Consider the following 113,976-nt stretch of genomic DNA (forward strand, 5'->3'; position numbering starts at 1 on the left):
CGGGCTGCTGGTGTCCGAGCAGCGAGTGGTCGACGGACGTATCCGGCGGGTGTACAAGGCGACCGAGGCCGGTAAGAAAGCCCTGGCAGAGGACCGGCAGGCGCTGAGGGAGCTGGCCCGCGAGGTCCTGGGCGACGAAGCCCCGTAGGCCGGCGGGCAGCGGACCGGCGTGGAAGTCTCCCGCCCAGGTCCGCTCGGCTCGGGAACCGCCCCGGTCTACCCGACCGACGCTGCTCACCGTCATCGGCGATGTCGCCCGCCCGGCCTGGCGCGCCCGCGCCGTCGGCCTCCACCGGCTCCAGCGCGACGGCGAATTCGCCGTCGGCGGCCCTCCTCATGGGAGCGCTCGGCGACACCTACGGCCTCACCACCGCCATCTGGACGGTCGCCGCCCTCGCCGCCGGTCCCGGCCCGGTGGTCGCGGTACGGATGTACGAGATCCCCCCACCTGGCAGCGGACGACCCGATGCCACGCGGCCCGGCCAGCGCACAGGAGAACCGTCGTGACCCGCAACCTCCTGATCATCGCCAACGACCCGCCCTACGGAACCGAGCGCTCCTGGAACGCCATCCGCGTTGCCGGCGCCCTCGCCCATCGCCCGGAAGTCGTAGTCCGAACCTTCCTGCTCGGCGACGCCGTCGGCTGCGCGGTACAGGGCCAGAAGGTGCCCGACGGCCACTACCATCTGGACCGGATGATCTCCACCGCCGCCCACCACGGCACCGAGACCGGCTGCTGCGGGACCTGCCTGGACGCTCGTGGTCTCACCGAAGAGCAACTCGTCGAGGGAGCCCACCGCTCCACTCTCGAACAGCTCACGGACTGGACCCTCTGGGCCGACCAAGTCATCACGTTCTGACCGAGTCGGCCAGCGACCCGCGCCGCGCATCTTCGACCAACTATTCACGCCCCGGCACCATGCGGCGCACCCCGTAGGCGGCGGCGCCGAGGGCCAGGACTGCGGCGCCCGAGATCACCGAGGACGCCGGCAGCGCGAAAGCCAGGGCGAGGCAGCCGGCCAGCCCGACGGCCGGGATGATCCGCGCCGGACGGCCCTCGTCCGGTGTGAGGGTCCAGGCGGAGGCGTTGGCGACGGCGTAGTACGCCAGGACGCCGAAGGAGGAGAAGCCGATCGCCCCGCGCACGTCCCCCGTCGCCGCGACCACCGCCACCACGGCACCGACGACGACTTCGGCGCGGTGCGGCACCTTGTACTTCGGGTGGACCGCGGCCAGCGCGTGCGGCAGGTGCCGGTCGCGGGCCATGGCCAGCGTGGTACGGGAGACGCCGAGGATCAGGGCGAGCAGCGAACCCAGCGCGGCCACGGCGGCACCGACGCGCACGACCGGCACGAGCCGGTCGGCGCCCGCCGCCCGTGCCGTGTCCGTCAGCGGCGCTGAGGCTTCCGCCAGCCCTTCCGGGCCGAGGACGCTCAGCACGGAGACGGCGACGACGGCGTAGACGACCAGGGTGATGCCCAGCGCGATCGGGATGGCCCGGGGGATGGTGCGTGCGGGGTCGCGGACCTCCTCGCCCAGGGTCGCGATGCGCGCGTATCCCGCGAAGGCGAAGAACAGCAGGCCCGCCGCCTGGAGCACACCGCCGAAGGCCGCGTCGTCCCCGGCATCGAGCCGTGCCGGGTCCGAGGCGGAGGAGGTGAGCGCGGCGACCACCACGGCGGCCAGGACGGCCAGTACCACGGCTACGACGACCCGGGTCAGCACGGCGGACTTCTGCACGCCGGCGTAGTTCACCGCGGTCAGCGCCACCACCGCCGCGACCGCGACCGCGTGGGCCTGGCCCGGCCACACGTACGAGCCGACTGTGAGCGCCATCGCCGCACAGGAGGCGGTCTTGCCCACCACGAACCCCCAGCCCGCCAGGTAGCCCCAGAAGTCGCCGAGACGTTCACGGCCGTAGACGTACGTGCCGCCCGACGCCGGATAGCGGGCCGCGAGCCGCGCGGAGGAGGTGGCGTTGCAGTAGGCGACCACCGCGGCGAGCGCCAGGCCGGTCAGCAGCCCGGAACCGGCCGACCGTGCGGCGGGGGCGAGCGCGGCGAAGATTCCCGCGCCGATCATCGACCCCAGACCGATCACCACGGCATCGGAGAGCCCGAGCCGACGGTTCAGTTCGTCCGGCATCCCGGCGGCGGTCGATGGCTTGCTCATGGCCCACTCCCTCGGCGGCACGGCCGCAGACGTTACGCACTCCGATATCGGGAGACGATACGTGAGCTCCGGTCCGGCCGCCGACCCGCATCCCAGGCCATGGATGCATGTCGTTGTTCGCAGAAATGCGTAGTTCGAGAGACCGGGGCTCCGCCGAACCGCGTCCGCCTTGTCCCTCGTTCTCGTTCCACCCCCGCGCCGCCCGGCGGTGCCCGTGGGACGGCCCGGGCGGCATCAGGACCGCGTTGGCCACGGGCCGGCGGCCGGCGTCGGAGGGTGCACGCCTTCGTGAGTGAGTCCCGCCCAACAGGTCGTGTGTCACTTCCGGTTGGGGCCTGGAACTGCCGCTGCGCGAGCGGTGGTCCGGAGTCTGCGCGGAACTGATGCTTCGTCATCCTTTCTTGTTTGCCAACTGTCTTGTCGGAAAACAGCACTACAGAAGGGGTTAGATCAGTCAAAACATGAACTAGGACGGACAAGACTCTTGTCTTTCTGTCACGAGCGCCGAATACTCCCTTCGGCGCTTGTCATGGGCACGGAGGCCGCTGGTCCGACGTGCCCTTTGGCTGCGCCTCACGGGTCCGTGCAGCGGACCCCCGATTCCCCTTCCTGGAGGAACAAGTGAGGATCAGGCGCAAGACCCCCACCACGGGCACCCAGAGACGCACCCGGCTGATCGCCCTCGCGTCCGGAATGATCGCCGCGGCAGCGCTGACCACGCCTGCTGTCGCAGCGGACGCCCCCACCTCCCAGTTCAGCGCCTCGCAGCTGTCCGCGGCGAGCGACGCGGTGCTCGACGCCGATGTCGCCGGCACCGCGTGGCACGTGGACAAGAAGAACAACACCCTCGTCGTCACGGCTGACAGCACCGTCTCCCGGGCGGAGATAGCCAAGATCAAGAAGGCGGCGGGTGCCGAGGCCGCAGCCCTGAAGATCGAGCGCACCCCGGGCAAGTTCAGCAAGCTGCTCCAGGGCGGCGACGCCATCTACGCCAGTAGCTGGCGCTGCTCGGCGGGCTTCAACGTCCGCAGCGGCAGCACGTATTACGTCGTCACCGCCGGGCACTGCACCGACGGCGCGGGCACCTGGTACTCCAACTCCGGCCGCACGTCGGTGATCGGCCCGACGGTCGGGTCCAGCTTCCCCGGCAACGACTACGGCCTCATCCGCTACAGCTCCTCCTCCGCCAGCCACCCGGGCACTGCCGGAGGCGCCGACATCACGAGCGCCGCCAACGCCACCGTCGGGATGTCCGTCACCCGGCACGGCAGCACCACAGGTACCCACAGCGGCACCGTCACCGGTTTGAACGCCACCGTGAACTACGGAGGCGGCGACATCGTCTACGGCATGATCCAGACGAACGTGTGCGCGGAGCCCGGCGACAGCGGCGGCTCGCTGCGTTCCGGGAGCAGGGCGATCGGCCTGACCTCGGGCGGCAGCGGAGACTGCACGTGGGGCGGTACGACGTTCTTCCAGCCCGTCGTCGAGGCGCTCAACGCCTACGGCGTCAGCGTCTACTGACGTGAACTGACGGCCTCGTCACCGTCGGCACGAGCCCGGGTCCAGCGTGAGGACCCGGGCTCTGTCGGCTCCACCCGGCGATGGCGGCAGGCCCCCCGCGCCCGGCCCCGGCGTCCACGCGAAGTCGAGGCCGGTGCTTGTCAGTTGTGATGCGTCGTCCTGCGCGCGAGCCGCAATGGCCGAAAGTCCCTCACTGAGTCGGCGACGCGGCCGCACGGCGCCCCCGCGGCGACCTCGCGGGCGTTTCCGTCCGTCGAGGACGGTGCATGATGGTGGCGAAACCTACACCGCTGTAGAAACAACGGGTGATCATGGATCTGTACCGGCACTTATGCAAGCGCACGTGGACGTGCCGCACCGCCGTGCACGTGTGTCCGGATCACCCGTCGCCGGGCGCGACGACGACCCCGGCAGGCTCCGTAGGTGATCCGCAGTCACGCTGAACGAAAATGAAGGAGTGGACGCCACGATGGTGTTCAAGAAGCTGCTCGGGGCGATCGGGGTCGGGGGTCCCTCGGTGGACACGGTCCTCGACGACGGACCGGTTCTTCCCGGCGGCGCACTGGCCGGCCAGGTGCATCTGGAAGGCGGCTCGTCGGACGCGGAGATCGAGCAGATCGTCCTCGAACTCGTCGCCCGCGTCGAAGCCGAGGGCCACGACGGGGAGCACGAGGGTGCGGTCGTCTTCGACCGAGTGACGGTGGGCGGCGGCTTCCGCCTCGCCGAGGGGGAGCGCAGGTCCGTCCCGTTCTCCCTCGTGCTGCCGTGGGAGACGCCGGTGACCGAACTGCACGGCCAGCCCCTCGGGGTCGTGCTGGGCGTTCGGACCGAACTGCACATCGCCGGCGCCCGGGACAAGGGCGACCTGGACCCGCTGCGGGTGGGTCCCCTGCCGGTCCAGGAGGCCGTGCTGGAGGCGCTGGGCCGGCTGGGCTACGGCTTCCGCTCGGCAGATCTGGAGCTCGGCCACATCCACGGAACCGGCCAGCAGCTGCCCTTCTACCAGGAGATCGAACTCACCCCGCCCGACCAGTACGCACATGCCGTCAACGAGGTCGAGCTGACGTTCCTGGCGTCCCCGTCAGGGGTGGAGGTCGTCCTTGAGGCCGACAAGCGCGGTGGTCTCTTCTCCGGCGGTCACGACGTGGTCAACCGGCACCACGTGAGCGAGGCGGACATCGCCGCCACCGACTGGGCCGGCACCGTCGAAGGCTGGGGGCGAGCGCTCATGGAGCGCCACGGCAGCGCTCACGGTGCGTACGTGCACGGGGACCCGCACGGGGACCCGCACCACGCCGGCTTCCACCACGGGGGCGGTCACGGGCACGGCGGTCACCACGGTTCGTCCCGGCCGGGCATGGGAGCCGCGGTCGCCGCCGGGGCGGTGGGAGTGGCCGCAGGCGTGGCCGGCGGACTCGTCGCCGCCGAGGTCGTCGACGAGATCGGCGACGCCTTCGAGGAGGAAGAGGAGAGCGGCGAAGACTGAAAGGCGTCTTCACGGAAGCTGGTAACTTCTACATTGTTGTAGAAATACCCGTCGTGCCCGGGCCGTCGACGCGGCCCGGGCCCACGCTTCATCTGGAGACGTCATGGCCCTGTGGGATCGCATCAAGGAGTCCGCTCAGACGATGCAGGCCCAACTCGAGGCAAAGAAGAACGACTTGAAGAGCGGAGCCTTCCGCGACGCGAGCATGGCCATGTGCGCCCTCGTCGCAGCGGCGGACGGTTCCATCGACCCCGCGGAGCGTCAGCGCGTCGCTCAGCTGATCACCGGCAACGACGTCCTGCAGAACTTCCCGGCCGACGATCTGCGTCAGCGCTTCGACGAGTACCTGGGCAAGCTCACCTCCGACTTCGACTTCGGAAAGGTCACCGTCCTGCAGGAGATCGCGAAGGTGAAGAAGAAGCCCACCGAAGCACGCGCCGTCATCCAGATCGGCATCGTCATCGGAGGCGCCGACGGAGACTTCGACGCCACGGAGCGTGCAGTCGTCCGCGAGGCCTGCTTCTCCCTGGACGTGCCCCCCGCCGAGTTCGATCTCTGACGGCGCCGGCGGTCACGAAGGGGGGACGCAATGTTCGGCATCAGCGAAGTGGCCCTGCTCATCATCGTCGCCGTCGTCATCTTCGGCGCCAGGAAACTGCCGGAACTGGCCCGTTCCCTGGGCAAGTCCGCGCGCATCCTCAAGAGCGAGGCCAAGGCCTTGAAGGCGGACCGCTCGGCTTCCGGGACGGGCTCGGCCTCGTACGTCGTCCACCCACCCCCTGAGAAGGGAGCGGCGGGGGCGGACGGTCACAAGGGCACACCCGGCCCGAACCAGTCCTGACCGGCAGGCAACCATCGCCGCTCGCCGAGTCGTCCTCGCAGGTGGGGACCCTCGCAATCTCACCAAGGAACGGAAGAACTCATGGGATTCGTCAGCTGGATAATCCTGGGTCTGCTCGCGGGAGCCATAGCCAAGGTGCTCCTCCCCGGCCGGGACCCGGGCGGTTTGATCGTCACCACGCTCATCGGTGTGGCCGGAGCCTTCCTGGGCGGCTGGCTCTCGGCCACCGTCCTCGACCGGCCTGTGGACAAGCAGTTCTTCGACCTTGCCACCTGGGTGGCCGCGATCGCGGGATCACTCGTCCTGCTGATCGGCTATCGCATGATCGCCGGCAACTCCCGGCGATGAGCGCGCCGGTCACCGGGGGCGGAGTCCTCGGCGAACCGGGCGGCCGAGCCCGCGGGCGGACGGTGTCTACACGCCTGTAGATGCCGCGTGTGTCGTGGCCGGTCCGGCGGTGCGCTCGCCGTAGCCTGCGAGCAATCGCATGGAATGCCACTTCGGTGAGTTGCGACGGGTGGGCCTTGTCGCAGGAGCAGCACAGGGCCCGCCTGCCGGTGGAACCGCGAGCCGGACAAAGTCACGGACACAGGCACGAACACGGACGCGGGCGAAGGCACGGACGCGTCCTCGTCGCCGTTCTGCCCGGAAGGCGCACCCCTCATGACCGACCAGTTGCCGGGATTCATGGGCCGGCTCAGGGAGAGACTCCAGCTCGGCCCCTCGGCCGGCCGCCGGCCCGCTGCGGGTCCGGACCGGCCCGGGGTGCCGCGGGGCGGGCCCGTCTTCGTCGCCGACTTCACCTCGACGCGGCAGTGGGAGGCGGGCCGTTCCTGGGCCTATCCCGGCGGCGGCCCCACGAACCCCGGCGACAACAAGCTCGACCACCTGGTGGCCGACCCCTCCTACTCCCGCGGCGGAGCCTTCCGGGCCACTCGCCGCGCCTCGGGCATGTGGAGTGCGGGGCTGCTGACCACCGAAGGCAGCCGGGAGGGCTTCACCCTGCGCACCGGCGACGTCCTCCAGGCACGCGTACGGCTGCCGGAGGAGGTGGGGGCTTGGCCCGCCGTCTGGACGTGGCGGGACGGCGGGAACGAGGTCGACGTCTTCGAGTACCACCCCGACAACCCGGATGTGCTGGAGCTGTCCAACCATGTCCGCGGCAGTGGCCACGACTTCAGGCACCCCGCCGTCCATCCCGGTGCCCGGATCGCTGTGAGTGTCGAGTTCGGGGCGGACTGCGTCACGTGGCACGTCAACGGCTTCCGGGCATTCGCGGACGGCGTCGGCGTGGGCGGCGACTGGTCCGCCTATCTCATCGTGAACATGTCGGTGAGCGCCGGCGAGCACCACCCGCCTCCGCGGCCCACCACTCGGTCGCTGTCCTACGAGGTGAGCGACCTGCGCGTGTACCGGCCCTGAAAACCTGGCCCGGTGCCTCCTTGGTGAGCGAGACGTTGCCGCCCTTGGACAGGGAAACACCCATGATCTCCTCCTGACGTCGATGGACCGGCCGTAAATCTACAACGCTGTAGAAGTCGTGATCGCGGACGGGCCCTTCGCTACGATGACCCCCACTCGGGACGAGGGCGGACGACGGCCGCCGCCCGAGGTCCGTAACCAGTCGACGTGAGGGAGGGGCCTTGGCGAAGCGGAAGAGCGCGCCGACGAGCGGTTCCCCGTCCCCGCGCCGCGGCCAGGGCGAACTGGAAGCCCAGGTCCTCACCGTGCTGCACAGCGCTCCCGGGCCCGTCAGCGCGGCCTGGGTGCAGGAGCGGCTGGACGGCGGCCTCGCCTACACCACCGTCGTGACCATCCTGTCCCGGCTCCTCGCCAAGGGGGCGGTGACCCGTGAGCGGTCGGGTCGCTCCTTCGACTGGCAGCCCGCGGTCGACGCGGCCGGTCTGGCCGCGCTGCGGATGCAGCGGGTCCTCGACAGCGAGGCGGACCGGGAGGCGGTCCTCACCAGTTTCGTGACGGCCCTTCCCCCCGGGGACGAACGGCTGCTCCGCGACCTGCTGGGAGAAGCCGGGGAGGCCGGGGAAGCCGAGAAGGAGGCAGAGGACTAGAGCGATGGGCGTCTTCGTCTTTCTGCCACTCGTCCTGCCTTTGACGGCCTGGCCCATCGCCGGGCTCGCCCAGCGACGTCTCCATCCGCGCACTGCGGCCCGTCTGCTGACCGCGGTCGGCGTCGTTCTCGCCGTTTGCAGCACGCTCTGCCTGGGGCTGATCATGGTGGTCGGCACGGCCCAGCTTCCGGGAAACCCCCTCCCCGACGGCTGGTCCGACCCGGAGGTCCGGGAGGCGGTCCCCTACGACGAGGTGGCCGGCAAGGTGGCCATTCCCGCTCTCGTCGCGGTGGCAGTGGCATGCGCGCGGACGCTGTGGCGTCACTCCCGGCTGCGGTGCCAGGCCGAGCAGGCCCTTCGCGGACTGCCGTCGTCGCAGGTCGCCGTACTGCCCGACGAGACCGCCTACGCCTACGCCCTCCCCGGCCGTGAGCAGGGCCGCATCGTCGTTTCCACGGCGATGCTGGCGTGCCTCGACGCCCAGGAGCGCGAAGCCCTCTTCGCCCATGAACGCACCCACCTGACGGCGCACCACCACCGCTTCCTGCTGGCGGCCCAACTGGCCGCCCGGGCCAACCCGTTCCTGCGTCCGCTCAGGACGGCCATCGCCTTCAGCGCCGAACGCTGGGCCGACGAGGCCGCCGCGCACACGGTCGGAGACCGCCGGCTGATGGCCCGGACCGTCGGAAAGGCCGCACTGGTCTCGCGCCCCGCGCCCACGCAGTCCTTCGCCGGCTTCGCCGCGCCCGGGCCCGTGCCGCGTCGCGTGCAGGCCCTGCTCGACCCCGCGCCCGACGCCCGCAACTGGCCCCCCGCCTGCACCGCGGCGGGCCTGGCCCTGTGGACGGCCGCCGCAGGCACCACCGCGTCCGCCCTCTCCTCGGCCAACGCGACGGTCGCGCTCGTCTCCGTCCTGCACGCCGCGACGCCACTGTGAGCCGTCGGCGAGCGGGCCGCTCGCCGACGAGCGGGCGGGTATTGCCTGAGTACGGGCCGGCTGCGGGCTGGGCACGGCCTGAGCGGGGCCGAGGCGGGTGAGGGCCGCCTCGGCCCGAGCCGTTGCGACCCCAGGGCTCCCGCGATTCTCACCGGGCAACGCGGCACCGCGGGTCCGGGGACGGTCGTGCTGCGGTTGCGCACCCTCGTGGCGAACCACACCGTGGACAGCAGACCGGTTGCCGCGGCTTGCACGGCGAGCAGTTCGCAGCGCCCGGGTGCCCAGTGCACAGCGGGGCAGTGCACGGCGCACGGACTGCTCCGGTCAGCAGCAACGTCGCACGGGCGACGCGAAACCGCCGGTCGCCGGACGCCCAGGACCCGAGAGGAGCCGCGGTGGAACCGAGCAACGCTGTGGTCGTCGGCGTCGACGGCTCCGCCTCGAGTTACTCCGCCGTGGAACAGGCCGCTCGGGAGGCGGCCCTGCACGGGGTCGGTCTGCACATCGTGACCGCCGTGACGATGGTGACTCTCCCGGCCGGCGCGGGCCTCAGAACGTACGAAGCGGTACGTGACGCGATGCACGAAGGGGCGGAGAGGCACCTGGCAGAGGCCGAGTCGCGTGCCCGTGCCGCCGCGCCCGATGTCCGGATCAGCAGCTCCGCTCCGGCCGGGGAAGCAGTTCGCATGCTGGTCGAGCTGTCGCCCTCCGCTTCGATGATCGTCGTCGGGCACAGGGGGCTGGGGGAGTTCACCGGGGTGCTGCTGGGGTCCGTCGCGTCGCACCTCACCGCCCACGCGCACTGCCCGGTCATGGTGCTGCGCGGTACATCGAATCCCTCGGGCCCCGTGGTGGTCGGTGTGGACGGCTCGCCGGCGAACTCTTCGGCGATCGCGTTCGCGTTCACCGAAGCCTCTCTCGCGGGAGCGGACCTCCGCGCCGTACACGTCTGGTCGGAATGGTCCGTGCCGCCTACGCCTCCGCGCGACAAGTCGCCGGCGTACGCGAAGAAGCCGGGCGAGCTGAAGGAAGAGGAGGAGGCGCTGCTGGCCGAAGCGCTGGCCGGGACGGGCGAGAAGTATCCGGACGTGCGGGTGGAGCACCGGACACTGCGCGGCCGCACCCGTCAGGAACTCATGAGCGCCGCCGAGGACGCGCGGCTGCTGGTGGTGGGTGCCCGGGGGAGGGGCGGGTTCGCCGGAATGCTGCTCGGCTCCGTCAGCCAGGCCCTGCTGCGCCACGCGCCGTGCCCTGTCGCGGTCGTGAAGCAGGAGACCCCCCGCCTCTGAGGGGCCCTGGCCCGCCGGTCCCTCGGCCCGTCAATTCCGTCAAGTCCGTCGGTTCCGCCGGTCCCCTCCTGCCGCTCCGGCACCACCGGCTCGCATGGCGAAGCAACGACGTCAGTGCTCTCCTGGAACTGCAAGCTTCCGGTCACGCGCGAGTGGCCGCCGCGGCCCGCAACCACGACCGAGAGGATGAGGACGGGTGGAGCAGCGCGTTGTGGTCGGTGTGGACGGCTCGGACCCGAGTTGGCTCGCCCTGGACCGGGCGGCGGACGAAGCGGTCCGCCACGGCTGTGCACTGCACGTCGTGCACGCCACCCGCTGGGAGCGGTACGAGAACTTCGCCAACATCGGCCTCGACCGCCCCTCTGCCCGCGTCATGGCCGAGAACATCGTCGCCACGGCCGAGCACCGCGCCGCACAGGGCCGGCCGGACCTCAAGGTGACCGGCGAGACACGGCTGATGGACGCGGTCGACGCCCTGGTCGAGGAGGGCCGCTCGGCCTACGCAGTGGTCGTCGGGACCCGCGGGCACGGAGCCCTGACGGGCATCCTCCTCGGTTCCGTGAGCCTCGGCGTCGCCGGTCGGGCAACCTGCCCCACGGTCGTCGTCCGCCCTTCGGAGTCCGGCCTCCCCGAGGAACGGCGGCCGGTGGTGCTGGGTGTGGACCACACGGTCGGTTCCCCGGCGACGGCCTTCGCCTTCAGGGAGGCGGCGGCACGCGGCTGCGACCTCGTGGCCGTTCACGCCTGGCGGCTCCCCAACGACGTGGCACCCGAGAGCCCCAGCGGCGAAGCGATCGCCCGCGAGGCCGACAAACTCGTCCAGGACCTGCTCCATGACGAGATGGCCAAGCATCCGAAGGTGACCGTGCGTCAGGTATCCACCGAGGGGCCCCCTCAGTACGTACTCGTGCGGGAGGCCGCTCAGGCGGGCCTGCTGGTGGTGGGGGCCCGCGGGCGGCATGGAAGGGTCGGCCTCGAACTCGGGCTGACCAGCCATGCTGTGCTGCACAACGCTCCGTGCTCTGTCGCGGTCGTGCCTCACGCCTGACCGCTCTGCGGCTGGTTGTTCTCCGGCTTGTTCTCCGGCTGCTTGTTCTCCGCCGGCTTGTTCTCTGGCTGGTCGCTCTGCGGCTGGTCGCTCTCCGGTTGTCCACCGGCTGGTTGCCCTCCGGGTTCCCTGCCCGGTCCGGCGTTCCGGCGTTCCGGCCTCCGGGCTGTGCCCTGCTGTGCATCGTCGTCGGAGACTCACCCTCGTCGGAGCCGCGCCGCCGGACGCGGAGCCCCGCCGGCGGCGTCGCCGCTCAGCGCAGCCGTCGCGGGTAGGCGTGGGGGCCTGTGCCGCGTCCGGGGCGGGTAGGGAGCGGGTGGGCGAGGCGGATGCGGAAGTCGAGGGCGGTGACACCGTCGGGGCGGGCCACGACCGGATTGAGGTCGGCCTCGGCCAGTTCGGGCAGGTCGTCCGCCATCTTCGACACCCGCAGCAGCAGGTCCTCGAGAGCCGGCAGGTCCACGGGCTCGCCGGGGCCCGGGCCCCGGTCCCGGCCCTGGAGGATCGGGGCGCACAGCGGTGCGGCGACCAGTTCGTGCACGTCCCGGTCGGTGAGCGGCGCCAGACGGGCGGCGTGGTCGGCCAGGACGTCCGTGGCTGTGCCGCCGAGTCCGAAGAGCACCAGCGGCCCGAAGACTTCGTCCTGTACGACGCCAGCGATCAGTTCCACTCCTCGCCCGGCCATGGGCTGGACGATCGCACCGGTCATCCGCTCCCCCAGCCGGTCCCGGAGGTCGCGGAACGCGCCGCTCACGGCGTCGGGGCCTTCGAGGTCGAGGACGACCGCACCGTGAGCGCTTTTGTGCAGCAGGTCGGGTCCGTACGCCTTGAGTGCGAGACGTCCGCCGCCGGGTGCCAGCCGTTCCGCCTCGCGGACGGCTCCGGCCCGGTCGCGGACCACGGACTGCGGAACGCGGGGGATGCCGTAGAGATCGAGCAGGTGCCCGCATTGGTCCGGGTCGAGCCAGGTGCCCTCGGGGTGCTCGGAGAGAGCCGTCCGTACGAACGCGCGAGCCCGGTCGGTGTCCACTCGGCCGCTCAGGTCCGGCACGTGGCCGGGCGGATGCGCCAGCCATCGTGACCTCGCGGCGGCGTGCGCCAGGGCGCGGGCCGCGTCCTGCGGGTCGGCGTAGGCGGGGACCGCGGCGGGTCCGGCGCCTCCGGGCGTCCGCACCAGGCGTACGCGCTCGCTCTGGTCGGGGAGGACCGTCACCAGGGTGCGGGCACCTCCCGGAGCTTCGGACGAGGCCGTCGCCCGCACCAGGTCGTCCCCGCCGGCCGCCGCGGTCGCGGTCGGGACGAGAACGACGAGCACCGCGTCCACAGGAGCCCGGGTGCTCAGCAGTTCCACGCATTCCGCGAGTGCGGCCCGGCCGACGGCGGCGGTCGTGTCGAGCGGGTTGGCCACACGTGCCGCCTCCGGCAGCCGGGTGCGGAGCTCCGTGGCGAGGTCGTCGGGCAGCTCCGGCAGGGTCAGCCCCGCCTCGTCGCAGGCGTCGGCGGCCAGCACGCCCGTGCCACCCGCGTTGGAGACCACGGCGACGGAGGTGCCGGTCGGCAGCGGCTGGCTGTGCATGAGCGCCGCCGTCGCCATCAGGTCCCCCAGCGAGAGGGCCGCGGTCACTCCGGCCTGGTGGAAGAGGGCCTGCCGCGTCATGGTCGGGGTCGCCGCGGCGGCCGTGTGCCCGGCCGCGGCGCGGCGGCCGGCGTCCGAGCGGCCCGCGTCCACGGTGAGTACGGGCATGAGCCGGGTGACGCGCCGGGCCGTACGGGAGAAGGCGCGGGGGTTGCCGAAGGACTCCAGGTGCAGCAGGGCCACTCTCGTGCGTTCGTCGGCTTCCCACCATTGCAGGAGGTCGTTGCCGCTCACGTCGTACTTGTCGCCCAGCGACACGAAGCTGGAGACGCCGATGCCCAGCCGGGCGAGGTCGCTGAGCAGCGCGATGCCGACCCCGCCGGACTGCACGGCCACCCCTGCGGTGCCCGCCTCGGGAAGATCGGCCGCGAAGGTGGCGTCCAGGCGGATGCCGTCCTCGGTGTTGGCGATGCCCAGGCAGTTGGGCCCCACGAGCCGCATGCCGTAGTGGCGGCAGATGTCGAGCAGGGCACCGCCCATCGCCTCGTCCAGCCCGGCCGTCAGTACGGTCAGGGCCCGTACGCCGAAGCGGCCGCACTGGTCCGCCACCTCCGGGACGGCGTTCGCGGGTACGGCGATCACCGCCAGGTCGGGGGGATGGGGCAGCCCCGAGACGGTGGGGCGGCAGGCGAAGCCCTCGATCGAGGCGGCGTGCGGATTGACCCCGTGCACAGCGCCCGTGAAACCGGAGCGGCGCAGGTTCCGGAGCACGGCGCGGCCCACCGACCTCGGGGAGCGGCCCGCCCCGATGACCGCCACGGAGCGGGGCCGAAGCAGCGGGCGCATGCTGGCGACGTCGGCAGTGCTGCCCCGGGCGTCGACGGCGGCCAGGAAGCGCTCGTGCGGCGTCAGGTCGACGCGGCAGCGCACTTCGCCGTTCTCGAAGGTGCGCTCGTAGCGCAGGCCCAGGTTCTCGAAGACGTCCAGGACGGCCCGGTTCTCGGCCAGTGCGTCGGCGGTGAACGTGGTGATGTGCTCGGCGCGCGCGGCGTGCGCCAGGTGCTCCAGCAGCAGGGTGCCGACGCCGCAGTGCTGGAACTCGTCGGCGACGGCGAGGGCGATCTCCGCTGCCGCCGGCTCCTCGAGGAGCTTCTCGTACTCGGCCGTGCCGATGAGCTGCGAACCGTGGAGGGCGAGGAGCACCAGCAGGTCCGAACGGCCCGGGCCGAAGACCCGGTCGATCTCCCGCTCGCGCAGGCCCGCTCCCGCGCCGAAGAACCGCCGTTTCTGGTCCTGCTGCGACATGCCCTCGTACAGCGCCTCGACCTGGCCGCGGTCGGAGGGCCGCGCGGGCCGGATCTGCACGGTTCTGCCGTCGGTCAGCAAGGCGTACGTCTCCGCCATGCGCGGGGCAGCGTAGGTCATCGGCTTCCCCTCTCCCTGCCCGTGTGTGCGACTGGTCCCGTACCAGTACACGGGCGGGTGCGGTGGCGCGCGAGCCGGGAGGGAGGACGTGGGGGGCGAGCGTGGCCGCGGCGCGGCTCATCCGTTCGGCCGAAGGGTGCGGTGGGCGTGGGAGCCGTCCGGGAGCGAGCCCGGAGCCGCCGCTTCCGCACGCCCCGCCCCGGAACCGGAGGCCACGGGTCGCCTGCCCGCGCAGGGAACCCTGTGGCGGGCTCACCGCATGCGGCCGATGGTGGGAGGGAGCGAGCATCGCTCCCGGGCCCGACGCGAGGGAGACGGCTGATGCAGCACCGGACCGTCCACGATCTGATGACCCGCGCGGTGGTGCGCGTTCACCGCGACACCGGGTTCAAGAAGATCGCCGAGATCCTGGCCGAGTACGACATCACGGCGCTTCCCGTGGTCGACGACGACGAACATCCCGTCGGTGTCGTCTCCGAGGCCGACCTGCTGGGGAAGCAGGCGGGGCAGCCCGACCCCTCCGGGCTGATGCCCGCACGCGAGCCCCGGCCCGGCAGCCGCCCTCCCGGCGAGGCCGCCAGAGCTGATGAGCTGATGACGAGTCCTCCCGTGGTCGCCCGTCCCGAGTGGAACGTCGTGGAAGCGGCACGCCTGATGGCGGACCGGCAGGTCAAGAGGCTGCCCGTCGTCAACGAGGCGGACCGTCTCGTCGGAATTCTGAGCCGCTCGGACCTGCTGCGCGTCTTCCTGCGCCGGGACGACGCCATCCGCGAGGAGATCGTGCGCGACGTCCTGGAGCGGACGCTCGGCCTCGCCGCCAGGCAGCTCGCCGTCGAGGTGCAAAACGGCTGCGTGACGCTGAGCGGGGAGGTCGCTCCCGTCCACCTCGTCCCGGTCGTGGAGCGTCTGTGCCAGAGCGTGGACGGCGTGGTCAAGGTACGCAGCCGGCTGACGGGCCGGTCCGAGACGGCGCCCGGTGCGGCGGTGCTGCCGTGAGAGCCGCCGCGAGGGCTGCCGGGAGACGGGTCCCGGCGGCGCGGGAGCACGTCCCGAGTGGACCGGGCGGGACGGGCGGCGCCGCCCCCGGGGCGGCGCCGTGACGACGGCGTCGAGGCCCCGGCTGCTGGACGCGCTCCCCTCCCCGGGCTACGACCGGATGATGGAGCACTTCCGCGAGGTGCACTTTCCCAGGGGCACGCGCATCTTCGAGGAGGGCCACCCCGCGGACCGCTTCTGGATCATCCGCTCCGGCACCGTCCTCCTCGACATGCACGTGCCGGGCCGTCAGGCCGCGACGCTGGAGACGCTGCACTCCGAGGACCTCATCGGGTGGTCGTGGCTGTTCCCGCCGTACACCTGGCACTTGGGGGCGGCAGCCGTCACCGCTGTGGGGGCGCTGGAGTTCGATGCGCGGCCCGTGCGGGAGCTGTGCGACGAGGACCCCGCGTTCGGAAGGGCGCTGAACCACTGCGTCGCCGAGATCATCGGACGCCGCCTCCAGTCGGCCCGCAAGCGGCTCCTGGACCTGTACGGCCCCCAGGGCAGCGGACCGGCTCCGTGACCGGGCAGCCGAGCCGACGGATCACCGGTCCGCCGGCCACCCGCAGCCGTCCGGCGCCGGAGCCCCTGCGGCCGGGCCGCCGTGGCCGGGCAGCTGCCGCCGGATGAGCCGGGCGAGGGTCTCGACCGCCGCCTCGACGCGGGTGGTCAGTCCGGTGCCGAAGCCCGTGTCGGCGGTCTCCACGGCGTAGACGAGCAGGCGCGGCGGCAGACTGCCCAGCGTGCGGGCGAGACGCACCGCTTCCCCCAGGCCCAGCCCGTGCGTTCCGGCTTCCGAGGCGGGCAGCAGCCCGATGTCGGCGGCTTCGAGGCGGTGGACCGTCCCCGGCTGTCCCGGCCGGACGCGGGCGGCGTCGACGACGACGGCGGCTTCGGCGTCCTTCCACAGGGCCACCAGGCGCCCCGGTTCCCCGTCGCTGACGTGGAGTGCGACGCCGGCCGGCACTCCTTGCCCGGCCGCGAGGCGGATGACGACGCGCGGGCCCGCCCCGTCGTCCCGTCGGTGGACGTTGCCGATGCCGATGACGACGGTGCGTGCGGGGGCGCGGAGGGGATTCATCACGGGTTCCTACCGAGCCGCACGCGCCCGGCCGTCCGCTCCCGCGCGAGGCCACCGTACAGAGTGACGGCAGGGACCCGTCTGGCTTCACCCCCGCTGTCGGTACGTCAGGCCGTCGCCCGCACTTCCGATACTTGCCGTCCCGGTTCCGCGAGGGAAGGTGAGCGATGACGGAGGACTCCCGGCAGAGCGCGGTGCTCGACAAGGACGGGATCGACGCGCTCATCGCCCTGCTCGCACAGGACGGACGGACCGTCGTCGGGCCGACCGTGCGCGACCACGCCATCGTCCTGGACGAGATCGGCAGCGGCCGCGAGCTGCCGTACGGATGGGGAGTGGAGCTGGAGGCGGGGCGCTACCGGCTTCGGCCCCGCTCCGACGGGGCCGCCTTCGCGCACAGCGCCGGCCCCCAGTCCTGGAAGACGTACCTGCATCCGCAGCGCGAGCGTCAGTGGACCACCGACCTCACGGACGACGGCGACCTGGTGTTCAACGAGGAGGACAGTGCCGTGCCTTCGTACGCCTTCATCGGCGTACGACCCTGCGACCTGCGGGCGATCGCGATCCAGGACCGGGTGCTCGGCGGCGGTCCGCACACCGACACCCGGTACGCGGCACGCCGCCGGCGGGCGTTCCTCGTCGTGGCGGAGTGCACGGAACCGGGAGCCACCTGCTTCTGCGTGTCCATGGGGTCGGGACCGGCTGCCGGGCCCGGCTACGACCTGGCGCTCACCGAGATCGTCGAGCAGGACAGCCACCGGTTCCTGGTACGGGCGGGCAGCGACGAAGGAGCGACGGTCCTGGCCCGTCTCCCGCGTGCGCCGGCCGACGAACGGACGGCGGAAACGGCCAGGGGACTGGTCGAGGCGGCGGCGGGACGCATGGGACGCAGCATGCCGCCGGTGAACCTGCGGGACCTGATGCGGGACACGTTGCACGCCGAACGCTGGAACGACGTCACCGCACGCTGCCTGACCTGCGGCAACTGCACGATGGCCTGCCCCACCTGCTTCTGCACGAGCGTCGAGGACGTCACGGATCTGACGGGCGCCCACGAGGAGCGCTGGCGGCACTGGGAGTCGTGCTTCGACGTGGAGTTCACGCACCTGACCTCGGGGCCTGTCCGGGCGACGCCGCTCAGCCGGTACCGGCAGTGGCTGACGCACAAGGTCGGCACCTGGCACGACCAGTTCGACAGCACGGGATGCGTGGGCTGCGGCAGGTGCATCGTGTGGTGCCCGACGGGAATCGACATCACGGAAGAAGTGCACGCCCTGCACGCGGAACGCTCGGCGGCTGCGGCGGCCCCGGCGGATCCCACGGCCCCGGCGGAGGGGCCGGCGTGAGCGCTGCCCCGCGCGGTTTCCTCGACACCCTGCCCGGAATCCACCGGGGCTGGCTGCTCGGGTTCGCGCACGAGACCAGCTTCCCCGCCGGGACCAGGATGTTCGACGAGGGAGGCGCCGCGGACCGCTTCTGGCTCCTGCGCAGCGGTCTGGTGGCGCTCGACGTGCACGTCCCCGGCCGCGGCCCCGTCGTCGTCGAGACCGTTGCGGACGGTGAACTGCTCGGCTGGTCATGGCTCTTCGAGCCCTACCGGTGGCACCTGGGAGCCCGCACCCGCACCGAGGTCCACGCGTGGGAGTTCGACGCTGGGCTGGTGCGCGACGCGATGGAGGACTCGCCGGCCGCCGGACTGGCGCTCTTCCGCACCATCGCCGAACAGGTCATCGGCGAGCGCCTGCGCGCCGCCCGCACCCGGCTGATGGACCTGTACGGGAACGGGCCGGAGCAGGCGTCCGCCCCGCGCGGAGCGGCCCGGTGACGGTCCCTCCGCCCGGTGCCGTCGCCGCCCGGCCGCCGTCCCCTTACCGGGTGGTGATGCGCAAGGAGGAGACGGCGGACACGTCGACGATCGTGCTGGACCCGGTGCGCTCGGCGCTTCCGCCGTTCGCTCCCGGCCAGTTCGCCATGGTCCACGGCTTCGGCGTGGGGGACGTCCCGTTGTCCGTCTCCCGCCTCGAAGGGGACCGGCTGTCGCACACCGTCCGCTCAGCCGGCGCCGTCTCCGCCCGCCTGGAGACCCTCTCGACCGGCACCGTGGTCGGCGTGCAAGGCCCTTACGGAGCCGGCTGGGACCTGTCCGCGGCGGCCGGACGGGACCTGCTGATCGTCGCGGGAGGCCTCGGCCTCGCCCCCTTGCGTCCCGTGATCACCTCGGTGCTCGCCGCTCCGGAGGGGTTCGGCAGGGTGAACGTCGTGATCGGGGCGCGCTCCCCCGGCGACCTGTTCTACGGCGGGGAGTTCGAGACGTGGCGCACCGCGGGGGCCACGGTCCTGGTCACGGTGGACCGGCCCGACGAGACCTGGCGCGGCGACGTGGGCGTGGTGACCGGGCTCATCGGCCGGACCGGCTTCGACCCGGGCCGGGCGGCGGCGTTCGTGTGCGGGCCCGAGGTGATGATGCGCGCGACAGCGCGCGATCTGCGGCGGCGCGGGCTGCCGCCGGAGCGGATCCAGCTTTCGCTGGAGCGCACCATGCAGTGCGGCACCGGACACTGCGGCCACTGCCAGCTCGGTCCTCTCCTGCTGTGCCGGGACGGGCCCGTGGTGCCCTGGAACGTCGCCGAACCGCTCCTCGCCGTAAGGGAGTTGTGAGATGAGCACGGATGACGAGAGGAGCGGGCGCCGCCGGCCCCGCCTGGCGGTCTTCAAGTTCGCCTCCTGCGACGGCTGTCAGCTGACGCTGCTCAACTGCGAGGACGAACTGCTCGCGCTGGCCGAGCGCATCGACGTCGCGTACTTCGAGGAGGCGGTCACCGCGCCCGACCACGGCGTGTACGACCTCGCGCTGGTCGACGGCTCCATCACCACGCCCGAGGACGCGCAACGCGTGCGGCACGTACGGGAGGTCTCCCGCCACCTGGTGACCCTGGGGGCGTGCGCGACGGCCGGCGGCATCCAGGCGCTGCGCAACTACGCGGACGTGGCCGAGTTCCGCGCTCTCGTCTACGCCCGCGGCGACTACATCGACTCCCTCGCCACGTCCACCCCCGTCAGCGCCCACGTGCCGGTCGACTTCGAACTGCGGGGCTGCCCCATCGACCGCGGTCAACTCCTCGAAGTCGTCACCGCCTTCCTGGACGGACGCACACCGGACGTGCCGGCTCACAGCGTCTGCTTCGAGTGCAAGCGGCGCGGCACGCCCTGCGTGACGGTCGCCCGCGGCGTCCCCTGCATGGGGCCGGTCACCCACGCCGGGTGCGGTGCCCTGTGCCCCGCCTACGGGAGGGGCTGCTACGGCTGCTTCGGCCCTTCCGATTCGACCAACTTCCCCGCGTTCGTACCGCTGTTGCGCCGCGACGGCATGGACACCCTCGACGTCGTGCGGCTGCTGCGGACCTTCAACACCGCGGCGCCGGAGTTCGACGCCGCCTCCAGGAAGGAGGAACTCGGGTGAGCACGGCAACCACGAGAGAGCTGCGCCTGGGCGGCCTCACCCGGGTCGAGGGTCAGGGCGCGCTGAGGCTGCGGCTGCGCGGCGATCAGGTCGTCGAGAGCCTGCTGGCGATCTACGAACCGCCGCGCTACTTCGAGGCGTTCCTGCGGGGCCGCTCCTTCACCGAACCGCCCGACATCACCTCACGCATCTGCGGGATCTGCCCGGTCGCGTACCAGATGAGCGCCTGCCGGGCCATGGAGGACGCCTGCGGTGCCGTCGTCGGCGGGCAACTGGCGGCCCTTCGCCGGCTCCTGTACTGCGGCGAGTGGATCGAGAGCCAGACCATGCACGTCTACATGCTGCACGCCCCGGACTTCCTGGGCTGTGCGGACGTGATCGGCCTCGCCGGCCTCGCCCGGACGGAAGTCGAGCGCGGCCTGCGCCTGAAGCAGGCCGGCAACGCCGTCGTGGAGCAGCTGGGCGGGCGCTCCATCCACCCGGTCAACGCACGCCTCGGAGGCTTCCACCGGGTGCCGGCACGCACCGAACTGCGGCCCCTGCGGGAGATGCTGGTCCGGGCACGGGACGACGCGGAGGCGACGGTGCGCTGGGTCGCAGGCTTCGACTTCCCCGATGCGGCCGTCGATGCCGACTTCCTCGCCCTCGCGGAACCCGGCACCTACGCGATCGATTCCGGCACCCCGGCCGTGGTGGCCGCCTCCGCAGCTTCGACGTCCGCAGCTTCGACGTCCGCAGCCTCCGACTCGGCGCCGGAACAGGCGTCTTACCGCACGTTCCCGCTCCATTCGTTCAGCGAGCACGTGGTCGAGTACCAGGTGGCCCACTCCACGGCACTGCACTCCCGGCTGGACGGCCGCCGCCATCTGACCGGGTCGCTCGCCCGGTTCGCCGTCAGCGGCCGGTGGCTCCCGCCTGAACTGCGCGGCCTGGCACGGGAGTCGGGGCTCGGCGACCCCGCTGAGGGCGAGGTGTGCGGCAACCCCTTCCGCAGCATCGTCGTACGGGCGATCGAGGTCCTTTACGCGGTGGAGGAGGCGCTGCGCATCATCGACGGCTACGAGCCGCCGCCGTCGCCCCACGTCGACGTCCCCGCCCGTGCCGGCACCGGACACGGAGCGACGGAAGCACCGCGGGGGCTGCTCTACCACCGGTACACGCTGGACGCGGCCGGCTCCGTCACCGACGCCGTGCTGGTGCCGCCGACCGCGCAGAACCAGGGAGCCATCGAAGAGGACGTCCGCCGCGCGCTCCAGGAACGCCTGGGCTCCGGCCCCGCCACCGACGCGGAACTGGCCGCCGTGGGCGAGCGCGCGGTCCGCAACCACGACCCGTGCATCTCGTGTTCCGCGCACTTCCTGCGGCTGCACGTCGAACGCGAGGAGAGCGAGGAGAGCGAGAACAGCGGGGAGCGCGAGGAGAGCGGGGAGCGCGAGGAGAGCGGGGAGCGCGAGGAGAGCGGGGCAGGCGAGGACGGGGCCGGCACGGACCTGTGTGCCGGCACGGACCCGGGCGCCGGCACAGGGTGAACGCGCGGCACCACCGCGCCTCCTGCCGCGAAGGCCGCTCTCACCCCGGCCGGAGTTCCATCCACCGCGCACGGCCGGGCGGAATGGTGTGCATGCGTCCGCCCGCCTCCACACGCAACGGGTCGGCCGCCGAGGCCGGTACCGCCACGTGCAGCCGGTCCTTGCGCACCTTGATCTCGACCCCCCAGTGGCCGAGGCAGTGAACGGTGCAGCTGAACTTCGACAACTGCGGCAGCGGCGCCGGGTCCAGGTGCAGGGCCCCGGCATGCACCCTGAGGCCCGTCAGTCCGCGCTGGACCAGGTCGAGGGTGCCCGCCATGGCGCCCAGGTGGATGCCCTCACCAGTGGTGCCTCCCTGGAGGTCGGCGACATCGGACAGCAGCGCCTCCCGGCAGTGCTGCCAGGCGTCCGCCCGGTGTTCCCGCGCCAGCACCCAGGCGTGGACGAGGCTGCTGAGGGTCGACCCGTGGCTGGTGCGGCGGAGGTAGTAGTCGCAGGTCCGCTCCCAGAGCGCGTCGTCCAGCGGGCAGCCGAGCCGGTCGAACAGGGCCTTGAGTTCGGCCGGCGGGAAGAGGTAGCCGAGCATGAGGACGTCGGCCTGCTTGGAGGCGCGGTAGCGGTTGACGCTGTCGCCCTCGGCCTCCAGCACCCGGTCCAGGCGTCTCATTCCGTTTCCGTAGACGGCCTCGTAGCGCTCCCAGTCGAGTTCGGCGAGGTCCCCGTAGCCGTCGAACTGGCTGATGACACCGGCGTGGTACGGGACCCTCAGCCGGCGCGAGACGTCCTCCCAGCGCTCCAGTTCCTCGGGCGCAAGTCTCAGCTGCTCGACGAGCTCCCCCCGGCGGTGGTCGGGAAGCGTCGAGACCAGTTCCAGGGCGCGCGCCAGGACCCAGGCGGCGCCGACGTTGGTGTAGGCGTTGTCCGCGAGGCCCGGCTCGTCTGCCCCGGGATAGGCGTCGTGGTACTCGTCGGGCCCCACCACGCCCGTGATGCGGTAACGCCCCGCCGCGTCGTCCCACCGGGCCAGGCTGCTCCAGAAGCGGGCGACCAGCAGCAGCATCTCCGCGCCCTTGGTGTAGAGGTATTCGAGGTCGCCGGTGGCCTGCGCGTAGTGCCAGATGTTGTAGGCGACGGCGGAGCCGACGTGACGCTGAAGGTGGGAGCGGTCCGGGAGCCACCTGCCGGAGCGGGGGTTGAGGTGCAGCGTCTGCGTTTCCTCGCGTCCGTCGCTGCCGCTCTGCCACGGGTACATCGCGCCTTCGTACCCCGCGTCGCGAGCGGCGCGGCACGCTTGCGGCAGGCGGCGGTGGCGGTAGTCGAGCAGGGCCCGGCACACGTCCGGAACGTGCAGGGTGGAGTAGGGCAGGATGAACAGCTCGTCCCAGAAGACGTGCCCTCTGTAGGCCTCACCGTGAAGTCCCCGTGCCGGCGCACCCACATCCAGGGAGGCGGTGTGCGGAGAGAGGGTCTGCAACAGGTGGAACTGGTGCAGGCGCAGGATGCGTCCGGCCTCCCCCGCCACCTCCATCCGTGTGTCGGTCCACAATCTGCGCCAGGCCGTGCGGTGCGCCGCGCGCAGGTGCCTGAACACCGGGGCCCTGCGGGCCGCCAGGACCGAGGCGTGCAGCGGGTCGCTGATCGCGTTGTCACGTGAGGTGTGCAGCGCGACGGTCTTCTCGACCGTCACCGGCAAGCTCTCCGCGATCGGCACGCTCCTTCGGTCGGCCGCCCTGCGGGGAGTGAACGAAGGTGCCGCCTGCTCGGGGCCCCCGGCAGGCGCGGCGACGGTGGTGCGTGCGGCGAGGGCGATGTCGATGCCGGAGCTGGTCGTCCGGCAGCGGAGCCAGGTGACCTGCGGCTCCGTGGTCCCGGTGTCCCAGTCGCACAGGTGCCGGTCGGCGAGGTCGCGGTAGCGGGCCACCCCGTCGTTGCGCACGTCGCCGTCGAGGCACGACTCGATGTCGATGGCGCCCGACCAGCCGCGCGCGGTGAAGACGATCCGCAGAGCCGCCAGTTGGGGATCGGCCATGCTCACGATGCGGGTCTCCTCGACTTCCAGCTCGCGCCCGTCGGCATCGCGGTAGGCGGTGTAGCGGGTGAGTTCGCCGTGCCGGATGTCCAGCCGGCGGTGGTGCGCCACCATCTCGGGCGAGCGGGGTGAGAGCCAGTCACCGCGCTCGTCGCCTGCGGGGTGGAGGCGGTAGCGCAGGAGGAGCCAGTTCGGGAGATTGACCATGTCCTCGTTCTCCACCTCGTGCCCGGAGACGTCGGAGACGAGGCGGTTGGAACAGCCGGCCGCGTAGGTGCCCGGGTAGTGCGCGCCGCCGGCCGGCAGCTCGACAGCGGCTCCTCGAGTGGCGAAGCGGCCGTTCCCCAGGGTGCACAGCGCCTCACGCAGCTTTTCCTGGTCCTGCTCGTAGCCCTCATACAGCCACGTCCAGGCGTCCATGGCGATCCTCCGGACGGCAGCCCGGCCCCGACCGGACGGACGGGGCCCATCGGCCGGGTGTCCCGCTGACCGGCCCGTATGTCCCCGGGATGGCCGGCGAGAGCCGCGGCGGCTCCGGCGGAAGCCGCCGCGGCCCGCCGCGGAAGGCCTTGAGCGGGTGGGGAGACCCGGAGGACCGCGGCCCGCAGACGGGCGAAGGCCGGCAACCCGCCAGGAGCAGCGGGCGCGGTCCCCCGGGAGACAGCGGCTCAGCCTTCCGGCAGCGGCTCAGCCCTCAGGCACGACCGCCACGGGACAGGGAGCGTGATGGAGTGCCGCGTAGGTCGCGGGTCCCACGTAGGCGCCGTACGGCTTGTGCCGGGCGGGGCGCCCGAGAACGACCAGCCCCGCCCCTTGAGCGGCCTCCACGATCAGCCGGCCCGGCGGGCCGAGCGAGGTCTCCTCCTTCACCTCGACCTCGGGGAACCTCTCACGCCACGGGGCCAGCCGCTCCGCGAGCAGGCGGGCCGCGTCGGCCTCCAGTGCCTCGGTCTCCCCCAGGGTGAGAGCTTCGGGGCTGTCCGGCGGCACCGGCAGCGGCCGCCAGCCGTGGACGGCGTGCAGCGTGGCGCCGCGGCGGTTGGCCGCGTCGAAGGCGAAGGCCGTCTGGCTGCTGCAGGGCTCGGGGGCCACTCCCAGGACGATCTCCCGGTACGGGGTTGCCGCCGAGGGAAGACCGGAGGAGTCGGGCATGTGCTCCTCCTCCGGCGGGCTGGAGGGGCGCACGAGAACCAGAGGGCACATCGTCCGCGTGACCGTGGCGAGTGACACGGAGCCCAGAAGGAAGCCCACCGCGGTGTGGAGCTTCCGGCAGCCGAGTACCAGGAGCTCGGCGTCCTCCGAGAGATCGGCGAGGGCGGCGGCAGGCTGGCCGGGAGCCTCCTCCAGCACCATCGGCACCTGCGGGTGCCTGGCGCGCAGCTCCTCGAGGGTCCCCGGTGGGATCCCGCCGACGACCCCGCGGTGTTCGTCGTAGTCGGGGGTGTGCTCCTGTACGTGCACCAGGCGCACTTCCGCGCCCCTGCGCTGCGCCTCGCGGGCAGCCCAGTCGGAGGCGGCGACACTTCCGGTTGTCCCGTCCAGGCCTGCGATGACGGTGTCGGCCATGGGTCCTCCTCCCTCGAACGAGCCCTGGGAACGGAACCCTCCTGGTCAGGAACGGGCAGTCCCCTCCTGCCAGTGTCATCGGGGAAGGGGCGGCCCGGGAGAGCCGGAGGGCCCTGTCCGGGGCCGGCCGGGCCCTCCATCGGTCCGGTCCCCGCCGACCGTGCGGATGGGAGGCACGGGCGATGAGGGGACGGACAGCCAGGGGACGGACAGTGAGGGCACCGACGTCGAGCACAGCAGCGAGGGCGCGGAGGCACGTACGCGAGGGCGCGGAGGCGCGGACAGCGAGGGGGCGGAGGCACGTACGCGACGGCGCGGAGCACGGACAGCGAGGGCGGCCGTCCTCGTGGGCCGGAGCCTCCCTGACCGCCTCCGGGCCCAGGGCCCCTCACCGGGTGCGCCGAACCTCGTCGCAGCCGCCCGCACCGGCCCAGCTCTGTGAACGGTTCCAGGCCTGGCCACGGTTCGGCGGGGTACGGCTTCATGGGACGGCGTGTCCCGCCGCAGGCGTGACGGGCCCGATTCCGCCGCGGCAGCATCGCGAGGAGTGATTCGGGGGAGATAGCTGCCCACAGGATGAAAAAGCCGTGCCGATAGGGTGTTCTATACGCGCCCGGGAGCGCGAGGTGAGCCGGGAAGTCTGGTCGGCGACTGGGGACCGTAGTATCCGAACGCCGACGACCTGGAGCTTTCGTGCAGAGCCCTGACCTGAGCCCTGACTCCGTGAAGCAGCGCCGAACATTCCTGGGCCTGCTGTCCTGGCCCGAACGCGCCGCGATCACGCGGGCGCTGCGGACCGAGACGATCGGCGGACTGGTGCTGCTGGCCGCCGCGGTCGCCGCACTGGTGTGGGCGAACTCCCCGTGGAGCGGCGCCTACGAGGCCGCCCGGGAGTTCCACTTCGGCATCCCCGCCCTGGGGCTGGACCTCTCCGTGGGCCACTGGACCGCGGACGGTCTCCTCACCCTCTTCTTCCTGGTCGCCGGCATCGAGCTCAAGCGTGAGCTGGTGGTGGGAGAGCTGCGCAGTCCCGCGGCCGCGGTGCTGCCGGTGGTCGCGGCCGTGAGCGGCATGGTGGTGCCCGCCGGTTTCTACATCGCAACGGCTGTGGCCGGGGGCGGCTCCATCGAGGGGTGGGCGGTGCCGATGGCCACCGACATCGCCTTTGCGCTGGCAGTGCTCGCCGTCCTCAGCACCCATCTGCCCTCCGCCCTGCGCGCCTTCCTCCTCACCCTCGCGGTCGTGGACGACCTCGGCGCGATCCTGGTCATCGCCGTCTTCTTCACCAGCGACCTGAACCCGCCCGCGCTCCTCGGCGCCGGCGCCGGGCTCGTGGTCTTCTACCTGCTGCAGCGCTTCCGTGTCCGCGGCTGGTGGTGGTACGTCCCGCTGGGGATCGCGATCTGGGCGCTGACCTACAACGGCGGCATCCACGCCACGGTCGCCGGTGTGGCGATGGGACTGATCCTTCGCGCCCGGCGCGACAAGGAGACATCAGAGCACAAGGCGGAGCCGTCCTCTCCGGGAGAGCGCACGGAACACCTGCTGCGACCGCTCTCCGCCGGGGTCGCGGTTCCGCTGTTCACCCTGTTCGCCGCCGGGGTCGCGGTCTCGCTGGCCGACGTGGGAGAGGTCTTCACGCGACCCGAACCCCTGGGCGTGGTGCTGGGCCTGGTCGCCGGCAAGACCGTCGGCATCCTCGCCGGCACCTACCTCGCGGCACGCTTCACCCGCGCACGGCTGAACCCCGACCTGACGTGGGCCGACGTCCTCGCACTCGCCATGGTCTCCGGCATCGGCTTCACCGTCTCCCTGCTGATCGGCGAACTGGCCTTCCCCGACCCCGCCCAGGCCCGGTACGTGAAGACCGCGGTCCTGCTCGGTTCGCTGATCGCCGCGGCTCTGGCCGCGGTGCTCCTCAAGCGGCGTGACCGGGTCTACCGCAGGCTGTGGGAGGAGGAGAACGTGGACGAGAACGCCGACGACATCCCCGACATCTACCAGCGCGACACCCACGGGGTCTTCGACCGGCGGGGGCGCGAGGGCTGAGGCAGGCCCCGTGACACGCGGCTTCGCGGCGACGGGACCGTTCGGCGGCGGGCCAAGTGAGGCCGTGGCCGCCGCGGTTACGGATGAGACGTCAACTCGTCATCCCGGCCCCCGCGCGCCGCTGGGGCCGGAGATGTGCCGTTTCACTCTCCAACCCCGAGGGAGTCGCGCGATGAAGCTCATTCTGCGGTCCGGTGCCATGACGGCCGCGGCCGGTGCCGGACTGTTCGCCGCGGTCCTGCCGATCGCACCGGCCAATGCGGCCGGGGGGACCCATGTGCGGTGCAACGACATCGCCGGCCTGGTCGCAGCCATCGACCGGGCCAACACCGACGGCGGCCGCATCACCCTGGCGTCGCACTGCACCTACACCCTGACCGCGCCCGACGACGGGGACGACGGACTGCCGGAGATCACCGGCAACGTGACCGTCTCCGGCAGCGAGACCACCATCCGGCGCTCCCCGGACGCGACGCAGGACTTCCGCATCTTCCACGTGGCGGACGGAGGCAAGCTCACCTTGAAGTCGCTCACGGTCAGCGGCGGCCGTCTCACGAGCGGTCTCGGCGGCGGAATCAGGAACGAGGACGGCGGCACGCTGAACCTGAACCGCGCCGCCGTGAAGAACAACCGCGCCGCATCGGGCGCGGGCATCTACAGCCTCGGTGGACAGATCAACCTCGACCGGAGTGCCGTCGCGCGGAACACCGCATCCGGGTTCGGCGGCGGGATCGTCAACGACGGCAACGGCACGATGACGATGAAGGGCGGGTCCCTGGACGGCAACCGGGCGCTCACGAGCAACGGTGGCGGGCTGGAGAACATCCTTGGCACCGCGTCCTTGGAGTCCGCGTCGGTCAGGGGCAACACGGCTCTCGTGGGGGGCGGCGTCCGCAACACGAACGGCTCCACGCTGCGGCTGAAGTCGACCACGGTCCGGGACAACATCGCCGTCACAGGCGCGGGCATCTCGAACAACGCCAGTACGGCGACACTGGTGCGCAGCCTGGTCACGCACAACACGGCGATCACCTCCGGCGGCGGCATCGCCAACGAAGCAGGCGGGCAGGTCACGCTCACCGTCAGCAAGGTCGTCCGCAACGCCCCGGACAACTGCGCCCCGGAGGGCAGCGTCGCCGGATGCACCAACCCGGCCGCTTCGGTCACCCCGCCGGCCTCGAAACTCCCGCCCGCCGACGACATCAGGCCCGTCAGATGAGCCGGCCGGTCTGACGCGCGGTCACGAACCCCGCGGAGGGCGGGACCCGGCGACCGGGTCCCGCCCTCCGTGTGCCTGCCCGCGCAGGTGAACCGCGGGATCAGGCCGGCGGCAGCGGAGTGCCGCTGCGCAGCGCGTTCACGGCGTCGATCGCGTGGATCGCGTCCATCGCGTTCACGCCGCTCCCGAGCGCCCTCAGTTGTTGCCGGGCTTGACCGTGGCGGGCGCGGAACCGACGGAGTTGCAGCCGGGGACGCTGCCGGGAGGGGCGCAGTTGGTCGGATGGTTCTTGAAGACGCTGCTCTCGATGAGCTTCACCTTGGGCAGGTCCTGTTTGGTGGAGCCGCTCGCCTTGCTCTGCTGACGCTCGGGTTCGCCGGTCGGACGGATGATGACGCCGAAGCCACGCCCGTCGTTGTTGATGCCGCCGCCCTGGGTGGGGCCGCCGTTGGCGGTGTTGCGGGTGACGACGCTCTTGTACAGGGTCGTCGGCTCGTCGGTTCCGACGAAGATGCCGCCGCCGGAGCTCTCGGCGATGTTGCCGTTGATCCGGGTGGAGTTCAGGCGCAGCGGTCCGCTCTGGCTTCCCGTGCCGCCGCTGCTGATGCTCATGGTCATCATGCCGCCCCCGAGGCCGCCCCTGCCCTCACCGACGTTGTTGCCGGCGACGGAGACGTCGTCGAGCTTGGTGTTCCCCGCGTTCGCGAGGCCGCCGCCCCAGGAACCGGCCGTGTTGTCGCGGAGGGAGCCGCCCCGCATCGTCATCGTCCCGCTGGTGGCCACGGCTCCGGCGACGGAGCTGGTGTTGTCGCGGACCGAGGTGTTCCGCAGGGTGAGGGTGCCCACGTTGTTCCAGATCCCCCCGCCGAGGAATTCGGACGTGTTGTTCCTGACGGTCACGTCGTTCAGGGCGAGCTGCCCGCGGTCGTTCAGGAGGCCCCCGCCGGCCTGGCCGAAGCCGGTGCCGGACGCGTCGCCGCCGCGGACGGTGACCGAGTTCAGGGTGAGGCTGCTGTTCGGCGTCACGTGGAAGATGCGGAAGGCTCCGGTGGCGCTGGGGGCGCGCTGGACGATGCTGCCGTTCCCGGTGATGCGCACCTTGCCGGTGATCTCGGGCAGGCCGTCGTCGGTGTTGTCGGCCGCCGTGAGGGAGTAGGTGCAGTTGCGGGCGAGGACGATGCTGCCGCCGCCGGTGTTCGCGTCCCTGATGGCGCTCTTGAGCGCGGCGATGTCGTTGCAGGGGACGCGGGTAGGCGCCTGGGCCTGTGCCTGTCCGGCGGGCAGGAGGGTCAGGCAGAGGCCGAGTCCGGTGGCGGCGGTGACGGTGACGCGTCTGAGCGTGTGAGTCATGCGGCTTCCCTTGGCTGTGGGGACGGACAGGGAGGACGGGTTCTCCTGACGCCCGGTCACCGTGCGGTGCCGGCCCCGGGCGCGACTGATCGACAGTCCGAGATCTATCCGAAGCAGGCAGTCGACGCATGTGCGCCTCGGCTGTCTGGCGTCGTCGGCGCCTCGTCTCCCCGGCGCCTCGTCTCCCGGCGGCCCCGGCGCCTCGTCCCCCGGCGCCGCGTGCCGGCCCTCGGGGCGAGGCGGGTGCGGCACCGGCGTACTGCTCTCCGTCTCCGCCCGCGGCTCCCGCCGCAGGCGTGAAGGTGTGCCGGTCGCGCCGGATTCAGGCCAGGGAGAGGAAGAGCTTCTCGAGTTCCTCCTCGGTCAGCGAGGCCTTCTGGTCGTCCGTTCCGTCCAGGCACTGCCGCATCCCGCTGGCGATGATCTTGAACCCGGCGCGGTCCAGGGCGCGGGAGACGGCCGACAGCTGAGTCACGACGTCCTTGCAGTCGCGTCCGGCCTCGATCATGGCGATGACGCCGGTGAGTTGGCCCTGGGCCCTGCGCAGGCGGTTGAGCACCGCGCCGATCGCTTCCTGGTCCTGGTTCATGTGGGCCCCTCCTTGTCGCGTGCCCCGTGTCGGCAATACCCGTACGGGTACCTGGCCCCCGGGTTCGGCCTCTGCGGCCTGGTTCCGGCTCCTGAAAATACCCCGGGGGGTACGTATGTTACGTTGGCCAAGGATACCCCCCGGGGTAAAAAGCCGAAGGGAGTGCAGACGTGTTCTTCATCGACACCATGGAGCTGGAGGGGCTGGGCAACCGCAGCTACCTCGCCGGCGGGCAGCACACCGCTGTCGCCGTCGACCCGCCACGCGACATCGACCAGGTGATCGCGGCTGCCGCTCGCCGCGGAGTGCGGATCTCTCACGTGGTGGAGACCCATATCCACAACGACTACGTGACCGGCGGGCTGGAGCTGGCCGGGGTGACGGGCGCCCGGTACCTGGTGCCGGCGGGCGCGCGCGTGTCCTTCGAGCGGGTCCCCGTCGCCGACGGAGACACCGCTGTCATCGACGAAGGCCTGACGCTGCGGGCCATCGCAACCCCCGGCCACACCCCGCATCACACCTCGTACGCACTCGAGGAGGACGGCCGCGGGGTGGCGGCTTTCACCGGAGGAGCGCTGCTCATCGGCGGCGTCGGCCGGACCGATCTCGTGGAGCCGCGGCTGACCGAGCAGCTCGCCCGTGACCAGTACGCCTCCGCGCACCGGCTGGTGGGAGAGCTGGACGACGAGGTTCCCGTCCTGCCGACCCACGGGTTCGGCAGCTTCTGCTCCTCCTCCCGGGGAGAGGGCGACACCACCACCATCGGCAAGGAGCGGGCCGGCAACGACGCCCTGGTCAAGGACGTCGACGCCTTCGTGGCCGACATGCTTGCCGGTCTGGACGACGTGCCTGCCTACTACACGCACATGGGTCCGGCCAATGCATCCGGTCCGGCCGCCGTGGACCTGAGGCCGCCCCAGGCTGCCGACGGCCAGGAGATCGCCCGCCGCCTGGCCGCCGGCGAGTGGGTCGTGGACCTGCGCAACCGAGTCGCGTTCGCCCAGGGGCACGTCGCCGGTTCGTTCAACTTCGAGGCCGAGGGCAAGCTCGCCACCTACCTGGCGTGGATGATCCCGTGGGGCAAGCCCGTCACACTGCTCGCCGAGTCGGCCGGCCAAGTTGCCGTGGCCCAGCGGGAACTGGCGCGGGTCGGCATCGACCGCCCGGCAGCCTCCGCGACGGGGGACCCGCAGTCATGGCTCACCGAGGGTGCGGAACTTCGCTCCTTCCCTCGCTCGACGTTCGCCGGCCTGGCGGACACGGACCACGGCGACATCGTGATTCTCGACGTGCGTCGGGACTCGGAGCGTGCGGCGGCCGGCCACATCGAGGGGTCGGTCCACATCCCGATCCACGAATTGCACGACCGGCTCGGCGAGGTTCCGCCCGGCACCGTGTGGGTGCACTGCGCGGGCGGGATGCGGGCGGCGATCGCCGCGTCCCTTCTGGACTCCGCCGACCGCGACGTGGTGGCCGTGGACGACGGGTTCGACGCCGCACGCGACGCCGGACTCTCCCTCACCACCGGCACCTGAGCCACACGCCCCCGCAGCCACGACTGGAGTGACACCGATGTTCTCGATCCGTTCCGGGCCCGGCCGGATCACCGCGGCCGAGGCCCACGAGCGAACGAACACCCGCGACCCGGCCGGCCCGGTCCTGCTCGACGTACGTGAGATGTCCGAGTGGACAGCCGGACACGCGACCGGGGCCGTGCACGCCCCGCTGCCGGAACTGCTCGACGGAGCGCCGCTGCCGACGGCCGCTCAGGGCCGCCCGGTGGTGGCGGTCTGCCGCTCCGGACGACGCTCGCAGAGGGCCGCCGAACTGCTGGCGGAACGCGGGATCGACGCCGTCGACGTCATCGGCGGCATGCAGGCCTGGACGGAGGCCGGCCTGCCGGTGGACGACGGCCGTGGCGGAAGCGGTGCCACAGCGTGACCGCACTTCTCATGGCCCTCGCCGCGGGTGCCGTCGTGGGCCTCGCGCTCGGCGGGCTGGGCGGCGGCGGCAGTGTTCTGGCCGTTCCGGCGCTGATCTACCTGCTGGACTTCAGTCCGGTGGCCGCGACGACCGCGAGTCTGCTGATCGTCACCGCCACCTCGCTCACCGGCCTGCTCACGCACGCCAGGGCGGGGAACGTCCGCTGGAAGTCCGGAGCCGCGTTCGCCGCGGCGGGCCTGATCCCGGCCGCGCTGGCGGGGGCCGCCGCCGCACGGCTGCCGCACAACGTGCTGACCGCGGCGTTCGCCGTGATCGCCGCGATCGCGGCCGCAGGGATGCTCCGCACGAAAGCGTCGACGGAGGCCGGGGAACAGGACACCCCGGCCCGTCCCGTCCGGGCCGTCTCCGCCGGTGCGGGCCTGGGAGGACTGACCGGCCTGCTCGGCGTCGGCGGCGGCTTTCTCGCGGTCCCCGCCCTGGTGGGTGCACTGGGCTTCCGGATGCGCGCCGCGATCGGCACCAGCCTGCTGGTGATCGGGGTCAACTCCCTGGCCGCGTTGAGCACCCGATTCGCGACCGTCGACAGGATCGACTGGTCCGTCGTGGCGCCGTTCACGGGAGCCGCGGTCCTGGGGGCCTGGGACGGGAAGCGGCTGGCGGCACGGCTTTCCGGCGCCGCGTTGCAGCGCAGCTTCGCCGTCGTCCTGCTGGCCGTGGCTGCGTTCATGTTCGCGGACACCCTCATATGAGGCGCCGGTGCGAGCAGGCCGCCGCTCACGCCAGGGAGAGGAACAGCTTCTCCAGCCTGGCCCGCATCTCGTCCCGGTCGGCCACCTGCTCGCTGTCGGCGAGGCAGTGCTGCAGTCCTGTGGCGATGATCGCGAAACCCGCCCGGTCCAGAGCACGGGAAGCCGCCGCGAGCTGGGTCACCACGTCCTCACAGTCCCGTCCCTCCTCGATCATCTTGATGATCCCCGCGATCTGCCCCTGTGCGCGGCGCAGCCGGTTGACCACGGCCTTCAGCTCCGCACCCGCCAGTTCCAACTCCACGTCGAACTCCCGTTTCCTACCCCTCGGGGTAACCCACCGGGGTATGTCCCCGCGACACCAAGGATGACATCTGCCATGACCACTCCCACCAGCCTCGGCGTCGACCAGCTCGGCACCCGGATCCACGACCTGACCGTCATCGACGTCCGCACCCCCGGCGAATACTCCTCGGGGCACCTGCCCTCCGCGCACAACATTCCCCTGGACCAACTGGACCGGGCCCTGCCCGCGCTGACGGAGGCGGCAGGCCGCGGCAGGCTCCTCATCGTCTGCGCCTCCGGGGCCCGTTCCGCCCAGGCGGCCCGGAAACTCTCCGCCCGGGGCATCGACGCCGCCACACTCGACGGCGGCACCAACGCATGGAGCGACCGCGGCCACGATCTGCACCGCCCCGAAGGAGCCCGCACGACCTGGGGCATGGAACGCCAGGTCCGGCTTGCCGCGGGGAGCCTCGTCCTCATCGGCCTGATCGTGGGCCTGGTTCTCCCCTGGGCGCTGCTGCTCTCCGCAGCCGTCGCAGGGGGGCTGGTCTTCTCCGCCGTCACCGACACCTGCGGAATGGCCGCCGTGCTGGCAAAGCTGCCGCACAACCGGCCCCGAGGCGCCGACCTCGACACGACACTCGCCGCTCTGCGCGGCTGAGGCGGTCCGGCCCTGTCCGGCCCTGTGGCCGGGTCGGGCGCACACCGAGGTGACGGAACGTTGTCCGCGGTCCCGACGCAGGGCTGTCGTCCCCCGCCGAGTGGGGTCATTCCCGGCGGGGCTCCGGGGAGTCGAACGACCGGAGCCCGGTACGGGCTATCGCTCGAAGCGGTAGCCCATGCCCGCTTCGGTGATGAAGTGGCGCGGGTGCGCGGGGTCCTGTTCGAGCTTGCGGCGCAGCTGGGCCATGTAGACCCGCAGGTAGTTGGTCTCCGTCTCGTAGTTGGGTCCCCACACGTCCCGCAACAGCTGCCGCTGCGTGACCAGGCGTCCGGAGTTGCGTACGAGGACTTCCAGAACGTGCCACTCGGTCGGGGTGAGCCGGATGTCGCTGCCGTCCCGCCGGACCTTCTTGGCCGCGAGGTCGACGGTCAGGGTCTCGGTCTCGACGACGACGTCCTCATCGTCGGCGGCCGGGGCGGCCCTGCGGACGGCGGCGCGCAGACGGGCGAGGAGTTCGTCCATGCCGAAGGGTTTGGTGACGTAGTCGTCGGCGCCGGCGTCGAGGGCGTCCACCTTCTCGTCCGAGGTGTGGCGAGCGGAGAGCACGATGATCGGCACCCGGGTCCAGCCGCGCAGGCCCTTGATGACGTCGATGCCGTCGATGTCGGGAAGGCCGAGGTCGAGGAGCACCACGTCGGGGGGTGAGGCGGCGGCGAGTTGAAGGGCGGAGGCACCGTCGTGGGCGGATTCCACGCGGTACTTGCGGGCGCGCAGGTTGATCGTGAGAGCCCGTACGAGCTGCGGTTCGTCGTCGACGACGAGGACCCGGGGCATCCTTCCTCCCTCGTGCCGCGGGGCGGTTGCCAGGGTTCGGGTCATGAGACGGCTCCCGCGGGGAGATCGGGCCGGGCAGGGGGCCTGCCGGGAGCGGTTCTCAGAGTGAGAACCATGGTCAGGCCGCCGCTGGGAGTGTCCTCGGCGGTCAGCGAACTGCCCATGGCCTCGGCGAAGCCGCGGGCGACGGCCAGACCGAGGCCGACGCCGTCGCCGCGCGGCACGTCCCCGCGGCGCTGGAACGGCTCGAAGATGCGTTCCTTGTCCGCGTCCGGTACGCCGGGGCCGCGGTCGATGGTGCGCAGCTCGACGGTGTCCCCGAAGGCACTGGCGGACAGCAGTACCGGGTTGTCGCCGGGGCTGTACTTGACGGCGTTCTCCAAGACGTTGGCGACGACGCGTTCCAGCAGCCCCCTGTCGGCGGTGACCATGGGCAGGGTCTCGGGGATGTCCAGCCGCACCGCGGATTCGGGCACGCCCCTGAGCGCGAGCGGAACGACCTCGTCGAGGTCGGTCTCGCGCATGAGCGGGGTGACGGCTCCGGTCTGGAGTCTGCTCATGTCCAGCAGGTTGCCGATGAGGTGGTCGAGCCGGTCGGCGCCCTCCTCGGTGGCGGCGAGCAGTTCGGCCCTGTCGGCCTCCGACCAGGCGACGTCTTCGGAACGCAGCGATGACACCGACGCCTTGACGGCGGCGAGAGGCGTGCGCAGATCGTGCGAGACCGCCGCGAGGAGGGCGGTGCGGATGCGGTCGGTCTCCTCCAGCCGGCGGGCCCGTTCCGCTTCGGCGATCAGCCGCCGACGTTCCAGAACGGCGGTGGCCTGCGCGGCGAACGCACCGAGGACACGCCGGTCCTCAGCCGGCAGCACCCTGCCGCGCAACGCCAGTGCCGTGCTGTTCCCGGCGGGCACGGCCACCTCCGCGTCGTCGGGGTGGTCCGCCGGGCGGGGCCCCGCACTTCCGGCGCGTCTCCAACCGCCTCGCTCGCCGGTGCGCTCCAGCAGGGCGGCGGATTCCATGCCGAAGGTCTCCCGGACGCGCTCCAGCAGGACTGCCAGCTCGGCCCGTTCGGTGGGCTCCGTTCCCTGGGCCGGCTCCGCCCCCTCGGCCGGCATCGCTCCTTCGCCCTGCCCCGGCTCGGAGACGCCCCGCTCACGCGGCCCGGGTTCCGTCGGGTGCGCGGGGGCCGCCCCGAGCAGCACACCGCCCGTGAGGTGACTGAGGATCTCGGCCTCGGAACGCAGCCGGGCCGCCTGGTGGGTGCGGCGGGCCGCAAGATCCACCACGGAGGCCACCGCGACCGCCAACACCACGAAGATCACGATGGCAAGGATGTTGTTGGGGTCGGAGATGGTCCAGGTGTGCACGGGGGCGCTGAAGAAGAAGTTCAGCAGCAGTGATCCGACGACGGCCGAGACGAGAGCGGGCAGCAGCCCGCCCAGCAGCGCCGCTGTCACCGTCAGCGTGAGGAAGAGCAGCATCTCGTTCGCGAGCCCCAGCCCCGGCCCCAGTGCCGTGAGCAGCAGCGTGAGCAGGGCCGGCCCGGCCGTGCCGGTGAGCCACCCGGCGACGAGACGGCTGCGGCCGAGCCGGGCTCCGCGGGCGGCGGGCAGCCCCCGGCCCGTGGCGGCGTGCTCGTGGGTGACGATGTGCACGTCGATGTCGGGGCCGGACTCGCGCGCGACGGTGGCTCCCACCCCGGGGCCGAGCACGTACTGCCAGGACTTCCGCCGGCTGGTGCCGAGCACGATCTGCGTGGCGTTGACGCCGCGGGCGAAGTCGAGCAGCGCGTCGGGAACGTCGTCGCCGACGACGGTGTGGAAGGTGCCGCCGAGATCCTCGACGAGCCTGCGCTGGATGGCGAGTTCTTCCGGTGAGGCCGAAGTCAGTCCGTCGCTGCGGGAGATGTAGACGGCGAGGATCTCACTGCCGGAGCCCTTGGCCGCGATGCGGGTCGCCCGCCGGATGAGGGTCCGGCCCTCGGGGCCGCCGGTGAGGCCGACCAGGATGCGTTCGCGGGCCGGCCAGGGGGAGGAGATGCCCTTCTCGGCGCGGTACTGCTGGAGGTATTCGTCGACTCTGTCCGCGGTCCAGAGCAGGGCGAGTTCACGCAGGGCGGTGAGGTTGCCGGGCCGGAAGTAGTTCGACAGGGTCGCGTCGATCTTGTCGGCCGCGTAGACGTTGCCGTGTGCCAGACGCCGGCGCAGCGCCTGCGGGCTCATGTCCACCAGCTCGATCTGGTCGGCCCGGCGGACGACTCCGTCGGGGACTGTCTCGCGCTGCCGTACGCCGGTGATGGACTCCACGACGTCCGTGAGGGATTCCAGGTGCTGGATGTTGACCGTGGAGATCACGGTGATTCCCGCGTCGAGCAGCTGCTCGATGTCCTGCCAGCGCTTTTCGTTCCTGGTGCCCGGGATGTTGGTGTGGGCCAGCTCGTCGACGAGGGCCACGGCCGGCTCGCGGGCGAGTACCGCGTCCAGGTCCATCTCCGTGAAGTCCGCTCCTCGGTGGGTCACCTCACGGCGCGGGACGACTTCCAGGCCGTGGAGCAGCACCTCGGTGCGTGGGCGGCCGTGGCATTCGACGAAGCCGACCACCACGTCCGTGCCTCTCTCCAGACGCCGGTGGGCCTCGGAGAGCATGTCGTAGGTCTTGCCGACCCCTGGGGCGGCTCCCAGGTAGATGCGCAGTTTGCCGCGGGCCATGGCTCCATTGTCTTCCACGTCGGTGGGGGCCGGCGGCCCGGTCATCGAGAAGCACGGGCTTCGGCCGCCGGTGAGATCAGGGGTTCAGTCGTGCAGTTCGCGCAGGTCGAGGTTCAGTTCGAGGACGTTGACCGTCGGCTCTCCGAGGAGGCCGGCGATGCGGCCCTGGGTGTGCCGCTCGACCAGTGCGCGGACCGCGGCCGGGTCGAGGTGGCGGGCTTCGGCGACCCGGTCGGCCTGGATCCTGGCGTACGCGGGCGAGATGTCCGGGTCGAGGCCCGAGGCGCTCGCCGTCACCGCATCCGCCGGAACGTCCGAGCGCGGGACGTTGTTGAAGTCCGCGATGCGCGTCTTGCGTGCCTCGACCTCCTTCCGCAGTTCCGGACTGGTGGCTGCGAGGTTCGAGGCCCCGGACGCGAGGGCGTCGTAGTCCCCGGCGGAGGGCCGGGGCTGGAACCACTGCGGTGCCGGGTTGCCGCCCTTGCCGTTCCAGGTCTGGCCGATCAGCGAGGACCCGACGTTCTTGCCTCCGCTGCGGACGAGGGAACCGTCGGCCTGGCCGCGGAAGGCGGCCTGCGCGATGCCCGTCACCAGCAGCGGGTACAGCACGCCGGTGACGAGGGTGAGCACGAGCAGTGCTCTCAGCGCGGCCCATGCGAGACGTGAGCCGTTGCGGACGGACGCGTTCATGAGCCGGCCCCCGGGAGGAGTGAGATGAGCAGATCGATGAGCTTGATGCCGATGAAGGGGACGATGAGCCCGCCGACGCCGTATATGCCGAGGTTGCGGCGGAGCATGCCGTCGGCGCTCATCGGCCGGTAGCGCACCCCTCTCAGGGCGAGCGGCACCAGCGCGATGATCACGAGTGCGTTGAAGACGACCGCTGAGAGGATCGCGGACTGGGGGCTGGTCAGGCGCATGACGTTGAGCGCGTCGAGCCCCGGGTAGGCAGCGACGAACATCGCGGGGATGATCGCGAAGTACTTCGCCACGTCGTTGGCGATGGAGAACGTCGTCAGCGCCCCGCGCGTGATCAGCAGTTGCTTGCCGATCTCGACGATCTCGATCAGCTTCGTCGGGTTGGACTCCAGGTCCACCATGTTCCCGGCCTCCTTGGCGGCCGAGGTCCCGGTGTTCATCGCGACGCCCACATCGGCCTGTGCCAGTGCCGGGGCGTCGTTGGTGCCGTCACCCGTCATCGCGACGAGTTTCCCGCTCCCCTGCTCCCGCCTGATCAGGGCCATCTTGTCCTCCGGGGTGGCCTCCGCGAGGAAGTCGTCCACTCCGGCCTCTTCGGCGATGGCCTTCGCGGTGAGCGGGTTGTCACCTGTGATCATCACCGTTCTGATGCCCATGCTGCGCAGTTCGGTGAAGCGTTCGCGCATGCCGTGCTTGACGACGTCCTTCAGGTGGATCACCCCGAGGATCCGGGCGCCGCGGGTGTCCTCCACGGCCACGAGCAGCGGGGTCCCGCCGGAGGTGGAGATGGCCTCCACCTCGTGGCGGGCGTCCTCGGGAACGGTGCCGCCGCGTTCGGTCACCCACGCGGTGACGGCGTCGGTGGCTCCCTTGCGTACGCGGTGGACGCCGCCGCCGTCCGCGACGTCGACGCCGCTCATCCGGGTCTGCGCGGTGAACGGGATGAACTCGGCGTTGCCCAACTCGCCCTCGTCGCGGGCCCGCAGGCCGTGCTTCTCCTTGGCCAGGACGACGATGGAGCGGCCCTCGGGGGTCTCGTCGGCGAGCGAGGAGAGCTGGGCGGCGTCGGCGAGTTCGTCCGCGTCCGCGTTCCCGAGCGGTACGAAGACCGCGGCCTCCCTGTTTCCCAGCGTGATGGTGCCGGTCTTGTCCAGCAGCAGGGTCGTGACGTCGCCTGCGGCCTCCACCGCCCGGCCCGACATCGCCAGGACGTTGCGCTGCACGAGCCGGTCCATGCCGGCGATGCCGATGGCCGAGAGCAGCGCGCCGATCGTCGTCGGGATCAGGCAGACGAGGAGCGCGGTGAGCACGGTCATGGACTGCTCGGCCCCCGCGTACACCGCGAAGGGCTGCAGCGTGACGGTGGCCAGCAGGAAGATGATCGTCAGCGACGCGAGCAGGATGTTCAGCGCGATCTCGTTCGGTGTCTTCTGACGGGCGGCGCCCTCGACGAGACCGATCATCCGGTCGAGGAAGGTCTCACCGGGCTTCGTGGTGATCCTGATCTTGATGCGGTCGGAGAGCACCCTGGTGCCGCCCGTGACGGCCGAGCGGTCGCCGCCGGACTCGCGGATCACCGGTGCGGACTCGCCGGTGATGGCGGATTCGTCGACGCTGGCGACACCCTCGATGACGTCGCCGTCGCCCGGGATGACGTCACCGGCCTCGCAGACCACCACGTCGCCGACGCGCAGCCCGCTGCCGGGGACCCTGCTCTCGGTGGTCCCGCCCGCCTCGTCCTGATCGAGGCGGCGCGCCACGGTGTCGGTCCTGGCGCGGCGCAGGGTGTCGGCCTGCGCCTTGCCGCGTCCCTCGGCGACGGCTTCGGCGAGGTTGGCGAAGACGACGGTCAGCCACAGCCATACCGCGATCGACCAGGCGAACCAGCTCGGGTCGACGATCGCCAGGACCGTGGTCAGCGCCGAGCCGATCTCGACGACGAACATCACGGGCGACTTGATCATCAGCCGCGGGTCCAGTTTCCGGAAGGCTCCGGGCAAGGACGTGAGCAGCTGCCGGGGGTCGAACATGCCGGGCGAGGCGTTCTGGGAGGCCGCCGGGTGTGCGGCGGAGCCGGCCGGTGACATGAGGGTGGTGTCCTTCGCTGGTGGGGTCCCGGGATGTGAGGGTGCGGGGACGCGGCAGGTGCGGTTGCCGGTGCGTATCGTCATGACAGCCCTTCCGCCAGCGGGCCGAGCGCGAGTGCGGGGAAGAAGGTCAGGCCGGCCACGATCAGCACGGCGCCCACCAACAGCCCGGCGAAGAGCGGCTTCTGGGTCTTCAGCGTTCCCGCGCTCGCCGGGACCGGCCGCTGGTCGGCGAGGGACCCGGCCAGGGCGAGTACGAACACCATCGGCAGGAACCGCCCGAGCAGCATCGTCAGTCCGAGAGTGGTGTTGAACCACTGGGTGTCGGCGTTCAGCCCGGCGAAGGCGCTCCCGTTGTTGTTGGCCGCCGACGTGTAGGCGTACAGGACTTCGGAGAAGCCGTGCGGCCCGGAGTTGAGGATCGAGAGCTGCGGCGTCCGAAGCGCCAGGGCGGTGCCGGTGAACGCCAGCACCAGGGCCGGGGTGATCAGGATGTAGCAGGCGGCGAGCTTCATCTCCCTGGGGCGGATCTTCTTGCCCAGATACTCGGGCGTCCGTCCGACCATGAGCCCCGCGATGAAGACGGCGATCACCGCGATGATCAGCATCCCGTACAGGCCCGAACCCACGCCGCCCGGCGCCACCTCGCCGAGCATCATGCCCAGCAGCAGCACCCCGCCGCCGAGCGCCGAGAACGACGACTGGGACGCGTCGACCGCGCCGGTCGACGTCATGGTCGTGGACACCGCGAACAACGAGGACGCGCCGACGCCGAAGCGGGTCTCCTTACCCTCCATCGCGCCGCCCGCCGCCTGTGCCGCGCTGCCGGGATGGGCGGACTCCAGCACGGTCACCGCGATCACGGCGCCGAGCCAGATCACGCCCATCGCGGCGACGATCGCGTACCCCTGCCTGGCGCTGCCGACGAGCCTGCCGAAGGTGCGCGGCAGTGAGAACGGGATGACCAGCAGCAGGAAGATCTCGAAGAGGTTCGTCAGCGCGTCGGGGTTCTCGTACGGGTGGGCGGAGTTGGCGTTGAAGAAGCCCCCGCCGTTGGTGCCGAGTTCCTTGATCGCTTCCTGGGAGGCAACCGCGCCCCCGGGCAGGTGCTGGGTCGCACCGGTCACCGTGGTGATCTCCTGCGGCGAGGCGAAGTTCTGCACCGCTCCCGCCGCGACCAGGGCGATCGCGGCCAGCGTCGCCACCGGCAGCAGGATCCGCACGACGCCCCGCACCAAGTCGGTCCAGAAGTTGCCCAGTTCGCCCGTCCGCGTGTGTGCGAAGCCCCGTACCAGCGCGACGGCGACGGCCATGCCGACGGCCGCGGACACGAAGTTCTGCACCGCCAGCCCACCCGTCTGCACCAGGTACCCCATGGTCGTTTCGCCGGAGTAGGACTGCCAGTTGGTGTTCGTGACGAAGGAGGCCGCCGTGTTGAAGGCCTGGTCCGGGGAGACCGGCCGGAAGCCGAGCGACAGCGGCAGCCGGTTCTGGAGCCGCTGGAGCAGGTACAGGAACAGGACGGAGACCGCCGAGAAGGCGAGGACGCCGCGCAGGTAGGCGGGCCAGCGCTGTTCCGCGGCGGGGTTCGCACCGATCGCGCGGTAGATCCACCGTTCGACGCGGAGATGGCGGGTGGAGCTGTAGGTGCCGGCCATGTAGTCGCCCAGGGGCCGGTGCACCAGAGCCAGAGCAGCGATCAGCGCCCCGACCTGGAGTACGCCCGCGAGAGTGCCGTTCATCGGTCAGAACCTCTCCGGGAAGATCAGCGAGACGACCAGGTAGACCAGCACGAGGACGGCGAGGACCAGGCCGGCGACGTTCTCGGCGCTCACAGCTTCGCCACCCCCTTGGCGACCAGAACAACGAGCGCGAACACTGCGACGACGGTGACGACGAAAGCCAGATCGGCCATCGCGACTCCCCGGGAAACTCGGGCTGTGAAGCCCGCGGACGCGGGCTCACGCACGAGAGAACTCCCCGCAGGGCCGGGCACGGCCGCCCTTGACGAGTCTCTGACGCTCCAACGGGCGATCTTTACGGTGCTCTGACGCCGACGGGGTCAAGCGGTGCCGCGACCCCGGGGCCCGAGGCCCCGTCACGGCCGGAGGGGGCGGCCCCGCTAAGGCCCCGCTGCCTGCCGCGGGTGCCACATCCGCCTGGACGCCCCTCTTCCTGCCGCTCTTCCTGCCGCTCTTCCCGTCGCCGCGGGCCGCGGGCGGCGCCCGTCCCGCCAGGGACCTTCGGCCCGCCCCGTACAGGGCCCACCGGGCCTGGCACACCGTGCGCGCTCCGCCGACGCTGGAGAGGAGCACCAGGAGAGGTGACCCGATGACTCTGCTCCGCGTACTCGTCGCCTACAGCAGCAGGAACCGGTCCACGGCCGGGATCGCCGCGTGGGTCGGTGAGACGCTCCGCGACAGAGGGCTCGAGGCGGACGTCACCGCTGCGGAGAAGGCTCACGACATCTCCCGCTACGACGCGGTTGTGCTGGGTTCCGCCGTGTACGCCGGGCGGTGGCGCAGCGACGCGACCCGCTTCGCGCGCCTTCACCGGCACCAGCTGCGGCGCATGCCCGTGTGGCTCTTCAGCAGCGGGCGTCGCAACACCTCACGCAGACGGGAGCGGATACCGCCCCCGCCCAGCGTCGCGCGCATCGCGAGGAGGCTCGGCGCCGAGGAGCACCGCACGTTCGGCGGCCGCCTCACCGACGGGGCGAGCGGCGCCCTGGCCGGGCGGCTGCTCGGGGAGGGACCCGGTGGGGACCTGCGCGACCAGCAGGAAGTGAGCGCATGGGGCGGCGGCATCGCGGCCCGGCTCCGCTCGGAGCGGGCAGGGGTCTGAGCGTGGGCGGGCGGGGGCGTGACCCGTGGGCGGGCGCGCGGGAGACGGAGCGGACATGACGGACGGTGCCGGGCGGTGGCAGTTCTGGGTCGACCGGGGAGGCACGTTCACGGACATCGTGGCCCGGCGCCCCGACGGCACGCTGCTGACGCACAAGCTGCTCTCGGAGGACCCCGCCCGGTACGACGACGCCGCCGTCGCCGGAATCCGCACGCTCCTCGGCCGTGAGACGGACGCGAGCGTCTCCGGCAGCGAGGTCGAGGCACTGCGGATGGGAACGACCGTCGCCACGAACGCCCTGCTGGAACGCAAGGGCGAGCGCACGGCCCTGGTGATCACGCGAGGCTTCCGCGACGCGCTGCGCATCGGCTACCAGAACCGGCCGCGCATCTTCGACCGGGAGATCACGCTTCCCCGGGCGCTGTACGAGCGGGTGATCGAGGTCGACGAGCGCATCACCGCGGACGGGACGGTGCTGCGCTCCCCGGACCTCGACGCACTCGCGCCCGAGCTGCGGCGCGCCCACGAGGACGGCATCCGGGCTGTCGCCGTGGTGTGCCTGCACAGCCATCTGCACCCGGAGCACGAGACCGCCGTCGGCGAACTCGCCGAGAGGACCGGGTTCGCGCAGGTCTCGCTCTCCAGCGAGGTCAGCCCCCTCATGAAGCTCGTGCCGCGCGGCGACACAGCTGTCGTCGACGCCTACCTGTCGCCGGTTCTGCGGCGCTACGTGGAGCAGGTCGCCGACGAGATGCGGGGTGTGCGCCTGCTGTTCATGCAGTCGAACGGCGGCCTCGCCGAGGCGGGGCACTTCCGCGGGAAGGACGCGATCCTCTCCGGCCCGGCGGGCGGCATCGTGGGGATGGCGCGGATGTCGCGGCTGGCGGGGTTCGACGAAGTGATCGGCTTCGACATGGGCGGCACCTCCACCGACGTCTCCCACTACGCGGGCGGCTACGAGCGGGTGTTCAGCACACAGGTGGGCGGCGTGCGCCTCCAGGCACCGATGCTGGACATCCACACCGTCGCCGCGGGCGGCGGTTCGGTCCTGCACTTCGACGGCAGCCGGTACCGGGTGGGACCCGGCTCCGCGGGCGCCCACCCGGGGCCTGCCTCGTACCGGGGCGGCGGTCCGCTGACCGTCACCGACGCCAACGTGATGCTCGGCCGGGTCCAACCCGCGTACTTCCCCCACGTGTTCGGCCCGGAAGGCGACCAGTCCCTGGACCGGGAGACGGTGCGGCAGCGGTTCGCCGAGCTGGCCGGGGACATCCGCGCACGCACCGGCGACAGCCGCTCCCCGGAGCAGGTCGCCGAGGGCTACCTCGACATCGCCGTGGCGAACATCAGCAGCGCGATCAAGCGCATCTCGATCCAGAAGGGCCACGACGTCACGCGGTACGCGCTGACCACCTTCGGCGGTGCCGGCGGCCAGCACGCGTGCGCCGTCGCCGACTCCCTCGGCATCCGCACCGTCCTCGTCCCGCCGATGGCCGGTGTGCTCTCCGCCCTCGGCATGGGCCTCGCAGACACGACAGCCATGCGTGAACAGTCGGTTGAACTCACCCTTGAGGAACGGCACATGGAGCGCATCCGGGCCGTCGCCGCGGACCTGGAGGCGGCGACGCGCACCGAACTCCTCGACCAGGACGTCGGCGACGACCGCGTCCGCGTGACGCGGCGCGCGCAGCTGCGCTACGACGGGACCGACACCGCACTGGCCGTCGGACTCACCGAACCCGCCGCCATGACCGAGGAGTTCGAAGCGAGCCACCGTTCCATGTACTCGTTCCTCCTGGACCGTCCCGTCGTCGTGGAAGCCGTGTCGGTGGAGGCCGTCGGCGTCACGGAGGAGCCCGGCCTCGGCGGCCTCGGCGAGGTGGACGTCGGCTCCGGAGGGCAAGGCGGACCCGGCGGACCCGGCGGGAGCGAGGCGGCGGGCAGCACCGTGCAGCTCTGGACGGCCGGGAAGTGGCGTGACGTGCCCCTGCACCGCCGCGGGTCGCTGCGGCCCGGTGACCGCGTGAGGGGGCCGGCGGTCATCACGGAGGCCAACGCGACGACCGTCGTCGACACGGACTGGAGCGCGTCGGCGACGTCCACGGGACACCTGCTCGTGCGGCGTGTGGCGGTCCCCCTCGGTCCCGGAGGGACGACCCCCACGGAGGCCGACGTGGGAACCGAGGCCGATCCCGTCCTCCTGGAGATCTTCAACAACCTCTTCATGTCCATCGCCGAACAGACGGGCGCGCGGCTGGAGTCGACGGCGCAGTCCGTCAACATCAAGGAGAGGCTCGACTTCTCGTGTGCGCTCTTCGATCCCGAAGGCGGTCTCGTCGCCAACGCCCCGCACATCCCCGTGCACCTCGGCTCCATGGGCACCACCGTCCAGGAGGTGATCCGGCGCCGGGCCGGAACGATGAAGCCGGGCGAGGCCTACGCCGTCAACGACCCGTACAACGGCGGCACGCACCTGCCGGACATCACCGTGGTGACCCCCGCCTTCGAGGACCCCGCGGAGGCCGCGGACCCGGCCGACCCGCGGATTCTCTTCTTCGTCGCCTCACGCGGGCACCACGCCGAGATCGGCGGACTGACCCCCGGGTCCATGCCCGCGGACAGCCGGGAGATCCAGGAGGAGGGCGTGCTCTTGGACAACTGGCTGCTCGTCGAGGACGGCCGGCTCCGCGAGGAGGAGACGCGGCGGCTGCTCACCGGGGCGCCGTACCCGTCCCGCAACCCGGAGACGAACCTCGCCGACCTGCGTGCGCAGGTCGCCGCCAACCGGAAGGGCGTCGAGGAAGTCGCCCAGATGATCCGCCACTTCGGCCTGGACGTGGTGCAGGCGTACATGCGTCACGTGCAGGACAACGCCGAGGAGGCCGTGCGCAAGGTCGTCGACGCCCTGGAGGACGGCGAGTACCGCTACGAGACCGACTCCGGATCGGCCATCTCCGTACGGGTGTCGGTGGACCGCGAACACCGTTCCGCCACCGTGGACTTCACCGGCACCTCGGCACAGCTCACGTCGAACCTCAACGCCCCGACCTCGGTGGTGACCGCCGCCGTCCTCTACGTCTTCCGCACGCTCGTCGCCGACGACATCCCGCTCAACGACGGCTGCCTCAGGCCGCTGCGGATCATCACCCCGCCCGGGTCGATGCTGGCTCCGGTCCACCCTGCCGCCGTCGTCGCCGGCAACGTCGAGACGTCCCAGGCGATCACCGGTGCGCTCTATGCCGCCATGGGTGTGCAGGCCGAGGGCTCGGGGACGATGAACAACGTCACGTTCGGCAACGAGCGGCACCAGTACTACGAGACCGTCGCCTCGGGCTCGGGAGCGGGCGACGGCTTCGACGGGGCGTCCGTGGTGCAGACCCACATGACCAACTCGCGGCTCACGGACCCCGAGGTCCTGGAATGGCAACTGCCGGTGCTCGTCGAGGAGTTCGCCGTCCGGCACGGCAGCGGCGGAGCGGGCAGAACGCGGGGCGGCGACGGCGCCGTGCGCAGGCTCCGCTTCCGTGAGGCGATGACCGTGAGCACGCTCTCGGGCCACCGGCGGGTGCCTCCGTACGGAATGGCCGGCGGCGGCACGGGCGCGCTGGGCTCGAACCGCGTGGAACGCGCCGACGGAAGCCGCCTCGTCATGGGGGCATGCGACTCGGCCGAGGTGGACGCGGGCGACGTGCTGGTGGTGGAGACCCCGGGCGGCGGCGGATACGGGACACCGCGCAACGGCGACGGTGGATGAGGCGGCGCGGCGGACGGTGGTGCGGAAGGCGGGGCGGGCGGCTGAGCTCGTCCGTGAAGGGTGCCGACCTCGCGGAGGCGGACGGCCGGCAGCGGGATCCTCACGAGCAGCGGTCCAGCGGTCCTGCGGTCCTGCGGTCCTGCGGTCCTGCGGACATGGCGGTGCAGCGGTCCGTCTGTCCTCACGAGCGCCGGCCGGCAGCGCCTGTGGCGTCCGCCGGCCGACGGGACCGTGCCGGGACGGTCAGGAATTCCGCCGCACCGAGATGGTGCGTGCCTCGGCACCGGGCTTGGCCACCGGCACCGTCACCGTGAGGATGCCGTCCTTGTAGTCCGCCTCGGCCTCGTCCGGGCGCGCCCCGGCAGGCAGCTTCACGGCCCGGGCGAGCGCCCCGTAGTGGAACTCGGAGTGGCCCTTGCCCTCCTGCTTCGTCTCACTCCGCTCGGCGCGGATCGTCAGCATGTCGCCCTCGACCGTTATCTCCACGTCCTTGTCGGGATCCATGCCGGGCAGTTCGGCGTTCAGCTCGAACTTGCCGTCCTTCATGGTCTCCTCGATGCGGATGCTGTGGGCACCCGAGCGCAGCGTCGGCACGGCCCCGGGGAAGTCCGGGATGATCCAGTCGAACAGGTCGGGCAGGGTCGCCCCGGTGTGACGGCGTTCCACTGATCCAGCCATGATCGCTCCCTCCTCGCTCTCTCACGGACTTTCCTCATCCCCCAGGGTCGAGCCGGGGGAGACAGCCGCACGAGGGCCGAACGGGCCGGTCACAGGGTCTTACGGCCCGTACCTTCGGGCGCAGCGGGCCGGGGGCCCGCCTGCCCCGCGGCCGGGACCTTCGGCGCTCCCGGAGGGGCCCTTCGGGGCTGGTCCGCCGTGCCGGGCGGATTCCACGCTGGAGCCAGGAGCGGAGCCAGGAACGGAGCCAGGAACCAGGAACGGAGCCAGGGAGCCGGGAACGGAGCCGGGACCGGAGCAGCGACGGCGGAGGCCGGCGCCAGAGGTGCGGGTTCAGCCAGGGCGCCGGAAGCAACGGCACCGCAGCCCGCCGGCCCGTCCCGCAGGGGAGCCGACCCGGGAAGGGGAACCGACATGGCACACGAGGCCGACGTACGCGGCCGGGACCGGCGGCCCGACGGCGCGCATGCACAGGGACCCGCGCCCGGATCATCGCCCCGGACCGTCGGTGACGTCATGACGCACACCGTCGTCGCCGTGGGGCGGCAGGCCACGTTCAAGGACGTCACCCGGAGCATTCAGGAGTGGCGCGTGAGCGCCGTGCCCGTCCTGGAGGCCGACGGACGCGTCATCGGAGTGGTCTCCGAGGCCGACCTGCTGGCCAAGGAGGAGTACCGCGACGGGGTCCCGGGCATGAACGAGCCCCGCGAGCGCATGGCGCGGCTGCTGAAGTCGGGCGCGCTGACGGCCGGTGACCTGATGAGCAGCCCCGCCGTCTCCGTCCACGAGGACGCCCAACTGACCGAGGCCGCCCGCATCATGGCGCGGAGGCACGTCAAGCGCCTGCCGGTCGTGGACGGCGCGGGCAGGCTGCGCGGCGTCGTGAGCCGAGGTGATCTCCTGAAGGTGTTCCTGCGGGAGGACGAGGACATCGCCGAGGAGATCCGCCGCGAGGTGATCGGCCTGCTTCCCGGCGGGAGCGACGGTCTCCGGGTCGCGGTCGAGAACGGAGTGGCCACCGTGCGTGGCCGGCTTCCCGACTCCTCTCTGGCTCCGGTGGCGGCACGGCTCATCCGCTCCGTGGAGGGCGTGGTGGACGTCCGCTTCGACCTGGGCTGATCGGGGGCTGACCTGCCGCGACGGCACGTGCTCCGCTGCCGTGCGCCGCTTCCGGGCACGAGCCCGCTCGACCGCTGCGGCTCACGGTCGGTCCCGGGGGACGGACCGTGAGCCGCTTCGGTGATGCCGGCGGAAGGCTGCCTTGCGTCCGCGGCGCTCCGGGGCATCCGACCTCAGGCCTCAGGCCGCCGCCAGCCGGGAGGCGAGCGCCTTGCCGTGGGCGCCCGCCTCCTCGTGGGCCCTGGTGCGTGAGGCCTCGGCTAGGTCCACCAGCGACTCCATGCCGGGGGTCCGGGCGGCCAGGGTGAGTTCCGGCACGACGAACTCCAGCTCCAGGCCCATGGCTTCGCCGAGCACCTTGCCGAGGTAGTTCTGCACGAACTCCCAGCTCTCACGCGGCGTTCCGGGCCCGTAGCCGCCGCCGCGGCTGGCCACGACGACGGTCGGGGTGCCGGCGGCCGAGGGCGAGCCGGTCGCCGAGGTGCGCCCGTTGATGAGCACCTGGTCGATCCACGACTTGAGGGTCGAGGGGATCGTGAAGTTGTACATGGGCGCGCCGATCAGCACGGCGTCCGCCTGCTCCAGTTCACGGGCCAGCTCGTCGCGCAGCGCGTAGGCCGTGGCCTGCTCGGGAGTGCGGGCCTCGGGGGAGACGAAGGCCGCGGAGGCTGCCACTCCGTCGAGGTGCGGCAGCGGGTCGGCGGCCAGGTCGCGGTGGATGACCGTCCCGTCCGGGTGCTCCGCCTCCCATGCCTTGCGGAAGGACGCGGCGACGTCGCGGGAGACGGAGGCGTCCTGCGGGAAGACGGAGGAGTCGAGGTGAAGCAGCGTGGCCATGGGGAAGCTCCTGGGGGTACGTAAGGAGGTGTCATTGAGTACGTAACTATTGATAACACAGGTACTTACTTTTCTGCACTCCCTTGTGTGGACGCAGTACCCTTGACCCATGGCAGAGCCCGGGGAGCAGACGCAGCAGGAGGGGGCACTCGGCACCGCAGGCGGGTGCAGCGAGCCCGAGAGCAGCATCACGCGCGTCTTCCAGGTACTGGGCAAGCGCTGGACGGGGCTCGTCCTGGCGGCCCTGATGAACGGGCCCGGCCACTTCGCGCAGCTGCGCCGGGCGGTTCCCGGCATCAGCGAGCGGATGCTCTCCGACAGGCTGACCGAGCTGGCGTCGCTGGGCCTCGTCGTGCGCACCGTGGAGGAGGGCCCGCCACTGCGCGTCAGCTACCGGCTCACGGACGCCGGGCTGGCGCTGCGGCCGGCGATGTCGGAGCTCACACGGTGGGCGGACACGCACCTTCCGGACGAAGCGGCGGGCTGCCCCACGGAGTTCAGGGCCTGATCCCACGAGCGAGCTGGGAAAGGCCGGGAACGCTTCCGTAGGGTGGGCCCGATGAAAGCGAACCCGGAAGCGGAAGCCGAAGAGCCGGAGCAGCGGCCGGAACAGCACGAGAAGCCCGGGCCGTCGGGCGAAGCCGCGGCGCCGGAAGAGGCCCCAGGCTCCGGGGAACATGGCACGGAGCGCCTGGAGCAGGCGGTGCGGGCGGCCGAGACCGCGCTGATCGAGTTCGAGATCGCGGTGGAGACCTTCCGGATCGAGGTGGAGAACTTCTCGCGGCTCCACCACCAGCGCCTCGGGCCGATGTACGCGCGCCTCGACGAGCTGGACGCCGCGATCCTCGAGGTCACCGCCGAGATCAGCGGAGACCCGGAGGATCTGCGCAAGGCACAGGAGGCCCGGGCCGCCGTGCTGCCGATGCCGCGGGTGGAGGAGCTCTTCCACGGGTGGATCGACTCCGACGGCATGCCGCCGGAGGCCACCGCCATGCTCACCGGGCAGAACGTGCGTCCGCCCGACCGGGTGCGTCCCAGCGAGGAGGCGCGCAAGGCGTACCGCGAGCTGGTGCGCAAGGCACACCCCGACCTGGCGCAGGAGGACGCGGAACGGCAGCGCCGCGAGGATTTTCTCGTACGGGTCAACAAGGCCTACGCGGAAGGCGATGCGGACGCCCTGCGGAACCTGCTGGACGAGTGGGAGAACGGTCCCCGCGAGGAGGAACCGGAACCGCAGGTGCCGCAGGGTGAACTTCTCTACGCACGCCTGGAGTGGCTGGCCGAGCGCAAGGAAGTGCTCACGGCGATGGTCGCGGAGATGGAGCAGAGCGCGATCGGCGCCATGCTGAGGATGGCGCCCGACGATCCCGACGCGCTCCTCGACGAGATCGCGGAGCAGCTGCTGGAGCAGGTCGCCGAGCGCGAGCGCGAGCTGGCGCGGCTGGTGGAGCAGCGCGACGCCGGAACGGCCGGGGCCGCGGGCGCCGGTGCGGGAGAGCACTGAGAGTGCACTTCAAGACCACTTCCGGAGCGCTGAGCGAGAACTGACAGAGAACTGTCAGAGAACTGTCAGAGGACTGTCAGAGGACTGTCAGAGAACTGAGAGAGAGCATTTCGTCATGGAATTCGGTCGGTTGCCGCAGGTCGATGTCGCATCGGTTCCGGCGGACGCGCTGCTGCTGGACGTCCGGGAGAACGAGGAGTGGGCGGCAGGGCGCGCCGAGGGCGCACTGCACATCCCGATGAGCGAATTCGTCGGCAGGCTGGGCGAGTTGACCGAGCGCGCAGGCGAGGGCGAGCGGGTCTACGTGGTCTGCCGGGTCGGCGGGCGCTCCGCGCAGGTGACGCAGTATCTGCGGCAGCAGGGCGTGGACGCGGTCAACGTGGACGGCGGGATGCTCGCGTGGGAGGCGGCCGGCCGGCCGCTGACGGCCGACGCGGAGAGCGCGTACGTGCTCTGACCCACGCCCCGCGTACGTGCTCTGACCGACGCCCCGCGTACGTGCTCTGACCCACGCCCCGCGTCCGTGCGCTGACCCACGCCCCGCGTCCGTGCTCCGATCCCGCCCCGCGTCCGTGCTCCGATCCCGCACCGGAGCGTGGGCTGCCGCCGAACTCCGGCCGGCGCGGGACTGGGCTGCCGCCGAACTCCGGTCGGCAGCACGGGCGTCGACTGGCGCCTCGACCCGCCTGGCACCGCGGGCATCCGGCTCCTTCACGGCGGCGCCTCAGCCGTCGAAGTCGACCTCCACCGCCTCGGTCACCGGATGGGACTGGCAGGCCAGCACATAGCCCGCCTCCAACTCGTCGTCCTCCAGCGCATAGTTGCGCTCCATCCGCACCTCACCGGAGACCAGCCGGACCCGGCAGGTGCCGCAGACCCCGCCCTTGCAGGCGAAGGGCGCGTCCGCGCGGTGGCGCAGCACCGTCTCCAGCACGGATTCGCCGTCGTCCATGGGCCAGCAGCCCGAGCGGCCGTCGAGGTTGGCCGTCACGGACGCCGAGCGGGACCCGCCCGCGTCCGCCCGCGAGGCGACAGGCGCCGAGGGCACCTCCGTGACGTGGAAGATCTCCTGGTGGATGCGGGCACGCGGCACGCCGAGGCCGCGCAGGGCCCGTGACGCCTCCTCGACCAGGCCGAGAGGCCCGCACAGGTACCAGCCGTCGACGTCCGGCACCGGCAGCAGCGACGGCAGCAGCGCGCTCAGCCGCGGCTCGTCCAGGCGGCCGCTCGCCAGTCCGCTCTGCTGCTCCTCGCGGGAGAGGGCCGTGACCAGCTGGAAGCGGTCGGGGAAGCGGTCCTTGAGGTCCGCGGCCTCCTCCAGGAACATCGTCGACGCCGTGGACCTGTCGCTCCGTACGAGGCAGAAGCGCGCCTCCGGCTCACGTGCGAGCAGCGTCGAGGCGATCGAGAGCACCGGGGTGATGCCGCTGCCGCCCACGACGGCCGCGAACCGGCCCGGGCGCGGCTCCAGCACGAAGCGGCCTGTGGGCGGCAGGACGTCCACGGTGTCGCCGGGCCGCAGCTCCTTGACCGCATAGCTGGAGAAGTCGCCGCCCTCCACGCCCCGTATGCCGATGCGCAGCTCCGGCGGCTCGTCGCAGGCGGGCGCGCACAGCGAGTAGGTGCGCCGGACCTCGGCGCCCGCCGCGACGGCGTCGCCCCCGGCACGGTGCCGGCGCAGCGCGATGTGCTGGCCGGGCGAGTAGCCGTAGAGGGGGCGCAGCTCGGGCGGGACGGCGAAGGTGAGCGCGACGGAATCGTCGGTGAGCCGGTCGACGGCTGTGACGCGCAGCGGATGGAAGGTGCTCACGGCGCCCTCACACCTCCTTGAAGTGGTCGAACGGCTCCAGGCAGGACTCGCAGCGGCGCAGCGCCTTGCACGCGGTGGACGAGAAGCGGCTGAGCAGCGTCGTCTCCGTCGAGCCGCAGTTCGGGCAGCGGATGGCGAGCGTCAGCGGGACCGGGCCCTGCGGGGCGCGACCGCCGGATGACGAGGCGCCGGCGCGCGGGGGTGCGATGCCGTGGGCGGCGAGCTTGCGACGGCCCTCGTCCGATATGTCGTCGGTGCTCCACGGAGGCGCGTGGACGACGCGCACGGTGACCTCGGGAACGCCGCGCTCACGCAGCACGTGCTCGATGTCGGCGGTCATGGCCTCCACCGCCGGGCAGCCCGTGTAGGTGGGGGTCAGCTCGACCTCGACGGGGCCGTGCGGTGCCGTCTCGCGGACGCCCCGCAGCACGCCCAGCTCGGCGAGGGTGATGACGGGAAGCTCCGGGTCCGGGACGGAGCCGGCCCACGCCTCGAGTTCCCGCTGCCGCGCCCCGGCATCTTCCGCGCCCTGGCCGGCCGTTTCCGCGGGCGTCTCCACCCGGTGCCCGCTGCCGGTGGGAGTCCCCTCTGGTCCGCCGGGGCCGAGGGTGGGTGTGCCCTCTGGTCCGCCGGGGCCGAGGGTGGGTGTGCCCTCTGGTCCGCCGGGGCCGAGGGTGGGGGTCCCCCCAGGCCCGCCGGGGCCGAGGGGGAGGATCACCACGACGCTCCGGGGTGGCTGCGGTGCAGATGCTGCATCTCGGCCAGCATCCGGCCGAAGGGCTCGGTGTGCAGGCCCTGCCGCCCCGCCCCGGCCGCCCATGCGCCGGTCTGCGCGGACACGGGCACCGTGAGGGTGGCCCGCTCGAACGCGGAGGTGATCCGCTCCGTCCAGCCCGTGCGCAGGGCCTCCCAGTCGACCTCGCCGACCGGACCGGCCCCCTCGACGGGCTCGAAGAGCTCACCCGTGAACCTCCACAGGGAGTCCGCGGCGCGCTGGGCGCGCTCGTGGCTCTCCTCCGTGCCGTCGCCGAGGCGCAGCGCCCAGTGTTCGGCGTGGTCGCGGTGGTACTCCGACTCCTTGACCGCCTTGGCGGCCAGCGGCTGCCCGAGTGCGGCCAGCTGCCCGTACAGCAGCTCCTGCCACGCGGAGAAGTACAGCTGACGGATCATCGTATGGGCGAAGTCGCCGTTGGGCTGTTCGGCCAACTGGCAGTTGCGGAAGGCCCGTTCCTCGCGGAGGAAGGCCAGCTCGTCCTCGTCGCCGAGCTCGGCGTAGAGGGCCCGTGCCTGCCCGAGCAGGTCAAGGGCGATGTTGGCAAGGGCAAGCTCCTCTTCCAGTACGGGCGCGTGCCCGGCCCACTCCCCCAGGCGGTGGGAGAGCACGAGCGCGTCGTCCGCCAGTGGCAGCAGCGGATCGGTCAGTGCGGCCGCGCTGCGCGCGGAGAGCTCCTCGGCGCCCGTCACAGGTTCCGCACCCCTTCCGGCACTTCGTAGAAGGTCGGATGGCGGTAGGGCTTGTCGGCGGCGGGACCGAAGAACGGGTCCTTCTCGTCCGGCGAGGACGCCGTGATCTCGTGGGACGGCACGACCCACACGGAAACGCCCTCGGAGCGGCGCGTGTAGAGATCGCGCGCGTTGCGCAGCGCCATCTCGGCATCAGGGGCGTGCAGGCTTCCGGCGTGCGTGTGCGACAGGCCGCGCCTGCTGCGTACGAACACCTCCCAGAGGGGCCAGTCCGTACCGCTCATCACGCGCTCACCGCCGTCTCCGTCCGGTCCTGCTCCCGCACCCTGCCACGGCCAGGGGACGCGTGCTTCGCCGCGTAGGCCGCCGCGGCATCACGCACCCAGGCGCCGTTCTCGTGGGCCTCGCGGCGGCGGCGCAGCCGCTCCTCGTTGCACGGCCCGTTGCCCTTGAGCACCTGGCGGAACTCCTCCCAGTCGATGGGGCCGAAGTCCCAGTGCCCTCGCGACTCGTTCCAGCTCAGCTCCGGGTCGGGAAGGGTCAGGCCGAGCGCCTCCGCCTGCGGCACGCAGATGTCGACGAAGCGCTGGCGCAGCTCGTCGTTGGAGTGCCGCTTGATCTTCCACTCCATGGACCGGGCGCTGTGCGCGGACTCGTCGTCCGGCGGCCCGAACATCATCAGCGACGGCCACCACCAGCGGTCCACCGCGTCCTGCGCCATGGCGTGCTGTGCCTCGGTACCGCGGCTCAGCGCCAGCAGCAGCTCGAAGCCCTGCCGCTGATGGAAGGACTCCTCCTTGCAGATGCGGATCATCGCCCGCGCGTACGGACCGTAGGAACAGCGGCACAGCGGCACCTGGTTGGTGATCGCCGCGCCGTCGACGAGCCAGCCGATCGCGCCCACGTCGGCCCATGTCAGCGTCGGGTAGTTGAAGATCGAGGAGTACTTCTGGCGGCCCGAATGGAGCTTGTCGAGCAGCTCGTCGCGGCTGGTGCCCAGCGTCTCGGCCGCGCTGTAGAGATACAGCCCGTGCCCCGCCTCGTCCTGCACCTTGGCCATGAGGATGGCCTTGCGGCGCAGCGAGGGCGCCCGCGTGATCCAGTTCGCCTCGGGCTGCATGCCGATGATCTCGGAGTGCGCGTGCTGGGCCATCTGACGGACGAGCGTGCTGCGGTAGTCGTCCGGCATCCAGTCGCGCGGTTCGATCCGCTCGTCCGCGGCGATGGCGCCGTCGAAGGCCGCGAGCGGCTCCGCCGGCTCTCCGGCGGCCTGCCCGCCCTCGCCGAGCAGCACCGATGTCATCCCGACCCCCTTGCCGGCGGCCGAAGCCGCAATCCCAACCGACCGATCGTTCGGTTCAATGGTGAGCTGAGGGCCCACAGGGTGTCAAGGCTCGATAATGTCTGGGGGTCGTATCGGCCGGCCGACGCATGAACGCGGGGAGCAGGGGAGGGCATGGAGCCAGAAGAGCAGCAGGCGCCACATGCGGAGGCGCGGCCCGGGCCACCGCGCGAGGGCGGGAGTCTCCCCAGGCCCGCCGGGGCCGAGGGTGGGGGTCCCCCCAGGCCCGCCGGGGCCGAGGGCGGGAGTCTCCCCAGGCCCGCCGGGGCCGAGGGTGGGGGTCCCCCCAGGCTCGCCAGGGCCGAGGGGGAGGTTCCGGGCCCCGACGGGCTCTCACGGTTCGGCCGCTCGATCGTGGCCGTGGCCGCGGCGGCGGTGGTCCTCGCGGTCGCCGTCCACCTTTCCATGGTGTTCCTGCACGTGGCTCCCTCGAACACGCTCAGCAAGAAGCACGGGCAGGGCATAGACGACTACGTCTATCCCGAGTTCGAGCAGAACTGGAAGCTCTTCGCGCCCAACCCGCTCCAGCAGAACATCGCCGTCCACGCGCGCGCCCGCGTCGCCAAGGACGACGGCACCACCGAGACGACCGGCTGGGTCAACCTCTCGAAGATGGACGGCGAGGCCATCGATCACAGCCTCGCCCCCAGCCACACCCAGCAGAACGAACTCCGCCGTGGCTGGGAGTTCTACCGCGGCTCCCACGACGACAAGGGCAAGCCCGTCGGCCTGCGCGGCGAACTGTCCGAGAGCTACATCAAGCGAATAGTCATGCTCCGTTTCGGCACCGAGCTCAATGGCGGAACCGTCGAGCGAATACAGGTCCGCTCCGCGACGACGCCCGTCGGCCCTCCCTCCTGGAGCAACGAGAAGACCGACTCGAAGACCGAATACCAGGTGCAGCCCTGGTGGCAGGTCGCCAGCGCGGACCTTCCGGGGGGCTGGAACAAGTGACGGAACTTCAGCGCACCCCTTCCGGGGAGCCCGCGCCCGCGACCGCGACGGAGGAGGAGAGCTTCGTCTCGCGCGGCCTCGCCCGAGTCACCGTGGAGGCCCTCGCCCCGTACCAGACGGCGGTCGTACGGATCGGCTTCGCCCTCACCTGGCTCTTCTTCCTCCTCCGCGAATTCCCGCACCGCCACGAGCTGTACGGGCCCGACAGCCCCTGGAGCTGGAAGCTGGCCGAGCGGCTGATCGAGTCCAACCACGCCTTCACCGTGCTCATGTGGTCCGACAGCACCGCGTGGTTCGAGGTCGTCTACGCGCTGGCCGTCGCCGCCAGCGTCGCGGTCGTCGTCGGCTGGCGCACGCGGACCGCGTCGGTCGTCTACATGGTGGGCGTGCTGACGCTCCAGAACCGCAGCGTCTTCATGGGCGACGGCGGCGACAACGTGATCCACCTGATGGCGATGTACGTGGTGCTCACGCGCTGCGCCCAGGTCTGGTCCCTCGACGCGCGCCGCCAACGGAGGAAGGCGGCGGCCGGTACGTCAGGCGTTCCGCCCGCGCACGCCGGTGGTGACGTGACCGGTGTCGTGCTGTGGACCGTCTTCGGCGTGATCATGCTCGCGTCGACCGTCGGCGGAGGACTCAGCATCGGCTGGGGCCTGTTCTTCTGGGCGCTGTGGGCCGCGCAGGCCGCATGGTGGACGGTCAACCGCTACATGCCCGGCAGCGAGGCGCGGACCGTCTGCGACATGCTGGCCAACCTGGTGCACAACGCGGCGCTGCTGATCATCGTCGTCGAGGTCTGCCTGATCTATGCGACGGCCGGCTGGTACAAGATCCAGGGCTCCCGGTGGCAGGACGGCACCGCCGTCTACTACCCGATGAACCTGGACTACTTCTCGCCCTGGCCCGAGCTCAGCTCCTTCCTGGCCGCCAACGGCCTGCTGATACTGCTGATCACCTACGGCACGGTCGCGGTCCAGGTGGCGTTCCCGTTCACGCTGTTCAACAGGCGCGTCAAGAACGCGCTTCTGGCCGCCATGATCGCGGAGCACATGAGCATCGCCGTGCTGCTCGGGCTGCCGTTCTTCTCCATGGCCATGATCGCGGCCGACGCCGTCTTCCTGCCGACCGTGGCCCTCGTCTGGCTCGGTCACCGCTTCGACGGCGGCCGGCGGCGGGTGCTGGCGCGGCTGGCTCCCGGACGGGCAGACGGGAACCGCCGCGGCGGCGGTCCGGGAGACGCCGGTGACGGCGCCGAAGGCGGGACCTCCCCTGCTCCGACGGTGCCTCAGCAGCGGACGGACGACGGGGTGTCCGTACGCTGACGCCATGACCGCCGGAGACGAGACAGGGGCGGCCGCCCCCTCCACGGGGCGCCGCGGTGGGGGCGCGGCCCCGTTGCTGCGGCAGTGGCGGGAACTCGCGGACGGCAGCGTGCTGCTGGACGGCTTCCACGCCCTCAAGCACGCACTGCGCTTCGGCGCGGGCGTCCCGCTCGCGCTGACGGAGGACCGCGCGGCGGTGCTCGCGCTCGCCGCCGACCTCGCGCCCGATCTCACGGAGCCGCTGGGCGGACTGCTGAGCGAGGTGCCGCCGGGAACGCTCAGCGGGCTGGTGCCGCGCCCCCACCCGACGGGTGTCGCGGCGCTCGCCGTACGCGGCGGCGGGCAGGTTCCGGACGTCCGCGACGCACCCGTCGTCGTGCTCGACAACCCGCGCCATCTGGGCAACGTCGGGGCGGTGATCCGCCTCGCGGCGGGAGCCGGCGCGGCAGGAGTGTTCACCACCGGCACCGTCGACCCGTGGCATCCCAACGTGGTCAGGGCGAGCGCGGGACTGCACTTCGCGACAGCCGTGCGGCGGTGCGAACCGTCCGGTCTCCCGCCCGGCCCGCTCTACGCGCTCGACCCCGCCGGGCGGGACCTCCGCGGTCTCGTGCTGCCCGACGACGCGCTAGTGGCGTTCGGATCGGAGCGGCACGGGCTCTCCGACGGGCTGCGGGATCGCGCCGATCATCTGGTGGCTCTGCCGATGCGGCCGCAGGTCTCCAGCTACAACCTGGCCACGAGCGTCGCGATGACGCTCTACCACTGGATGGCGGGACGGGCGCATCCGCCCGGCGCGGGCGGTCCGGCGGGGAGCTGAGCGGCCCGGCCACCGTCACGCGCAGGACCCGGCCACCGGTACGCGCCGGAGCGGCTCACGTATAAGCCGGACCGGCCATAAGCACGCGCCGGACGGCCACAGGCCCGCGCAGCCCCTAGAGGTACGGGCCGCCCGAGCGGGCGGGGCGCCCCGGCTCCTCGTCGCCGAAGGTGCCGTCCTCGGGGAGCGTCCCCGGCGGCAGTGCCCTGCGCATCTGCTCCAGCTGCGCCCGCGCGGCCATCTGCTGCGCGAAGAGCGCCGTCTGGATGCCGTGGAAGAGCCCTTCGAGCCAGCCCACGAGCTGTGCCTGGGCGATGCGCAGTTCGGCGTCGGTCGGCACCGTGTCCTCGGTGAAGGGCAGCGAGAGCCGCTCCAGTTCCTCGATCAGCTCGGGGGCGAGACCGTCCTCGAGCTCCTTGATGGAGCTGGTGTGGATCTCCTTGAGCCGCACCCGGCTCGCCTCGTCCAGCGGGGCCGACTTCACCTCCTCGAGCAGCTGCTTGATCATGCTGCCGATGCGCATGACCTTCGCGGGCTGCTCGACCATCTCCGTGACGGGGACCTCAGCCTGCTCATCGCCGTCCTCGCCGCCCGCCGTGGAGTCGGCGCTGCCGAGAGCCATGCCGTCCGGTCCGACCACCAGGACGTGCTTGTTCTCCTTCGGGCGTTCGTTGCTCGGCTGTGTCATGCCCCCATTCTGCACTCATGGCGTCGCCGGGTGTCCGCGGAGTCCCTCACCGGGCTCCGCGCGGGGCAGGGGGCCGTCGCACCGTCCGCCGCCCCGGGCGTCACGCGCGCCTCAACCGGAGCGCGATCAGGGCGAATCCCAGACCGATCAGCGTCAGCCCGGCGCCGAGGGGAAGCACGGGAGAGACATGGCCCGTCGCGGCGGTCGTGGGCGGATGCTGCGATGAGGGCATTGAGCCGTAGTCCGTGCCGGGCCCGGGCTCGTAGAGATCCTGGGTGCCGAAGAGTTCCGAGCCGTCGCCGGCCGCGTCGCCCGCGGCGCCGTAGTCGAGGGGGCCGCCCTCGTCCGTACGAGACGAGGCAGGGGGAGGGGGCCCCTCGGGCGAAGTACCGTGATCATCCGGCGACTTCGCCGCGGGGTCCGCGTGCTCGTGCGCCACCGCGGAGGCCCTGTGCCCGCCGGAGGGCGAACCCGGAGCGGGCGCCGCCCCCGTGAGAGCCACGACCAGCGTCGCGGCCACGCACGGCAGCACCGCGGCCACGCGGAGTTTGCGGGTACGGGCAGAGGTGAGGGTGTCGCGTCTGTGCCGCACGGCAGAGACCCTCCCGTTGCGGAGCGTCCAATAATGCAATCAGCGTTGCACAATTGGACAAGTCCGGCATCCGGAAGGGTCCCTGCCATCTGCTTCCCGTGCTCCGGAAAGCTCTAAGGAACGAGCAGGATCTTCCCCACGTGGCTGCTCTCCTCCATGGCCCGGTGCGCGTCCGTGGCACTGCTCATCGGCACGGTCCTGTCGACGACGGGCCGGACTCGGCCGTCCGAGACCAGCGGCCACACGTGTTCGCGAACTGCCGCGACGATCGCCGCCTTCTCCGAGGCGGGACGTGCGCGCAGCGAAGTCGCCGTCACGGCGGCCCGCTTGGCGAGCAGCGCCCCCAGGTTCAGCTCGGCCTTTCGCCCGCCCTGGAGGCCGATGATGGCGAGACGGCCGTTGACCGCGAGCGCCTTGATGTTCTGCTCCAGGTACTTCGCGCCGATGATGTCGAGGATGACGTCGGCGCCGTTGCCGTCGGTGCCCGCACGCACCGCCTCGACGAAGTCCTGCTCGCGGTAGTTGATCAGGATGTCGGCGCCGAGTTCCGCGCAGCGGTCCAGCTTCTCCTTGCTGCCCGCCGTCACCGCCACCTTCGCGCCGACGGCCTTCGCCAGCTGGATCGCCATGGTGCCGATGCCGCTGCCACCGCCGTGCACGAGCAGCGTCTCGCCGGGACGCAGATGCGCGACCATGAAGACGTTCGACCAGATGGTGCTGGTCACTTCGGGCAGGGACGCGGCGGTCTGCACGTCGATGCCCTCCGGTACGGGCAGCAGTTGGCCCGTGGGGACGGCGACCTGCTCGGCGTAGCCGCCGCCGCCGAGCAGCGCACAGACCTCGTCGCCGACGGCCCACGTGTTCACACCGGGCCCCACTGCCGAGATCCGGCCCGAACACTCGAGGCCTGGATAGGGGGAGGCGCCGGGCGGCGGATCGTAGAAGCCCTGCCGCTGGAGGATGTCGGCGCGGTTGACGGCGCTCGCCGCGACCTCGACCAGCACCTCGCCCTCGCCGGGTTCGGGGACGGGGACCTCGGCCCAGACGAGGGCCTCCGGCCCGCCTGGTTCGGGGATGGTGACCGCGTGCATCGTGGAGTTGGACGTACCCATGGGGCCGAACGCTACTCCCAGGCCCCGAAGATGCGGCACCGCCCCGCACCGTCCTTTCCGCGGTCCGCCGTACGTGCGGTGCTCGTGGCCAGGCCGGCCGCCGGCTCAACTTCCGTGCCCGCGCCCCGCCTCGGCCCTCCCGCCCGCCGCCCGGTTCGCGGCGTCCCCGGACCGCCGTGCCCCAACTCCCGCCGCTGCCACGGCTGCTGCCCGCGCCGGGCCGGGCGGGGGAGACGTACGGGTCAGCCGCCGCCCCCGCGTTCACCGCGCCAGAAGCCCACGGTGCCCGGGCCGGACGGGCCGCCGCCCGTGCCCGGCTCGCTCCCGGAACCACCGGGACCGCCGGGGGTCGTGCCGCTGTGCGTCGGGTCGGTGCTGCCCAGCCCGCCGTCCGACGGGTGCGGCGCAGCCGAACGCTGGATCACCACGAGGCGGTCCGTGGACTGGAGCGGGTCCGCCTGCGGGTCGTCGTAGGCGAGCAGGCGGTGCCCCCGGACGACGGTGACGACCAGATCCCTGCACTCCCTCGGCGAGCGGCCCGTTTCGGCCTTGTTGACGGGACGTTCGGTGAGACTGAGCCCCGAACCCTGCTGGATGAGGTCCTCCATGACGGAGCTCGCGTTCGGGCTCAGTACGGAGAGCCCGAGGAGGCGTCCGGCGGCGCTGGCGCTCGTGATCACCGAGTCCGCTCCCGACTGCCGCAGCAGCGGCACGTTCTCCTCCTCCCGCACCGCCGCGACGATCTTGAGGCGGCGGTTGAGCTGGCGTGCGGTGAGCGTGACGAGCACCGCGGTGTCGTCGCGTTGCGTCGCGATCACGATCTGCTTGGCGCGCCGCACCTCGGCGCGAGCGAGCACGTCGCTGCGGGTGGCGTCGCCGACGACGCTCACATAGCCCTCGTCGTTCGCGGCCTTCGCGACGTGGTGGTTCGGGTCGATCACCACTATCCGGTCCCGGCGCACACCGGTGGACAGCAGCGTCTGCGCCGCAGAGCGGCCCTTCGTGCCGAAGCCGACGACGACGGTGTGGTCGCGCAACTGGGACCTCCAACGGGACAGGCGCCACTGCTCGCGGGTGCGGTCGGTGAGTGCTTCGAGCGTGGTGCCGATGAGGATGATCAGGAACAGGATGCGAAGCGGCGTCACGAGCAGGATGTTCACGATGCGTGCGCTGTCGCTCGCGGGCGCGATGTCGCCGTAGCCGGTGGTCGAGAGGGTGACGGTCGTGTAGTAGACGGCGTCGAGGAAGGAGACCTTGCTGTCGGCGTTGTCGTTGTACCCGGCTCGACCCAGGTAGACGATCAGGACGGTCGTCATCAGCACGAGGAGCGCAGCCAGCAGACGCCGTCCCACCTGCACGGGCGGGCTCACCTCGGAACGCGGCAGCAGGATGCGGTACTGGTCGCTCACGTCGGACTGCGTCCTCACCGCGCGATCACCAGGCGAACCAGGGGAGCGGCAGCACCTGGACGTCGCTGCCCGAGGAGGCGCCGCCCGGCGGTACCACGGCGAGGGCGGTCGCGGTGGCGACGCCGCGGAGCATGGCCGGGCCGTTGAAGCGGAGCGGGCGGGCCCGCGAGGCCGCGGGGGCGAAGGCGACCGGCACGAGCCGCGTGTCCCGCGGATGCCCCTGCACGTCCTCGGTGATCCGCGCGAACACCTCCCGCTCGGCGGGCCGGTCGCCGAGTGCACGGATCAGCGGCGCGGCGAGCGTCACCAGACCGGAGATCGCCGCGAGGGGGTTGCCGGGCAGACCGACCAGAAGCGGACCGCCGCCCGTGCCCGGTTCCTGCCGTTCCGGCAGCCGGGCCAGGAGCATGGGATGCCCGGGCCGTACGCGTACGCCCTCCACGAGGAGACGGGCTCCGACGCGGGCGAGGGTGGGACGCAGATGGTCGACCGGGCCGCGTGCGGTGCCTCCCGTGGTGACGAGGAGGTCGGCGGTCGTCGTGGCGACTGCTTCGTGGAGCGCTTCGGCGTCGTCGCCGAGACGCCGTGTGACGATCACGTCCGCGCCCAGGGCCGAGAGCCAGGGCGCCACCGCCGGGCCGAGCGCGTCGCGGATGCGGCCGCCGTGCGGGACGCCGCGGTGCAGCAACTCGTCGCCCAGCACGAGGACTTCCGCGCGCGGGCGCCTGGTGACGGTCAGCCGGTCGTAACCCGCGGCGGCGGCGAGACCGAGTACGGCGGGAGTGACCCGGGTACCGGCCGGCAGCAGCCGGTCGCCGGAGCGGCACTCCTGGCCGCGCGGGCGGATGTCCGTACCGGGCTGCGGGCGCCGCGTCGTACGCAGCCGCCCGCCTTCGCTCTCGCCGTACTCGGAACGCAGCACCGCGCTCGCGCCGGGCGGGATGAGCGCACCTGTCGCGATGGGGATCGCACGGCCGTCCGGCAGCGGGCGTGGCTCGGACGTGTCACCGGCGAGGATGCCGGTGCCGGTGGCGTCGTCCGCCAGGGCCCACGGGCCGGGGCCGGAGACGGCCCACCCGTCCATGGCCGAGGTGTCGAAGGACGGCAGGTCCGTGAGGGCGTCGAGCGGGGCGCCGAGCGTGTGGTCCAGCGCCTGGTCGAGGGGGAGAGCGAGGGAGGGGAGCGGGCCGGCGGCCCGTGCGGCGTGAGTGCGGGCGTCTGGCCAGGGGGCGTCGCGGGCATGGGACTGCGCCTCCCCCGCCGGCTGTCCGGACCGGTGGCCGCCGCCCCGCGCGGAGCGGGGGGTGAGCCAGTCCGGGGCGGCCAGTTCGTCACCGTCGTCCGAGTCCGGGGACGGGCTCCCCTTGTGGGGGCCGCCGTCGGCACCGGAGCCGTCGGTGTTGCCGGAGTCCTCGGTGTTGTCGGAGCCGTCGGCGGACCCCGGGACGTCGCGGGACCCCGAGCCGGATTCGCGGTCCGTCCTGTTCCCGGTGCCCCTCCCGGTGCCCGTCCCGGTGCCGGTCCCGGTGCCGGTCCCGGTGCCGGTCCCCGTCCCGGGCCCGGCGTCGCCGCTGCGGGGCCGCGGAGTCTCACCGCCCTCCGGAGCCTCCCGTCCGTCCGCCCTGCGGGCGCCGCGGGCGGCGCCGTTCGCCAGGGCGATGGCCTCGTCGAGTTCGTCGGCGCCGCTCATCGCCCGTCGCCCTGCTCCCCTTCGCTCTCCTCGGCCCAACGCGCGGCCAGCCGGGCCGCTTTTTCCAGGGCCTCCGCGACGTCTTCGGGAGAGCCGCCGCGCCGGGCGGCGGCGTACCCCACGAGGAAGGTCGTCAGCGGGGCGGCCGGGCGTGCGACGCCGTGTGCCGCGTCGCGGGCCAGGTCGAGCAGTGCGGCGGTGTCGACATCCAGGTCGACGCCGAGTTCGGCCTTCGCCGCGGCCATCCATTCGTCCAGCACGGTGTCATGCTCCCGGGTACGGGCCCTCGCCGCCGCGACGTCTTCCCAGGTGTCACAGTCGAGGGCGTCGGAGGCGGTCGGTCGGTGACCAACATCGATGTCGATGCGACGAAGTCTCAGCTCAGGAAGGACCAGCCGCAAGGGGAGACCCGTCAGGCTGCCGTATTCGGTGCGCAGCAGAGCCAGTTCGCGGCGCAGCGGTTCGGTGCGGTAAGCGGCGAGCAGCGGCTGGTCGCGGCCGTCGTTCACCAGCGCGCCCTCGGGCGCTTCGCCGTCCGCCGTCCCGTTGCCGCTCGCGTCGCCTTCCGCGTGGGTGCGCGGCGCATCGCCCACGGCCGAGAGCAGCGCCCGTACGGTCTCCGCCCGCAGGAAGGGCAGGTCGGCGGAGAGGACGAGCACCGTCTCCTCGGTGACGCCGCGCAGGCCGGCATCGAGCGCGGAGAGCGGACCACCCCCAGGGGGGTCCTCCCGCGCCCAGTCCACCGGCCGGTGCGTGGGCCTGCGGGGGCCGACGACGACCGTGGTGGACGCGCCGGAGCAGGCGGACAGCACGCGGTCGAGGAGGGTGCGGGCACCGACGGTCAGCGACGGTTTGTCGGTGCCGCCGAGCCGCCTGGCGCCGCCGCCCGCGAGGACGACGGCGTCGTGCGTGTGCGCGTGGGCGTCAGGTGTCACGCCCTAGAGCGTACGGAGCAGCACCGCGGGCTGTTCCACGCAGTCCGCGACGTGACGCATGAAGCCGCCGGCTGTGCCGCCGTCGCACACCCTGTGGTCGAAGGTGAACGACAACTGCACGACCCGGCGCACGGCCAGCTGCCCCTCGTGCACCCACGGCTTCTCGGCGATCCGGCCCACGCCGAGCATCGCTGCCTCGGGGTGGTTGATGATCGGGGTCGAGCCGTCGACGCCGAAGACGCCGTAGTTGTTCAGGGTGAAGGTGCCGCCGGTCATGTCGCCCGGCTTGAGGGTGCCCTCGCGGGCGGACTTGGTGAGCCGGGCCAGTTCCTCGCTGAGCCCGACGGCGTCGAGGGTGTGCGCGTCCCGTACGACCGGGACGACGAGCCCCCGCGGGGTCTGCGCGGCGAAGCCGAGATGCACCGCCGAGTGGCGCACCACCTCGCCGGCCTCGGTGTCGACGGTGGCGTTGAGGTCCGGGAAGCGGGCGAGCGCCGCCGTGCAGATGCGGGCGAGCAGGGCGAGCAGGGAGACCTTGGGGGCGTCCTGGGCTTCCAGGGAGGTTGAGTTCATCGCCCTGCGGGCGGCGAGCAGTTCGGTCGCGTCGGCGTCGACCCAGCACGTCGCGTCGGGGATCTCCCGGCGGCTGCGGGACATCTTGTCGGCGACGGTGCGGCGGAATCCGGTCAGCGGAATGCGGGTGACCGTCTCCTGCGCCGCGTGTGCCGCCTGTGCCGCCGGGTCTGCCGGGGCGGCGGGGCGGGCCTCGGGAAGAGGGGCGGGCTGTGCCTGCGGCTGCGGCTGTGCCTGTGGTTGTGCCTGTGGTGCCGGCTGGGCGGACGGCGCGGTGCGCGAGCGCGCCGCCCGCTCGACGTCCGCACGGAGGATCAGCCCGTCGGGGCCCGAGCCGGTGACGCCGCGCAGGTCGAGACCGTGTTCGCGGGCGACCCGCCGCACGAGCGGGGAGATGACCGCGACCGGACCCTGCCGCACCGCCCTGGGAGTCGGCGGCGCGGCAGGAGCCGGGGCAGCGGGCGGGACAGACGGAGCGGCGGAACCGGCACGGAAGCCGTCCACCGGGCGCGCACGGCGACGGCGGCCCGCCGGGGCTGCCGTGCCGTAGCCGACCAGCACGTTTCCGGAGCTCTCCGCGGCGGCGCCGGCGCTCCTGTCCGACCCCGGGCCCCTGTCCGTCCCGTGGGCGGTGCCCGTCCCGTTTGCCGTGGCGGTACCCGCCATGGCGTCCGATGCCGCGCCGGCGTCCGCCTCCGCGTCCGTTCCCGTGCCCGTGCGGGGTGCGGCCGGCCGTGCCCCGTCCTGCGGTGCGCCCACGGCGACCGTCAACAGGGGTGCGCCGACCGGGATTTCCGTGCCCTCGTCGCCGTAGCGGGCCGTGACGACGCCGCCGTAGGGGCAGGGAACGTCCACGAGTGCCTTGGCCGTCTCGACCTCGACGACGGACTGGTCCACCGCCACCACGTCGCCGACGGACACGAGCCACCGCACGACGGTGGCCTCCGTCAGCCCTTCTCCCAGGTCGGGGAGGGTGAACTCCCGTACGGAGGCCATCAGCCGACCCCTTCCCCGGCACCCACGGGCCCCTCGCCCTCGCGCCACTCGCTCTCCCACTGGAGCCTCGCGACGGCGTCCAGCACCCGGTCCACGTCCGGCAGATGATGCCGCTCCAGCATCGGCGGCGGATACGGGATGTCGAAGCCCGCGACGCGCAGCACCGGCGCCTCCAGATAGTGGAAGCAGCGCTCGCTCACGCGTGCGGCCACCTCCGCGCCCGGACCGGCGAAGCCGGTCGACTCGTGCACGACCACGGCCCGCCCGGTGCGCCGCACGGAGGCCACGACCGTCTCCTCGTCGAACGGGACCAGCGACCGCAGGTCGACGACCTCCAGCTCCAGGCCCTCGTCCCGCGCGGCGGCCTCGGCGGCGTCCATGCAGACGGGCAGCGACGGGCCGTAGGTGATGAGCGTCGCCGAGGTGCCCGGGCGGCGGACCACGGCGCGGCCGATGCCGGGCACGTCCTGCGGCTCCTCCGGCGACCAGTCGTCCTTGCCCCAGTACAGCCGCTTCGGCTCCAGGAAGATCACCGGGTCGTCGCTCGCGATGGAGCGGCGCAGCAGCCCGTACGCGTCGGCGACCGTCGCCGGTGTGACGACGTGCAGCCCGGGCGTGGCCATGTAGTACGCCTCGGAGGAGTCGCTGTGGTGCTCGACGCCGCCGATTCCGCCGCCGTAGGGCACCCGGACGGTCAGCGGCATGGGAAGGGCGCCCCGCGTGCGGTTCCGCATCCGCGAGATGTGCGAGACCAGCTGCTCGAAGCCGGGGTACGCGAAGGCGTCGAACTGCATCTCGACCACCGGCCGCATGCCGTACATGGCCATGCCGACGGCCGTGCCGAGGATGCCCGCCTCGGCGAGCGGGGTGTCGGTGCAGCGGTTCTCCCCGAACTCCGCCGCCAGACCGTCGGTCACCCGGAAGACACCGCCGAGCTTGCCGACGTCCTCACCGAAGACGTGCACGTCAGGGTCGGCGGCCATGGCGTCGCGCAGTGCGCGGTTGAGGGCCTGCGCCATCGTGGACGGCTTGCGTGCCGGCTCGCGCGGCGGCTGCGCACCGGGCTGCAACGACGTGCCCGTCGCTGTGCTCATTTCCGGCTCCCCTGCTCGTCCGTGTGCACCTGCTCGTGGGCGTTCGGGTCGCCCGCCGCCGGGGGCCCCTCGGCCTCGGCGGCCTCGAGCTCGGCGCGCAGCCCCTCCGCCTGCTGGTCCAACTGCGCCGTCCTGTGGGCGAAGACGTGGTCGAAGAGGTCCATCGGGCGCAACTCCGGCTCCCGGTGCATGCGCTCGCGCAGGTCGCTCGCCATCCGCTCCGCCCCCTCCCGGGCCTTCTCCGCGCCGGCGTCGTCCAGGAGACCTCGGGAGCGCAGCTCCTGATCCATCAGCACGAGCGGGTCGTGCTCGCGCCAGGCCTCCACCTCGGAGTTCTCCCGGTAGCGGGTTGCGTCGTCGGCGTTGGTGTGTGCGTCGAGGCGGTACGTCACGGCCTCGACGAGGCAGGGACCCTCGCCCCTGCGGGCCCGCTCCACGGCGTCCGTGAGCACATGGTGCATGGCTGCCGCGTCGTTGCCGTCGACGAGACGGCCGGGCATGCCGTAGCCGACGGCCTTGTGCGCGAGGGAAGGCGCGGCCGTCTGCTTCGCCAGCGGCACGGAGATCGCGAAGCCGTTGTTCTGCACGAGGAAGACGACGGGCGCCTGCCACACCGCGGCGAAGTTGAGTGCCTCGTGGAAGTCGCCCTCGCTCGTGCCTCCGTCGCCGACCATGGCGAGCGCGACCACGTCGTCGCCCTTCAGGCGGGCGGCGTGCGCCAGGCCCACCGCGTGCGGAAGCTGAGTCGCCAGGGGGGTGCTGAGCGGGGCGACGCGGCTGCTGCGCGGGTCGTATCCGCTGTGCCAGTCGCCGCGGAGCAGCGAGAGCACGGCGACCGGGTCCAGGCCGCGGGCGACAGCCGCGAGGGTGTCCCGGTAGCTGGGGAAGAGCCAGTCCTGCTCGCGGAGGGCCAGCGCCGCCGCGACCTCGGAGGCCTCCTGCCCCGTGGAGGACGGATAGACGGCGAGTCGGCCCTGCTTGGTCAGAGCCGTGGCCTGCTCGTTGTACCGGCGGCCCCGCACCAGCTGTCCGTACAGCTCGATGAGCAGCGCGCCGTCGAGCTCCGCGCCCGTGCCGAGCAGCCGCAGCGGTTCCCGGTCGGGCAGCAGGGGGGCGGGGTCACGGCGGGGGCGCCAGGCCGGGGGTGGTGCGAGGTGGTAGGCACCGGACTGCTCGAGGACGGTCATGGGTGAGCACCTCACTCGCTGGGGGCCGGTTGCTGGAGCCGGGGCCTGTCCGGGGGCGGGTCACCGGACAGGCCCCGATGGGCGGGAGGCGTGTTGCTGCGCTCCCCTACCGATTGTTCGGTTGACGGCACATTTTGGCTACAGGCGCCGTCAGGCTGTGGACAAGTTGAGCGACCGTGCGTTCGATGGAGGCAAGACGTCCAACGAGGGGAGGCCGCAGGGCATGCCGGACGGACAGATTGCCGGTCCGGCCGGCGATCCCGACGGCGCCGGCGGGGCCGAGCCCGAAGGGCTGGAAGTCCGTCCTCCGGTCCGTCCCCTCGACTCCGTCGACAGGGCCATACTGCGGCTGCTGCGGGCGGACGGCCGGATGTCCGTACGCGCGCTGGCGGAGCAGGCCCACATCTCCCGCGCAAACGCCTACGCCCGCATCGGCCGTCTGGTCGACGACGGCGTGATCCGCGGCTTCAGCGCCCGCATCGACGAGGAACGGGCGGGGCAGGGCGCGTCCGCGTACATCACGCTCAAGATCGTGCAGGGCTCCTGGCGCAGCGTGCGCGAGAAGCTTCTGCGGCTGCCGGGGGCCGCCCACATGGCGCTGGTCAGCGGAGACTTCGACGTGCTGCTGCTGGTGCACACCGCCGACAACAGGTCGCTGCGCGAACTGGTGCTCACGCGGATCCATTCGATCCCCGAGGTGATCAGCACGCGGACGCTGCTGGTCTTCGAGGAGACCCACCTGGAGCCGGACATCTGACGCCCGACGGGCCCGGCGGGCCCGGCGGACGCCCCGGACGATCTTGCGCCGGCGGCGCACCTGTCATTACCCTTCGGTAATTTTCCGCCTGCGGTCACCCCGGCCGCGGACCGCCGGAGCGAAAGGTCACCCATGACGGCCAGGGAGCACTCACCGGACGCGAGCGGCGGCCCCGCCCGTACTCGCGCCGGGACACACGCAGGTGCCGGGAGGTCCTGGTGGGGCTGGGGACGCACCGACCAGGCCCTGCCCGACAGCGAGTGCAGGGCGCTCGCCGCGCTGCTCCCCGGCCTCCCGCAGGAGCCGCTTCCGGTGCCGGAGACCAGTGGGCTGACCATGGCGCCGCCGCGGATCCGGGCGCCCGGCGCCCTCGCGCGTCTGGTCTCCGACGGGCCGGCGGACCGCGCCGCCCACACCTACGGCAAGGCCTACCGGGACGTCGTACGCGCGCTGCACGGTGACATGGCCGCCGCACCCGACCTCGTCGCCCACCCGCGCTCCGAGGCCGAACTGGTGGACCTGCTCGACTGGGCGGGCACGGCGGACGTGGCCGTCATCCCCTACGGCGGCGGCAGTTCGGTCACGGGCGGAGTCGAGTACCGCGGCGGCGACCACGCCGGGGTGCTCTCCCTCGACCTGTCCGCCATGGACCGGGTGCTGGAGGTGGACACCACCAGCAGGGCCGCCCGCATCCAGGCCGGCGTGTTCGGGCCTTCACTGGAGGACCAGCTCCGCGAGCACGGCGGAGGCCTGACGCTGCGCCACTTCCCGCAGAGCTTCGAGTTCTCCACGCTGGGGGGCTGGCTGGCCACCCGCGCCGGCGGCCACTACGCCACCCTGCACACGCACATCGACGACCTCGTCGAGTCGATGCGCGTGGTCACCCCGGCCGGCGTCTGCGATTCGTGGCGGCTGCCCGGCTCGGGCGCGGGCCCGTCCCCCGACCGGCTCTTCCTGGGCTCGGAGGGAACCCTCGGCGTGATCACCGAGGCGTGGATGCGGTTGCAGGACCGTCCCGTGCACAAGGCGTCCACCGGCGTCCGCTTCGCCGCGTTCGCGGACGCCGTCGAGGCCGTGCGCGCCATCGCGCAGGCCGGGCTCAACCCCGCCAACTGCAGGCTGCTCGACCCGGGCGAGGCTGCCCTCGCCGGCGCCGCGCAGGACGGGGAGAGCGTGCTCGTCCTCGGCGTGGAGTCCGCGCATCACCCGGTGGACGGGCGGCTCGCGGAGCTGTGCGCCCTCGCCCGCGACCACGGCGGCACGGTCAGCGATCCCGGCGGCGGCAGCGGCGGCAGCGGGACCGAGGCGGGCGAGGGGGACGCCGTGGGCGCCTGGCGGTCGGCCTTCCTGCGCATGCCGTACCTGCGGGACGGGCTGGCGCGGATGAGCGCGATCACCGAGACGTTCGAGACGGCGTGCACCTGGGACCGGTTCACCGGCCTCTACGAAGCCGTACGCGCCGGAATCGGGGCCGCGGTGGAGGAGGTCACGGGCAGCCCGGGGCTCGTCAACTGCCGCCTGACGCACGTGTATCCGGACGGCGCCGCCCCGTACTTCACGGTGATCGCCACGGGGCGCCGCGGCGCGGAGGTCGCCATGTGGGACGAGATCAAGAGCGCGGCCATGGAGATCCTCACGCGGCACGGCGCCACGGTCACCCACCATCACGCCGTCGGCAGGGACCACAGGCCGGGCTACGACCGTCAGCGCCCCGAACCCTTCGCCCTCGCGCTGAGGGCCGCCAAGTCGGCACTCGACCCGCGGGGCATCCTCAATCCGGGCGTCCTCGTCGACACGCAGCCTCGGGAGGGCGGCTGACGCGGACCGGGCGGTCCGGCGGCACCGCCCCTGCCGGTGGACCGGGGCGGTGCCGCCGCCGGTGGCCCGTCGTACGGGCGTCGTCAGTTGCGCAGGCCGGAGAAGGCGACGCGTACGACGGCCTCCGCGACCTCGTCGCTGGTGGCGGTGCCGCCGCGGCCGGCGCGCGAAGGCCGGTACCACTCCACGATGGAGTTGATCATGCCGAAGAGGAGCCTGGTCGCCAGCCGGATCTCCACGTCGCCGCGCAGGTCGCCGTCCGCCACGGCCTGCTTCAGCAGCTCGGAGACGCGGTGGTCGAACTCGCGGCGGCGCGCCATCGCCCACCGCTCGGTGTCGGTGTTGCCGCGCACGCGCAGCAGCAGCGTCACGTAGGGCAGCTCCGCCATGAGCACCTCGGCCGTGCGGCGCGTGACGTGTTCGAGCCGGTCGATCGCGCGGCCCTCGCGCGCACGCGGCTCGTCGAGGACGCCGAACAGCCCGTTGAGGGCGCGGTTTATGGCCCGGCGCAGCAGTTCCTCCTTGCCGCGCACATGGTGGTAGATCGACGATTTCGAGATGCCGGCGGCCTGCGACAGGTGCTCCATGGAGGTTCCGTCGTAACCGCGCTCGATGAACACCTCCACGGCGACTTTCAGCAGCGAATCGGGCGTGTAGGTGTCGCGCTTGACCGGCATGCGGCCGATGCTATCCGCGTTGTCCACAGGCTCACCTTCCCCCTTGCACCGACCGATCGTTCGGTTGCAGTATCTACCTGTCGCCGCAGGACCGACAGCCCGCGCAGCCATGCAAGGGCCTGCCCGGCCGTGCACATCCAGCAGGGCCGAGCAGGCGATGCGGCGCAGGACAGCGCCAGCCACCCAGCCCCCAGCTCGACGAGGAGTTGGTCGTTCGTGACCGCACCCGTGACCACATCCGCGACCCAGGCCGGCAGCCCCCCGCTCTCCGCGGCGGGGCTGATCGAGAGGCACAGTCCCACGCTCGACCGCGCGCTGGAGGCGATCGGCAGCCGCGATTACTGGTCACCGCACCCCGAGCACCCCAAGGCGTACGGGGACGACTCGGCCATCGCGGGTTCGCTGAGCGCCGGACAGGGCCAGGCCGCCTTCGACGCGCTGCGCGGCGGCCGCTTCGAGATCGGCGGGCAGCCGGGCGCGGCGGGTCCGCAGGGCGGCTGGGTCTCGACCGAAGTCTCCCCGTACGGGCTCGAGTTGGGCATCGAGTATCCACGTCCCGACCTCGACGTGCTGCTGCCCGAGATGCGCAAGGCGATGCCGGCGTGGCGCGAGGCGGGCCCCAGGCTGCGGGCGGCGGTGTGCCTGGAGATCCTGGCCCGGATCAGCGCCCGTACGCACGAGTTCGCGCACGCGGTGATGCACACCAGCGGGCAGGCCTTCATGATGGCGTTCCAGGCGGGCGGCCCGCATGCCCAGGACCGCGGCATGGAGGCCGTGGCCTACGCGTACGCGGAGCAGGTCCGCACCCCCGAGGCGGCGGCATGGTCCAAGCCGCAGGGCAAGCGTGAGCCCCTCGAGCTCAGCAAGCGGTTCACGGCGGTCGGCCGCGGCGTCTCGCTGCTGATCGGCTGCAACACCTTCCCCACCTGGAACGGCTACCCGGGCTTCTTCGCCTCCCTCGCCACGGGCAATCCGGTGCTGGTCAAGCCCCACCCGCGTGCCGTGCTGCCGCTGGCGCTGACGGTGCGCATCGCCCGCGAGGTGCTGACGGAGGCCGGCTTCGAGGCGAACCTCGTGGCGCTCGCCGCCGAGCGGGAGGGCGAGGGCATCGCGAAGGAGCTGGCGGTCCGTCCCGAGATCCGCATCATCGACTACACGGGCTCGACGTCCTTCGGTGACTGGCTGGAGAGCAACGCCCGCCAGGCCCGCGTCTTCACGGAGAAGGCGGGGGTCAACACGGTGGTCATCGACTCCACCGACGACTACAAGGGCATGCTGGGCAACCTCGCCTTCTCGCTCTCGCTCTACAGCGGCCAGATGTGCACCACCCCGCAGAATCTGCTGATCCCGCGGAACGGCATCAGTACGGACGCCGGCGAGAAGTCCTACGACGAGGTGGTCGCCGATCTGGCCACCGCAGTGGGCAAGTTGCTCGGCGACGACGCCCGTGCGAACGCGATCCTGGGCGCCATCGTCAGCCAACAGGTGCGTGAGCGCGTCGAGTCGGCTGCCTCGCTGGGCGAAGTGGCCCTGGAATCACGGTCGGTCGAGCACCCCGACTTCCCCGGGGCGCAGGTGCGCACGCCCGTCATCGTCAAGCTGGACTTCGCGAAGCCGGAGTCACAGGCGGCATGCTTCTCGGAGTGCTTCGGTCCGGTCTCCTTCGCGGTCGCCGTCGACTCCACCGAGGACGCCGTGGCGCTGCTGCGGCGCACGGTGCGTGAGAAGGGCGCGATGACGGTCGGTGCCTACACCACCTCGCCGGTCGCCGAGCGCCTAGTGGAGGACGCCTGCATGGACGAGTGCGCCCAGCTCTCCCTCAATCTCACCGGTGGGGTGTACGTCAACCAGACGGCGGCGTTCTCCGACTTCCACGGCTCCGGCGGCAATCCGGCCGCGAACGCCGCGCTGTGCGACGGCGCCTTCGTCGCCGACCGCTTCCGCACCGTCGAGGTGCGCAGGCCGGCGGAGTCCGCGTCCGCTGACGGCTGACGCGCCGCTCGCAGAGGGAACGGGCAGCAGGGGCGGGCTGACAGAAGGGGCGCCCGGCGCATGCGATGCGCGTCGGGCGCCCCTGCCGGCTCGACCGGCTCTGCCGGCTCTGCCGGATCGACCGGCTCGGTTCCGGCTGCGGTGAACCGGTGGTACGGACCCGTCAGTCGCTGGGCTTGCCGGTGGAGACGGTCAGGTCGATCTCGTCCTCCTCCGGGTCCAGGTACTCGATGCCGTCCGGCGACTGCTCCAGGACCATGTTCTTGCCCCAGATGTTCTCGTCCTGGTGCGAGATCTCACCGAGCTCCCAGCCCGCCGCCTTGATGCACTTCTTCACCGAGTCCAGGTTCTTGTAGGTGAAGTCGGGGACGAGCTTCTTGCCCTTGTCCGAGTAGCTGTCGGGCGCGTCCGTGCACCGGCGGGTTTCGATGGTCTTGGACTTGTCCTCGGGCTTGAAACCGTTGACCCCGTCGTCTTCGGCGGTTGCGCTGGACTCGACTTCAGGCGTGACCCTCTCAGCGGAGTCGGTGGGAATCGGCTTGGCGCTGGGGTCTTCGTCGTTCCCGCCCTGCGTGAGCACCAGCGCCATGATCACCGCGGTGAGTACGACGGCCACCGCGATCACCGAACCGACAATCAGCGGGGTGTTGTTCTTGCGCCCGCCACCGCCGCCGGCCGGCTGCGGGGAGACCGTGTACGGCGGGGGCGTGTGCTGCCCTGCGTGCTGCTGCACGCCGTAGGGCGTGCCCGGCGCGTACTGGCCCATCGGAGCGGTGCTGGGCGGCGGAGGCGTGGAGGGCCCGAACCCGCCGTACTGCTGCAGCGGATAAGGCTGCTGCGCTCCGGGCGGCGGCGGGGTGCCCTCGCCCACCTGCGGGAAGACGGCATGCCCCACTCCCGCGCCGCTCTGCGCCGGCGGGCCGCCCTGGATGATGGAGGGAGCGCCGCCCGCGGCCTGCCGGGTGACGCGCCGGCACTCCTCGTTCATCGCCTCCGCGGAGTCGAAGCGCTCGTTCGGGTTCTTCCGCAGGGTCCGCGCGACCAGCGAGTCGACGGCCTGCGTCAGCGACTGGTTGATCGCCGACGGAGTGGGCGCCTCCTCCTGCACGTGCGCGTACGCGATGGCCAGCGGGGAGTCGGCGTCGAACGGCAGCCGCCCGGTGAGCAGTTCGAAAAGCATGATGCCGACCGAGTACAGGTCGGAACGGGCGTCCACGCCCCGCCCCAGGGCCTGTTCCGGCGACAGGTACTGCGGCGTGCCGACGACCATGCCGGTCTGCGTCATCGACGTGACACCGGACTGCATGGCCCGCGCGATGCCGAAGTCCATGACCTTGACGACGCCGCGCTTGGTGATCATCACGTTCCCGGGCTTGATGTCCCGGTGGACCAGCCCCATCTCGTGGCTGACCTCCAGCGCCGAGAGCACATCGCCGGTGATCTTCAGCGCCTTCTCGGCGGGCATCGCCCCGAGGCTCGCGATGTCCTCGTCCAGCACGGAGCGCAGCGGCTTGCCCTCGACGTACTCCATGACGATGTACGGCACCATCGCGCCGTCGATCTCGTCCTCGCCGGAGTCGAAGACCGAGACGATGTTGGTGTGTGTGAGCTTCGCGACAGACTGTGCCTCGCGGCGGAAGCGCTCGCGGAAGGACTGCTCGCGGCCCAGTTCGGTGTGGAGGGTCTTGACCGCGACCTTGCGGTCGAGGACGGAGTCGTACGCGAGGTAGACGGAGGCCATCCCGCCGGCGCCGAGCAGACTCTGAAGCTGGAAACGGCCGTTCCCGACCGTGCGGCCCGCGTACTCCGCGTCTGCCTGTCCGCCGACGTCACTCATCTGACTGCTCCCCCTCGGCGGCATGCCCCCGCACAGTTTTTTCAGGGCAGATTTCAAGCCCCGGAGTCTCCCTGATTCTTATACCCGCCCAAGTCTGCCGGAGGGCTCTGCCACGTCAAGCGCAGTGCCCGTTCCGTAATCGGATGCGTAACCTGTGGCCACAACTGTCACGGCACTGCTGCTCCGCGACTCTTGCGCCGGAAGTCCCGGTCTGCGTAACCGCACGTACGGGCCCTGGACCCCGTCCGGCCAGGCCTCCCGCCCGTCGCCTGCGAACTTGCCAGCCGGGTGCCGCAGCCGATTGGATGGCTGATCCGGCACCGTCCATGCGACTTCCCCGAGCCTGTAGCCTCCAAGGCGGGAGCGGGGTCATTCCGGCGTCCGGGCATGGGCCAAGGGTCAGGGGGTAGGGGCACCCGCGGCGACCCGGGGCATGACGGCATTTCGATCCACGGCGAGGACAGATGGCACAGACGCAGGCCGGCGGGGGTCCTTCGGACCCTGACGCCATGGGCGGCTCCATGGCCGAATCGCCGGAGCTGTGGGGGAACAACGGCCTTGTCGGTGACGGCCGCTACCGCCTCACGCACCGCCTCGGGCGCGGTGGCATGGCGGAGGTCTTCGCCGCCGAGGACCTGCGCCTGGGCCGCACGGTCGCGGTGAAGCTGCTGCGCTCCGACCTTGCCGAGGACCCGGTCTCCAAGGCCCGGTTCACGCGGGAGGCACAGTCCGTCGCGGGCCTCAACCACCACGCCGTCGTCGCGGTCTACGACTCCGGCGAGGAGACGATCGGCGGCAACGTCACGCCGTACATCGTGATGGAGCTGGTCGAGGGCCGTACGATCCGCGATCTGCTGATGAACGCCGAGGCGCCGCCGCCCGACCAGGCGCTGATCATCGTCTCCGGCGTCCTGGAAGCCCTGGCCTACAGCCACCAGCACGGCATCGTGCACCGCGACATCAAGCCGGCCAACGTCATCATCACCAACGCCGGCGCGGTCAAGGTGATGGACTTCGGCATCGCGCGGGCGCTGCACGGCGCCTCCAACACCATGACGCAGACCGGCATGGTGATGGGCACACCTCAGTACCTCTCTCCCGAGCAGGCCCTCGGCAAGACGGTCGACATCCGCTCCGACCTGTACGCCACCGGCTGCCTCCTCTACGAACTGCTCACGCTCAGACCGCCGTTCACCGGTGAGACGCCGCTGTCGGTCGTCTACCAGCACGTCCAGGACGAGGCGGCCCCGCCGTCCGAAGCCTCCGAGACCGTCCCTCCCGAGCTGGACGGCATCGTCATGCGCGCTCTGGCGAAGGACCCGGACGACCGGTTCCAGAGCGCCGAGGAGATGCGCGGCCTCGCCCAGTTCGCGCTCCAGATGCTGAACGAGCAGGGCAGCCACACGGGCGGGGCGTGGAACACCGGCCCTGTCGCACACGCCGGCGCTTCGACTCCGGCGATGGGTGTCCCCGGTGCCGACGCCAGGCAGCACCCGGCGCACGGCGACACCTCGCAGCTGGGTCCGCCGATGCTGATGGGCGCGCCGGGCCGGGACGACGGAGGCTTCGAGGGCGGTCCCCGGCGTGACGCGGGGCGCGGCAAGGGCGTGAGGAACGCGTTCATCGCCCTCGTCGCCGTGATCGTGGCCGCGGCGGGCATCTACTTCGCGACGCTCTTCAACGAGGGCGAGGGCGGCAACAAGACCAACCCGGACTCGTCGACGACGGAGCCGAAGGACAAGAAGACCAAGGACGAGCCGACCCCGACGCCGACGGAGACCGAGGAGGTGCCGGGCACCACCACGGGCGACACCGGTGAGCAGACGCCCTCCCAGACGCCGTCGCAGACGACGCCGAGCGAGACCGAGAGCTCGCCCTCCGACGAGCCGACCGGAAGCCCGAGCGAGACGGACTCCGGCAGCGGCGGCAACTCCGGCAACGGCGGCGGCTCGGGCGACCCGACCAGCACGCCCTCCGACACTCCGTCCGACGACACCGGCGGTGCCGACGAGGGCGACACCGGCACCGGAGGGCCCGAGCAGTGACCTGACCGGACGGGCCGGCCCTGCCGGCCTGTTCCGCCGGGGTCGCCGCGGCGGTTCCGGAGCGGGCGGGCGAGACGGCAGGGTTTCCGCGTCCGCGCCGGGCGCGGAGCAGCACTCCGGTTCGGCAGTCCGGCTCAGTAGGCCCGTTCGGCAGCCCCGGTTCACCCTGCCGGCTCACCGGCACGGCTCAGGAGCCCGGGTCGGTTCCCCCGCCGCCTCCCGCCCGGATGCGGGCGACGTACGCGGCCGCCTGGGCCCTGCGTTCCATGCCGAGCTTCGAGAGCAGCTGCGAGACATAGTTCTTGATCGTCTTCTCGGCCAGGTTCAGCTTGTCGCCGATGGCCCTGTTGGTCATGCCCGCGCCGATCAGGTCCAGGATGATGCGCTCCTGGCCGCTGAGCGAGGCCAGTCTGCCGTCGCCGTCCGCATCCGCGCGGCCCGCGCCGCGACGCAGTCGTTCCACGACCCGGCGGGCGGCGTCCGGGCCGATCAGCGCCTTTCCGGCGGCGGCGTCCCGTACGGCCGACTGGAGTTCCGTGCCGCGGATTCCTTTCAGCACGTAGCCGGAGGCCCCGGCGAGCACGGCGTGCACGAGAGCCTCCTCGTCCGTGAAAGAGGTGAGGATCAGGCACGCGATGTCCGGGTCGCGGGAGCGCAGCTCACGGCAGACCTCGATGCCGCTGCCGTCCGGGAGGCGCACGTCGAGCAGCGCGACGTCGGGACGGGCGTCCGGGATGCGCTTCAGCGCGTCGGCCGCGTTGTCCGACTCGCCGATCACCTCGATGTCGGGTTCCGTCGAGAGCATCTCGTGCACACCCCGGCGGATCACCTCGTGATCATCGAGCAGGAAGACAGTGATTTGCGTGCTTTCTTCCATTTTTTCAGTCTCACACACTGGTCTCCGCTCCGCCCTTCCCGCACTCTGGAGCCGCGGGATACCGTGCATGGGGCTTCCTCACGCCGAAGGCGTAGGGGAAGGGTCCACGAGGCCCGCGAGGCTGTGACCAGTGACTCCCTGACCCTTCAGCTGGGTCGGACTTCCGGTTCGTTTACTTGGAAATCCGAACAAAGTTGCAGGTCAGGGTGGCTTCATGCATGTATGGAGTTCTGGGAACTGCTTCAGCGGGCCTCAACCTGGATATCTTCACCGTCCGGTTGCCGTCCGTGCCGCACCCACCCCGTGCGCCGTACGGGACCGGGCGAGCCTCCCTCCGCCCCCGGGCGGGGGAACCCCAGGCCACCGGCGACCCCGGGGGCCGGACAGAAGAGGAGCACACGTGACCGTGGAGAGCACTGCCGCGCGCAGCACGTCGCGCCGCAGCGGCGCCGGAGGCAAGCGCGAGGCGAAGAAGCCGGCGTCCGCGCCGGGCGACGCCGGGAGCACGACCGGGACGGCGGCGAAGGCGTCGAAGACGGCGAAGCGTTCGAAGCCCGCCAAGACGGCCGGGACGGCGAAGGCGGCCAAGTCCGCCAAGCCCGCCAAGCCCCGCGCCGGGGGCCCTGCCGCGAACGGGTCCGCCGGCCCCGAACTCGTGCAGCTGCTGACCCCCGAGGGCGAACGCGTCGGACACCCCGACTACGACGTCGACCTGACCGCCGAGGAACTGCGCGGCCTGTACCGCGACATGGTCCTCACCCGGCGCTTCGACAGCGAGGCGACGTCCCTTCAGCGCCAGGGCGAACTCGGCCTGTGGGCCTCTCTGTTGGGCCAGGAGGCGGCGCAGATCGGCTCGGGGCGTGCGCTGCGCGACGACGACTACGTCTTCCCGACCTACCGCGAGCACGGCGTCGCATGGTGCCGCGGCGTCGACCCGACGAAGCTGCTCGGCATGTTCCGCGGCGTGAACAACGGCGGCTGGGACCCGGCGTCCAACAACTTCCACCTCTACACGATCGTCATCGGCTCCCAGACCCTGCACGCCACCGGTTACGCGATGGGCGTCAACCTGGACAGCGCCGACTCCGCGGTCATCGCCTACTTCGGCGACGGGGCCTCCTCGCAGGGCGACGTGGCCGAGGCGTTCACGTTCGCCGCCGTCTACAACGCCCCGGTCGTCTTCTTCTGCCAGAACAACCAGTGGGCGATCTCCGAGCCCGCCGAGCGCCAGTCCCGCGTGCCCCTCTACCAGCGCGCGGCCGGCTTCGGCTTCCCCGGCGTCCGCGTCGACGGCAACGACGTGCTGGCCTGCCTCGCCGTTACCCGCGCCGCCGTCGAGCGTGCGCGGAGCGGACAAGGGCCCATGCTGGTCGAGGCGTTCACCTACCGGATGGGCGCCCACACCACCTCCGACGACCCGACCCGCTACCGCCGGGACGAGGAGCGTGTTGAGTGGGAGGCCAAGGACCCGATCGCGCGTCTGCGCGCGTACCTGGAGAAGTCCGGGCAGGCGGACGACGCGTTCTTCGCCTCCATCGAGGAGGAGAGCGACGCCATGGGCAAGCACGTGCGCGAGGCGATCCGCACCATGCCCGACCCGGACACCATGGCGATCTTCGAGAACGTCTACGCGGACGGTCACGCGCTGGTCGACGAGGAGCGCGCCCAGTTCGCCGAGTACCTCGCGTCCTTCGCCGACCCAGCCGACTCCGCCGATTCCGCAGGGGAGGGCCGCTGACATGGCCGCTGCCGCTACTTCGACCGCTTCGAACGCCTCGAGCCCGGCCGCGTCCACCACCCCGGACGTGCGGAAGATGCCGATCGCCAAGGCGCTCAACGAATCCCTGCGCACCGCGATGGAGAACGACCCGAAGGTCCTGGTCATGGGTGAGGACGTCGGCAAGCTCGGCGGTGTCTTCCGCATCACGGACGGCCTTCAGAAGGACTTCGGCGAGCAGCGGGTCATCGACACCCCGCTCGCAGAGTCGGGCATCGTCGGCACCGCCATCGGGCTCGCGCTGCGCGGCTACCGCCCCGTCGTCGAGATCCAGTTCGACGGTTTCGTCTTCCCTGCGTACGACCAGATCGTCACGCAGCTCGCGAAGATGCACGCCCGCGCACTGGGAAAGATCAAGCTGCCCGTCGTCATCCGCATCCCGTACGCGGGCGGCATCGGCGCCGTCGAGCACCACAGCGAGTCCCCGGAGGCGCTGTTCGCGCACGTCGCCGGCCTCAAGTGCGTCTCGCCGTCGAACGCTTCGGACGCCTACTGGATGATGCGTCAGGCCATCGAGAGCGACGACCCCGTCGTCTTCTTCGAGCCCAAGCGCCGCTACTGGGACAAGGGCGAGGTCGACGTCACCGCCATTCCGGCGCCGCTGCACGCGGCACGCGTGGCACGCCCGGGCACCGACGTCACGCTGGCCGCCTACGGGCCGATGGTGAAGACGTGCCTGGAGGTGGCGGCCGCGGCGCAGGAGGAGGGACACTCCCTCGAAGTGGTCGACATGCGTTCGATGTCGCCGATGGACTTCGACACCATCCAGAAGTCGGTCGAGAGGACCGGAAGGCTTGTGGTGGTGCACGAGGCACCCGTATTCCTGGGAACAGGCTCGGAGGTGGCCGCCAGGATCACGGAGCGGTGCTTCTACCACCTGGAGGCTCCGGTGCTGCGCGTGGGAGGCTTCCACGCGCCGTATCCGCCGGCCCGGTTGGAGGACGAGTACCTTCCGGGGCTCGACCGGGTGCTCGATGCCGTCGACCGCGTGCTGGCGTACTGAGGAGAGTCGTGACGATGACTGAGAGCGCGACCCGCATCCGCGAGTTCAAGATGCCCGATGTGGGCGAGGGTCTCACGGAGGCGGAGATCCTCAAGTGGTACGTCCAGCCCGGTGACACGGTCACGGACGGCCAGGTCGTCTGCGAGGTCGAGACGGCCAAGGCGGCTGTCGAACTGCCCATCCCCTTCAACGGTGCCGTGCACGAGCTGCGTTTCACCGAGGGCACGACCGTGGACGTCGGCACCGCGATCATCGCGGTGGACACCGACCCGTCGGCCGGGCCGACGGAGAGCGGGGCAGCCGCGGGAGCGGCGCCCGCCGAGGCAGCCGCGGACGACGGCGAAGGCGAGGGCGAGGGTCAGAGCGAGGGCCGGAAGCCGGTGCTCGTCGGCTACGGCGTCGCGGAGTCGCCGACGAAGCGCCGCCCGCGCAAGCAGCAACCGGCGGCGGACACGGGGCGGAACGGGAACGGCGCGCAGGATTCCGTACGGGATTCCGTACAGGAGCCCGTCCAGGGCGAGTTGAACGGTCACCGTGAGGGCGCCGCCGTATCCGGCGTCGGCGCGGTGGCGGACGTGCCGTCCGCCGCGGGCCGCCCCCTGGCCAAGCCGCCGGTGCGCAAGCTCGCCAAGGACCTCGGCATCGACCTCACGACGGTCGTGCCGACCGGGCCCGACGGCGTCATCACGCGGGAGGACGTGCACGCTGCCGCGGCCACCGTGGGCGCCCGCGTCCCCGCCCCGGCGGCTCCGGCACCGTCCGCGGCTCCCGCCGCCGGAGCACCGCGGGCCGAGGCCCAGGGTGCCGGAGCGGTGGCGCGCGAGACGCGGATCCCGGTGCGCGGCGTACGGAAGGCCACGGCTCAGGCCATGGTGGACAGCGCCTTCACCGCACCGCAGGCCACGGAGTTCGTCACCGTCGACGTGACGCGCACGATGAAGCTCGTGCGGGAGCTGAAGCAGGACCCGGACATGCAGGGGCTGCGGGTCAACCCGCTGCTGCTGGTCGCCAAAGCCTTCCTGGTCGCACTGCGCCGTCATCCGGAGGCCAACGCCGCCTGGGACGAGGCGAATCAGGAGATCGTCCAGAAGCACTACGTCAACCTGGGCATCGCCGCGGCCACGCCGCGCGGTCTGGTCGTCCCCAACATCAAGGACGCCGACGCCAAGACCCTGCCCGAACTGGCGGAGGCGCTGGGCGAGTTGGTGACCACGGCACGCGAGGGGAAGACGAGCCCGGCGGCGATGCAGGGCGGCACGGTGACCATCACCAACGTCGGCGTCTTCGGCGTGGACACGGGGACGCCCATCCTCAACCCCGGCGAGTCGGCGATCCTGGCCTTCGGGCAGGTCCGGCAGCAGCCGTGGGTGCACAAGGGCAAGGTCAAGCCGCGTGACGTCACCACGCTCGCACTCGCCTTCGACCACCGTCTGATCGACGGTGAGCTGGGCTCGAAGGTGCTCGCGGACGTCGCGGCGGTGCTGGAGCAGCCCAAGCGCCTGATGACCTGGACCTGATGGTCCCGCAGTGACGAGTGCCGGTGCCGGGTCCTTCACGGGGCCCGGCACCGGCATGTCGGGCCCCTGGAAGCCGGGCCCCTGGAAGCCGGGTCCTCGGAAACCGGCTCCTGGAAGGGGAGTTGACGGCAGGAAGCCGGGTCCTCGGAAACCGGCTCCTGGAAAGGGAGTTGACGGCAGGGGGCCGGGGACTCGCCGCGGACGCGTCCATATCGCGGACGCCGGAGCGCACGCATCTGTGTTGTATCTAAGCTGTGCACATGTCCGTTTCAACCGACCTCGCGACCCCTTCCCCCGCACGCCGTCCTGCCGCCGCCGAGCGCGTGTACGCGCACGTCAAACAGGCCGTACTGGACCGCCGTTACGAGGGCGGAATGCTTCTCACGGAAGGCGAACTCGCCGAGGCCGTCGGCGTCTCGCGCACGCCCGTACGGGAAGGACTTCTGCGCCTCGAGGTCGAGGGGCTGATCAAGCTCTACCCGAAGAAGGGCGCCCTCGTACTGCCCGTGTCGGCGCAGGAGATCACCGATGTCGTCGAGACGCGGCTCCTCGTCGAGCAGCACGCCGTGCGCAAGTCCTCGGACCCGGTGCGTGCCGGGTTGATCGAACGCCTCGAGGAACTGCTGGAAGAGCAGCGCGCGCACGCCGACGCCGGTGATCTGACGGCGTTCGCGGTCAGCGACCGCTGCTTCCACGCGGAGATCGTCAGGAGCACCGGCAACGAGATCCTCACCCGCCTGTACGACCAACTCCGCGACAGGCAGCTGCGGATGGGCGTCGCCATGATGCACGCGCAGCCGGACAGGATCGCCAAGAGCATCGCCGAGCACGCCGAGATCATGGAGACGGTGCGCGCGGGCGACGCGGACGCCGCCGCGGACGCCGTACGCCGCCATGTCACGTGGGTGCGGGGCCTGGTGCACGGTGATGTGCGGTGAGCGCACCCATCTCGGCGGGCTTCCCGGTCCACAGCGACCCGCCCGGCGGCTCCCGCGCGGTCGCGGTCTGGGGCCTGGGCGTCACCGTCTACTTCGTCGCCATCACCTACCGCACGAGCCTCGGCGTGGCCGCGCTGGACGCCGCCGAGCGCTTCGACATCAGCGCCTCCGCCCTCTCCACCTTCTCCATCCTTCAACTGCTCGTCTACGCCGGGATGCAGATACCGGTCGGGCTGCTGGTGGACAGGCTGGGCACGAAGAAGGTGCTGACGCTCGGCGTGGTGCTCTTCACCGCGGGGCAGTTCGGCTTCGCCTTCTCCGGCTCCTACGCCGCGGCGCTGGCCTGCCGCGCACTGCTGGGCTGCGGCGACGCGATGACGTTCATCAGTGTGCTGCGGCTCGGATCGCGCTGGTTCCCGGCCAGGCGCGGCCCCGTCATCGCCCAGATCGCCGGCCTCATCGGCATGGCGGGCAACCTCGTCACGACGCTGGTGCTGGCCCGCCTGCTCGACGCCTTCGGGTGGACGGCCACGTTCGCGGGCAGCGCGGTGGGCGGCGTGCTGCTGCTCGTGCTCGTCGTGGCGTTCCTCAGGGACCACCCGAAGTCGTACGCGCCGGTGCCGGTGCCGCACATGGGCGGCGGTTACATCCGGCGCCAGATCGTGCGCGCCTGGCGGGAGCCCGGAACCCGCCTCGGCATGTGGGTGCACTTCACGACGCAGTTCCCCGGCATGGTCTTCCTGCTGCTGTGGGGGATGCCCTTCCTCGTGGAGGGGCAGGGCCTCGGACGCGCGACGGCAGGTGAACTGCTCACGCTCATCGTGCTGTCGAACATGGTCGTCGGCCTGGTCTACGGGCAGCTGATCGCCCGCCATCACGCGGTCCGTGCCCCGCTCGCGCTCGGCACGGTCGCGGCGACCGCCGCGGTCTGGGCGACGGTCCTGCTCTGGCCGGGCCACGCCCCGATGTGGCTGCTGGTGGTGCTGTGCACAGTGCTCGGCGCGTGCGGGCCGGCGTCGATGATCGGCTTCGACTTCGCCCGCCCGGCCAACCCTCCGGAGCGTCAGGGCACGGCCTCGGGCATCGTCAACATGGGCGGATTCACGGCCTCGATGACGACCCTGCTGGCCGTCGGCATCCTGCTGGACCTCACCGGCGGCAGCTTCCGGGCCGGTTTCGCGAGCATCTTCGTGCTGGAGGCCCTGGGCGTCGCGCAGATCCTGAGGCTCCGCAGGCGTGCGCACCGTCGTGAGCGTGAGCGCGTGGTCGCCAGCCGTGTGGAGGCGGTGCACGTCCCGGTCTCCTGAGGCCCGGCAGGGACGGCGGCGCCCGCGAACGGGCGCCGCGGTGCCGGCGGGAACGGGCACGCGGCGGCGCACTCGCGGCGCCGCCCGCCGCTCGTCACGGGAGCGTCATGAGACGCCCCCCCCGGCACGGCGGTCCCGTCAGGGCGTGACGGAGAAGTTCTCCAGGATCGCCTTCGCCAGCTTCGCGTCACCCTCGACCTTCACCTGGTCCGCGACGACATCGGCACGCACCCGCCCGGCCGCGAGCCGCACATAGGTCTCCCAGTCCAGCGACAGCGTGACCGCGGGCCCCAGGGAGGGGCTGCCGTCGACGGCGCCGCGGCCGTCCGGGCCCACCCGTACGGTGCGCATGAACTCCACAGGACCGCTGACGTCGAAGACCACGGCGGTGTTCGGCGGGGCGCCGGCCTTCTTGGCGACCACCCTCGGCAGGCCCTCCACCATCAGGTCCCGCGCCACCGTCGCACCCGCCGAGTCGAGATTGCCCGGCTTGCCCAGCGCCCGGCGCAGATCCTGCTCGTGGACCCACACGTCGAACGCCCGCAGCCGCAGCTGGTTCTCAAGGGTGATCTTCGAACCGCCCGGCATGATGTCCCGGACCTCGGCGTCGGGGCCGCGCTTCTCGTTGCGCAGCTGACGGGAGCGGCGGATGAGGGTGTACTCCAGCTCGCTCGTCATCTCCAGCCCGGTGTGGTGCCGCCGCACGTCGACCTGGATCTCCATGTGACGGCTGGGCTCGTCCACGACGTGGTACAGGTCGCGCGGAAGGGTGTGGATCGGCCGCGGGTCGCCGAGGAGTTCACACTCCATGCCGATGATGTGGGAGACCACGTCCCGGACCGACCACCCCGGGCATCCGGTGCGCCGGTTCCACTCGCCCTCGGCGAGCGGCCTCACCAGTTCGGATATCGCTTCGATGGACTCGGTCCAGGCATCGACGTATGGCTGAAGGCTTGGGTGGTCGGTCACGAGACCCCTCGGGCGGTACGGACGTTCGTGGTCTTCGGTGCGTGCGGTGCTCTCAAGTTACGCTGCGCGAGGCCGACGCGGCAGTGCTTTCGGACCACGATGCTAGGCCCATTCACACCCCTTTTGTGCACCGGCGGTGGTACCGTGCGCAGCCGTTCGGAACGTATGCGGAGACATCCGGGCGAACCGGTCGATTCGACTGCCGCCCCCGCCGGGCCGTGCGCACCGGACCACACCCAACCACCCTTGTCCGGTGGGTTGTTGGGCGCCTTTCAGTCGTCGCTCGTCAGCGCGTCGATGCACACCGCGAGCGACAGCAGCAACGGCACGTCCGAGCCGGGCTGTTCGATGTCCACCGCGTAGGTGTCCCGCACCCGGAACCACTTGCGCGAGATGCGTGCCAGCCGCCCGCCGCCGAGTTCGATGTCGTATTCCTTGTCGAGCACGTTCCCGTGCACCGCGAGCGTCCCGCCGTCCGCGAGCCTCGCCTTGAAGCGATGCCGCAGCGGCGTGAACCGCTTCTTGCGCACCGTCGCCAGCTTCGCGCCGCCCCGCTCGATCTCCATCGTCTCCCACAGGCTGATCATCTTCCGCCGGATGACGGCAACGACCTCTCCCTGCACGTCCTTGAGCTGGAACGTCTGCCTCACCCGCAGCGCCTTGCCGTCGACGAGGAAGGCGTGCTCGCCATGCTCGTCGTCGATCCAGTAGTCGTCGCCGATGCCGAAGATCCGTTCGCGTACGAGATATCTCATGGCGCACGACTTCCCCGCACGGCGGCGGAATGCTCACCCGGAGGCGGTTGTTGCCCCGGCCATGGCTTCTCACGCACGAGTACGGGCGCCCGAGCTGCGAGGAGAGGGCGGCTGGCTGAACACCGGCGGCAGGGACCTCACCCTCGCCGGTCTGCGGGGGCGCATCGTCCTGCTCGACTTCTGGACCTTCTGCTGCGTCAACTGCCTGCACGTGCTCGACGAGCTGCGCGAGCTCGAGGAGCGGCACCGCGACACCCTCGTGATCGTGGGGGTGCACTCGCCGAAGTTCGCGCACGAGGCCGACCACGAAGCGGTCGTGGACGCGGTGGAGCGCTACGAGGTCGAGCACCCCGTACTGGACGATCCCGGGCTGGCGACGTGGAAGCAGTACGCGGTACGGGCCTGGCCCACGCTCGTGGTGATCGACCCCGAGGGCTACGTCGTCGCCCAGCACGCGGGCGAGGGCCACGCACACGCCATCGCGGCGCTCGTGGAGGAGCTGGAGCGCGAGCACGAGGCGAAGGGCACACTGCGGCGCGGCGACGGCCCGTTCTCCCACCCGTCGCCCGGCCACCACCCCTCAGCGAGCTACGCCCCCGTCCACCCGTCGCCCGGCCACCACCCCTCAGCGAGCTACGCCCCCGTCCTCCCGGAGCCGGAGCCGACCGCTCTGCGCTTCCCGGGCAAGGCGCTGCGGCTGCCCGGTGGGACCTCCCGGGACGCAGGCTCCGGGGGAGGGAACATCCTCGTCTCGGACACCGCCCGGCACCAGCTGGTCGAGCTGGCCCCCGACGGCGAGACCGTGCTGCGGCGTGTGGGCAGCGGCGAGCGCGGTCTCGTGGACGGCGGCCCCGGGGAGGCGTGCTTCAGCGAGCCCCAGGGGCTCGCGCTGCTGCCGGACGGCAGGACCGTCGTCGTCGCCGACACCGTCAACCACGCGCTGCGTTCCTACGATCCGGCAAGCGGTGAGGTGGGCACGCTCGCGGGCACCGGCGAGCAGTGGTGGCAGGGTGCCGCCACGGAGGGGCCAGCGCGTGAGGTGGCGCTCTCCTCGCCGTGGGACGTGGAGTGGTTCGACGGGCGGCTGTGGATCGCCATGGCGGGTGTGCACCAGCTGTGGACGTGGACGCCGCCGGCTGAGGGCGAGCGGCAGGGAAGCGTACGCGCCGAGGCGGGGACGACCAACGAGGGTCTCGTCGACGGGCCGGCGGCCGAGGCCTGGTTCGCCCAGCCCTCAGGGCTGTCGGCCTCGGAGGACGGCGAACGGCTGTGGATCGCCGACTCGGAGACGAGCGCCCTGCGCTGGATCGGGCGGGCGGGGGCGAACGGGGCGCTCGAGGTGCGTACCGCGGTGGGCACCGGCCTCTTCGACTTCGGGCACCGGGACGGGGACGCCGGACAGGCCCTCTTCCAGCACCCGTTGGGCGTCACGGCGCTGCCCGGCGGGCGCGTGGCCGTGAGCGACACGTACAACAACGCGCTGCGCTGCTACGACCCCGGAAGCGGTGAAGTGACCACCCTGGCCACCGACTTGCGGGAGCCCTCGGACGCGTTCCTCGCGGACGGTCCCGGAGACCCGCGCGACCCGGCCGCGACGGACGGGCCGGGGGGCGGGAGCGAGATCGTGGTCGTCGAGTCGGCCCGTCACCGGCTGACCAGGCTGCGGCTGCCGGAGGAGGCGGTACGGGTCGACCCGGTGGCGCACCGCACGCAGCGTGCGGCGACCGAAGTGGCTCCCGGGGAGCTGCTGTTGGAGGTCGTCTTCGAGGCGCCGGGCGGCCAGAAGCTCGACGACCGGTACGGTCCCGCGACCCGGCTGCTGGTCGGCTCGACGCCGGAGGAGCTGCTGGCGGAGGGAGCCGGTGCGGGCACGGATCTGCGCCGCCGCCTGCGCCTCGCGGACGGCGTGACGGAGGGCGTGCTGCACGTCTCGGCGATGGCCGCCTCGTGCGACGACCCCGACGGAGCGGCGGAGCCGGTGGAGTTCCCGGCGTGCCATGTGCACCAGCAGGACTGGGGAGTTCCGGTGCGTGTGGCGGGCTCCGGCACGTCCAGGCTGCCGCTCGTGCTCGCGGGCATGGACGACGCCCCTGCACCGGGAGCGGAAGCGGATCGCTGCGTGTGACCGTATGCTCCGGCGCCCCGGCGGCCGGCCTCCGTTTCGGCCGGGCACGAAGGTGAGGCCGCGGGGTGCGGGCGTCGGGCCGGCCCACGCGGCGAGGACGGTGACGGCCGGTCGGGCCGGCCGCTCGGCGAAAGCCCCCGCATGCCCGGCCCGGCACGTGGGTTCAGGGACTGACGTGCCGCGATGATGGCCACATGGACGTGAACGAGGTGCTTCTCCCCGGTGTGGGGATGCTTTACGAGTTCACTAACCAGGACGGCGACCGGATCGGTGTCGTCGCCCGGCGGTCCCGCGACTTCGAGCTGGTCGTGTACGCGGACGACAGCCCCGACCAGGCCGGTCCCATGCTGCGCCTCACAGGCGAGGAGGCCGACACCCTCGCCGAGATTCTGGGGGCGCCGCGGATCGCCGAGCGGTTCGCCGATCTCACCAGGGAGGTGCCCGGGCTCAGCGCCGGGCAGGTCGAGGTGCGTGCGGGTACACGGTTCGCAGGTTGTCCACTGGGCGAGACCAGGGCACGGACTCGGACCGGTGCGTCGGTCGTGGCGATCGTCCGGGACGGTGAGGTGGTCGCTTCACCAGGGCCTGACGAGGTGCTGCGTCCCGGGGACGTGCTGGTGGTGATCGGCACCCATGACGGGATCGCGGGTGTGGAACAGATTGTCCGAAGCTAGCCCGTGCATACGCCGACTGGGCTGCTGCTGGAGCTCGGCATCCTCCTGGCCGTGCTGAGCCTGCTGTGCGCCCTGGCGAGGCGCCTGGGCCTGTCCCCCGTGCCGCTTTACCTTCTGACGGGACTCGCTCTGGGCGAGGGTGGCATCGCCCCTGTCCCGGCTGCCGGCGAATTCGTGGAGATCGGGGCGGGCATCGGGGTCGTTCTGCTGCTGCTGGCTCTGGGGCTGGAGTTCACCATTCCCGAGTTGACCGTCAGCCTGCACCGTCACGTGCCGTCGGCGGGCGCCGATCTCGTGCTGAACGCGTTGCCGGGGGCCCTGGCAGGGTGGCTGCTCGGTCTGGACGCGGGCGGCGTTCTGGCACTCGCAGGCGTCACCTACATCTCCTCCTCGGGCATCATCTCCCGGCTCCTGGGCGACCTGCGAAGGCTGGGCAACCGGGAGACCCCGGCCGTCCTTTCCGTGCTGGTGCTGGAGGACTTCGCGATGGCCGCGTACCTGCCCGTCCTGGCTGTCATCGTCTCCGGCGGCTCCTGGCGGCAGGCGCTGCTGGGGGTGTTGGTCGCCGTGGGTGCGGTATCCGCCGCGTTCGCTGTTTCGTACTGGTGGGGCCGCCATCTGGGACGGTTGGTCTCGCATCCGGATGCTGAACAGGTTCTGCTGCGAGTGCTGGGTCTCACGTTGATCGTGGCGGCGCTGGCGGAGACCGTCCGTGTCTCAGCTGCGATCGGCGCCTTCTTGGTGGGGCTCGCCCTCACAGGAGAGGCAGCGGAACGGGCCCGTGCGGTGCTCAGTCCGCTGCGCGATCTGTTCGCCGCCTTGTTCTTTCTGGCCATCGGACTGTCCGTCAGTCCCGGCGCTCTGCTGCCGATGCTTCCCGTGGCGGTTGCGCTGGCAGTGGTCACGGCGGCCACGAAGGTGGCGGTCGGGTGGTATGCAGCTTCGCGGGACGGGGCGGGAACGAAGGGCAGGCTGCGGGCCGGGACGGCGCTCATCGCACGCGGTGAGTTCTCCATCGTCATCATCGCCCTGGTGGGCGTCCAGGACGACAGGCTGGGACCCCTGGCTGCAGCCTACGTTCTGATCCTGGCCGTTGCCGGGCCCGTGGCCGCTCGGCTTGTCGGCCCCCAACCGCCCGTACGCTCCCTCCGGCAGGGGCGCGGCACGCCGGCCGGATGAGGAACTGGCTGCAGCGGCGGTGCTTCGGCGTTCTCCACCGGCCTTCGGCTGCGAAGTTCTCCCCCGGGCTTCCGGGGCAAAGACGCGGCCCGTCGTCTCCCTTCAGGTGGGGACCACGGGCCATTGTTGCGCCTGTTGCGCGCTCGCTCCGCGGTCCGCACGCGGCGTTCCGGAGCGGCGCACTCGGTTCGGCTCACTGCAGGTGGTGGCGCTCCTCCTCGACGACCACCGGTGCCGCCGGGTGCGGCGGCTGCGTCTTGCGGCGCTTGAAGATGCTGACGTAGACGGCGAGACCGATCAGCCCGGCGGCCATCAGGACGAGACCCACCACATCGAGGTTGACCACGTCGGTGTTCACGTCGACGGCCAAGGTCAGGATGGCCCCCACTGCCAGCATGCCGATGCAGAAGACGATGCCCATGGATCCTTGCCTCCGATTGGCGGTTGTCCTGCTGTACGGCTTTCGTACGCGGTACGGGTGCCCCTCGAAACGGACGTCAATCAGGGACATTTGGGCGTGCCGGAGCAGCCGTGCCGGCGGGACGCGGAACGTGGGAGCCGTACGGGAAGACGGAACGCGGGCGCCGAACGGGAGGACGGAACGCGGGAGTCGGAACCCCGTGGAAGTGCCCGCCCTCCGCCTCCCGGCAGTTCAGCCCGTGAGGAATCCGCTCATGCAACGGGCCAGCAGATGCGGGTCGTCCACGCCGCACAGCTCGCGCGCAGAGTGCATGGACAGGATCGCGACGCCGATGTCGACGGTCGAAATGCCGTGTCTGGCCGCGGTGATGGGCCCGATGGTCGTCCCGCACGGCATCGAGTTGTTCGACACGAACGTCTGCCACGGCACCCCGGCACGCTCGCACGCCGCCGCGAAGACCGCCCGCCCCGAACCGTCCGTGGCGTAGCGCTGGTTGACGTTGACCTTCAGGATCGGCCCGCCGTTGGGCATCGGCAGGTGCCCCGGGTCGTGCCGCTCCGCGTAGTTGGGGTGCACGGCGTGGCCGGTGTCGGACGAGAGGCACACGCTCCCCGCGTACGCCCGCGCGCGGTCCTCGTAGGTGCCGCCGCGGGCGAAGACGGAGCGTTCCAGTACCGAGCCGAGGAGCGGTCCCTCCGCGCCGGTGTCCGACTGGCTGCCGTTCTCCTCGTGGTCGAAGGCCGCCAGCACGGGAATCGCGGGAAGCTCCTCTTGCGAGGCCGCCTCCGCCAGCGCGACGGCACCGGCGTGCACGGAGAGGAGGTTGTCCATGCGCGGGCCGGCCAGCAGCTCCTCGTCGCGTCCGAGGTACGCGGGCGGCTCCACGCCGTGCGCCATCAGGTCCCAGCCGGTGATCTCCTCGGAGGGGACGCCGGCCTCCTCGGCGACGAAGCCGATCAGCTCGCCCTCCCGTGGCGTGCCGAGGCCCCACACGGGCGTCATGTGGCGCTGACGGTCCAGCTTCAGCCCCTCGTTGACCTGCCGGTCGAGGTGGATGGCGAGCTGCGGCACGCGCAGCAGCGGGCGGTCGACGTTCACCAGCCGCGTCGAGCCGTCGCGCAGCGAGAGACGTCCGGCCAGGCCCAGGTCCCTGTCGAGCCAGGTGTTGAGCAGCGTGCCGCCGTAGATCTCCATGCCGATCTGCCGCCACCCGCTGCTGCCGGTGTCGGGCACCGGCTTGACGCGCAGGTTCGGGGAGTCGGTGTGGGCGCCGACGATGCGGTACGGCGTGGCCGGGCCGGCGCCTGCGGGCACGTACCAGGCGATCAGGGCGCCGCCGCGTACGACGTAGTGGCCGCGGCCGCTCGTGCCGCCGCCGGCCGCGTCCCAGGCTTCCGTCTCGTCGAGCTGGCGGAAGCCCGCCTTCTCCAGCAACTCCGCGGCGCTGCGCACCGCGTGGTACGGCGTGGGTGAGTCCGAGAGGAAGCCGATGAGGCCGTCGCTGTGGGCCCGGCCGGCATGCTGCGGCGGCGTGGGGCTCTGGGAGCGTGGGGTCATATGCTCAGCATACGAAGGCGAAACGTCCTTCTCCTGCCCTGCCGGGAGGAGAAGGACGTTCCGCATGGGGGGATGTGGCGCCCCGTGCGAGCGCCCCGGCGCCGGGCCCCAGGCCCGGAGGCTCTGGTTGGGGGTACCTCCCGGGCCGGAGGCTCTGGGGGAGATCAGAACGCCGCTTCGTCGAGCTCCATCACGGACGAGTCGACCTTCTCGGCCAGGCTGCGCTCGACGGCCACGGAGGGAAGCACGTTCGCGGCGAAGAACTTCGCGGCGGCGACCTTCCCCTCGTAGAACGCCTTGTCCTTCGCGGAGAGCGTCAGGGAGGCGTCGGCCAGCTTCTCCGCGGCGACCGTGGCGCCGCGCAGCAGCAGGTAGCCGATGACGACGTCGCCGGAGGAGAGGAGGAAGCGCGTGGTGTTCAGGCCGACCTTGTAGATCGACTTCACGTCCTTCTCCGTCGCCGCGAGGTCGGTCAGCATCGCGCCGACCATTCCCTCCAGCTCCACCGCCGCGCGGGAGAGTTCCTCGCGGGCGCCGGCCAGTTCCTCGCCGCCCTTCGCCTCGGCCAGGAACTTCTTGATCTCCTCCGAGAGCGTCGTGAGCGACTGGCCCTGGTCGCGGACGACCTTGCGGAAGAAGTAGTCCTGGCCCTGGATCGCGGTGGTGCCCTCGTAGAGGGTGTCGATCTTGGCGTCCCGGATGTACTGCTCGACCGGGTACTCCTGCAGGTAGCCGGAGCCGCCGAGCGTCTGGAGCGACTGGGCGAGCTGCTCGTAGGACTTCTCCGAGCCGTAGCCCTTCACGATCGGCAGGAGCAGGTCGTTCAGGCGCACCGCCGCGGAGGCGTCCTCGCCGCGGTACTCCTTGACCATGATCTCGTCCTGCACGGACGCGGTGTAGAGGACGAGCGCGCGCATGCCCTCCGCGTACGCCTTCTGCGTGAGCAGCGAGCGGCGCACGTCGGGGTGGTGCGTGATGGTGACGCGGGGCGCGGTCTTGTCGGTGAACTGCGCCAGGTCGGCGCCCTGCACGCGCTCCTTGGCGTACTCGAGCGCGTTGAGGTAGCCGGTGGAGAGCGTCGCGATGGCCTTCGTGCCGACCATCATCCGCGCGAACTCGATGACCTTGAACATCTGGCGGATGCCGTCGTGCTTCTCGCCGAGCAGCCAGCCCTTGGCGGGGGAGTTGGCGCCGAAGGTCAGCTCGCAGGTGTTGGAGACCCGCAGGCCCATCTTGTGCTCGACGTTGGTGGCGTAGACGCCGTTGCGGTCGCCGAGTTCGCCGGTCTCCCAGTCGAAGTCGTACTTCGGGACGAGGAAGAGCGAGAGGCCCTTGGTTCCGGGGCCGTGGCCCTCGGGGCGGGCCAGCACGAAGTGCACGATGTTGTCGGAGAGGTCGTGCTCACCGGAGGTGATGAAGCGCTTGACGCCCTCGATGTGCCAGCTGCCGTCGTCCTGCCGGGTGGCCTTCGCGCGGCCCGCGCCGACGTCCGAACCGGCGTCCGGCTCGGTCAGCACCATCGTGGAGCCCCACTGCTTGTCCACCATCAACTGGGCGATCTTCAGCTGCTCTTCGGTGCCCTCCTCGTGGATGACACCCGCGAAGGCCGGCCCGGACGCGTACATCCACACCGCCGGGTTGGAGCCCAGCACGGTCTCGGCGAAGCTCCACAGCAGCGAGCGCGGTGCGGTGGTGCCGCCGATCTGCTCCGGGGTGCCCAGGCGCCACCACTCGGCGTCCATGTAGGCCTTGTAGCTCTTCTTGAACGACTCGGGCAGGGGAGCGGTGCTGGTCTCAGGGTCGAAGACCGGCGGGTTGCGGTCGGCGTCCTCGTAGGACTCGGCCAGTTCGTTCTCGGAGAGACGCGCGATCTCGCTCAGCACGCTCTTCGCGGTGTCGACGTCCATCTCCGCGAACGGTCCGGTGCCGTACACCGTGTCGCGGCCGAGCACCTCGAAGAGGTTGAACTCGATGTCGCGGAGATTCGACTTGTAGTGCCCCATGGCAACGGCTCCGTGTGGTTTCGCTAGACGGACAGGTAGTCAGCTGTGTCTACGGACAATGATGCTACCGGTCAGTAATAAGAAGCAACCCCTAACCGCCCATCTGTGACTCGTTACTCTTTCTCCTATGTACGGCTACGACCAGACCGCCTCAGCGGGGCAGGGCTACCCGCACGCCGGGCAGCAGTACGGCCACCAGCAGCAGGCCGGCCATCAGCAGTACACGACCCAGCAGGCGCCCCCGCCCCCCTACGGGCAGCAGGGTCAGCCGGGGAACGGGCAGCCGCTGTACCCGGAGCCGTCGTCGCCGCCGTCGCTGCGCGAGACAGTGCGCGCCTTCACCAACGGCACCCTCACCTCGGAGGACTTCCAGTCGATCTTCTCGACGTCGAAGGTGTACTGCCCGCGCGGTGAGACCCCCGGCTTCCTCGCGCTGCACAACACCCAGCAGCCGGTGATCCCGATGTTCACGACGCTGAAGGAACTGCGCCGCTACGCGGGCAAGGACTCCCGCTACTTCGTGATCACGGGCGCCGAGGTGCTGGACCTGCTGCCCTCGGGCTACGGCTTCGTGCTGGACATGGAGGGCGATCACCGCGTCGTCTTCGACGCGAAGGCCGTCGAGGAGATGGTCGACTTCGCGATGCGCCGCATGTACGGCTGAGCGCCCGGCAGTCCGGCTTCCTCTGCCCGCCCTCCCGGCTGCGGGGCGGACCGTGCCGCACGGCGCACGTCAGGCCCAGGCCGGCGACGAGACGTTCTCGCGCATCTCGAACCAGATGCTCTTGCCCTCGCCGCGCGGGTCCACGCCCCACGAGCCCGCCAGCATCTCCATCATCATCAACCCCCGGCCGGACGAGGCCAGTTCGCCCGGCGTGCGGCGGTGCGGCAGCGCGTCGCTGGTGTCGGCGACCTCCACGCGCAGCAGCCGGTTCCCCCGCTTTCCGCTGCACTCGGCGACCATCATGGCGTCGCCCTCGGTGTGGACCAGCACGTTCGTGAGCATCTCGGAGAGCATCAGCACGGCGCCGTCGATCTGGTCCTCGCTCTCCCAGTCGAAGAGCATCCCCTGGAGCTGATGCCGGGCCTCGCCGATGCGGTCCGGCTCCGCCTGCGCGACCGTGAACGTCGTACGGCGTGCGACGCCGGCGACCGCCGCCGCACGCTCGGCGGCGAAGGCGGGGTCGAGGGTGAGCAGCAGCAGCGCGATGTCGTCCTCGCGGCGGTCGGCCAGCGGCCCCGCGCCCTCCCCGGTGAGCGGCTGCTGGGTCGAGTCGATGAGGGCGTCCGCGAGCTGCTCCAGATCGGCGGGTGTGCCCGTGTGCCTCTCCGAGACCTCCCTGAAGACGGCCTGGATGCGCCGCCAGCCGGTGTCCATTGTGTGCCCGCCGACCTCGATCAGCCCGTCCGTGCAGACCAGCAGCGTCTCGCCCGGCTCCAGCACGAGCCGCGTCATCGGGTACTCGGTGCCCGGCTCCACCCCCAGCGGCAGCCCGCCCGCGGTGGCCCGGATCAGCATCGTTCCGTCCGCCAGCCAGATCGCCGGATCGGGGTGGCCGGCCCGCGCGATGTCGAGGGTGCCGGTGACGGGGTCGGCCTCCATGTACAGGCAGGTGGCGAAGCGCTCGTCCTCCGGGAGCCCGCCGGAGGTCCCGCCCGCCGGCGGCGCTGCGCCCGCCGGCGGTGTCGCGCCCGACGGCGGTGCCGCGTCCCGGATCTCCTCCGCGTAGCCCGTCAGCGCCTCGGGCCGCCCGATCCCCGCCAGGTACCGCGAGGCACGTGCCAGCACCGCGTCCGGGCGGTGGCCCTCCGCCGCGTACGCCCGCATCGCGATGCGCAGCTGCGCCATGACGCCGGCCGCGCGCACGTCGTGTCCCTGCACGTCGCCGATGACCAGTCCCGTACGGCCCGAAGGCAGCGGGATCACGTCGTACCAGTCGCCGCCGACCTCCAGACCGCCGCCCGAGGGCATGTACCGGGCGGCCAGCTTCATGCCCTCGATGCCGGGCCTGCGCGTGGGACGGAGCGTGCGCTGAAGACCGGAGGAGAGCTGGAGCTCGGTCTCGTGCATGGACGTGCGGGAGATCGCCTGGGCGAGGACGCGGGCCACGTTGGCCAGCAGCGACCGGTCCTCCCGGGTGAACTCGACGGGCTCCGGGAAGGCCACCATCCACGCGCCCAGCGTGCGCTTGGAGACGGTGAGCGGCAGGAACGCCCACCCCCGGTTGCCGATCGGCTCCACCTGCGGCCACGCGGCCGGGTACTCCCGCCGGTAGTCCTCGGGGGCAGGCAGGTAGACCGGCCGCCCGGACCGTACGACCGCGGCGGCCGGATGGTCGGCCTCGACCGACATCTCGAGGAAGGGAAGCAGATGCTGCGGCACCGGCCGCTGGCCGGGCGGCCCGACAAGGATCAGCCGGCCCCGTTCGAGGCTGAAGATCGCGAGGGCGCGGGGCTTGAGGCCGGGAATGACCAGGGAGCCCGCGATCCGCAGCACCTCGGCGGTGGTGCGGGCCTCCGCGAGCGCGAGGCTCGTGTGCAGCAGGAAGGCGTCGCGGCTGCGGTGGAGGTCGTACTCCGCGGCGCGCGGCCGCACGTCTTCGCCGGCTGCAGGCTCGGCGGCGCCCGGCTCGGGCACCTCGGAGATGGTCCCGATGAGCGAGAGCTTCCCGTCCTCTTCGACGGGCATCATCCGGGTCCGCACCCTGCGCACCACCGTGCCCTCCTCGTCGACGACGCGCAGCACCGACTCGACGAGGGTCCACTCGGCGATGGCGAGCGTGGCGGACTCGGTCAGCTCCAGGTAGTCGGCGAAGTGGATGCGGGAGCGGGTGGAGGGCTCGGCGAGCGTGAGGGTGCCGTTCTCCGGGTGGACCTCCCGGGAGCGGTCCTCTTCGGGCCCGGCCTCTTCCGCTCCGGCCTCTTCCGCCCCGGCCTCTTCCGGTCCCGTGCCCTCCGCGGGTGCTTCCGAGCCAGGCCCGGCGACGGAGGCTGAGCGTTCGCTCTCCGCCACGTGGCCCCGCCTGACGGGAACGCCGAGGAGCTCCGCGGTGAGGACGTCTACCGTGGAGGCACCGGTCTCGCTGTCCCAGCGCCACAGCCCGGTCCGGGTGGCCCTCAGCACGTCCTCGGTGTGCATTGCCCCACTTTATGTTCGTTCGGGAAAACGGGGCGAGTGGGGCTGAGCCAGGGCGGTAGTCTGAAGGGCCGACTCCCCCACAGCCTCCGGCATGGGGGTGCCCCCAGGTAACTGACCCAGAGCCTTCCGACCCTACGAGTGGATGACTGATGCACCGGTACCGTTCCCACACCTGCGGCGAGCTCCGTGCTCCGGACGTCGGCACCGACGTCCGCCTCAGCGGATGGCTGCACAACCGGCGGAACCTGGGCGGCATCCTCTTCATCGATCTCCGCGACCACTACGGCATCGTGCAGCTCGTCGTACGGCCCGAGCAGACGGAGGTCCACGACCGCCTCAGCTCGCTGTCGAAGGAGTCCGTCGTACGCGTCGACGGCAAGGTCAGCGCGCGGGGCGCCGACAACGTCAACCCGGAGCTGCCGACGGGCGAGATCGAGGTGGAGGTCGGCGAGGTGGAGGTGCTCGGCGCCTCCGAGCAGATCCCCTTCACGATCAACGCCGAGGACGGTGTCAACGAGGAGAAGCGCCTCGAATACCGCTTCCTCGACCTGCGCCGCGAACGCATGCACCGCAACATCGTGCTGCGCTCGCAGGTCATCGCGAAGATCCGCGAAAAGATGGTCGCCGAGGGCTTCAACGAGCTGGCCACGCCGATCCTGTCGGCCACCTCGCCCGAGGGAGCGCGGGACTTCCTGGTGCCCTCCAGGCTGCACGCGGGGAAGTTCTACGCGCTGCCGCAGGCGCCGCAGCAGTTCAAGCAGCTGCTGATGATCGCGGGCTTCGACCGCTACTTCCAGATCGCGCCCTGCTTCCGCGACGAGGACGCCCGCGCCGACCGTTCCCCGGGCGAGTTCTACCAGCTCGACATGGAGATGAGCTTCGTCGAACAGGAGGACGTCTTCGGCGTCATCGAGAAGGTGATGACCGACCTCTTCCGGGAGCTGGGCGGCGGCCGCGAGTGCACCTCGCCGTTCCCGCGCGTCCCGTTCCGCGAGGCGATGCTCAAGTACGGCTCCGACAAACCGGATCTGCGTGCGCAGCTGGAGCTGGTGGACGTCTCCGACGTCTTCAAGTCCTCGGGCTTCAAGGCCTTCGCCGGCAAGCACGTGCGGGCGCTTGCCGTTCCGGACACCGCGGACCAGCCGCGCAAGTTCTTCGACCAGATGGGCGAGTTCGCCGTCGAGCAGGGCGCGAAGGGCCTGGCCTGGGTCCGCGTGGGAGAGGACCGCACCCTTACCGGGCCGATCGCCAAGTTCCTCGACGAGAACGACGTCACGCAGCTGCTGACCGCACTGAAGGCCGAGCCGGGCACGGCGGTCTTCTTCGGGGCGGGCGAGTTCGACGAGGTCTCGAAGATCATGGGCGCGGTCCGCGTCGAAGCCGCCAAGCGCGCAGGGCACTTCGAGGAAGGCGTCTTCCGCTTCTGCTGGATCGTCGACTTCCCGATGTACGAGAGGGACGAGGAGACCGGCGCGGTCGAGTTCTCCCACAACCCCTTCTCCATGCCGCAGGGCGGGCTGGAAGCACTTCAGACGCAGGACCCGCTGTCGATCCTGGCGTGGCAGTACGACATCGTCTGCAACGGCGTGGAGCTCTCCTCCGGCGCCATCCGGAACCACGAACCGGACATCATGTTCAAGGCGTTCGAGATCGCGGGCTACTCGAAGGAAGACGTCGAGCGCGAGTTCGGCGGCATGCTGCGCGCCTTCCGCTTCGGCGCACCGCCGCACGGCGGCATCGCCCCGGGCATCGACCGCATCGTGATGCTGCTCGCGGACGAGCCCAACATCCGCGAGACGATCGCGTTCCCGCTCAACGGCAACGCGCAGGACCTGATGATGGGCGCGCCCAGCGAGGTGGACGAGGCCCGTCTGCGGGAGCTGCACCTGTCGGTCCGCAAGCCGAAGCTGTAGCCGCCGCCGGCGGCGGCCCCTCCCGCGGAACAGGTGAACCCCCGGGCGCCGCCCGGGGGTTCACCTGTTCCCCTGCCCGCCGGCTCACGGCCGTTCCAGCTCCACGACCGTGTACGAGTCCAGCCGCACGACGAGCTGTCCCGCACGGGTCCAGCGGATGCGAACGTCGTCGTCGGTCACTCCGGCGACCGTCCACATCGTGGGGCGAGGCCTTCCTGGCTGGTACAGCGCACCGTGTACGCCCACAGGCGTGTGCGCTCGTACGCGCAACGCCACAGAGCGGCGCCGGAGATGAGGACACATCTGCATCGATCGCACGGCGCACGGCTCGCAGAGCGGCGGGTGCGACGTGGTGAGATCGTTCGGCCAACTGCAGGAACTCGTGGCCTCCCCGCCGATCACCCACAGGACTCCCTCCCGATTCCGGCTGGCCTGCCGCCCGCAGACCTGGCACAACAGCCTGCGCATGGCTCTGCGTTGACGAAGTGCGTGAACCTGGCCGAGTTCGGGGCGCCCGGCCCCCGGGCTGTGTCCCGTACGAGTCCACAGGACGCCGTCCTTGTCGCGGTCGTACGGAGCTTCGTCGGCGAAACCGATGCCCGTGCCTCTGTCGACGACCGGCTGGGCGGAGGGGCGTTCGGAAGACCAGGCCGTGATGTACGGGACCACGCCCGGGAGTTGAGACGAGCTGACGGGCGCGACAGGCCAAGGGCTCGGCGGCACGAGAACTCCTCAAAGAGCACCGACGGAAGGCGGCTACCTCCCTAGGGAGATGTAAGCAATGTTCCCTAGGGAGGTCAATCCACTCTTTCGGGTGCCGCACTTCCTTCGACCTTCCGTCAGCCTGGCTTCTCCCTGACCACGTCGACCCCAGACGCCGGCCGGCCCTGCTGAAAACCCCTCGCTCAACACGAAGCAGAACGTCAGGATCGACACCGGGCGTCCGACGCCCAGTGGAGAGGAACCAACATGGTCGGTCGGGTGGAATTGCAGAAGGTGGACGAGGAACGCCTTGAAGCACTCCTCGCTGTGGCCGTCGACGACGCTGCGCCGGAGGAGGTCATGCCTCCCGTCGCCGGTCCACCAGGGTGGACGCCTGAACGGCAGGGAGTTTTCCGCACCTGGCACCGCACTCGACGCCCTGGACTTGCCGGCCCACTCCAAGAGTCCACATTTGCGATCACCCACGATCGGAAAATCGTGGGCTCAGCCCGCCTGGCTGTCCGCGACGGCCACGAAGTCCTCGAAACCGGCATGTGGCTTGCCCGTTCCCAACGCGGCAGAGGAATAGGCACCGCCGCACTCCGGATGCTCCTCCACGAAGCCGCCAGGACCAGTGCACGGGCCGTAGTCGCGGACACCACAATTCAGAACACGGCGGCAGTAGCAGCGTTGCGCCGCAATGGCGCAACGCTCATCACAAGCCACGACACCGCCGATGTCCATGCTGAGTTGATGCCGGGGACGAAGCCAGTCAGCCGCTGAACCGGTAGTCGAGGACGTACGAACCCGCGTCCAGGAGCATGCGGTTCACCTCGACCGGCTTGTCCTCGACGGTGAACGCGACCCGCAGGATCTCGATGACGGGAGTGCCCGGGGCCAGGGACAGTGTTTCCGCCTCGTCCCTGTCCGGCATCCTGGCGCGGAGCTCCTCCGTGAAGCCGACGGGCTCGGAGCCGAGTTCGGCGAGCCGGGCGTAGACGCCTCCGGGGCCGGTGTCCGGCTCGGCCACGCGCGTACCGCGTGTCAGCGAGCTCGGAAAGTAGGAGGTCGCGACCTGCACGGGTTCACCGTCCACCACGTAGCGGCGGCTGCGCACGATCACCGGCTCCTTCTCCGGGAGGTTCAGCGCTTCGGCCACCCAAGACGGCGACGGCGTTTCGCGCACATCGATGCCGTCGACCTCCAGTGGGCGTTCCTCGACGTCGGCCGCCCAAACGGAATCGCCGAAGGCCCATTGTGCGCGCGACAGACGCCTCGTTGCACTGCGCCGGATCAGCCTGAACTCCCGTACGTACGTGCCCGATCCGGGCCTCGCGGAGGCAAGCCCCTCCGAGATCAGCAACTTGAGGGCGTTGGCTGCGGTCTGCTTGGCGACGCCGTAACGCTGGACGAGGGCCGGTTCACCGGGCAGGCGCGTGCCCGGTGCGAGGTCGCCGGACTGGATCCTCGCGCGGAGGTCGTCGGCGATCTGCCGGGCGGGGGTCTCAGGCATCGGTACTCTCCAGGTTCCCTAGGGTGGTTTCACCACCGTAACTCCCGCCCCGGAGGCTCCGCGCCGCACCTCCGGCCCGGGCGAGACCCGGCCCGGAACGGCGCGGCCCTGGAACGGACGAGGGCCCGGAACCAGCAGGTTCCGGGCCTCATACCGTACGCAGCGCGTGCGCTACTTCGTCTCCTCCAGCCGCGGGAAGAGCGCCGCGCCCTTCGTGACCGTCGCACCTGCGGGGAGCTGACCCCAGCGGGCCGTGTCGCGGACGTCCTGATCGGCCGGCCGTCCGAGGTGCGGCTCGGCGCCCAGGGACTCCCACAGCTTCTCCGAGGACTCCGGCATGACCGGGTTCAGCAGCACCGCGCATGCGCGCAGCGACTCGGCGGCGGTGTAGAGGATCGTCGCGAGCCGGGCCCGGGCCTCGGGGGATTCGTCCTTGGCGACCTTCCAGGGCGCCTGCTCCGTCAGATAGCCGTTGACCTGCTTGATGAAGTCGAAGACCGCCGCGATGCCGCCGGCGAAGTCCAGCTCGTCGCCGATGCGTTCGTCCGCGGATGCGGTCGCCTCCGCGAGTCCGTCCACGACGGCCTGCTCGGCGTCGCCGTGCGCCGTCGCCTCCGGCAGCGTGCCGCCGAAGTACTTGCCGACCATGGCGGCGACGCGGGAGGCGAGGTTGCCGTAGTCATTGGCCAGTTCGCTGGTGTAGCGGGCCGAGAAGTCCTCCCAGGAGAACGAGCCGTCCTGCCCGAAGGCGATGGCTCGCATGAAGTACCAGCGGTAGGCGTCGACTCCGAAGTGCTCGGTGAGCTGCTGCGGGGAGATGCCCGTCAGGTTCGACTTGGACATCTTCTCGCCGCCGACCATCAGCCAGCCGTTGGCGACGACCTTGCCGGGCAGCGGCAGTCCGTTGGCCATCAGCATCGCGGGCCAGATCACCGTGTGGAAGCGGAGGATGTCCTTGCCCACGAGGTGCACGTCCGCGGGGAAGATCCCCTCGAAGCGCTCCCGGTCCGCTCCGTAGCCCACCGCCGTGGCGTAGTTGAGCAGGGCGTCGATCCAGACGTAGATGACGTGCTTGTCGTCCCAGGGCACCTTGACGCCCCAGTCGAAGGTCGAGCGGGAGATCGACAGGTCGTCGAGGCCCTGCCGCACGAAGTTCACGATCTCGTTCCGCGCGGACTCGGGCTGGATGAACTCCGGGTGCCGCTCGTAGTGCTCCAGCAGTTTCGGACCGTACTCGGAGAGCTTGAAGAAGTAGTTCTCCTCCTGGAGCATCTCGACCGGCGTGCGGTGGATGGGACACAGCTTCTGCCCCTCGAACTGTCCCTCGCCGTCGAGGAGTTCGCCGTAGCTCTTGTACTCCTCGCAGCCCACGCAGTACGGGCCCTCGTACCCGCCCTGGTAGATCTCGCCCTTGTCGTAGAGGTCCTGCACGAACTCGCGGACGCGTTCGGTGTGCCGCTTCTCCGTCGTACGGATGAAGTCGTCGTTTCCGATCTCCAGATGTTCCCAGAGGGGCTTCCACGCGTCCTCGACGAGCCGGTCGCACCAGTCCTGCGGGGAGACCCCGTTCGCCTCGGCGGTGCGCATGATCTTCTGACCGTGCTCGTCCGTGCCGGTGAGGTACCACACCTTCTCGCCGCGCTGGCGGTGCCAGCGCGTGAGCACGTCGCCCGCGACGGTCGTGTAGGCGTGGCCCAGGTGGGGAGCGTCATTGACGTAGTAAATGGGGGTCGTGACGTAGTACGCCTTCGATCCCGTCTGCTCTGTTCCAGTGGCCGCCATGGTCGAAATCCTAACTGTCCGGGGGCACCGGTTTCCCTCCCGTAACCCTGTGTGACCGCGAGGCGGAGGTCACGCGGGGCGGGCATCACCGCGCGGCAGCGTCCGGGGCCTGTCTGTTGACGGCCCTCGCGCGCCTCTGCATGCTTGCGCGCGTACCGGACCACACACCGAACTTCACACACGGGGACGGGATCATGGAGGGCGCCATCCGTCGCGTGATCGTTCCGCTCTCCGTCGCGGTGGTGGCGGGCCTCGTCGCCGCACTCGTGCTGCTGGGCGGGCCGGATTCGGGGTCGCCGGCCGGGCCGGAGCGGGGCACGTTCGTGATCGGCCAGTTCAACATGGCCGGCGGGACGACCGAGCACGGCGACGAGGGCAACCCCCCGCCCGACGCGCTCGCCGCGGACCTCAAGCACCGCAAGGCGGACTTCCTCACGATGCAGGAGACCTGCCGGGACTGGGACGAGCGGCTCGAGGACCGGCTGCCGGGTTACACGGTGCTGTTCAGCCCCGTCGACAATCTCGCCAGGAGTCCGGGAACGCCCGCACGCTGCCATCACCCCACCGACTTCGGCAACACGATCGTCTACCGGGACGGGCTCGGCTTCGACAAGGACGATGCGGACGTCCACCAGCTCGGCTCCACCTCGGGAGACGAGTACCGCGAGATGGTCTGTGTGCGCTCGAAGCCGCGGAAGCTCGTCGTCTGCTCCGCCCACCTCACGCCGGGCGGGGGCAAGTACCTGTCCGGCCGGAAGCGCGAGGTCGCCACGGTCCAGCGGATCCTGACCTCGCGGTACGAGGGCCACACGGTGCTGCTCGGCGGTGACATCAACGACCTTCCCCTCTCCGGTGTCCTCGACCGCCTCTACCACCGCGGCTACGGGCAGGGGGCCCGCGGGGCGTTCAAGGAGGCGACGAGCCCCTGCGGCGACGCGATGAAGCCCGAGCGCCGGGCGGCGCAGCTGCCGCGTGCCAGGTACGCGCCCTGCCGCTCCGGGCAGCCCAGTCACAGCAAGGGAAAGATCGACTACGTGTTCGTCTCGCCGTCGGTGCGGGTCCGCTCGAGCGGCCTGAGCCACTCGGAGCACTCCGATCACAAGCAGCTGTGGGCCCGTCTCGACCTCCCGGGTGCGTCGCGGCGCTGACTCGGGCCGGGGCCGGGGACTCCGGGCAAGGTCCCAGTCGTGGAGGGGGAGTTCGCGGAAACGGTTCTGTGAGTTTTGCGCGCCGTTCGGTCAACTCTTCGTTGCATACCTAGAGATCACGTGAGGATCATATGAAGAAGGTTTCTGTGAGTGGAAGCCAGCGCTCCGCAGATGTTCTGATCTCCGGACCTCCGGTTCTTTCCGGAGCGACGTTCCCCCCCGCTCGTGATTGGAACTTTTCATGCGTGACATGACACCTCAGATCGCCACCGCCGAGCTCTCCGACGCCGACCTCGACAACGTCTCCGGCGGCGTCGCCGCGTCGGTCGGCGGCAACGTCGCCGCGGGCCTGGACGGCGTGGCCGGCAGCGTCGGCGGCTCCGTCGACGGTGTCGACGGCCTCGCGGGCGGCGTCACCAGCGCCGCCTCCGGCGTGACGGGCTCCCTGCCCGGCGTCGGCTCCGTCACCGGCCTGGTTGGCTGAGCGCCTTCGCTTTCAGGGGCCCCGGCACGCATGTGAAGCATGTGTGCCGGGGCCCCTGGCTGTGCCCGGGCATTCCGGGCAGCGGCCGTGCCCGGCCCGGCGGTTGCGGGCCGGGAGCGATCCAGAGACCGGTAACGAATCAGAAGATCACGTGAGGATTGAGGGAGACGAGTGTGACGAGTGGCAGCCGAAGTCGCTGAGATGTTCTGATCCCTCACCTCCGGTGTCACCGGAGTGACGTTCTCCCGCTCATCGATTGGAACTTTCATGCGCAACACGATCGAGACCGCCGAGCTCACCGACGCCGACCTCGACAACGTGTCCGGCGGCGTGGGCGCCTCCCTCCCCGGAGGCCTCGCCGGCGTCGACGTGACCCCCGGCCCGGGTGGCGCCGCCGCCAGCGTGAGCGCCAACGTCCCCGGCCTGGGCGGCATCAGCGGCACCCTGAACGCGGGCGTCCCCGCCGTCGAGGGCGCCTCCGGCATCGTCGGCTGACCGGCTCCGAGTACCACCACCGGCACCGGCCGGTGCCAAGGGCCCCGTTACGCATGCGAGTTGTGCGTAACGGGGCCCTTGAACTGCTCGCGGAGGGCTGAGGGCGGAGGGCGGGAGGCGGGAACGTGAGGCGGGAAGGCCCGAACGGGCCGGGCGGGCCCCGGAGTGGAGCGCCCGAACCCGGCCGGGGACCTCAGCCGGTCGCGAAGACCTGCGAGTCGTCGGCGAACGCCTTGAACTCCAGGGCGTTCCCGGCCGGGTCACGAAGGAACATCGTCCACTGCTCGCCCGGCTGCCCCTCGAAACGCACGTACGGCTCGATGACGAACTCCGTGCCCGCCGCCCGCAACCGGTCCGCCAGTTTGTGGAATTCCGGCACTGCGAGGATCAGGCCGAAGTGCGGTACGGGCACGTCGTGTCCGTCGACGGGATTGTGCGCGCCGCCGGTGCCGCCGCCGGGCGCGGGCGCGAGGTGGGTGACGAACTGGTGCCCGTGGAGATTCCAGTCCGTCCACGTCTGCGAGCTGCGGCCCTGTTCGAGGCCGAGCACCTCGCCGTAGAAGCGGCGGGCCGCGTCCAAGTCGTCGACGGGCATGGCCAGATGGAACCGGGGGACGGGGGAATCGAATGTGCTCACGGGAGACTCGCCGCCTTTCTGTGGAGTCGTCGCGCCGTCCCGGAGCGGGAGTCCCCGGCACGGCCCTGCGCTGACCGGACGGTACCCGGAGCCGTGGACCGTACCCGGGGCCCTGGACCGTACCCGGGGCCCTGGACCGTACCCGGGGCCCTGGACCGTACCCGGGGCCCTGGACCGTACCCGGGGCCGTGGACCGTACCCCGGTGACGCGGTCCAGCGGGCCGCGCATCGAAGCCCCCCGTCCGTCCGGGGCTCCTCACCGCACGCCGCGACGCGAGCCGTCCCGTCGTCGGGCGGGGGCGGCGGGACCGGCGGTGCCCCCGCCGTGCCGCTCACATCGCCTCTGTCGGCCGAACGGGCCGCTCCCGCCCGTGAGTTCGCATCGAGCGCGGCGCCGCGGGAGAGGCCGCCTCCCGCGTCCGTACGACCGCGGCAGGCGTCCGTACGACCGCAGCAGCACGTTCGGGTGAAGCACCGCCGAGGCGGCACGGGCCGCGGAGGCGGACCCTACGGTGACGGGGCAGGTGACATCATCGCCCGCATCCTGCGAGGAAAACGCATGCCTCTCACGTCGAAGAGCCTCCCCGAGTACTGGGACTCCTACAAGCCGCACAAGGGGGACAGGACTCCGTCCGCCCCCGAGGTCGACTCCTTCGAGTGGACGCAGTACCCCGGGCACGGCCCCGGAGCCGGCTTCATCGGACAGCCCCGCACGGCCTTGGAGCTGGGCTCCGCCGAGGGGAAGGAGTCGGTCTTCCTCGCCCGTACGGGAGTGCAGGTGACGGCGCTCGACTTCTCACCCGCGCAGACCGCACGCGCGCGGCTGTGGTGGGAGGGCACCCCCGGGCTCTCCTTCGTCACCGCCGAGGCCTGCGACTATCTCGCGGAGACGACCGCCACCTTCGACGCGGTCTTCTCCCGGTGGGGCGCCGTGTGGTTCACCGACCCGGAGCGGCTGGTCCCGCTCGTCGCCCGCCGGCTCAACCCCGGTGGTGTGCTGGCCCTTTCGCAGGCCGAGCCGATCGAGGGCTTCTACGGTCCCCAGGCGATGTACGGCAACGGTCTCAGCGGGCGCAGGCTGCCCGTGCTGCGCTGGTCGTACTCCACCGGGATGTGGGCGGACCTGCTGGAGCGCAACGGCTTCACGGGCATCGACGCCTGCGTCCTGCCCGCGCCCGACCCGGACAACGTCGGCACGCTGATGGTGCGGGCAAGAACCCCGGCGGACCCGGCACCGCCGCCGGCGAGACGGCGTCGTCAAGCGCGTTGACCGGCAGGGGTGTTGTGTCCTGGCCCGGAGCGCGCGCCGCGCCCTCGGGCCACCGCAGGGATGCCGAATCCCGTTGCGCTGTTCGTGAGTTGGCCCACGGGGCGCGTGCGCCAGGGAACTGCCGCGCCGAAGCGGGCGTCCGTGCTGGCATGGAATCGCGTGAGGGCCGTGACGGGCGGCAGGGGACGGCTGCCGCCGCCGCTGCCGGATGTCTCGTCGCGGCTGCCGCGGCGGCGACCGGGTTCGCGGTGTGGTTCGCCTTCGCGCGCTCGGGTGTGGCCGGCGGCTTCGAGGGCCGGCGCGACTGGAGCCTGCTGTACATCGAACTCCCGGGCATGGTGGCCGGCTTCCCGCTGATCGCCGTGCTCACCTGGTCCCTCACCCGCGCCGTGTTCCGTGGACGGGGCCGACGCGGCACACGGGCGGTCGTCATGGCCGCTGTGGTGGCCCTGACGCTGCTGCTGCTGTCCTGGGCCTGCGGGGTCTGGCTGGACCACCGCGTCGACCGGCTCGGGCCTGTCTGACCGGGCCCGAGCCCGTGTTCCCGCCCGCGCCGCCGAACCGCCGGGCTCATGGGCGTCCGGCGTCCGGCGTCCGGCGTCCCGCGTCCGGCGTCCGGCGTCCGGCGTCCCGCGTCCCCGGGAGGCCGGGGCGGCGGGCCGCGCCGGTGCGGCAGGGGCTCGGGCGTACGGGGGGAGAGCCCCCACCGGCGGTCCCCGACCCCGCTTCCCGAGGTCGGGCGGGGATTCACCCGGGGTTCATCGTCAGGTCGACTCCTCGCGGAACTGCGCCCATAGCGTCGTCCCGCTGCCGTATGCACGGAGATCCGGAGGGGACCATGCGCAAGCTGCTGACGGTGCTCGGCTCGCACCCGGGCGGAAGGTCCGCGATGACCTGCCGCTACCGGTGCGGTGACGCCTGCTTCCACGAAGCGCCCAACACCAGCGGCAACGAGTACGCCGGTGACGTCATCGCCCGTGCGCTCTCGCGCCGTTCGGTGCTGCGTGCCGGGGCCGTCGCGGGGGTGGTGGCCGCCGCCGGCACGGGTGCCTGCAGCGCGGACTCCGCCGGTGCGGTGTCGGCCGCGGACGGCAGGGCGAAGGGCAAGCCGGCCAAGGGCCTGCGGTTCACGCCCGTCGAGCCGAACACCGACGACAAGGTGACCGTCCCGGAGGGTTACGAGCAGAACATCGTGATCCGCTGGGGCGAACCGATCCTGCGCGGGGCCCCCGACTTCGATCCCGAGAAGCAGTCCGCGAAGGCGCAGAAGGGGCAGTTCGGTTACAACAACGACTTCCTGTCGCTGCTCCCGCTGAAGGGCCAGGAGGGCGGCAGCGGGCGGCAGTTGCTCGTCGCCAACCACGAATACACCGACGAGGTCCTGATGTTCGCGGGCTACGACCCCGACGACCCCACTCGGGAGCAGGCCGAGATCGGCTGGGCGGCGCACGGCCTCTCCGTGGTGGTCGTCGAGGGCGAGAAGGACTCCGGCGCCCTGCGGGCCGTGCCGCGTCACCGCCTCAACCGCCGTGTCACAGCGACCACGCCCTTCGAGGTGACCGGCCCGGCCGCCGGCAGCAAGTGGCTCCGTACATCCGCGGACCCGGACGGCACCACGGTGCTCGGAACCCTCAACAACTGCGCGGGCGGCACCACTCCGTGGGGCACGACCCTGCACGGTGAGGAGAACGTCGACCAGTACTTCGCCAACACCGAGAAGGTCGAGGACGACGAGCACCGCAAGCGGCTGGAGCGCTACGCCCTCAAGGGCACCGACACGGAGCGCAAGTGGGAGCGGTTCGACGACCGCTTCGACGTCACGAAGGAGCCGTACGAGCCGCACCGCTTCGGCTGGGTCGTCGAACTCGACCCGTACGACCCGGACTCGAAGCCCCGCAAGCGCACCGCGCTCGGCCGCTTCAAGCACGAGGGCGCCCAGCCGCGGCTGACGAGCGACGGCCGCGCCGTGGTCTACATGGGTGACGACGAACGCTTCGAGTACCTGTACAAGTTCGTCTCGTCGAAGCGGATGCGGCGGGGCGAGAGCCGGGCCGACCACGAGCACAACATGACGCTCCTGGACCACGGCACGCTGTACGCCGCCAAGCTGACGGGCGACAGCCCGGAGGACGAGATCGACGGCTCGGGTGAACTCCCGTCGGACGACCAGGAGTTCGACGGCCGCGGCAAGTGGATTCCCCTCGCCACGGGCGACGAGTCGCATGTGGAGGGCATGACCGCGGACGAGGTGTACGTCTTCACGCGCATCGCCGGCGACAAGGTGGGTGCCACGAAGATGGACCGCCCGGAGGACGTCGAACCCAGCCCCCGCACCGGACGCGTCTACGCCGCCCTCACCAACAACTCCGACCGCGGCGCCGCGGGCAAGGCGGGCCCCGACGAGGCCAACCCGCGCAAGGGCAACAAGCACGGCCACGTACTGGAGTTCACCGAGCGGGGGAACGATCCGGCCGCGCGCCGCTTCACCTGGAGGCTGTTCCTGGTGTGCGGCGACCCCGAGGACCCGGACACCTACTTCGGCGGCTTCCCCAAGGACCAGGTCAGCCCCATCTCCTGCCCCGACAACGTCACGTTCGACGACTTCGGCAACCTGTGGATCTCCACGGACGACGCCCAACTCGGCTTTCACGACGGCCTGTTCGGCGTCGCCACCGCGGGGCCGCGGCGCGGTGAGGTCCGGCAGTTCCTGACCATGCCCAACGCCGCCGAGACCTGCGGGCCGATCGTGCAGGACAGGCGCGTCCTGGTCTCCGTCCAGCACCCGGGCGAGGAGGACGGCGCGAGCGTCGAGAAGCCCGCCTCCCAGTGGCCGGACGGACCGGACGCGTACGTACGCCCCTCGGTCGTCAGCGTCTGGCGCAAGGACGGCGGCGACATCGGGGTCTGACGGACGCCTCCGCCCCGCCCGCCGTGCGCGTGTGATCGACTGCTGAGCGGCAGCCGGCAACGGGCAGCCGGCATACGGCACGTCAGTGTGCGTGCGTGCGAGCGGAGTGGAGGGCGTCGGATGACTCTGGCCTGGGTGGTCCTCATCGTCTCGGGGGTGCTGGAGACCGTATGGGCGACCGCCCTGGAGGCGTCCGGCAATTTCCACAGGCTGTGGCCTTCGCTGCTCTTCCTCGGCGCGCTCGCGGCCAGCATGGGCGGGCTGTCGTACGCGGTGACACACATCCCGCTCGGCACCGCATACGGCGTCTGGGTGGGCATCGGAGCCATCGGCACCGCCGCGTACGGCATGGCCGTGCTCGGCGATCCGGTCACGGTGGCACGCGTGCTGTGTCTGCTGCTGATCGTCGCCGGCGTGGTCGGACTCAAGCTCCTGCACTGAAAACGACGGCCGGGTCCACGGGGGTGAAGCGGACCTGGGGCTGAAGGGGGCCGACGGGACCGGCGGCGGCCCACGGCGCTGCCGGCCACCTACGGCACTGACCGGAGCCGACCGGAACTGCCGGAGCCGACCGGAACTGCCGGAGCCGACCGGAACTGCCGGGGCCGGATACGGCGGGTGGACCGGCCGGACCGGTCCCCGCCCCGGCCCCGGCCGGGCACTTCGGGGAGGTTCCCCCGCCGGTGGAGCAGCCGTCGCGGCCGGTACGCGTGCGGATGCGGCCCCGACCGCCCCGTGCGAGCCTTCTCGCACGGAGCTGCCCCGACCTGTACGGACGGCTCCGGACCGACGGACCCCGGCGAGCGAGGGGCGGCGAAGCAGCCATGGACAGACCCAGGGTGTTCGTCGTGGGCGGCGGCTTCGCGGGGGTGCAGTGCGCGCGGGGTCTGGAGCGCGAACTCGGCGACAGCGAGGCGGAGATCTCGCTGATCACCCCCGACGACTACCAGCTCTACCTGCCGCTCCTGCCCCAGGTCGCCTCGGGCGTGCTCACCCCCGAGGCCGTCGCACCGGCGCTGCGCCGGGTCCTTCGCCGTACGCGCATCGTCCCCGGCACCGCCATCGGCGTGGACACCGCCGCGAAGGTGTGCGTCGTCCGGCTGATCACCGGCGAGCTGGTCAACCAGCGCTACGACTGCATCGTCCTCACCCCGGGAAGCGTCACCCGCACCTTCGACATCCCCGGCCTGAACCGGCATGCGCGCGGCATGAAGACGCTGGCCGAGGCCGCCTACATCCGCGATCACGTGATCGCCCAGCTCGACCTCGCCGCCGTCACGCACGACGAGGCGGAGCGCGCGGCCCGCCTGCGGTTCGTCGTGGTCGGCGGCGGTTACGCCGGGACGGAGAGCGTCGCCTGCCTCCAGCGGCTGACGGCGGCCGCCGCGTCCCGCTACCGCCGCATCGACCCGCGCCGGATCGAGTGGCACCTCGTCGACCACTCGCCGAAGCTGATGCCCGAACTCGGCGAACGCCTCGGCCGCAAGGCACTGGAGCTGATCACCGCGCGGGGCACGGAGGTCTCGCTCGGCGTCTCCGTGTCGGACGTGTCGGAGGGCACCGTCACCCTGACCGACGGGCGCTCGCTGCCCACGCGCACGCTCATCTGGACGGCGGGCGTGGCAGCCAGCCCGCTGATCGGCACGATCGGCGCCGAGACCGCACAGGGCCGCCTCGTGGTCGGTTCCGATCTGCGGGTGCCCGGCAGGGACGGTGTCTTCGCGCTCGGCGACGCGGCGGCCGTGCCCGATCTGACGGCGGACCGCGCCGCCAGAGGCAGGGGAGGGCACGGAAGCGGCGAGGCCGCGAAGGTATGTCCGCCCACCGCGCAGCACGCCATGCGGCAGGGGCGGCGCGCCGCGAGCAACGTCGCGGCAGTTCTGCGCGGCAGGCCCACGCGGCCCTACGAGCACAAGAGCCTGGGCCTCGTCGTCGACCTCGGCGGGCTGGACGCGCTGGCACGTCCCCTCGGCGTCGAACTGAGCGGTCTGCCTGCCCAGTTGGTGACGCGCGGCTACCATCTCGCGGCGCTGCGGACGGGCAACGCCCGGCTGCGCACCGCGACGAACTGGCTTCTCGACGCCACCACCGGCAACGACTTCTTCCGTACCGGTTACCTGTCCGGCCGGCACGCGACACTCGCCGGCTTCGAGCACACCGGTGGCTACCCGACCCCGGAGCGGGTCCGCGAACTCGCGGCGGATTCCTCCGTCCCCGGGGAGTGCTGACGCACCGACGCACCGACGCACCGACGCACCGAGCACCGCGGCGACGGGCACGGGCCGGGCCCACCGCGACGCCGGGCCCGCGACAACCCCGCCGGGCCGGCGACGGGCACGGGCCGGGCCGCGTCCCGCGACGCTCCGACACCGGGGCCGCGTGCCGTGACGCCTCCGGTACCGGGGCCGCGTCCCGTGACGCCTCCGGTACCGGGGCCGCGTGCCGGATGAGCAGGTCCCGTGCCGTACGTGTGTGATTCCGCCGCAGCGGGTTATCGGCGGCACGTGAGGGCACTCTCCGGGTTCGGCGGGCAACCGAACGGTCCGTCACCAATCGTGTCCGTATGGACGATCCCGAGCAGAAAGGCTGGACCCTCGTGTCTGCACCACCGCTGCGCCAGAACCTGCGCTTCGACGCGGACGGCGTCGAGATCTACGGCTATCTGGCGCTCCCGGAGAGCGGCACCGGCCCCGGAGTCATCGTCATCCAGGAGTGGTGGGGGCTGACCGACCAGATCGCCGAGGTGACGGACCAGTTCGCCGCTGCCGGCTACGTGGCGCTCGCCCCCG

The 113,976-nt window shown here is 71.6% G+C and carries 102 protein-coding genes (2 of these 102 running past the window's edge); 59 read left to right on the forward strand and 43 right to left on the reverse strand.

The window, feature by feature from the left end; all coding sequences use genetic code 11:
- The 3 genes from EV375_RS18965 to EV375_RS18975 form a co-directional block, all read left to right on the forward strand.
- A protein-coding gene (locus EV375_RS18965) for an Rv3488 family transcriptional regulator (RefSeq protein WP_130300486.1) crosses the window boundary here: on the forward strand, nt 1–148 show its 3' portion. 158 nt of this gene lie to the left of the window's left edge; the window shows 148 of its 306 coding nt (coding positions 159–306); its start codon lies beyond the left edge, outside the window; its stop codon occupies nt 146–148.
- Between the two features lie 101 nt (nt 149–249).
- Nucleotides 250–507, forward strand: a complete 258-nt coding sequence (locus tag EV375_RS18970; protein ID WP_207228175.1) for a hypothetical protein — start codon at nt 250–252, stop codon at nt 505–507.
- Entirely contained in the window at nt 504–860 is a 357-nt protein-coding gene (locus EV375_RS18975; RefSeq protein ID WP_130300487.1) for a DsrE family protein, read from the forward strand. Before EV375_RS18970 ends, EV375_RS18975 begins: the two co-directional genes overlap by 4 nt.
- A gap of 40 nt (nt 861–900) precedes the next feature.
- On the opposite strand, the gene EV375_RS18980 is transcribed toward EV375_RS18975, so the two are convergent.
- Nucleotides 901–2,172, reverse strand: a complete 1,272-nt coding sequence (locus EV375_RS18980; protein WP_130300488.1) for an APC family permease — start codon at nt 2,170–2,172, stop codon at nt 901–903.
- A 621-nt stretch (nt 2,173–2,793) separates the two neighbouring features.
- Between EV375_RS18980 and EV375_RS18985 the strand changes: the two genes are divergently transcribed.
- The 10 genes from EV375_RS18985 to EV375_RS19035 all read left to right on the forward strand — a co-directional run bounded on the left by EV375_RS18985 (nt 2,794) and on the right by EV375_RS19035 (nt 11,366).
- A complete protein-coding gene (locus EV375_RS18985; RefSeq protein WP_130300489.1) occupies nt 2,794–3,696 on the forward strand; it encodes an alpha-lytic protease prodomain-containing protein in 903 nt (300 codons plus the stop codon).
- Nucleotides 3,697–4,165: 469 nt separating this feature from the next.
- Nucleotides 4,166–5,182, forward strand: coding sequence for a sporulation protein (locus EV375_RS18990; RefSeq protein ID WP_130301954.1), 1,017 nt, complete (start codon nt 4,166–4,168; stop codon nt 5,180–5,182).
- A gap of 103 nt (nt 5,183–5,285) precedes the next feature.
- Nucleotides 5,286–5,741 (forward strand): tellurite resistance TerB family protein, encoded by a 456-nt coding sequence (locus EV375_RS18995; RefSeq protein WP_055484766.1) that lies wholly within the window; start codon nt 5,286–5,288, stop codon nt 5,739–5,741.
- Between the two features lie 30 nt (nt 5,742–5,771).
- Nucleotides 5,772–6,023: a twin-arginine translocase TatA/TatE family subunit gene (locus tag EV375_RS19000; protein WP_130300490.1), complete on the forward strand. Its 252-nt coding sequence runs from the start codon at nt 5,772–5,774 to the stop codon at nt 6,021–6,023.
- A gap of 81 nt (nt 6,024–6,104) precedes the next feature.
- Nucleotides 6,105–6,371, forward strand: coding sequence for a GlsB/YeaQ/YmgE family stress response membrane protein (locus EV375_RS19005; RefSeq protein ID WP_055484768.1), 267 nt, complete (start codon nt 6,105–6,107; stop codon nt 6,369–6,371).
- A 315-nt stretch (nt 6,372–6,686) separates the two neighbouring features.
- A complete protein-coding gene (locus EV375_RS19010) occupies nt 6,687–7,445 on the forward strand; it encodes a LamG domain-containing protein (RefSeq protein WP_486588575.1) in 759 nt (252 codons plus the stop codon).
- A 221-nt stretch (nt 7,446–7,666) separates the two neighbouring features.
- Entirely contained in the window at nt 7,667–8,092 is a 426-nt protein-coding gene (locus tag EV375_RS19020) for a BlaI/MecI/CopY family transcriptional regulator (protein ID WP_130300492.1), read from the forward strand.
- A gap of 4 nt (nt 8,093–8,096) precedes the next feature.
- Entirely contained in the window at nt 8,097–9,029 is a 933-nt protein-coding gene (locus EV375_RS19025) for a M56 family metallopeptidase (protein ID WP_130300493.1), read from the forward strand.
- Between the two features lie 395 nt (nt 9,030–9,424).
- Nucleotides 9,425–10,318, forward strand: a complete 894-nt coding sequence (locus EV375_RS19030) for a universal stress protein (protein ID WP_486588576.1) — start codon at nt 9,425–9,427, stop codon at nt 10,316–10,318.
- 196 nt (nt 10,319–10,514) lie between these two features.
- Entirely contained in the window at nt 10,515–11,366 is an 852-nt protein-coding gene (locus EV375_RS19035; protein ID WP_130300494.1) for a universal stress protein, read from the forward strand.
- Between the two features lie 253 nt (nt 11,367–11,619).
- Here EV375_RS19035 and EV375_RS19040 read toward each other — a convergent pair whose 3' ends face one another.
- Nucleotides 11,620–14,367 carry a bifunctional GNAT family N-acetyltransferase/acetate--CoA ligase family protein gene (locus tag EV375_RS19040; RefSeq protein WP_130300495.1) on the reverse strand — a complete coding sequence of 916 codons (2,748 nt, stop codon included), beginning with the start codon at nt 14,365–14,367 and terminating at the stop codon, nt 11,620–11,622.
- Between the two features lie 321 nt (nt 14,368–14,688).
- On the opposite strand from EV375_RS19040, the gene EV375_RS19045 reads away from it, so the two are divergent.
- Together EV375_RS19045 and EV375_RS19050 are read left to right on the forward strand one after the other, a co-directional pair.
- Nucleotides 14,689–15,363 carry a CBS domain-containing protein gene (locus tag EV375_RS19045; RefSeq protein ID WP_130300496.1) on the forward strand — a complete coding sequence of 225 codons (675 nt, stop codon included), beginning with the start codon at nt 14,689–14,691 and terminating at the stop codon, nt 15,361–15,363.
- A 100-nt stretch (nt 15,364–15,463) separates the two neighbouring features.
- Complete coding sequence (locus EV375_RS19050) at nt 15,464–15,928, forward strand: cyclic nucleotide-binding domain-containing protein (RefSeq protein ID WP_486588577.1); 465 nt, start codon at nt 15,464–15,466, stop codon at nt 15,926–15,928.
- Nucleotides 15,929–15,949: 21 nt separating this feature from the next.
- On the opposite strand, the gene EV375_RS19055 is transcribed toward EV375_RS19050, so the two are convergent.
- Nucleotides 15,950–16,486, reverse strand: a complete 537-nt coding sequence (locus tag EV375_RS19055) for a hydrogenase maturation protease (protein ID WP_130300497.1) — start codon at nt 16,484–16,486, stop codon at nt 15,950–15,952.
- Between the two features lie 167 nt (nt 16,487–16,653).
- Here EV375_RS19055 and EV375_RS19060 point away from each other — a divergent pair, with 167 nt between their 5' ends.
- Genes EV375_RS19060 through EV375_RS19080 form a run of 5 tightly spaced genes read left to right on the forward strand, consistent with a single transcriptional unit; the run spans nt 16,654 to nt 21,475 of the window.
- Nucleotides 16,654–17,832, forward strand: coding sequence for a 4Fe-4S dicluster domain-containing protein (locus tag EV375_RS19060; RefSeq protein ID WP_130300498.1), 1,179 nt, complete (start codon nt 16,654–16,656; stop codon nt 17,830–17,832).
- Nucleotides 17,829–18,311: a cyclic nucleotide-binding domain-containing protein gene (locus EV375_RS19065; protein ID WP_207228426.1), complete on the forward strand. Its 483-nt coding sequence runs from the start codon at nt 17,829–17,831 to the stop codon at nt 18,309–18,311. Before EV375_RS19060 ends, EV375_RS19065 begins: the two co-directional genes overlap by 4 nt.
- 56 nt (nt 18,312–18,367) lie before the next feature.
- A complete protein-coding gene (locus EV375_RS19070) occupies nt 18,368–19,144 on the forward strand; it encodes an FAD/NAD(P)-binding protein (RefSeq protein ID WP_130301958.1) in 777 nt (258 codons plus the stop codon).
- A gap of 1 nt (nt 19,145) precedes the next feature.
- The gene (locus tag EV375_RS19075) at nt 19,146–19,946 is read left to right on the forward strand and encodes an NADH-quinone oxidoreductase subunit B family protein (RefSeq protein ID WP_130300500.1); all 801 of its coding nucleotides are present in this window, start codon (nt 19,146–19,148) and stop codon (nt 19,944–19,946) included.
- Nucleotides 19,943–21,475 carry a nickel-dependent hydrogenase large subunit gene (locus tag EV375_RS19080; protein ID WP_130300501.1) on the forward strand — a complete coding sequence of 511 codons (1,533 nt, stop codon included), beginning with the start codon at nt 19,943–19,945 and terminating at the stop codon, nt 21,473–21,475. Before EV375_RS19075 ends, EV375_RS19080 begins: the two co-directional genes overlap by 4 nt.
- A gap of 40 nt (nt 21,476–21,515) precedes the next feature.
- Here EV375_RS19080 and EV375_RS19085 read toward each other — a convergent pair whose 3' ends face one another.
- Both EV375_RS19085 and EV375_RS19090 read right to left on the reverse strand, forming a co-directional pair.
- The gene (locus tag EV375_RS19085; RefSeq protein ID WP_130300502.1) at nt 21,516–23,924 is read right to left on the reverse strand and encodes a glycosyl hydrolase family 65 domain-containing protein; all 2,409 of its coding nucleotides are present in this window, start codon (nt 23,922–23,924) and stop codon (nt 21,516–21,518) included.
- A 267-nt stretch (nt 23,925–24,191) separates the two neighbouring features.
- Nucleotides 24,192–25,070: a universal stress protein gene (locus tag EV375_RS19090; RefSeq protein WP_130300503.1), complete on the reverse strand. Its 879-nt coding sequence runs from the start codon at nt 25,068–25,070 to the stop codon at nt 24,192–24,194.
- Nucleotides 25,071–25,793: 723 nt separating this feature from the next.
- On the opposite strand from EV375_RS19090, the gene nhaA reads away from it, so the two are divergent.
- Together nhaA and EV375_RS19100 are read left to right on the forward strand one after the other, a co-directional pair.
- On the forward strand, nt 25,794–27,119 hold the full coding sequence (gene nhaA / locus EV375_RS19095; protein WP_486588578.1) for a Na+/H+ antiporter NhaA: 1,326 nt from the start codon (nt 25,794–25,796) through the stop codon (nt 27,117–27,119).
- Between the two features lie 172 nt (nt 27,120–27,291).
- Nucleotides 27,292–28,338, forward strand: a complete 1,047-nt coding sequence (locus EV375_RS19100; RefSeq protein ID WP_130300504.1) for a right-handed parallel beta-helix repeat-containing protein — start codon at nt 27,292–27,294, stop codon at nt 28,336–28,338.
- A gap of 195 nt (nt 28,339–28,533) precedes the next feature.
- Here the strand turns inward: EV375_RS19100 and EV375_RS19105 are convergent, their stop codons facing one another.
- Entirely contained in the window at nt 28,534–29,688 is a 1,155-nt protein-coding gene (locus EV375_RS19105; protein ID WP_130300505.1) for a right-handed parallel beta-helix repeat-containing protein, read from the reverse strand.
- 322 nt (nt 29,689–30,010) lie between these two features.
- Nucleotides 30,011–30,277: a metal-sensitive transcriptional regulator gene (locus EV375_RS19110; protein ID WP_130300506.1), complete on the reverse strand. Its 267-nt coding sequence runs from the start codon at nt 30,275–30,277 to the stop codon at nt 30,011–30,013.
- Between the two features lie 170 nt (nt 30,278–30,447).
- Here EV375_RS19110 and EV375_RS19115 point away from each other — a divergent pair, with 170 nt between their 5' ends.
- Genes EV375_RS19115 through EV375_RS19125 form a run of 3 tightly spaced genes read left to right on the forward strand, consistent with a single transcriptional unit; the run spans nt 30,448 to nt 32,970 of the window.
- The gene (locus EV375_RS19115; RefSeq protein WP_130300507.1) at nt 30,448–31,812 is read left to right on the forward strand and encodes an MBL fold metallo-hydrolase; all 1,365 of its coding nucleotides are present in this window, start codon (nt 30,448–30,450) and stop codon (nt 31,810–31,812) included.
- 37 nt (nt 31,813–31,849) lie between these two features.
- Nucleotides 31,850–32,218 carry a rhodanese-like domain-containing protein gene (locus tag EV375_RS19120; RefSeq protein WP_130300508.1) on the forward strand — a complete coding sequence of 123 codons (369 nt, stop codon included), beginning with the start codon at nt 31,850–31,852 and terminating at the stop codon, nt 32,216–32,218.
- Nucleotides 32,215–32,970: a sulfite exporter TauE/SafE family protein gene (locus EV375_RS19125; protein ID WP_130300509.1), complete on the forward strand. Its 756-nt coding sequence runs from the start codon at nt 32,215–32,217 to the stop codon at nt 32,968–32,970. Before EV375_RS19120 ends, EV375_RS19125 begins: the two co-directional genes overlap by 4 nt.
- Nucleotides 32,971–32,995: 25 nt before the next feature.
- Here EV375_RS19125 and EV375_RS19130 read toward each other — a convergent pair whose 3' ends face one another.
- Entirely contained in the window at nt 32,996–33,271 is a 276-nt protein-coding gene (locus tag EV375_RS19130; protein WP_055484788.1) for a metal-sensitive transcriptional regulator, read from the reverse strand.
- Between the two features lie 75 nt (nt 33,272–33,346).
- Here EV375_RS19130 and EV375_RS19135 point away from each other — a divergent pair, with 75 nt between their 5' ends.
- Nucleotides 33,347–33,913 (forward strand): rhodanese-like domain-containing protein, encoded by a 567-nt coding sequence (locus EV375_RS19135; RefSeq protein ID WP_130300510.1) that lies wholly within the window; start codon nt 33,347–33,349, stop codon nt 33,911–33,913.
- Nucleotides 33,914–34,069: 156 nt separating this feature from the next.
- Here EV375_RS19135 and EV375_RS19140 read toward each other — a convergent pair whose 3' ends face one another.
- The 7 genes from EV375_RS19140 to EV375_RS29205 form a co-directional block, all read right to left on the reverse strand.
- Nucleotides 34,070–34,750: a response regulator gene (locus tag EV375_RS19140; protein WP_130300511.1), complete on the reverse strand. Its 681-nt coding sequence runs from the start codon at nt 34,748–34,750 to the stop codon at nt 34,070–34,072.
- A gap of 41 nt (nt 34,751–34,791) precedes the next feature.
- Nucleotides 34,792–37,458 (reverse strand): sensor histidine kinase, encoded by a 2,667-nt coding sequence (locus EV375_RS19145; protein ID WP_130300512.1) that lies wholly within the window; start codon nt 37,456–37,458, stop codon nt 34,792–34,794.
- Between the two features lie 84 nt (nt 37,459–37,542).
- Nucleotides 37,543–38,148 (reverse strand): potassium-transporting ATPase subunit KdpC, encoded by a 606-nt coding sequence (kdpC, locus tag EV375_RS19150; protein ID WP_130300513.1) that lies wholly within the window; start codon nt 38,146–38,148, stop codon nt 37,543–37,545.
- Nucleotides 38,145–40,244, reverse strand: a complete 2,100-nt coding sequence (kdpB, locus tag EV375_RS19155) for a potassium-transporting ATPase subunit KdpB (RefSeq protein ID WP_130301960.1) — start codon at nt 40,242–40,244, stop codon at nt 38,145–38,147. Before kdpB ends, kdpC begins: the two co-directional genes overlap by 4 nt.
- 80 nt (nt 40,245–40,324) lie before the next feature.
- Nucleotides 40,325–41,986: a potassium-transporting ATPase subunit KdpA gene (gene kdpA / locus EV375_RS19160; protein ID WP_130300514.1), complete on the reverse strand. Its 1,662-nt coding sequence runs from the start codon at nt 41,984–41,986 to the stop codon at nt 40,325–40,327.
- A gap of 3 nt (nt 41,987–41,989) precedes the next feature.
- The gene (gene kdpF / locus EV375_RS19165) at nt 41,990–42,079 is read right to left on the reverse strand and encodes a K(+)-transporting ATPase subunit F (protein ID WP_130300515.1); all 90 of its coding nucleotides are present in this window, start codon (nt 42,077–42,079) and stop codon (nt 41,990–41,992) included.
- The gene (locus EV375_RS29205) at nt 42,076–42,213 is read right to left on the reverse strand and encodes a hypothetical protein (RefSeq protein ID WP_165434654.1); all 138 of its coding nucleotides are present in this window, start codon (nt 42,211–42,213) and stop codon (nt 42,076–42,078) included. Before EV375_RS29205 ends, kdpF begins: the two co-directional genes overlap by 4 nt.
- Before the next feature lie 362 nt (nt 42,214–42,575).
- Between EV375_RS29205 and EV375_RS19170 the strand changes: the two genes are divergently transcribed.
- Together EV375_RS19170 and EV375_RS19175 are read left to right on the forward strand one after the other, a co-directional pair.
- The gene (locus tag EV375_RS19170) at nt 42,576–43,088 is read left to right on the forward strand and encodes a flavodoxin domain-containing protein (protein ID WP_130300516.1); all 513 of its coding nucleotides are present in this window, start codon (nt 42,576–42,578) and stop codon (nt 43,086–43,088) included.
- A 55-nt stretch (nt 43,089–43,143) separates the two neighbouring features.
- On the forward strand, nt 43,144–46,842 hold the full coding sequence (locus EV375_RS19175; protein ID WP_130300517.1) for a hydantoinase B/oxoprolinase family protein: 3,699 nt from the start codon (nt 43,144–43,146) through the stop codon (nt 46,840–46,842).
- A gap of 243 nt (nt 46,843–47,085) precedes the next feature.
- On the opposite strand, the gene EV375_RS19180 is transcribed toward EV375_RS19175, so the two are convergent.
- A complete protein-coding gene (locus EV375_RS19180) occupies nt 47,086–47,520 on the reverse strand; it encodes an Hsp20/alpha crystallin family protein (protein ID WP_130300518.1) in 435 nt (144 codons plus the stop codon).
- A gap of 516 nt (nt 47,521–48,036) precedes the next feature.
- Between EV375_RS19180 and EV375_RS19185 the strand changes: the two genes are divergently transcribed.
- Complete coding sequence (locus EV375_RS19185; protein WP_486588757.1) at nt 48,037–48,639, forward strand: CBS domain-containing protein; 603 nt, start codon at nt 48,037–48,039, stop codon at nt 48,637–48,639.
- 180 nt (nt 48,640–48,819) lie between these two features.
- On the opposite strand, the gene EV375_RS19190 is transcribed toward EV375_RS19185, so the two are convergent.
- Nucleotides 48,820–49,476: an NAD(P)H-dependent oxidoreductase gene (locus EV375_RS19190; RefSeq protein ID WP_130300520.1), complete on the reverse strand. Its 657-nt coding sequence runs from the start codon at nt 49,474–49,476 to the stop codon at nt 48,820–48,822.
- A gap of 109 nt (nt 49,477–49,585) precedes the next feature.
- Here EV375_RS19190 and EV375_RS19195 point away from each other — a divergent pair, with 109 nt between their 5' ends.
- From EV375_RS19195 to EV375_RS19205, 3 genes are all read left to right on the forward strand, one after another.
- Nucleotides 49,586–49,984, forward strand: coding sequence for a winged helix-turn-helix transcriptional regulator (locus EV375_RS19195; RefSeq protein WP_130300521.1), 399 nt, complete (start codon nt 49,586–49,588; stop codon nt 49,982–49,984).
- Nucleotides 49,985–50,035: 51 nt separating this feature from the next.
- A complete protein-coding gene (locus EV375_RS19200; protein WP_130300522.1) occupies nt 50,036–50,980 on the forward strand; it encodes a J domain-containing protein in 945 nt (314 codons plus the stop codon).
- 115 nt (nt 50,981–51,095) lie between these two features.
- Entirely contained in the window at nt 51,096–51,437 is a 342-nt protein-coding gene (locus EV375_RS19205) for a rhodanese-like domain-containing protein (RefSeq protein ID WP_130300523.1), read from the forward strand.
- A 267-nt stretch (nt 51,438–51,704) separates the two neighbouring features.
- Here EV375_RS19205 and EV375_RS19210 read toward each other — a convergent pair whose 3' ends face one another.
- From EV375_RS19210 to paaA, 5 genes are all read right to left on the reverse strand, one after another.
- A complete protein-coding gene (locus EV375_RS19210; protein ID WP_130300524.1) occupies nt 51,705–52,790 on the reverse strand; it encodes a 2Fe-2S iron-sulfur cluster-binding protein in 1,086 nt (361 codons plus the stop codon).
- A gap of 7 nt (nt 52,791–52,797) precedes the next feature.
- A complete protein-coding gene (paaD, locus tag EV375_RS19215) occupies nt 52,798–53,349 on the reverse strand; it encodes a 1,2-phenylacetyl-CoA epoxidase subunit PaaD (protein ID WP_207228380.1) in 552 nt (183 codons plus the stop codon).
- Between the two features lie 155 nt (nt 53,350–53,504).
- Nucleotides 53,505–54,254 carry a 1,2-phenylacetyl-CoA epoxidase subunit PaaC gene (paaC, locus tag EV375_RS19220; protein WP_130300526.1) on the reverse strand — a complete coding sequence of 250 codons (750 nt, stop codon included), beginning with the start codon at nt 54,252–54,254 and terminating at the stop codon, nt 53,505–53,507.
- A complete protein-coding gene (gene paaB, locus EV375_RS19225; RefSeq protein ID WP_055484808.1) occupies nt 54,251–54,538 on the reverse strand; it encodes a 1,2-phenylacetyl-CoA epoxidase subunit PaaB in 288 nt (95 codons plus the stop codon). Before paaB ends, paaC begins: the two co-directional genes overlap by 4 nt.
- Complete coding sequence (gene paaA / locus EV375_RS19230) at nt 54,538–55,557, reverse strand: 1,2-phenylacetyl-CoA epoxidase subunit PaaA (protein ID WP_130300527.1); 1,020 nt, start codon at nt 55,555–55,557, stop codon at nt 54,538–54,540. The genes paaB and paaA overlap by 1 nt, the downstream gene beginning before the upstream one ends.
- 153 nt (nt 55,558–55,710) lie before the next feature.
- Here paaA and EV375_RS19235 point away from each other — a divergent pair, with 153 nt between their 5' ends.
- From EV375_RS19235 to EV375_RS19245, 3 genes are read left to right on the forward strand one after another with little or no spacing between them, the layout of a single operon-like run.
- Nucleotides 55,711–56,550: a DUF5819 family protein gene (locus EV375_RS19235; RefSeq protein ID WP_207228177.1), complete on the forward strand. Its 840-nt coding sequence runs from the start codon at nt 55,711–55,713 to the stop codon at nt 56,548–56,550.
- Nucleotides 56,547–57,872: an HTTM domain-containing protein gene (locus EV375_RS19240; protein ID WP_486588579.1), complete on the forward strand. Its 1,326-nt coding sequence runs from the start codon at nt 56,547–56,549 to the stop codon at nt 57,870–57,872. The genes EV375_RS19235 and EV375_RS19240 overlap by 4 nt, the downstream gene beginning before the upstream one ends.
- A 4-nt stretch (nt 57,873–57,876) precedes the next feature.
- The gene (locus tag EV375_RS19245; protein WP_130300528.1) at nt 57,877–58,692 is read left to right on the forward strand and encodes a TrmH family RNA methyltransferase; all 816 of its coding nucleotides are present in this window, start codon (nt 57,877–57,879) and stop codon (nt 58,690–58,692) included.
- Nucleotides 58,693–58,807: 115 nt separating this feature from the next.
- Here the strand turns inward: EV375_RS19245 and EV375_RS19250 are convergent, their stop codons facing one another.
- The 9 genes from EV375_RS19250 to pdhA (EV375_RS19290) form a co-directional block, all read right to left on the reverse strand.
- Nucleotides 58,808–59,380: a bacterial proteasome activator family protein gene (locus tag EV375_RS19250; RefSeq protein WP_130300529.1), complete on the reverse strand. Its 573-nt coding sequence runs from the start codon at nt 59,378–59,380 to the stop codon at nt 58,808–58,810.
- Nucleotides 59,381–59,480: 100 nt separating this feature from the next.
- The gene (locus EV375_RS19255; protein ID WP_130300530.1) at nt 59,481–59,972 is read right to left on the reverse strand and encodes a hypothetical protein; all 492 of its coding nucleotides are present in this window, start codon (nt 59,970–59,972) and stop codon (nt 59,481–59,483) included.
- A gap of 113 nt (nt 59,973–60,085) precedes the next feature.
- On the reverse strand, nt 60,086–61,063 hold the full coding sequence (locus EV375_RS19260; protein WP_130301963.1) for an NAD(P)H-quinone oxidoreductase: 978 nt from the start codon (nt 61,061–61,063) through the stop codon (nt 60,086–60,088).
- 263 nt (nt 61,064–61,326) lie between these two features.
- Nucleotides 61,327–62,493 (reverse strand): potassium channel family protein, encoded by a 1,167-nt coding sequence (locus EV375_RS19265; protein WP_486588580.1) that lies wholly within the window; start codon nt 62,491–62,493, stop codon nt 61,327–61,329.
- Between the two features lie 25 nt (nt 62,494–62,518).
- On the reverse strand, nt 62,519–64,183 hold the full coding sequence (locus EV375_RS19270) for a molybdopterin molybdotransferase MoeA (protein WP_130300531.1): 1,665 nt from the start codon (nt 64,181–64,183) through the stop codon (nt 62,519–62,521).
- Nucleotides 64,180–65,118, reverse strand: a complete 939-nt coding sequence (locus EV375_RS19275; RefSeq protein WP_130300532.1) for a DUF6457 domain-containing protein — start codon at nt 65,116–65,118, stop codon at nt 64,180–64,182. Before EV375_RS19275 ends, EV375_RS19270 begins: the two co-directional genes overlap by 4 nt.
- A 3-nt stretch (nt 65,119–65,121) precedes the next feature.
- Nucleotides 65,122–66,687, reverse strand: a complete 1,566-nt coding sequence (locus tag EV375_RS19280) for a dihydrolipoamide acetyltransferase family protein (protein ID WP_130300533.1) — start codon at nt 66,685–66,687, stop codon at nt 65,122–65,124.
- Nucleotides 66,687–67,781 carry an alpha-ketoacid dehydrogenase subunit beta gene (locus EV375_RS19285; protein ID WP_130300534.1) on the reverse strand — a complete coding sequence of 365 codons (1,095 nt, stop codon included), beginning with the start codon at nt 67,779–67,781 and terminating at the stop codon, nt 66,687–66,689. The genes EV375_RS19280 and EV375_RS19285 overlap by 1 nt, the downstream gene beginning before the upstream one ends.
- Nucleotides 67,778–68,968 (reverse strand): pyruvate dehydrogenase (acetyl-transferring) E1 component subunit alpha, encoded by a 1,191-nt coding sequence (gene pdhA, locus EV375_RS19290; RefSeq protein ID WP_130300535.1) that lies wholly within the window; start codon nt 68,966–68,968, stop codon nt 67,778–67,780. Before pdhA (EV375_RS19290) ends, EV375_RS19285 begins: the two co-directional genes overlap by 4 nt.
- Nucleotides 68,969–69,191: 223 nt before the next feature.
- Here pdhA (EV375_RS19290) and EV375_RS19295 point away from each other — a divergent pair, with 223 nt between their 5' ends.
- Together EV375_RS19295 and EV375_RS19300 are read left to right on the forward strand one after the other, a co-directional pair.
- On the forward strand, nt 69,192–69,725 hold the full coding sequence (locus tag EV375_RS19295) for an Lrp/AsnC family transcriptional regulator (RefSeq protein WP_055484818.1): 534 nt from the start codon (nt 69,192–69,194) through the stop codon (nt 69,723–69,725).
- A 132-nt stretch (nt 69,726–69,857) separates the two neighbouring features.
- On the forward strand, nt 69,858–71,543 hold the full coding sequence (locus EV375_RS19300; protein ID WP_130300536.1) for an FAD-binding oxidoreductase: 1,686 nt from the start codon (nt 69,858–69,860) through the stop codon (nt 71,541–71,543).
- Nucleotides 71,544–71,626: 83 nt separating this feature from the next.
- Here the strand turns inward: EV375_RS19300 and EV375_RS19305 are convergent, their stop codons facing one another.
- Complete coding sequence (locus tag EV375_RS19305; RefSeq protein WP_130301965.1) at nt 71,627–72,220, reverse strand: TetR-type transcription factor C-terminal domain-containing protein; 594 nt, start codon at nt 72,218–72,220, stop codon at nt 71,627–71,629.
- A gap of 228 nt (nt 72,221–72,448) precedes the next feature.
- Here EV375_RS19305 and paaN point away from each other — a divergent pair, with 228 nt between their 5' ends.
- On the forward strand, nt 72,449–74,212 hold the full coding sequence (gene paaN / locus EV375_RS19310) for a phenylacetic acid degradation protein PaaN (protein ID WP_207228384.1): 1,764 nt from the start codon (nt 72,449–72,451) through the stop codon (nt 74,210–74,212).
- Between the two features lie 163 nt (nt 74,213–74,375).
- Here the strand turns inward: paaN and EV375_RS19315 are convergent, their stop codons facing one another.
- Entirely contained in the window at nt 74,376–76,049 is a 1,674-nt protein-coding gene (locus EV375_RS19315; RefSeq protein ID WP_130300537.1) for a protein kinase domain-containing protein, read from the reverse strand.
- Nucleotides 76,050–76,513: 464 nt separating this feature from the next.
- Between EV375_RS19315 and EV375_RS19320 the strand changes: the two genes are divergently transcribed.
- Complete coding sequence (locus EV375_RS19320; protein ID WP_130300538.1) at nt 76,514–78,094, forward strand: protein kinase domain-containing protein; 1,581 nt, start codon at nt 76,514–76,516, stop codon at nt 78,092–78,094.
- A gap of 187 nt (nt 78,095–78,281) precedes the next feature.
- Here the strand turns inward: EV375_RS19320 and EV375_RS19325 are convergent, their stop codons facing one another.
- Nucleotides 78,282–78,971, reverse strand: coding sequence for a response regulator transcription factor (locus EV375_RS19325; RefSeq protein ID WP_130300539.1), 690 nt, complete (start codon nt 78,969–78,971; stop codon nt 78,282–78,284).
- A 400-nt stretch (nt 78,972–79,371) separates the two neighbouring features.
- Here EV375_RS19325 and pdhA (EV375_RS19330) point away from each other — a divergent pair, with 400 nt between their 5' ends.
- The 5 genes from pdhA (EV375_RS19330) to EV375_RS19350 all read left to right on the forward strand — a co-directional run bounded on the left by pdhA (EV375_RS19330) (nt 79,372) and on the right by EV375_RS19350 (nt 85,513).
- Complete coding sequence (pdhA, locus tag EV375_RS19330) at nt 79,372–80,709, forward strand: pyruvate dehydrogenase (acetyl-transferring) E1 component subunit alpha (protein WP_130300540.1); 1,338 nt, start codon at nt 79,372–79,374, stop codon at nt 80,707–80,709.
- A 76-nt stretch (nt 80,710–80,785) separates the two neighbouring features.
- Complete coding sequence (locus tag EV375_RS19335) at nt 80,786–81,751, forward strand: alpha-ketoacid dehydrogenase subunit beta (protein ID WP_486588758.1); 966 nt, start codon at nt 80,786–80,788, stop codon at nt 81,749–81,751.
- 14 nt (nt 81,752–81,765) lie between these two features.
- Complete coding sequence (locus EV375_RS19340; protein WP_130300542.1) at nt 81,766–83,268, forward strand: dihydrolipoamide acetyltransferase family protein; 1,503 nt, start codon at nt 81,766–81,768, stop codon at nt 83,266–83,268.
- Nucleotides 83,269–83,528: 260 nt separating this feature from the next.
- Nucleotides 83,529–84,206 (forward strand): GntR family transcriptional regulator, encoded by a 678-nt coding sequence (locus EV375_RS19345; RefSeq protein ID WP_130300543.1) that lies wholly within the window; start codon nt 83,529–83,531, stop codon nt 84,204–84,206.
- A complete protein-coding gene (locus EV375_RS19350; RefSeq protein WP_486588581.1) occupies nt 84,203–85,513 on the forward strand; it encodes an MFS transporter in 1,311 nt (436 codons plus the stop codon). Before EV375_RS19345 ends, EV375_RS19350 begins: the two co-directional genes overlap by 4 nt.
- Before the next feature lie 138 nt (nt 85,514–85,651).
- On the opposite strand, the gene EV375_RS19355 is transcribed toward EV375_RS19350, so the two are convergent.
- On the reverse strand, nt 85,652–86,482 hold the full coding sequence (locus EV375_RS19355) for a maleylpyruvate isomerase family mycothiol-dependent enzyme (protein WP_130300544.1): 831 nt from the start codon (nt 86,480–86,482) through the stop codon (nt 85,652–85,654).
- A gap of 272 nt (nt 86,483–86,754) precedes the next feature.
- Nucleotides 86,755–87,237 (reverse strand): LURP-one-related family protein, encoded by a 483-nt coding sequence (locus tag EV375_RS19360; RefSeq protein ID WP_130300545.1) that lies wholly within the window; start codon nt 87,235–87,237, stop codon nt 86,755–86,757.
- Between the two features lie 61 nt (nt 87,238–87,298).
- Between EV375_RS19360 and EV375_RS19365 the strand changes: the two genes are divergently transcribed.
- From EV375_RS19365 to EV375_RS19375, 3 genes are all read left to right on the forward strand, one after another.
- Nucleotides 87,299–89,362, forward strand: a complete 2,064-nt coding sequence (locus EV375_RS19365; protein WP_130300546.1) for an NHL domain-containing thioredoxin family protein — start codon at nt 87,299–87,301, stop codon at nt 89,360–89,362.
- A 194-nt stretch (nt 89,363–89,556) separates the two neighbouring features.
- Complete coding sequence (locus EV375_RS19370) at nt 89,557–90,036, forward strand: cation:proton antiporter regulatory subunit (protein ID WP_130300547.1); 480 nt, start codon at nt 89,557–89,559, stop codon at nt 90,034–90,036.
- Between the two features lie 3 nt (nt 90,037–90,039).
- Nucleotides 90,040–91,215, forward strand: a complete 1,176-nt coding sequence (locus EV375_RS19375; RefSeq protein WP_130300548.1) for a cation:proton antiporter — start codon at nt 90,040–90,042, stop codon at nt 91,213–91,215.
- A gap of 193 nt (nt 91,216–91,408) precedes the next feature.
- On the opposite strand, the gene EV375_RS19380 is transcribed toward EV375_RS19375, so the two are convergent.
- From EV375_RS19380 to EV375_RS19390, 3 genes are all read right to left on the reverse strand, one after another.
- Nucleotides 91,409–91,636 (reverse strand): hypothetical protein, encoded by a 228-nt coding sequence (locus EV375_RS19380; RefSeq protein ID WP_130300549.1) that lies wholly within the window; start codon nt 91,634–91,636, stop codon nt 91,409–91,411.
- 231 nt (nt 91,637–91,867) lie between these two features.
- Nucleotides 91,868–93,193, reverse strand: a complete 1,326-nt coding sequence (locus tag EV375_RS19385; protein WP_130300550.1) for a M18 family aminopeptidase — start codon at nt 93,191–93,193, stop codon at nt 91,868–91,870.
- A gap of 164 nt (nt 93,194–93,357) precedes the next feature.
- Entirely contained in the window at nt 93,358–95,196 is a 1,839-nt protein-coding gene (locus EV375_RS19390; RefSeq protein WP_130300551.1) for an acyl-CoA dehydrogenase, read from the reverse strand.
- Nucleotides 95,197–95,323: 127 nt separating this feature from the next.
- Here EV375_RS19390 and EV375_RS19395 point away from each other — a divergent pair, with 127 nt between their 5' ends.
- Nucleotides 95,324–95,860: an SseB family protein gene (locus EV375_RS19395; protein WP_130300552.1), complete on the forward strand. Its 537-nt coding sequence runs from the start codon at nt 95,324–95,326 to the stop codon at nt 95,858–95,860.
- A 69-nt stretch (nt 95,861–95,929) separates the two neighbouring features.
- On the opposite strand, the gene EV375_RS19400 is transcribed toward EV375_RS19395, so the two are convergent.
- Nucleotides 95,930–98,335, reverse strand: a complete 2,406-nt coding sequence (locus tag EV375_RS19400) for a SpoIIE family protein phosphatase (protein WP_207228179.1) — start codon at nt 98,333–98,335, stop codon at nt 95,930–95,932.
- A 149-nt stretch (nt 98,336–98,484) separates the two neighbouring features.
- Between EV375_RS19400 and aspS the strand changes: the two genes are divergently transcribed.
- Both aspS and EV375_RS19415 read left to right on the forward strand, forming a co-directional pair.
- Nucleotides 98,485–100,248, forward strand: a complete 1,764-nt coding sequence (gene aspS / locus EV375_RS19405) for an aspartate--tRNA ligase (protein WP_130300553.1) — start codon at nt 98,485–98,487, stop codon at nt 100,246–100,248.
- A 981-nt stretch (nt 100,249–101,229) separates the two neighbouring features.
- A complete protein-coding gene (locus tag EV375_RS19415; RefSeq protein ID WP_486588582.1) occupies nt 101,230–101,733 on the forward strand; it encodes a GNAT family N-acetyltransferase in 504 nt (167 codons plus the stop codon).
- On the opposite strand, the gene EV375_RS19420 is transcribed toward EV375_RS19415, so the two are convergent.
- Nucleotides 101,723–102,463 carry a GntR family transcriptional regulator gene (locus EV375_RS19420; RefSeq protein WP_130300555.1) on the reverse strand — a complete coding sequence of 247 codons (741 nt, stop codon included), beginning with the start codon at nt 102,461–102,463 and terminating at the stop codon, nt 101,723–101,725. The two genes, EV375_RS19415 and EV375_RS19420, sit on opposite strands and share 11 nt — an antisense overlap.
- Nucleotides 102,464–102,634: 171 nt before the next feature.
- The gene (gene metG, locus EV375_RS19425; RefSeq protein ID WP_130300556.1) at nt 102,635–104,245 is read right to left on the reverse strand and encodes a methionine--tRNA ligase; all 1,611 of its coding nucleotides are present in this window, start codon (nt 104,243–104,245) and stop codon (nt 102,635–102,637) included.
- A 194-nt stretch (nt 104,246–104,439) separates the two neighbouring features.
- On the opposite strand from metG, the gene EV375_RS19430 reads away from it, so the two are divergent.
- The 3 genes from EV375_RS19430 (at nt 104,440) to EV375_RS19440 (ending at nt 106,372) form a co-directional block, all read left to right on the forward strand.
- Nucleotides 104,440–105,393 (forward strand): endonuclease/exonuclease/phosphatase family protein, encoded by a 954-nt coding sequence (locus EV375_RS19430; protein WP_130300557.1) that lies wholly within the window; start codon nt 104,440–104,442, stop codon nt 105,391–105,393.
- A 250-nt stretch (nt 105,394–105,643) separates the two neighbouring features.
- Nucleotides 105,644–105,877: a type A2 lantipeptide gene (locus EV375_RS19435; RefSeq protein WP_130300558.1), complete on the forward strand. Its 234-nt coding sequence runs from the start codon at nt 105,644–105,646 to the stop codon at nt 105,875–105,877.
- A 267-nt stretch (nt 105,878–106,144) separates the two neighbouring features.
- On the forward strand, nt 106,145–106,372 hold the full coding sequence (locus EV375_RS19440; protein WP_130300559.1) for a type A2 lantipeptide: 228 nt from the start codon (nt 106,145–106,147) through the stop codon (nt 106,370–106,372).
- 193 nt (nt 106,373–106,565) lie between these two features.
- On the opposite strand, the gene EV375_RS19445 is transcribed toward EV375_RS19440, so the two are convergent.
- Nucleotides 106,566–107,009, reverse strand: coding sequence for a VOC family protein (locus EV375_RS19445; RefSeq protein WP_130300560.1), 444 nt, complete (start codon nt 107,007–107,009; stop codon nt 106,566–106,568).
- A 559-nt stretch (nt 107,010–107,568) separates the two neighbouring features.
- On the opposite strand from EV375_RS19445, the gene EV375_RS19450 reads away from it, so the two are divergent.
- The 6 genes from EV375_RS19450 to EV375_RS19475 form a co-directional block, all read left to right on the forward strand.
- Nucleotides 107,569–108,279 carry a class I SAM-dependent methyltransferase gene (locus EV375_RS19450; protein ID WP_130300561.1) on the forward strand — a complete coding sequence of 237 codons (711 nt, stop codon included), beginning with the start codon at nt 107,569–107,571 and terminating at the stop codon, nt 108,277–108,279.
- Between the two features lie 149 nt (nt 108,280–108,428).
- Nucleotides 108,429–108,803: a hypothetical protein gene (locus tag EV375_RS19455; protein ID WP_130300562.1), complete on the forward strand. Its 375-nt coding sequence runs from the start codon at nt 108,429–108,431 to the stop codon at nt 108,801–108,803.
- Nucleotides 108,804–109,117: 314 nt separating this feature from the next.
- Nucleotides 109,118–111,187 (forward strand): PhoX family protein, encoded by a 2,070-nt coding sequence (locus EV375_RS19460; protein WP_130300563.1) that lies wholly within the window; start codon nt 109,118–109,120, stop codon nt 111,185–111,187.
- Between the two features lie 120 nt (nt 111,188–111,307).
- The gene (locus EV375_RS19465) at nt 111,308–111,628 is read left to right on the forward strand and encodes a DMT family transporter (RefSeq protein ID WP_207228183.1); all 321 of its coding nucleotides are present in this window, start codon (nt 111,308–111,310) and stop codon (nt 111,626–111,628) included.
- Between the two features lie 383 nt (nt 111,629–112,011).
- Nucleotides 112,012–113,415, forward strand: coding sequence for an NAD(P)/FAD-dependent oxidoreductase (locus tag EV375_RS19470; protein WP_130300564.1), 1,404 nt, complete (start codon nt 112,012–112,014; stop codon nt 113,413–113,415).
- A 335-nt stretch (nt 113,416–113,750) separates the two neighbouring features.
- A protein-coding gene (locus tag EV375_RS19475; protein WP_130300565.1) for a dienelactone hydrolase family protein crosses the window boundary here: on the forward strand, nt 113,751–113,976 show its beginning. 503 nt of this gene lie beyond the right edge of the window; 226 of the gene's 729 nt are visible here — the first part of the coding sequence; its start codon is at nt 113,751–113,753; its stop codon lies off the right edge, out of view.

This window comes from Streptomyces sp. CNZ301 (assembly GCF_004217425.1).

Coding starts and splice junctions, on each gene's coding strand:
- EV375_RS19455 (WP_130300562.1), top strand. CDS start 108,429: ATGGAATCGCGTGAGGGCCGTGACGGGCGGCAGGGGACGGCTGCCGCC.
- EV375_RS19450 (WP_130300561.1), top strand. CDS start 107,569: ATGCCTCTCACGTCGAAGAGCCTCCCCGAGTACTGGGACTCCTACAAG.
- EV375_RS19260 (WP_130301963.1), bottom strand. CDS start 61,063: ATGCACGCGGTCACCATCCCCGAACCAGGCGGGCCGGAGGCCCTCGTC.
- EV375_RS19045 (WP_130300496.1), top strand. CDS start 14,689: ATGCAGCACCGGACCGTCCACGATCTGATGACCCGCGCGGTGGTGCGC.
- EV375_RS19440 (WP_130300559.1), top strand. CDS start 106,145: ATGCGCAACACGATCGAGACCGCCGAGCTCACCGACGCCGACCTCGAC.
- EV375_RS19235 (WP_207228177.1), top strand. CDS start 55,711: ATGGAGCCAGAAGAGCAGCAGGCGCCACATGCGGAGGCGCGGCCCGGG.
- EV375_RS19060 (WP_130300498.1), top strand. CDS start 16,654: ATGACGGAGGACTCCCGGCAGAGCGCGGTGCTCGACAAGGACGGGATC.
- EV375_RS19000 (WP_130300490.1), top strand. CDS start 5,772: ATGTTCGGCATCAGCGAAGTGGCCCTGCTCATCATCGTCGCCGTCGTC.
- kdpA (WP_130300514.1), bottom strand. CDS start 41,986: ATGAACGGCACTCTCGCGGGCGTACTCCAGGTCGGGGCGCTGATCGCT.
- paaA (WP_130300527.1), bottom strand. CDS start 55,557: ATGACATCGGTGCTGCTCGGCGAGGGCGGGCAGGCCGCCGGAGAGCCG.
- EV375_RS19430 (WP_130300557.1), top strand. CDS start 104,440: ATGGAGGGCGCCATCCGTCGCGTGATCGTTCCGCTCTCCGTCGCGGTG.
- aspS (WP_130300553.1), top strand. CDS start 98,485: ATGCACCGGTACCGTTCCCACACCTGCGGCGAGCTCCGTGCTCCGGAC.
- EV375_RS19420 (WP_130300555.1), bottom strand. CDS start 102,463: ATGCCTGAGACCCCCGCCCGGCAGATCGCCGACGACCTCCGCGCGAGG.
- EV375_RS19040 (WP_130300495.1), bottom strand. CDS start 14,367: ATGACCTACGCTGCCCCGCGCATGGCGGAGACGTACGCCTTGCTGACC.
- metG (WP_130300556.1), bottom strand. CDS start 104,245: ATGGCGGCCACTGGAACAGAGCAGACGGGATCGAAGGCGTACTACGTC.
- EV375_RS19390 (WP_130300551.1), bottom strand. CDS start 95,196: ATGGGGCACTACAAGTCGAATCTCCGCGACATCGAGTTCAACCTCTTC.
- EV375_RS18980 (WP_130300488.1), bottom strand. CDS start 2,172: ATGAGCAAGCCATCGACCGCCGCCGGGATGCCGGACGAACTGAACCGT.
- EV375_RS19285 (WP_130300534.1), bottom strand. CDS start 67,781: ATGAGCACAGCGACGGGCACGTCGTTGCAGCCCGGTGCGCAGCCGCCG.
- EV375_RS19365 (WP_130300546.1), top strand. CDS start 87,299: ATGGCTTCTCACGCACGAGTACGGGCGCCCGAGCTGCGAGGAGAGGGC.
- EV375_RS19105 (WP_130300505.1), bottom strand. CDS start 29,688: ATGACTCACACGCTCAGACGCGTCACCGTCACCGCCGCCACCGGACTC.
- EV375_RS19145 (WP_130300512.1), bottom strand. CDS start 37,458: ATGGCCCGCGGCAAACTGCGCATCTACCTGGGAGCCGCCCCAGGGGTC.
- EV375_RS19010 (WP_486588575.1), top strand. CDS start 6,687: ATGACCGACCAGTTGCCGGGATTCATGGGCCGGCTCAGGGAGAGACTC.
- EV375_RS19175 (WP_130300517.1), top strand. CDS start 43,144: ATGACGGACGGTGCCGGGCGGTGGCAGTTCTGGGTCGACCGGGGAGGC.
- EV375_RS19395 (WP_130300552.1), top strand. CDS start 95,324: ATGTACGGCTACGACCAGACCGCCTCAGCGGGGCAGGGCTACCCGCAC.
- EV375_RS19465 (WP_207228183.1), top strand. CDS start 111,308: ATGACTCTGGCCTGGGTGGTCCTCATCGTCTCGGGGGTGCTGGAGACC.
- EV375_RS19055 (WP_130300497.1), bottom strand. CDS start 16,486: ATGAATCCCCTCCGCGCCCCCGCACGCACCGTCGTCATCGGCATCGGC.
- EV375_RS19200 (WP_130300522.1), top strand. CDS start 50,036: ATGAAAGCGAACCCGGAAGCGGAAGCCGAAGAGCCGGAGCAGCGGCCG.
- EV375_RS19340 (WP_130300542.1), top strand. CDS start 81,766: ATGACTGAGAGCGCGACCCGCATCCGCGAGTTCAAGATGCCCGATGTG.
- pdhA (WP_130300535.1), bottom strand. CDS start 68,968: ATGACCGTCCTCGAGCAGTCCGGTGCCTACCACCTCGCACCACCCCCG.
- EV375_RS19295 (WP_055484818.1), top strand. CDS start 69,192: ATGCCGGACGGACAGATTGCCGGTCCGGCCGGCGATCCCGACGGCGCC.
- EV375_RS19205 (WP_130300523.1), top strand. CDS start 51,096: ATGGAATTCGGTCGGTTGCCGCAGGTCGATGTCGCATCGGTTCCGGCG.
- EV375_RS19380 (WP_130300549.1), bottom strand. CDS start 91,636: ATGGGCATCGTCTTCTGCATCGGCATGCTGGCAGTGGGGGCCATCCTG.
- paaB (WP_055484808.1), bottom strand. CDS start 54,538: ATGAGCGGTACGGACTGGCCCCTCTGGGAGGTGTTCGTACGCAGCAGG.
- EV375_RS19245 (WP_130300528.1), top strand. CDS start 57,877: ATGACCGCCGGAGACGAGACAGGGGCGGCCGCCCCCTCCACGGGGCGC.
- EV375_RS19100 (WP_130300504.1), top strand. CDS start 27,292: ATGAAGCTCATTCTGCGGTCCGGTGCCATGACGGCCGCGGCCGGTGCC.
- EV375_RS19315 (WP_130300537.1), bottom strand. CDS start 76,049: ATGAGTGACGTCGGCGGACAGGCAGACGCGGAGTACGCGGGCCGCACG.
- EV375_RS19070 (WP_130301958.1), top strand. CDS start 18,368: ATGCGCAAGGAGGAGACGGCGGACACGTCGACGATCGTGCTGGACCCG.
- EV375_RS19270 (WP_130300531.1), bottom strand. CDS start 64,183: ATGAGCGGCGCCGACGAACTCGACGAGGCCATCGCCCTGGCGAACGGC.
- EV375_RS19090 (WP_130300503.1), bottom strand. CDS start 25,070: ATGGCCGACACCGTCATCGCAGGCCTGGACGGGACAACCGGAAGTGTC.
- EV375_RS19470 (WP_130300564.1), top strand. CDS start 112,012: ATGGACAGACCCAGGGTGTTCGTCGTGGGCGGCGGCTTCGCGGGGGTG.
- EV375_RS19345 (WP_130300543.1), top strand. CDS start 83,529: ATGTCCGTTTCAACCGACCTCGCGACCCCTTCCCCCGCACGCCGTCCT.
- EV375_RS19335 (WP_486588758.1), top strand. CDS start 80,786: ATGCCGATCGCCAAGGCGCTCAACGAATCCCTGCGCACCGCGATGGAG.
- EV375_RS19025 (WP_130300493.1), top strand. CDS start 8,097: ATGGGCGTCTTCGTCTTTCTGCCACTCGTCCTGCCTTTGACGGCCTGG.
- EV375_RS19360 (WP_130300545.1), bottom strand. CDS start 87,237: ATGAGATATCTCGTACGCGAACGGATCTTCGGCATCGGCGACGACTAC.
- EV375_RS19190 (WP_130300520.1), bottom strand. CDS start 49,476: ATGGCCACGCTGCTTCACCTCGACTCCTCCGTCTTCCCGCAGGACGCC.
- EV375_RS18995 (WP_055484766.1), top strand. CDS start 5,286: ATGGCCCTGTGGGATCGCATCAAGGAGTCCGCTCAGACGATGCAGGCC.
- EV375_RS19460 (WP_130300563.1), top strand. CDS start 109,118: ATGCGCAAGCTGCTGACGGTGCTCGGCTCGCACCCGGGCGGAAGGTCC.
- EV375_RS19135 (WP_130300510.1), top strand. CDS start 33,347: ATGACCACTCCCACCAGCCTCGGCGTCGACCAGCTCGGCACCCGGATC.
- EV375_RS19110 (WP_130300506.1), bottom strand. CDS start 30,277: ATGAACCAGGACCAGGAAGCGATCGGCGCGGTGCTCAACCGCCTGCGC.
- kdpC (WP_130300513.1), bottom strand. CDS start 38,148: ATGAACGCGTCCGTCCGCAACGGCTCACGTCTCGCATGGGCCGCGCTG.
- EV375_RS19250 (WP_130300529.1), bottom strand. CDS start 59,380: ATGACACAGCCGAGCAACGAACGCCCGAAGGAGAACAAGCACGTCCTG.
- EV375_RS19185 (WP_486588757.1), top strand. CDS start 48,037: ATGACGCACACCGTCGTCGCCGTGGGGCGGCAGGCCACGTTCAAGGAC.
- EV375_RS19120 (WP_130300508.1), top strand. CDS start 31,850: ATGTTCTCGATCCGTTCCGGGCCCGGCCGGATCACCGCGGCCGAGGCC.
- EV375_RS19180 (WP_130300518.1), bottom strand. CDS start 47,520: ATGGCTGGATCAGTGGAACGCCGTCACACCGGGGCGACCCTGCCCGAC.
- EV375_RS19300 (WP_130300536.1), top strand. CDS start 69,858: ATGACGGCCAGGGAGCACTCACCGGACGCGAGCGGCGGCCCCGCCCGT.
- EV375_RS19005 (WP_055484768.1), top strand. CDS start 6,105: ATGGGATTCGTCAGCTGGATAATCCTGGGTCTGCTCGCGGGAGCCATA.
- EV375_RS19140 (WP_130300511.1), bottom strand. CDS start 34,750: ATGCCCCGGGTCCTCGTCGTCGACGACGAACCGCAGCTCGTACGGGCT.
- EV375_RS19325 (WP_130300539.1), bottom strand. CDS start 78,971: ATGGAAGAAAGCACGCAAATCACTGTCTTCCTGCTCGATGATCACGAG.
- EV375_RS19195 (WP_130300521.1), top strand. CDS start 49,586: ATGGCAGAGCCCGGGGAGCAGACGCAGCAGGAGGGGGCACTCGGCACC.
- EV375_RS19170 (WP_130300516.1), top strand. CDS start 42,576: ATGACTCTGCTCCGCGTACTCGTCGCCTACAGCAGCAGGAACCGGTCC.
- EV375_RS19085 (WP_130300502.1), bottom strand. CDS start 23,924: ATGGACGCCTGGACGTGGCTGTATGAGGGCTACGAGCAGGACCAGGAA.
- EV375_RS19320 (WP_130300538.1), top strand. CDS start 76,514: ATGGCACAGACGCAGGCCGGCGGGGGTCCTTCGGACCCTGACGCCATG.
- EV375_RS18970 (WP_207228175.1), top strand. CDS start 250: ATGTCGCCCGCCCGGCCTGGCGCGCCCGCGCCGTCGGCCTCCACCGGC.
- kdpB (WP_130301960.1), bottom strand. CDS start 40,244: ATGTCACCGGCCGGCTCCGCCGCACACCCGGCGGCCTCCCAGAACGCC.
- EV375_RS19280 (WP_130300533.1), bottom strand. CDS start 66,687: ATGGCCTCCGTACGGGAGTTCACCCTCCCCGACCTGGGAGAAGGGCTG.
- EV375_RS19400 (WP_207228179.1), bottom strand. CDS start 98,335: ATGCACACCGAGGACGTGCTGAGGGCCACCCGGACCGGGCTGTGGCGC.
- EV375_RS19370 (WP_130300547.1), top strand. CDS start 89,557: ATGGACGTGAACGAGGTGCTTCTCCCCGGTGTGGGGATGCTTTACGAG.
- EV375_RS19305 (WP_130301965.1), bottom strand. CDS start 72,220: ATGCCGGTCAAGCGCGACACCTACACGCCCGATTCGCTGCTGAAAGTC.
- EV375_RS19385 (WP_130300550.1), bottom strand. CDS start 93,193: ATGACCCCACGCTCCCAGAGCCCCACGCCGCCGCAGCATGCCGGCCGG.
- EV375_RS19435 (WP_130300558.1), top strand. CDS start 105,644: ATGACACCTCAGATCGCCACCGCCGAGCTCTCCGACGCCGACCTCGAC.
- EV375_RS18990 (WP_130301954.1), top strand. CDS start 4,166: ATGGTGTTCAAGAAGCTGCTCGGGGCGATCGGGGTCGGGGGTCCCTCG.
- EV375_RS19075 (WP_130300500.1), top strand. CDS start 19,146: ATGAGCACGGATGACGAGAGGAGCGGGCGCCGCCGGCCCCGCCTGGCG.